The sequence below is a fragment of the Variovorax sp. efr-133-TYG-130 genome, assembly GCF_030208835.1.
Lineage (GTDB): Bacteria > Pseudomonadota > Gammaproteobacteria > Burkholderiales > Burkholderiaceae_C > Variovorax.
In genome coordinates, this window is record NZ_JARVTD010000023.1 from 55,740 (window position 1) to 169,563 (window position 113,824).

The 113,824-nt window shown below is 68.2% G+C and carries 98 protein-coding genes (2 of these 98 only partly in view); 48 read left to right on the forward strand and 50 right to left on the reverse strand.

Annotated features, from left to right (window positions below; all coding sequences use genetic code 11):
* From aroE to QRN67_RS19825, 4 genes are all read right to left on the reverse strand, one after another.
* Positions 1-453 carry the 5' portion of a shikimate dehydrogenase gene (gene aroE, locus QRN67_RS19810; protein ID WP_285413217.1) on the reverse strand. 408 nt of this gene lie to the left of the window's left edge, so only the first 453 of its 861 coding nucleotides appear in the window; it begins with the start codon at positions 451-453; the stop codon falls past the left edge of the window.
* 35 nt (positions 454-488) lie between these two features.
* Positions 489-1,343, reverse strand: a complete 855-nt coding sequence (locus QRN67_RS19815; protein WP_081270194.1) for an energy transducer TonB — start codon at positions 1,341-1,343, stop codon at positions 489-491.
* Between the two features lie 43 nt (positions 1,344-1,386).
* Positions 1,387-3,444 carry a ribonuclease catalytic domain-containing protein gene (locus QRN67_RS19820; protein WP_285413219.1) on the reverse strand — a complete coding sequence of 686 codons (2,058 nt, stop codon included), beginning with the start codon at positions 3,442-3,444 and terminating at the stop codon, positions 1,387-1,389.
* A 140-nt stretch (positions 3,445-3,584) separates the two neighbouring features.
* Complete coding sequence (locus QRN67_RS19825; protein WP_106935694.1) at positions 3,585-4,178, reverse strand: YqiA/YcfP family alpha/beta fold hydrolase; 594 nt, start codon at positions 4,176-4,178, stop codon at positions 3,585-3,587.
* Positions 4,179-4,552: 374 nt separating this feature from the next.
* On the opposite strand from QRN67_RS19825, the gene QRN67_RS19830 reads away from it, so the two are divergent.
* The 6 genes from QRN67_RS19830 (at position 4,553) to QRN67_RS19855 (ending at position 11,872) form a co-directional block, all read left to right on the forward strand.
* A complete protein-coding gene (locus tag QRN67_RS19830) occupies positions 4,553-5,299 on the forward strand; it encodes a response regulator transcription factor (protein WP_199851855.1) in 747 nt (248 codons plus the stop codon).
* Positions 5,300-5,305: 6 nt separating this feature from the next.
* Positions 5,306-7,150 (forward strand): sensor histidine kinase, encoded by a 1,845-nt coding sequence (locus tag QRN67_RS19835; protein ID WP_285413221.1) that lies wholly within the window; start codon positions 5,306-5,308, stop codon positions 7,148-7,150.
* 32 nt (positions 7,151-7,182) lie between these two features.
* Complete coding sequence (gene rodA, locus QRN67_RS19840; RefSeq protein ID WP_081270199.1) at positions 7,183-8,337, forward strand: rod shape-determining protein RodA; 1,155 nt, start codon at positions 7,183-7,185, stop codon at positions 8,335-8,337.
* 117 nt (positions 8,338-8,454) lie between these two features.
* Positions 8,455-9,915, forward strand: a complete 1,461-nt coding sequence (gene tldD, locus QRN67_RS19845; RefSeq protein ID WP_285413222.1) for a metalloprotease TldD — start codon at positions 8,455-8,457, stop codon at positions 9,913-9,915.
* A gap of 82 nt (positions 9,916-9,997) precedes the next feature.
* Positions 9,998-10,525, forward strand: coding sequence for a hypothetical protein (locus QRN67_RS19850; RefSeq protein ID WP_285413223.1), 528 nt, complete (start codon positions 9,998-10,000; stop codon positions 10,523-10,525).
* A gap of 228 nt (positions 10,526-10,753) precedes the next feature.
* Entirely contained in the window at positions 10,754-11,872 is a 1,119-nt protein-coding gene (locus tag QRN67_RS19855; protein WP_106935689.1) for a 3-deoxy-7-phosphoheptulonate synthase, read from the forward strand.
* 16 nt (positions 11,873-11,888) lie between these two features.
* On the opposite strand, the gene QRN67_RS19860 is transcribed toward QRN67_RS19855, so the two are convergent.
* Entirely contained in the window at positions 11,889-12,410 is a 522-nt protein-coding gene (locus QRN67_RS19860) for a cupin domain-containing protein (protein WP_285413224.1), read from the reverse strand.
* Between the two features lie 4 nt (positions 12,411-12,414).
* Positions 12,415-13,818: a UDP-N-acetylmuramate:L-alanyl-gamma-D-glutamyl-meso-diaminopimelate ligase gene (gene mpl, locus QRN67_RS19865; RefSeq protein ID WP_285413226.1), complete on the reverse strand. Its 1,404-nt coding sequence runs from the start codon at positions 13,816-13,818 to the stop codon at positions 12,415-12,417.
* Positions 13,819-13,929: 111 nt separating this feature from the next.
* On the opposite strand from mpl, the gene QRN67_RS19870 reads away from it, so the two are divergent.
* From QRN67_RS19870 to QRN67_RS19900, 7 genes are all read left to right on the forward strand, one after another.
* Positions 13,930-14,526, forward strand: coding sequence for a hypothetical protein (locus tag QRN67_RS19870; protein WP_081270205.1), 597 nt, complete (start codon positions 13,930-13,932; stop codon positions 14,524-14,526).
* Positions 14,527-15,075 carry a TlpA family protein disulfide reductase gene (locus QRN67_RS19875; RefSeq protein ID WP_285413228.1) on the forward strand — a complete coding sequence of 183 codons (549 nt, stop codon included), beginning with the start codon at positions 14,527-14,529 and terminating at the stop codon, positions 15,073-15,075.
* A 100-nt stretch (positions 15,076-15,175) separates the two neighbouring features.
* Positions 15,176-15,643 (forward strand): acetyl-CoA carboxylase biotin carboxyl carrier protein, encoded by a 468-nt coding sequence (gene accB / locus QRN67_RS19880; protein ID WP_106935684.1) that lies wholly within the window; start codon positions 15,176-15,178, stop codon positions 15,641-15,643.
* Positions 15,644-15,645: 2 nt separating this feature from the next.
* Positions 15,646-16,995 carry an acetyl-CoA carboxylase biotin carboxylase subunit gene (gene accC, locus QRN67_RS19885; RefSeq protein WP_081270245.1) on the forward strand — a complete coding sequence of 450 codons (1,350 nt, stop codon included), beginning with the start codon at positions 15,646-15,648 and terminating at the stop codon, positions 16,993-16,995.
* A gap of 15 nt (positions 16,996-17,010) precedes the next feature.
* Entirely contained in the window at positions 17,011-17,898 is an 888-nt protein-coding gene (gene prmA, locus QRN67_RS19890; protein WP_285413230.1) for a 50S ribosomal protein L11 methyltransferase, read from the forward strand.
* A gap of 55 nt (positions 17,899-17,953) precedes the next feature.
* The gene (locus tag QRN67_RS19895; RefSeq protein ID WP_285413231.1) at positions 17,954-19,330 is read left to right on the forward strand and encodes a zinc-ribbon and DUF3426 domain-containing protein; all 1,377 of its coding nucleotides are present in this window, start codon (positions 17,954-17,956) and stop codon (positions 19,328-19,330) included.
* Positions 19,331-19,387: 57 nt separating this feature from the next.
* Positions 19,388-20,290, forward strand: coding sequence for a carbohydrate kinase family protein (locus QRN67_RS19900; protein WP_106935682.1), 903 nt, complete (start codon positions 19,388-19,390; stop codon positions 20,288-20,290).
* Between the two features lie 69 nt (positions 20,291-20,359).
* On the opposite strand, the gene QRN67_RS19905 is transcribed toward QRN67_RS19900, so the two are convergent.
* From QRN67_RS19905 to QRN67_RS19940, 8 genes are all read right to left on the reverse strand, one after another.
* Complete coding sequence (locus tag QRN67_RS19905; protein WP_081270249.1) at positions 20,360-20,905, reverse strand: histone H1-like DNA-binding protein; 546 nt, start codon at positions 20,903-20,905, stop codon at positions 20,360-20,362.
* 196 nt (positions 20,906-21,101) lie between these two features.
* Positions 21,102-22,280, reverse strand: a complete 1,179-nt coding sequence (locus tag QRN67_RS19910) for a ribonucleotide-diphosphate reductase subunit beta (protein ID WP_081270250.1) — start codon at positions 22,278-22,280, stop codon at positions 21,102-21,104.
* A gap of 203 nt (positions 22,281-22,483) precedes the next feature.
* Entirely contained in the window at positions 22,484-25,399 is a 2,916-nt protein-coding gene (locus tag QRN67_RS19915) for a ribonucleoside-diphosphate reductase subunit alpha (RefSeq protein WP_285413232.1), read from the reverse strand.
* A gap of 350 nt (positions 25,400-25,749) precedes the next feature.
* A complete protein-coding gene (gene ampD, locus QRN67_RS19920) occupies positions 25,750-26,364 on the reverse strand; it encodes a 1,6-anhydro-N-acetylmuramyl-L-alanine amidase AmpD (RefSeq protein ID WP_285413233.1) in 615 nt (204 codons plus the stop codon).
* Positions 26,351-27,901 carry a sigma-54-dependent transcriptional regulator gene (locus QRN67_RS19925; RefSeq protein ID WP_106935680.1) on the reverse strand — a complete coding sequence of 517 codons (1,551 nt, stop codon included), beginning with the start codon at positions 27,899-27,901 and terminating at the stop codon, positions 26,351-26,353. Before QRN67_RS19925 ends, ampD begins: the two co-directional genes overlap by 14 nt.
* Before the next feature lie 4 nt (positions 27,902-27,905).
* Positions 27,906-29,603: a two-component system sensor histidine kinase NtrB gene (locus QRN67_RS19930; protein ID WP_285413234.1), complete on the reverse strand. Its 1,698-nt coding sequence runs from the start codon at positions 29,601-29,603 to the stop codon at positions 27,906-27,908.
* A gap of 19 nt (positions 29,604-29,622) precedes the next feature.
* Positions 29,623-29,886, reverse strand: a complete 264-nt coding sequence (locus QRN67_RS19935) for a PP0621 family protein (protein ID WP_081270254.1) — start codon at positions 29,884-29,886, stop codon at positions 29,623-29,625.
* The gene (locus QRN67_RS19940; RefSeq protein WP_081270255.1) at positions 29,883-30,698 is read right to left on the reverse strand and encodes a cytochrome C assembly family protein; all 816 of its coding nucleotides are present in this window, start codon (positions 30,696-30,698) and stop codon (positions 29,883-29,885) included. Before QRN67_RS19940 ends, QRN67_RS19935 begins: the two co-directional genes overlap by 4 nt.
* 184 nt (positions 30,699-30,882) lie before the next feature.
* On the opposite strand from QRN67_RS19940, the gene ffh reads away from it, so the two are divergent.
* Complete coding sequence (gene ffh / locus QRN67_RS19945) at positions 30,883-32,271, forward strand: signal recognition particle protein (protein ID WP_081270256.1); 1,389 nt, start codon at positions 30,883-30,885, stop codon at positions 32,269-32,271.
* Between the two features lie 81 nt (positions 32,272-32,352).
* Here the strand turns inward: ffh and QRN67_RS19950 are convergent, their stop codons facing one another.
* The 10 genes from QRN67_RS19950 to QRN67_RS19995 all read right to left on the reverse strand — a co-directional run bounded on the left by QRN67_RS19950 (position 32,353) and on the right by QRN67_RS19995 (position 45,009).
* Positions 32,353-33,492, reverse strand: coding sequence for an AAA family ATPase (locus QRN67_RS19950; RefSeq protein WP_285413235.1), 1,140 nt, complete (start codon positions 33,490-33,492; stop codon positions 32,353-32,355).
* Entirely contained in the window at positions 33,489-34,385 is an 897-nt protein-coding gene (locus QRN67_RS19955; protein WP_285413236.1) for an RNA ligase family protein, read from the reverse strand. The genes QRN67_RS19950 and QRN67_RS19955 overlap by 4 nt, the downstream gene beginning before the upstream one ends.
* A gap of 281 nt (positions 34,386-34,666) precedes the next feature.
* Positions 34,667-37,060 (reverse strand): glucose/quinate/shikimate family membrane-bound PQQ-dependent dehydrogenase, encoded by a 2,394-nt coding sequence (locus QRN67_RS19960; protein ID WP_285413237.1) that lies wholly within the window; start codon positions 37,058-37,060, stop codon positions 34,667-34,669.
* A 100-nt stretch (positions 37,061-37,160) separates the two neighbouring features.
* Positions 37,161-39,167 (reverse strand): glucans biosynthesis glucosyltransferase MdoH, encoded by a 2,007-nt coding sequence (gene mdoH, locus QRN67_RS19965; protein WP_285413238.1) that lies wholly within the window; start codon positions 39,165-39,167, stop codon positions 37,161-37,163.
* A gap of 5 nt (positions 39,168-39,172) precedes the next feature.
* Positions 39,173-39,376 carry a hypothetical protein gene (locus QRN67_RS19970; protein WP_081271440.1) on the reverse strand — a complete coding sequence of 68 codons (204 nt, stop codon included), beginning with the start codon at positions 39,374-39,376 and terminating at the stop codon, positions 39,173-39,175.
* Between the two features lie 193 nt (positions 39,377-39,569).
* A complete protein-coding gene (locus QRN67_RS19975; RefSeq protein ID WP_081271439.1) occupies positions 39,570-40,958 on the reverse strand; it encodes a sigma 54-interacting transcriptional regulator in 1,389 nt (462 codons plus the stop codon).
* Positions 40,955-41,608, reverse strand: coding sequence for a hypothetical protein (locus QRN67_RS19980; protein WP_081271438.1), 654 nt, complete (start codon positions 41,606-41,608; stop codon positions 40,955-40,957). Before QRN67_RS19980 ends, QRN67_RS19975 begins: the two co-directional genes overlap by 4 nt.
* A 56-nt stretch (positions 41,609-41,664) precedes the next feature.
* A complete protein-coding gene (locus QRN67_RS19985; RefSeq protein ID WP_081271437.1) occupies positions 41,665-43,092 on the reverse strand; it encodes a sensor histidine kinase in 1,428 nt (475 codons plus the stop codon).
* Positions 43,092-44,453, reverse strand: a complete 1,362-nt coding sequence (gene miaB / locus QRN67_RS19990) for a tRNA (N6-isopentenyl adenosine(37)-C2)-methylthiotransferase MiaB (RefSeq protein WP_285413239.1) — start codon at positions 44,451-44,453, stop codon at positions 43,092-43,094. The genes QRN67_RS19985 and miaB overlap by 1 nt, the downstream gene beginning before the upstream one ends.
* Before the next feature lie 97 nt (positions 44,454-44,550).
* Positions 44,551-45,009: a hypothetical protein gene (locus QRN67_RS19995; RefSeq protein ID WP_081271435.1), complete on the reverse strand. Its 459-nt coding sequence runs from the start codon at positions 45,007-45,009 to the stop codon at positions 44,551-44,553.
* Positions 45,010-45,262: 253 nt separating this feature from the next.
* Between QRN67_RS19995 and QRN67_RS20000 the strand changes: the two genes are divergently transcribed.
* Positions 45,263-46,456: an efflux RND transporter periplasmic adaptor subunit gene (locus tag QRN67_RS20000; protein ID WP_285413308.1), complete on the forward strand. Its 1,194-nt coding sequence runs from the start codon at positions 45,263-45,265 to the stop codon at positions 46,454-46,456.
* 55 nt (positions 46,457-46,511) lie between these two features.
* The gene (locus QRN67_RS20005) at positions 46,512-49,682 is read left to right on the forward strand and encodes an efflux RND transporter permease subunit (RefSeq protein ID WP_285413240.1); all 3,171 of its coding nucleotides are present in this window, start codon (positions 46,512-46,514) and stop codon (positions 49,680-49,682) included.
* A gap of 13 nt (positions 49,683-49,695) precedes the next feature.
* Here QRN67_RS20005 and QRN67_RS20010 read toward each other — a convergent pair whose 3' ends face one another.
* From QRN67_RS20010 to QRN67_RS20030, 5 genes are all read right to left on the reverse strand, one after another.
* Entirely contained in the window at positions 49,696-50,340 is a 645-nt protein-coding gene (locus QRN67_RS20010) for a histidine phosphatase family protein (RefSeq protein WP_106935671.1), read from the reverse strand.
* 20 nt (positions 50,341-50,360) lie between these two features.
* Positions 50,361-50,981: a DUF4136 domain-containing protein gene (locus QRN67_RS20015; protein WP_285413241.1), complete on the reverse strand. Its 621-nt coding sequence runs from the start codon at positions 50,979-50,981 to the stop codon at positions 50,361-50,363.
* A gap of 47 nt (positions 50,982-51,028) precedes the next feature.
* A complete protein-coding gene (gene ttcA, locus QRN67_RS20020) occupies positions 51,029-51,961 on the reverse strand; it encodes a tRNA 2-thiocytidine(32) synthetase TtcA (protein ID WP_081271430.1) in 933 nt (310 codons plus the stop codon).
* A gap of 93 nt (positions 51,962-52,054) precedes the next feature.
* Entirely contained in the window at positions 52,055-52,453 is a 399-nt protein-coding gene (locus QRN67_RS20025; RefSeq protein ID WP_285413242.1) for a dihydroneopterin aldolase, read from the reverse strand.
* A gap of 11 nt (positions 52,454-52,464) precedes the next feature.
* Positions 52,465-53,241, reverse strand: a complete 777-nt coding sequence (locus QRN67_RS20030; protein ID WP_285413243.1) for an SDR family oxidoreductase — start codon at positions 53,239-53,241, stop codon at positions 52,465-52,467.
* 36 nt (positions 53,242-53,277) lie between these two features.
* On the opposite strand from QRN67_RS20030, the gene QRN67_RS20035 reads away from it, so the two are divergent.
* The 8 genes from QRN67_RS20035 (at position 53,278) to QRN67_RS20070 (ending at position 60,906) form a co-directional block, all read left to right on the forward strand.
* On the forward strand, positions 53,278-54,393 hold the full coding sequence (locus QRN67_RS20035) for a class I SAM-dependent methyltransferase (RefSeq protein ID WP_285413244.1): 1,116 nt from the start codon (positions 53,278-53,280) through the stop codon (positions 54,391-54,393).
* Between the two features lie 618 nt (positions 54,394-55,011).
* A complete protein-coding gene (locus QRN67_RS20040) occupies positions 55,012-55,905 on the forward strand; it encodes a TauD/TfdA dioxygenase family protein (protein ID WP_285413246.1) in 894 nt (297 codons plus the stop codon).
* Between the two features lie 20 nt (positions 55,906-55,925).
* Positions 55,926-56,936 (forward strand): ABC transporter substrate-binding protein, encoded by a 1,011-nt coding sequence (locus tag QRN67_RS20045; RefSeq protein ID WP_285413247.1) that lies wholly within the window; start codon positions 55,926-55,928, stop codon positions 56,934-56,936.
* A gap of 59 nt (positions 56,937-56,995) precedes the next feature.
* The gene (locus QRN67_RS20050; protein WP_285413248.1) at positions 56,996-57,871 is read left to right on the forward strand and encodes an ABC transporter ATP-binding protein; all 876 of its coding nucleotides are present in this window, start codon (positions 56,996-56,998) and stop codon (positions 57,869-57,871) included.
* A 118-nt stretch (positions 57,872-57,989) separates the two neighbouring features.
* Positions 57,990-58,859 carry an ABC transporter permease gene (locus tag QRN67_RS20055; protein WP_081265660.1) on the forward strand — a complete coding sequence of 290 codons (870 nt, stop codon included), beginning with the start codon at positions 57,990-57,992 and terminating at the stop codon, positions 58,857-58,859.
* Positions 58,860-58,952: 93 nt separating this feature from the next.
* Positions 58,953-59,738, forward strand: coding sequence for a histidinol-phosphatase (gene hisN / locus QRN67_RS20060; RefSeq protein WP_081265661.1), 786 nt, complete (start codon positions 58,953-58,955; stop codon positions 59,736-59,738).
* 10 nt (positions 59,739-59,748) lie between these two features.
* Positions 59,749-59,943 (forward strand): DUF2905 domain-containing protein, encoded by a 195-nt coding sequence (locus QRN67_RS20065; RefSeq protein ID WP_056509065.1) that lies wholly within the window; start codon positions 59,749-59,751, stop codon positions 59,941-59,943.
* Positions 59,944-59,979: 36 nt separating this feature from the next.
* Entirely contained in the window at positions 59,980-60,906 is a 927-nt protein-coding gene (locus QRN67_RS20070) for an ROK family protein (RefSeq protein WP_285413249.1), read from the forward strand.
* On the opposite strand, the gene QRN67_RS20075 is transcribed toward QRN67_RS20070, so the two are convergent.
* Complete coding sequence (locus tag QRN67_RS20075) at positions 60,879-62,399, reverse strand: aminotransferase-like domain-containing protein (RefSeq protein WP_285413251.1); 1,521 nt, start codon at positions 62,397-62,399, stop codon at positions 60,879-60,881. The two genes, QRN67_RS20070 and QRN67_RS20075, sit on opposite strands and share 28 nt — an antisense overlap.
* Before the next feature lie 181 nt (positions 62,400-62,580).
* On the opposite strand from QRN67_RS20075, the gene QRN67_RS20080 reads away from it, so the two are divergent.
* Positions 62,581-62,922: a hypothetical protein gene (locus QRN67_RS20080; protein WP_081265664.1), complete on the forward strand. Its 342-nt coding sequence runs from the start codon at positions 62,581-62,583 to the stop codon at positions 62,920-62,922.
* 210 nt (positions 62,923-63,132) lie between these two features.
* On the opposite strand, the gene otsA is transcribed toward QRN67_RS20080, so the two are convergent.
* The 4 genes from otsA to QRN67_RS20100 form a co-directional block, all read right to left on the reverse strand.
* Positions 63,133-64,518: an alpha,alpha-trehalose-phosphate synthase (UDP-forming) gene (otsA, locus tag QRN67_RS20085; RefSeq protein ID WP_081265665.1), complete on the reverse strand. Its 1,386-nt coding sequence runs from the start codon at positions 64,516-64,518 to the stop codon at positions 63,133-63,135.
* Complete coding sequence (locus QRN67_RS20090) at positions 64,515-66,437, reverse strand: glycoside hydrolase family 15 protein (protein WP_285413253.1); 1,923 nt, start codon at positions 66,435-66,437, stop codon at positions 64,515-64,517. The genes otsA and QRN67_RS20090 overlap by 4 nt, the downstream gene beginning before the upstream one ends.
* The gene (gene otsB, locus QRN67_RS20095; protein ID WP_285413254.1) at positions 66,434-67,234 is read right to left on the reverse strand and encodes a trehalose-phosphatase; all 801 of its coding nucleotides are present in this window, start codon (positions 67,232-67,234) and stop codon (positions 66,434-66,436) included. Before otsB ends, QRN67_RS20090 begins: the two co-directional genes overlap by 4 nt.
* A 76-nt stretch (positions 67,235-67,310) precedes the next feature.
* Positions 67,311-68,579: a multifunctional CCA addition/repair protein gene (locus QRN67_RS20100; protein ID WP_285413256.1), complete on the reverse strand. Its 1,269-nt coding sequence runs from the start codon at positions 68,577-68,579 to the stop codon at positions 67,311-67,313.
* A gap of 164 nt (positions 68,580-68,743) precedes the next feature.
* Between QRN67_RS20100 and QRN67_RS20105 the strand changes: the two genes are divergently transcribed.
* Positions 68,744-69,469 carry an OmpW/AlkL family protein gene (locus tag QRN67_RS20105; protein ID WP_285413257.1) on the forward strand — a complete coding sequence of 242 codons (726 nt, stop codon included), beginning with the start codon at positions 68,744-68,746 and terminating at the stop codon, positions 69,467-69,469.
* A 21-nt stretch (positions 69,470-69,490) separates the two neighbouring features.
* On the opposite strand, the gene QRN67_RS20110 is transcribed toward QRN67_RS20105, so the two are convergent.
* From QRN67_RS20110 to QRN67_RS20120, 3 genes are all read right to left on the reverse strand, one after another.
* Positions 69,491-70,174, reverse strand: a complete 684-nt coding sequence (locus QRN67_RS20110) for a glutathione S-transferase family protein (protein ID WP_285413258.1) — start codon at positions 70,172-70,174, stop codon at positions 69,491-69,493.
* 98 nt (positions 70,175-70,272) lie between these two features.
* Positions 70,273-70,833 (reverse strand): MgtC/SapB family protein, encoded by a 561-nt coding sequence (locus tag QRN67_RS20115; protein ID WP_106935657.1) that lies wholly within the window; start codon positions 70,831-70,833, stop codon positions 70,273-70,275.
* A 10-nt stretch (positions 70,834-70,843) separates the two neighbouring features.
* Complete coding sequence (locus tag QRN67_RS20120; protein ID WP_106935656.1) at positions 70,844-72,874, reverse strand: lytic transglycosylase domain-containing protein; 2,031 nt, start codon at positions 72,872-72,874, stop codon at positions 70,844-70,846.
* A 9-nt stretch (positions 72,875-72,883) separates the two neighbouring features.
* Here QRN67_RS20120 and QRN67_RS20125 point away from each other — a divergent pair, with 9 nt between their 5' ends.
* Complete coding sequence (locus QRN67_RS20125) at positions 72,884-73,501, forward strand: 5-formyltetrahydrofolate cyclo-ligase (protein WP_081265672.1); 618 nt, start codon at positions 72,884-72,886, stop codon at positions 73,499-73,501.
* A 9-nt stretch (positions 73,502-73,510) separates the two neighbouring features.
* Here QRN67_RS20125 and QRN67_RS20130 read toward each other — a convergent pair whose 3' ends face one another.
* Entirely contained in the window at positions 73,511-74,494 is a 984-nt protein-coding gene (locus tag QRN67_RS20130) for a LysR substrate-binding domain-containing protein (RefSeq protein WP_081265673.1), read from the reverse strand.
* Between the two features lie 174 nt (positions 74,495-74,668).
* On the opposite strand from QRN67_RS20130, the gene QRN67_RS20135 reads away from it, so the two are divergent.
* Positions 74,669-74,992, forward strand: coding sequence for a DUF2917 domain-containing protein (locus QRN67_RS20135; RefSeq protein WP_106935654.1), 324 nt, complete (start codon positions 74,669-74,671; stop codon positions 74,990-74,992).
* Between the two features lie 65 nt (positions 74,993-75,057).
* Here the strand turns inward: QRN67_RS20135 and QRN67_RS20140 are convergent, their stop codons facing one another.
* Positions 75,058-75,462 carry a BLUF domain-containing protein gene (locus QRN67_RS20140; protein ID WP_081265675.1) on the reverse strand — a complete coding sequence of 135 codons (405 nt, stop codon included), beginning with the start codon at positions 75,460-75,462 and terminating at the stop codon, positions 75,058-75,060.
* A gap of 92 nt (positions 75,463-75,554) precedes the next feature.
* On the opposite strand from QRN67_RS20140, the gene QRN67_RS20145 reads away from it, so the two are divergent.
* Positions 75,555-76,325 carry a Crp/Fnr family transcriptional regulator gene (locus tag QRN67_RS20145; RefSeq protein ID WP_285413259.1) on the forward strand — a complete coding sequence of 257 codons (771 nt, stop codon included), beginning with the start codon at positions 75,555-75,557 and terminating at the stop codon, positions 76,323-76,325.
* Here the strand turns inward: QRN67_RS20145 and QRN67_RS20150 are convergent.
* Positions 76,309-77,256 carry a LysR family transcriptional regulator gene (locus QRN67_RS20150; protein WP_081265677.1) on the reverse strand — a complete coding sequence of 316 codons (948 nt, stop codon included), beginning with the start codon at positions 77,254-77,256 and terminating at the stop codon, positions 76,309-76,311. The genes QRN67_RS20145 and QRN67_RS20150 overlap by 17 nt on opposite strands.
* A 130-nt stretch (positions 77,257-77,386) precedes the next feature.
* On the opposite strand from QRN67_RS20150, the gene QRN67_RS20155 reads away from it, so the two are divergent.
* Genes QRN67_RS20155 through QRN67_RS20185 form a run of 7 tightly spaced genes read left to right on the forward strand, consistent with a single transcriptional unit; the run spans position 77,387 to position 85,480 of the window.
* Positions 77,387-78,373: a tripartite tricarboxylate transporter substrate binding protein gene (locus tag QRN67_RS20155; protein WP_081265678.1), complete on the forward strand. Its 987-nt coding sequence runs from the start codon at positions 77,387-77,389 to the stop codon at positions 78,371-78,373.
* Positions 78,370-80,526, forward strand: coding sequence for an acetate--CoA ligase family protein (locus tag QRN67_RS20160; RefSeq protein WP_285413260.1), 2,157 nt, complete (start codon positions 78,370-78,372; stop codon positions 80,524-80,526). Before QRN67_RS20155 ends, QRN67_RS20160 begins: the two co-directional genes overlap by 4 nt.
* Positions 80,527-80,538: 12 nt before the next feature.
* The gene (locus tag QRN67_RS20165) at positions 80,539-81,408 is read left to right on the forward strand and encodes a MaoC/PaaZ C-terminal domain-containing protein (protein ID WP_285413261.1); all 870 of its coding nucleotides are present in this window, start codon (positions 80,539-80,541) and stop codon (positions 81,406-81,408) included.
* A 38-nt stretch (positions 81,409-81,446) separates the two neighbouring features.
* Positions 81,447-82,196 carry an SDR family NAD(P)-dependent oxidoreductase gene (locus tag QRN67_RS20170; RefSeq protein WP_285413262.1) on the forward strand — a complete coding sequence of 250 codons (750 nt, stop codon included), beginning with the start codon at positions 81,447-81,449 and terminating at the stop codon, positions 82,194-82,196.
* Complete coding sequence (locus QRN67_RS20175; protein WP_285413263.1) at positions 82,189-83,001, forward strand: enoyl-CoA hydratase/isomerase family protein; 813 nt, start codon at positions 82,189-82,191, stop codon at positions 82,999-83,001. The genes QRN67_RS20170 and QRN67_RS20175 overlap by 8 nt, the downstream gene beginning before the upstream one ends.
* 4 nt (positions 83,002-83,005) lie before the next feature.
* The gene (locus tag QRN67_RS20180; protein WP_285413265.1) at positions 83,006-84,202 is read left to right on the forward strand and encodes an acetyl-CoA C-acetyltransferase; all 1,197 of its coding nucleotides are present in this window, start codon (positions 83,006-83,008) and stop codon (positions 84,200-84,202) included.
* Positions 84,203-84,217: 15 nt separating this feature from the next.
* A complete protein-coding gene (locus QRN67_RS20185) occupies positions 84,218-85,480 on the forward strand; it encodes a CoA transferase (RefSeq protein WP_285413266.1) in 1,263 nt (420 codons plus the stop codon).
* 16 nt (positions 85,481-85,496) lie between these two features.
* Here QRN67_RS20185 and QRN67_RS20190 read toward each other — a convergent pair whose 3' ends face one another.
* Complete coding sequence (locus QRN67_RS20190) at positions 85,497-86,351, reverse strand: DUF6279 family lipoprotein (protein ID WP_285413267.1); 855 nt, start codon at positions 86,349-86,351, stop codon at positions 85,497-85,499.
* 31 nt (positions 86,352-86,382) lie between these two features.
* Between QRN67_RS20190 and glmU the strand changes: the two genes are divergently transcribed.
* Positions 86,383-87,810, forward strand: coding sequence for a bifunctional UDP-N-acetylglucosamine diphosphorylase/glucosamine-1-phosphate N-acetyltransferase GlmU (glmU, locus tag QRN67_RS20195; RefSeq protein ID WP_285413269.1), 1,428 nt, complete (start codon positions 86,383-86,385; stop codon positions 87,808-87,810).
* Positions 87,811-87,819: 9 nt separating this feature from the next.
* Here glmU and QRN67_RS20200 read toward each other — a convergent pair whose 3' ends face one another.
* Positions 87,820-88,314, reverse strand: a complete 495-nt coding sequence (locus QRN67_RS20200) for an Lrp/AsnC family transcriptional regulator (protein ID WP_081268440.1) — start codon at positions 88,312-88,314, stop codon at positions 87,820-87,822.
* Positions 88,315-88,452: 138 nt separating this feature from the next.
* On the opposite strand from QRN67_RS20200, the gene glmS reads away from it, so the two are divergent.
* Complete coding sequence (gene glmS, locus QRN67_RS20205) at positions 88,453-90,333, forward strand: glutamine--fructose-6-phosphate transaminase (isomerizing) (RefSeq protein WP_081268439.1); 1,881 nt, start codon at positions 88,453-88,455, stop codon at positions 90,331-90,333.
* A gap of 33 nt (positions 90,334-90,366) precedes the next feature.
* Here glmS and QRN67_RS20210 read toward each other — a convergent pair whose 3' ends face one another.
* Positions 90,367-92,508, reverse strand: coding sequence for a TonB-dependent siderophore receptor (locus tag QRN67_RS20210; protein WP_285413272.1), 2,142 nt, complete (start codon positions 92,506-92,508; stop codon positions 90,367-90,369).
* A 192-nt stretch (positions 92,509-92,700) separates the two neighbouring features.
* Between QRN67_RS20210 and QRN67_RS20215 the strand changes: the two genes are divergently transcribed.
* Together QRN67_RS20215 and QRN67_RS20220 are read left to right on the forward strand one after the other, a co-directional pair.
* Complete coding sequence (locus QRN67_RS20215; RefSeq protein ID WP_253819882.1) at positions 92,701-93,141, forward strand: YbaN family protein; 441 nt, start codon at positions 92,701-92,703, stop codon at positions 93,139-93,141.
* A gap of 48 nt (positions 93,142-93,189) precedes the next feature.
* On the forward strand, positions 93,190-93,582 hold the full coding sequence (locus QRN67_RS20220; protein ID WP_503010922.1) for a carboxymuconolactone decarboxylase family protein: 393 nt from the start codon (positions 93,190-93,192) through the stop codon (positions 93,580-93,582).
* 9 nt (positions 93,583-93,591) lie between these two features.
* Here the strand turns inward: QRN67_RS20220 and putA are convergent, their stop codons facing one another.
* Positions 93,592-97,335 carry a trifunctional transcriptional regulator/proline dehydrogenase/L-glutamate gamma-semialdehyde dehydrogenase gene (putA, locus tag QRN67_RS20225; RefSeq protein ID WP_285413274.1) on the reverse strand — a complete coding sequence of 1,248 codons (3,744 nt, stop codon included), beginning with the start codon at positions 97,333-97,335 and terminating at the stop codon, positions 93,592-93,594.
* 177 nt (positions 97,336-97,512) lie between these two features.
* On the opposite strand from putA, the gene QRN67_RS20230 reads away from it, so the two are divergent.
* The 3 genes from QRN67_RS20230 to QRN67_RS20240 all read left to right on the forward strand — a co-directional run bounded on the left by QRN67_RS20230 (position 97,513) and on the right by QRN67_RS20240 (position 99,796).
* On the forward strand, positions 97,513-98,598 hold the full coding sequence (locus QRN67_RS20230) for a hypothetical protein (protein WP_285413276.1): 1,086 nt from the start codon (positions 97,513-97,515) through the stop codon (positions 98,596-98,598).
* Positions 98,599-98,660: 62 nt separating this feature from the next.
* Positions 98,661-99,257 (forward strand): helix-turn-helix domain-containing protein, encoded by a 597-nt coding sequence (locus tag QRN67_RS20235; protein WP_285413278.1) that lies wholly within the window; start codon positions 98,661-98,663, stop codon positions 99,255-99,257.
* 5 nt (positions 99,258-99,262) lie between these two features.
* Complete coding sequence (locus tag QRN67_RS20240; RefSeq protein ID WP_503010923.1) at positions 99,263-99,796, forward strand: GNAT family N-acetyltransferase; 534 nt, start codon at positions 99,263-99,265, stop codon at positions 99,794-99,796.
* Here the strand turns inward: QRN67_RS20240 and QRN67_RS20245 are convergent.
* A complete protein-coding gene (locus tag QRN67_RS20245; RefSeq protein ID WP_285413282.1) occupies positions 99,793-100,926 on the reverse strand; it encodes an NADH:flavin oxidoreductase/NADH oxidase in 1,134 nt (377 codons plus the stop codon). The two genes, QRN67_RS20240 and QRN67_RS20245, sit on opposite strands and share 4 nt — an antisense overlap.
* 380 nt (positions 100,927-101,306) lie before the next feature.
* On the opposite strand from QRN67_RS20245, the gene QRN67_RS20250 reads away from it, so the two are divergent.
* The gene (locus tag QRN67_RS20250; RefSeq protein ID WP_285413284.1) at positions 101,307-101,576 is read left to right on the forward strand and encodes a hypothetical protein; all 270 of its coding nucleotides are present in this window, start codon (positions 101,307-101,309) and stop codon (positions 101,574-101,576) included.
* 25 nt (positions 101,577-101,601) lie between these two features.
* On the opposite strand, the gene QRN67_RS20255 is transcribed toward QRN67_RS20250, so the two are convergent.
* The 5 genes from QRN67_RS20255 to QRN67_RS20275 all read right to left on the reverse strand — a co-directional run bounded on the left by QRN67_RS20255 (position 101,602) and on the right by QRN67_RS20275 (position 105,614).
* On the reverse strand, positions 101,602-101,904 hold the full coding sequence (locus QRN67_RS20255) for a putative quinol monooxygenase (RefSeq protein ID WP_081268433.1): 303 nt from the start codon (positions 101,902-101,904) through the stop codon (positions 101,602-101,604).
* Positions 101,905-102,475: 571 nt separating this feature from the next.
* Positions 102,476-103,147: a tRNA-uridine aminocarboxypropyltransferase gene (locus tag QRN67_RS20260; RefSeq protein ID WP_285413286.1), complete on the reverse strand. Its 672-nt coding sequence runs from the start codon at positions 103,145-103,147 to the stop codon at positions 102,476-102,478.
* A gap of 766 nt (positions 103,148-103,913) precedes the next feature.
* Positions 103,914-104,396 carry a hypothetical protein gene (locus QRN67_RS20265; protein WP_285413287.1) on the reverse strand — a complete coding sequence of 161 codons (483 nt, stop codon included), beginning with the start codon at positions 104,394-104,396 and terminating at the stop codon, positions 103,914-103,916.
* Between the two features lie 98 nt (positions 104,397-104,494).
* Entirely contained in the window at positions 104,495-104,821 is a 327-nt protein-coding gene (locus tag QRN67_RS20270; protein WP_285413288.1) for a hypothetical protein, read from the reverse strand.
* A 61-nt stretch (positions 104,822-104,882) separates the two neighbouring features.
* Complete coding sequence (locus QRN67_RS20275; RefSeq protein WP_285413289.1) at positions 104,883-105,614, reverse strand: hypothetical protein; 732 nt, start codon at positions 105,612-105,614, stop codon at positions 104,883-104,885.
* 192 nt (positions 105,615-105,806) lie between these two features.
* On the opposite strand from QRN67_RS20275, the gene QRN67_RS20280 reads away from it, so the two are divergent.
* The 4 genes from QRN67_RS20280 to QRN67_RS20295 all read left to right on the forward strand — a co-directional run.
* Positions 105,807-107,006: a cation:proton antiporter gene (locus QRN67_RS20280; RefSeq protein ID WP_234382079.1), complete on the forward strand. Its 1,200-nt coding sequence runs from the start codon at positions 105,807-105,809 to the stop codon at positions 107,004-107,006.
* A gap of 150 nt (positions 107,007-107,156) precedes the next feature.
* Entirely contained in the window at positions 107,157-111,920 is a 4,764-nt protein-coding gene (locus QRN67_RS20285; protein WP_285413290.1) for a CapA family protein, read from the forward strand.
* A complete protein-coding gene (locus tag QRN67_RS20290; protein WP_285413291.1) occupies positions 111,917-112,885 on the forward strand; it encodes an alpha/beta hydrolase family protein in 969 nt (322 codons plus the stop codon). Before QRN67_RS20285 ends, QRN67_RS20290 begins: the two co-directional genes overlap by 4 nt.
* Positions 112,882-113,824, forward strand: partial view of an aldose epimerase family protein gene (locus QRN67_RS20295; protein WP_285413292.1) — the 5' portion only. The gene runs 137 nt beyond the window's last position; 943 of the gene's 1,080 nt are visible here — the first part of the coding sequence; the start codon lies at positions 112,882-112,884; its stop codon lies beyond the right edge, outside the window. Before QRN67_RS20290 ends, QRN67_RS20295 begins: the two co-directional genes overlap by 4 nt.

Below are 113,824 nucleotides of genomic sequence, written 5' to 3' on the forward strand. Positions count from 1 at the left end.
CGACGCGCCCGCGTCGAGCAGCGGGCCCAGCACGCCGGCCGACGCACCGCCCGCGCCGATCAGCAGCAGCGCCTTGCCCTGCAGCGGCACGCCCGCGTTGCGCACGATGTCGTTGACCAGGCCGATGCCGTCGGTGTTGTCGGCATGGATGCTGCCGTCGGCCTCGAAGCGCAGCGTGTTCACCGCCTGCGCGAGCGTGGCGCGTTCGCTGGTGTGCTGCGCCAGCGCGGCGGCTTCGAACTTGAAGGGCACGGTGATGTTGCAGCCGCACGCGGTGTCGCCGCGTTTTGCCGCCTCGGCGCGAAAGGCCGCGATGCCCTCGGCAAAGGCGCCGATGGGAACGAGCCTGCGGCCGTAGTCCATCCGCTGGCCGCAGAGTTCGGCGAAGCGGGCGTGGATGTGCGGCGAGCGGCTGTGCTCGACGGGGTTGCCTATGACGCAGTACAGGTCCATGGTGTGGGGCGGCGCGGCCGTCTCGGGTCTCCGGGCTATTGGGAGGTGATTTCCATCGTGCCGTCGCGCGCGAAGCGGAACAGGCCCTGGATCACCATCTGGTCGGCCTGTTCGCGGCGCATGGCGTCGGTGAACTTGCCGAAGCTGCCGACGCTGCGCACGATGGCCTGCGCCCGGCGGTCGAGCGCGATGTTGCCCGAGCTCTGGTCGACGTCGACCGCGAGCACCTTGCCGTCGAAGTTGACGGTCATGGTCATCTTGAGTTCGCCGTACAGCTTCTGGCCGGCGATCTGGGGGAAGTTCTCGGCGGCGCGCGCCTCGATGCGGCGAAGCATCTTGTCGACGTAGACGGCGAAGGCGGCTTCGCGCGTGGTCGGGCTGATGTAGCGCTTCTTGGGGCGCGCGTTTTCTTCGTTCACGCGGCGTTCGATCTGGGCGAGGATCTCGACCATCTGGCGCCGCTTTTCCTCTTGCGCGGCGGCTTCGGTCGGGTCGCCCGGATTGCGCGGGTCCGGCACCGGCATGGCGGCCAGATCGCGCTTGAGCTGCGCGAGCATCTGCATCTGCTGGGCCTGCATGGCCTCGACCTGGCGGCGCGAGTCCTCGAAGGAGTCGCCCACCGAGGTGAAGCTCGAAGGAGGCAGCGGGCTGGTGGCGCGGCCCTGCTCCAGGTCGCCGCCGCCCGCGAGCGAGGTCTGCGCCATGACCTTGGCCTTCGGGTCGGGCTTGTCCTGCGTCTTGCTGTTGACCAGGATCACTTCGAGCGGCGTTTCGCTGAAGACCTTGTTGAACGACTCGGGGTCGACGAAGCGCACCGCGAGCAGCGCTGCATGCGCGATGACCGACACGCCCAGGGCGATCTGCAGCGTGCTGAGGTCCTTGAAGTTCATTCTCTAAACTCCTCCAGAGGGGCGCATGTGACCGGCCCGTGGCTCATGCGGGCGTGTTCTCGGGCGCGGCCTCGCTGTCCGTCAGGTCGACCGCGATGGCGATCGGGCCTGCAACCACTTCTTCTTCGTCGCTTTCCTCGTCGGCGGCCGCATCGGCCTTCGGCGTGTCGAGGCGCTCGAGCACGGTGCCCGTCACGTCGAGCGCGATCTCGTCGATTTCGCCGAGCTTCACGCGCAGGCGCGCCCCGCGCTCCTGCTGCCCGGCCACGGGGAACACCAATGGCAGCGTCTCGGCACGCACCAGCGCGCCGTTGGGCAGGTCCTTGATGACGGTGGCTTCGAGCTCGGTGATGCCTTGCTGCTGCAGGTACTTCAGCGTCCAGAAGCGTTCCATGCCGCCCTGGTAGGCGTTGTACGTGGCATAGGCCGCGTCGAAGCCCGAGAGAATGGAGAACAGGTCGGCGTCCTTCGGCTTGAAGGGCGCGGCCAGCGCGGCGGTCTTGCCGTGGCGCGCGGCGGCAATGATCTGCCACTGGTTCACCAGGTCGGTGTAGCGGCGCAGCGGCGAGGTGCTCCAGGCGTAGCTCTTCACGCCCAGGCCCGCGTGCGGCAGCGCGCGCGTGCCCATGCGCACCTTGATGCCCGGCGCGAGGCTGGCCTGGCTGCGGTACAGCCCGGGCACGCCGAGCTCGCCGAGCCAGCCGCCCCAGCTGCTGTTGGCCAGGATCATGGCTTCGGACACGATCAGGTCGAGCGGCGCGCCGCGCTGGCGCGTGCTGATCTGCACCTGCTCGTTGCCGGTGGGCTCGTTGCCCTCGTTGCCGACGAGGCGGAAGTTGTAGTCGGGCCGGTTGAAGTTCTCCGGCTTGCCGCGCACCACTTCGCGCTGCGCCTTCAGCTGCTTCGCGAGGCGGAACAGGAAGGAGAGCGGGGCGCGCAGCGTGGCCGCGGCTTCGGGCGTGTTGTCGCTCTGGAACGAGGCGTCTTCGAGCCAGGGCTGGGTGACGACGGTGTCGAGCTGGTCGTGGCGCAGGTTGGCGACGATGGGCACGCGCTCCAGCCTGGTCTCGGTGCCTTGCAGCTCCAGCGTGGCTTCGTCGAAGCGCGCATAGAGCGACACCGCTGGGCGGTCGCCGCCTTCGAGCAGCGTGTAGGTGTTGACCACGTCGTCGGGCAGCATCGTGATCTTGTAGCCGGGCATGTAGACCGTCGACATGCGCGCGCGCGCCACGTTGTCGATGGCGCTGCCCGGCGTCAGTGCGAGTGCCGGCGCCGCGATGTGGATGCCCACGGTGACGGTGCCGCTGCCCAGGCCCTGCACCGAGAGCGCATCGTCGATTTCGGTGGTCTGCGAATCGTCGATCGAGAAAGCCTGCACGCCGGACGCCACGGGCAGGTCGTCCACGATGGCGGGCGCCGCGAGCGCGGGGAAGCCGGTGCCCTTGGGGAAGTTCTCGAACAGGAAGCGCCGCCAGTGGAACTGATAGGGCGAATCGATGGCGCCGGCGCGCTCCAATAGGTCGAGCGGCGGGCGCTGCGTGGCGCGCGCCGCGTCGACCACGGCCTTGTATTCGGGTGCGTTCTTGTCGGGCTTGAACAGGATCTTGTAGAGCTGCTCGCGCACCGGCGCGGGGCAAACGCCCTCGGCCAGCTGCCCGGCCCACTCGGTGATCTGCGCCTGGACGGCCTTCTTCTTCTCGATGGCGGCCAGCGCCTGCTGCACGATTTCGGCGGGCGCCTTCTTGAAGCGGCCCTTGCCGGCGCGGCGGAAGTAGTGCGGCGCCTCGAACAGCGCGAACAGCGCCGCAGCCTGCTGCGCGAGCGTGGGCTTGTCGCTGAAATAGTCGGCTGCGAGTTCGGCGAAGCCGAATTCGCCTTCGGCGGCGAATTCCCAGGCGAGGTCGAGGTCGATGGTGGCGGCGAGCGCACGCGCCTCGGCGATCAGCTCGGCGGGCGCGGGCTTCTCGAAACGCAGCACGATGTTGGCGCCCTTGACCTTGACGCGCTTGCCGGTGTCGAGCTCGACCTGTGCCGATGCTTCGGCCTCCGACAGCACGCGGCCGCCGAGGTACTTGCCGGCTTCTTCAAACAATACAAACATAGTCCCCGATTCTCCCACGCGGAAAACCGATGCGATCCAATACCAGGATGCCGCGGAACCGGCTTCGCCGGGCCGCAGGCATCGCCCCCTGCAAGGGGGTTGGCGAAGCGACACGAAGTGCGCGAAGTCTGGGGGTGTGCCTAGACCGGATTGATGAAAGCCATCACGTCGTCGAGATGCGCCTTCTCGAAGTCCGACAGCGCATGGTCGCTGCCTTCGAGCAGCTTGATGTTGCTGTCCGGGTAGCGCGCGGACATCTCGTGCCAGTCGAGGGCTTCGTCGCCCTTGGCGATGATGGCGAACACGCGCTCGGGCCGCGTGAGCTGGCCGACTTCCATGGCGCGCAGCTCGTGGATGTATTCGGGGCGGAAGTAGAAGTGCTCGGCCGGGTCGTGCCAGACAGTCTGGTCGCCGATGTAGCGCGTGAGGTCGCGCGCGGGGTGTACCGCAGGATTGAGCAGCACGGCGCGGCAGCGCGTCATGCCGGCCACGTACGTGGCATAGAAGCCGCCGAGCGAAGAGCCCACCACCGCCATCGACTTGCGCGGCCAGTGCGCGATGCCCTTCATCACCATGTCGATCGCATCGTGCGGAGAAGGCGGCAGCTGCGGGCACCACCACTGCAGGTTCGGGTGGCGCCGCGCCACGCGGTCCGCCATGATCCGGGCCTTCGTGGACTGAGGCGAGGAGCGGAAGCCGTGCAGATACAGCAGGTGAGTGGTTTGCGGATCCATGCGATGAAGATTCGGGAGGGGCGTGCGGCGCGCCACGCTTGCCGTGACCGGGCAATTTTGCATGAGGTCTGTTCTTGCGAGGCCGCTTCCAACATACAAAAAACCCCGCGAGCGGGGTCCTTCGGCCTGTCGTGCCCGGACGTGTGCAAACCTCTTGGCCGCCCCTGCGCGCAAGGGCTTGCACGAATCGATACTTAAAGTATTCATGTTGCTCTTTGCCGCGATGCGAATGGCTACGTTCGGGTTAACTCGACATTCGGCGCCCAGGGCAAAAAAGCGGCGCAAGTGTCGTGGGGGCGGCTGCCCGGGCGCATCCCATGAACTGGGTAGGCGTTGTTGAATTAACAGTTTGCGCCGAGCCTTATGCTCGACATATGAACATCGAGGCTCAGGACGACGGGGCGCTACGCCGGTGGGGCGTGCTCGTCGTCGAAGACGACAGCCGCGCGCGCGCTTTTTTCGAGGCCAGCGTGCAGCGCAGCCCACGCCTTTTCTGGCTCGGCAGCGCAGGCAGCGTTCAGGAGGCGCGGGCCTGGCTGGCGCGCACCGCGACGATTCCCGACGTGCTGCTGGTCGACCTCGGCATGCCCGACGGCACCGGGCTGGACGTGATCCGCGACGCGGTCGCGCGCTTTCCCGGCTGCGAGCCGCTGGTGGTGTCGGTCTTCGGCGACGAGGAGAACGTGCTCGCCAGCATCGAGGCCGGTGCGGTGGGCTACATCCACAAGGACGCCGCGCCAGAGGACATCGCGCAGACCATCGTCGAAATGAAGGCCGGCGCGTCGCCGATCTCGCCCATGATCGCGCGGCGCGTGCTGGCCAAGTACCGCAGCCTGCAGTCGTCGGCGGCGAGCGCCGTCGGCGGCGCCGAGGTGCCGGGCGGCGCGCCCGAGGCGCCCGCCGAGGAGTCCGACCGCGGCTTGCTGTCGGGACGTGAACACGAGGTGCTGACGCTGATCGCGCGCGGCTTCTCTTATGCGGAGATCGCCCGGCTCAAGGGGCTGAGCGTCCATACGGTGCAGACTCACATCAAGAACCTCTACGGGAAGCTCGCGGTGCATTCCAAGAGCGAGGCTGTCTTCGAAGCGACGCGCCTCGGCCTGCTGTCTCATCCGGGCTGAGCGCGGATGGTGCCGAAGCTGGTGTCGTCGCTGCTTTCGTTTTTCCTGGCGCTGCTCCTGTCGGGCATCGCCACGGTGGCGGCCGCGAGCGCGCCGGAGCAGCCGCTCGAACTGACGCAAGGCTCGGTCACGACCTCGGTGGACGGCGTCAAGCGCACCGGGTCGGTCGAGCTTTCCTACCACTGGGACCGGCAGCACACCGGACGCCCTGGCTTCGCGACCTTCGACCTGCCGTTCACGCTCGAGGCCGCGCCCCAGACCCCGTGGGGCATCTTCATTCCGCGCGTGGGCAATGTGTTCGACGTGCAGCTCAACGACGCGCTGCTGCAGGTCTACGGCGACCTGGACCGCGGCAACGATGCCGACTACGCGAAGGCGCCGATCTACATTCCCGTGCCGGGCCGCCTGCTGAAGCCGGGCGAGAACCACCTGCAGATCCGCCTTCGCGCCGACAGCGGCCGGCGCGCGGGCCTCTCGCACGTGACCATCGGCCCGGCCGCGCAGGTGCGCACGGAGCTGTTCGAGAGCGCCTACGCCTGGCGCTTCACCGGCTCGGTGCTGCTGGCCGCGTTCAGCCTGATCGTCGGCGGCATCGCGCTGGCGCTCTGGCTCACGCAGGTCGAGACCGGTGCGGACGGCCGGCCGCGCCGCGAAGGCATTTATTTCTGGGCCGCGCTGGCCGAGTTCTGCTGGGCCGTCCGGGTGGCCGACGGCGTGATCGCCGAGCCGCCGCTGACCTGGGGCGTCTGGGGCGTGCTGATGGCCATCTGCTACGCGGGCTGGGTGGTCTCGGTGATGATGTTCGGCTGCCACATCGCCGGCTGGGGCAGCGACCGCCGCTTCCGCTGGGTGCGCTGGCCGATGGCCGCCATCGTGGCCGGCACGGCGATTTTCACGACGCTGGCGCTGCAGCGCGAGGAGCCGATGTGGCTCACCGGCTGGCTCGCGGTGGAAATCGTGCTGGTCGTCGCGCTGGTGAGCGCCTTCGCCATCGCGACCGTGCGCCGCCCGAACACCGAGCAGCTGCTGGTGGCCGGCGCCGCGCTGGTGACGGTGGCGTTCGCCGCGCGCGACTGGCTGGTCATACGGCTGAGCGACGCCTACGGCGAGACCACGTGGGTGCGCTATTCGTCGGTGTTCTTCGGCGTGGCCCTGCTGCTGATCGTGCTGCGGCGCTTCCATGCGGCGACGGCGCAGGCGCGCGGTTCCGTGGCGGCGCTGGCCGAGCAGGTGGCCCAGCGCGAACGCGAACTGGCCGCGACCTATGCGGAGCTCGAAGCCGCGGCGCGCGACCAGGCGCGCACCCACGAGCGCGAGCGAATCCTGCGCGACATGCACGACGGCGTGGGCTCGCACATCAGCTCGGCGATCCGCCAGCTTCAGTCGGGCCAGACCAGCCCGGGCGACCTGCTGCGCACGCTGCGCGATTCGCTCGACCAGCTCAAGCTGTCGATCGACTCCATCCACCTGCCGCCGGGCGACGTCGGCGCCTTGCTCGCGGCACTGCGCTACCGGCTGGAGCCCCGGCTGGCGGCCGCCGGCATCGAGTTCGAATGGGCGGTGGACGAGGTGGACCCCGTGGACCGGCTCGACGCCCAGACCATGCGGCAACTGCAGTTCCTGCTGTTCGAGGCCATATCGAACGTGCTGCAGCACGCCCAGGCCACGGTGCTGCGGCTCGAGGCCGACATGCGTGGCAAGACGGTGCAGGTGCGGGTGATCGACAACGGCAAGGGCTATGACGCCTCCCAGGTGCCGAGGGCCCTGGCGGAGCGCGCCGGGGCCATCGGCGCGCGCCTGGCGGTCGAAAGCCGACCGGGCCGCACGGTCGTTCAGCTGGCTTTCGATTGAGGCGGACGCCGGGGCGGGGATAATCCGCCCCCATGTCTGCCGTGTTCAATCAGCCCTCCCTGGCGCGTCGCATCGCGCCCATCTTCCAGGGCTTCGACGGCTTTCTGGCCTTTGCCGTGCTGCTGCTCGCGTTCGCCGGATTGCTGACCATGTATTCGTCCGGTTACGACCATGGCTCCCGTTTCGTCGACCATGGCCGCAACATGCTGCTCGCCGGTTTCATCATGTTCGTGGTGGCGCAGGTGCCGCCGCAGAAGCTCATGCTGGCGGCCGTGCCGCTCTATGCGACAGGGGTGGCGCTGCTGGTGGCGGTGGCGCTCTTCGGCATCACCAAGAAGGGCGCCCAGCGCTGGATCAACCTGGGCATGGTGATCCAGCCCAGCGAAATCCTGAAGATCGCGATGCCGCTGATGCTGGCGTGGTGGTTCCAGCGCCGTGAAGGCCAGCTGCGGCCGCTCGATTTCGTGGTGGCGACGGTGCTGCTGGCGGTGCCGGTCGGGCTCATCATGAAGCAGCCCGACCTGGGCACCTCGCTGCTGGTGCTGGCGGCGGGGCTGGCGGTGATCTTCTTCGCGGGGCTGCCCTGGAAGCTGATCGTGCCGCCGGTGGTGATCGGCGCCGTGGCCATCACGCTGATCGTGAGTTTCGAATCGCGGCTGTGCGCCGACGGCGTCGACTGGCGCGTGCTGCACGACTACCAGAAGCAGCGCGTGTGCACGCTGCTCGACCCCAGCAAGGACCCGCTGGGCAAGGGCTTCCACATCATCCAGGGCATGATCGCCATCGGCTCCGGCGGCGTGGGCGGCAAGGGCTTCATGCAGGGCACGCAGACGCACCTCGAGTTCATTCCGGAACGCACCACCGACTTCATCTTCGCGGCCTATTCCGAGGAATTCGGGCTCATGGGCAACCTGGCGCTCATTGCGGCCTTCATCCTGCTGATCTTCCGCGGGCTGGCCATCGCGACCAACGCCACCACGCTGTTCTCGCGCCTGCTGGCGGGGGCGGTGACGATGATCTTCTTCACCTACGCCTTCGTGAACATGGGCATGGTCAGCGGCATCCTGCCGGTGGTGGGCGTGCCGCTGCCGTTCATCAGCTATGGCGGCACGGCCATGGTGACGCTGGGGCTGGGGCTGGGCATCCTGATGTCGATCGCCCGGGCCAGGAAGCTGGCGCAGAACTGAGGATGCCGGGAACACCGCGGAACCGGCTTTGCCGGGCCGCTGGTGTTGCCCCCGGTAGGGGGAAGGCGAAGCGACACGAAGTGCGCGCGGCCTGGGGGCGAGCCATAGAATCCGACGATGATCTCTCGCGAACCCACCATCGAGCGCCTCGCCACGGCGCAACAGCTCCTTCTCACGCCGTTCGGGCTCGACGAATCGCACCTGAGCAAGGCCTTGGCCGAGATCACCGCGCACCGGGTGGACGACGCCGACCTGTACTTCCAGTACACCCGAAGCGAAGGCTGGAGCCTCGAAGAGGGCATCGTCAAGACCGGCAGCTTCAGCATCGACCAGGGCGTCGGCGTGCGCGCGGTCAGCGGCGAGAAGACTGCCTTTGCCTACTCCGACGACATTTCCGAAGCCTCGCTGCTCGACGCGGCGCGCACGGTGCGCTCGATTTCTTCGGCGGGCCGCACCGCCCGCGTGAAGACGGCGACCCGCAAGATCGCTTCGAGCCGTTCGCTCTACGACGGCATCGACCCCATCTCCACGCTCGACAGCACCGCCAAGGTCAAGCTGCTCGAGAAGGTCGAGAAACTGGCGCGTTCGCGCGACCCGCGCGTGGCGCAGGTCATGGCCGGCCTTGCGAGCGAATACGACGTGGTGCTGGTGGCGCGCGCCGACGGCACCTTGGCCGCCGACGTACGGCCGCTGGTGCGGCTTTCGGTCACGGTGATCGCCGAGCAGAACGGCCGCCGCGAAATCGGCTCGGGCGGCGGCGGCGGGCGCTTCGGCCTTGCCTACTTCTCCGACGAGCAGATCGCCGAGTACGTGGACCACGCCGTGAAGGCGGCCCTGACCAACCTCGACGCGCGCCCGGCACCCGCCGGCGAAATGACCGTGGTGCTCGGCTCCGGCTGGCCCGGCATCCTGCTGCACGAAGCCATCGGCCACGGCCTCGAGGGCGACTTCAACCGCAAGGGCTCGAGCGCGTTCTCAGGCCGCATCGGCCAGCGCGTGGCCGCCAAGGGCGTGACGGTGCTCGACGACGGCACCATCGCCGACCGCCGCGGCTCGCTCAACGTCGACGACGAGGGCAACGCCAGCCAGCGCAACGTGCTGATCGAGGACGGCATCCTCAAGGGCTACATCCAGGACTCGCTCAACGCCCGCCTCATGAAGGTCAAGCCCACCGGCAACGGCCGCCGCGAGAGCTACGCCCACGTGCCGATGCCGCGCATGACCAACACCTACATGCTCGGCGGCGAAAAGGACCCGAAGGAAATCGTCGCGAGCATCAAGAAGGGCCTGTACGCCACCAACTTCGGCGGCGGGCAGGTCGACATCACGAGCGGCAAGTTCGTGTTCTCGGCCAGCGAGGCCTACTGGGTCGAGAACGGCAAGATCCAATACCCGGTGAAGGGTGCGACCATCGTGGGCAACGGCCCCGACGCGCTCACCCGCGTGACCATGATCGGCAACGACATGGCGCTCGACTCCGGCGTGGGCACCTGCGGCAAGGAAGGCCAGAGCGTGCCGGTGGGCGTGGGCCAGCCCACCCTGCGCATCGACGGCCTGACGGTAGGTGGAACGGCTTAGGCCTTTCGTCACTTGTGGACTGCTTCCTCCGGTTGCTAAGCTGCGTCCCTTTTGCGAACGACAGAACACAAGGAGCAACTCGATGGGGAGCAGGATCAATTCATCCGCCGTGCTGTGGGCCGCGACCGCCGTGGTGGCGCTGGCCTGCGCTGGTTGCGCATCGCGCGGTGGTTCGGGCAGCCAGCCCGAGGCAGCGCCCGCGGCCGCAGCCACTGCGGCACGGGGCGGCGCCAAGGCCGGCATGGACGCCCAGGGCAACGTCGTCGACTCGTCGAAGGTCGAGGCCGGCAGCGGCAAGACGGTCAAGGGCCTGAACGGCTACGAAGGCGAGATCACCGGCAACCCGGCGCGCAACAGCAAGTTCGCGCGGCTGCAGATCGGCATGAGCGCGCGGCAAGTCACCGACCTTGCCGGCCAGCCGACCGACCAGGGCGCCTACGTGACCGGCAAGGCCTTCATTCCGTTCTATTTCGGCAGTGACCGCCATCGCTTCGAGATGACCTACAAGGGCCAGGGCCGGCTGATCTTCGCGGGCGGCGGCATGGGCGATTTTTCCAGCGGCAACCTGATCTGGATCATCCACAACCCCAACGAATCGGGCTACCGGTAAGCAAGGCTGGGCTCGCCCGCTTGACCCGGTTTTTGCTTTCCGTGCTACATTTCGCCCACATGTCCGCCCTCCGCGCTTACTTTTTTGCCTACTTTTGGTTCCCGGTTTCCGGCGGACGAGAGGCGAGCGCGTAAAGCAAACGAACACCCTCCCAAAACCGCCGGTGGCCTCAAGCCCCCGGCGGTTTTTTTATGGCCTGACGAAACCCACTCCAACAAGGAAGCACCCATGAGCACGAACACTGCCCCCGCCAGCGACAGCTGGTATGCGAGCGTCGAAAAAACCAGCAAGACCGACGACGAACGCATCAAGGACATCAACGTGCTGCCCCCTCCCGAACATCTGATCCGCTTCTTCCCGATCCGCGGCACGCCTGTCGAAACCCTGATCGAAGGCACCCGCCGCAGCATCCACAACATCATGGCGGGCAAGGACGATCGGCTGCTGGTGATCATGGGGCCGTGCTCCATCCACGACCCGGCCGCGGCGCTCGAATACGCCCGCCGCCTGAAGGTCGAGCGCGAAAAATACGCCGGCACGCTGGAAATCGTGATGCGCGTGTACTTCGAGAAGCCGCGCACCACGGTCGGCTGGAAGGGCCTGATCAACGACCCGTACCTCGACGAAAGCTTCCGCATCGACGAAGGCCTGCGCATCGCGCGCCAGCTGCTGATCGACATCAACCGCATGGGCCTGCCGGCGGGCAGCGAGTTCCTCGACGTGATCTCGCCCCAGTACATCGGCGACCTGATCGCCTGGGGCGCCATCGGCGCGCGCACCACCGAAAGCCAGGTGCACCGCGAGCTGGCCTCGGGCCTGTCGGCGCCGATCGGCTTCAAGAACGGCACCGACGGCAACATCCGCATCGCCACCGACGCCATCCAGGCGGCGGCGCGCGGCCATCACTTCCTGTCGGTGCACAAGAACGGCCAGGTCGCGATCGTGCAGACCAACGGCAACCCCGACTGCCACGTGATCCTGCGTGGCGGCAAGGCGCCCAACTACGACGCCGCCAGCGTCGAGGCCGCCTGCAAGGACCTCCAGGCCGCCAAGCTGCCGCCCACGCTGATGGTCGACTGCAGCCACGCCAACAGCTCGAAGCAGCACCAGAAGCAAATCGACGTGGCGAAGGAAGTCGCCGCGCAGATCGCCGGCGGTTCGAATCGCGTGTTCGGCGTGATGGTCGAAAGCCACCTGCAGGCCGGAGCCCAGAAGTTCACGCCGGGCAAGGACGAGCTGTCGGGCCTCGAATACGGCAAGAGCATCACCGATGCTTGCCTGGGCTGGGAAGATTCGATGCAGGTGCTCGACACGCTGTCGCAGGCGGTCAAGCGGCGCCGGGGCTGAGGGGCGCCGCGCTCTGCTAGAGCATGCCGGCCAGGTCGGGCCAGTGGTGCCGCATCGACGCAGCCTCGTCGCTGTCGGGCGGCACCATCGAGAAGTCGGCAAAGTCGAAGCCCGGTCCGACCATGCACGCAACCAGCGTGTAGTCGCCCGCCGAGTGGCTCTGGATCGGGCGCGCGGCCTGCCACTGGCCGGCAAGCACCACGTGCTGCGGCCGCGTGCCGTGGGCATCGACCGGGCCCAGCTTCACGTGGGCCGGTGCGGTCCGCATCGCGACGTCGCAGGTCCAGAGCGCCAGCGGCACGCCCTCCAGATACACCCAGGCCTCGTCCGACAGCACCCGGTGCCAGCGTGACTGCTGGTTGGCTTCCAGCAGGAAGTAGATGCTGGTCAGCGCATTGCGGGCTGCACGGCCGTCGGCTGGCGACACCATCGCCGCCGAGCGGAACACTTCCTTGTACCAGCCGCCTTCGGGGTGCGGCTGAAGCTTCAGGGTCTCGATCAGTTCGTGCGCGCGGGACGGAGGAGCGGTGAGGGCCATGGGCTCATGATGCCGCCGCGGCCTTCAGCGCCGCAAGCAGTTTGTCGTGCACGCCGCCGAAACCGCCGTTGCTCATGCAGACGATGTGATCGCCCGGCCGCGCCTCGGCCACGATCTGCTTCACCAGCGGTTCGATGGCTCCTGCCAGCCGGGCGCGCTCGCCCATCGGCGCCAGCGCGGCGGCGACGTCCCAGTCGAGCCCGGCCGTATGGCAGAACGACAGGTCGGCCGACTCCAGGCTCCAGGGCAACTGCGCCGCCATGACGCCCAGCTTCATCGTGTTGCTGCGCGGTTCGAAGGCCGCAAGGATGCGCTCGCTCTTCTTGCCGGCGGCATCGAGCTTGTTGCGCAGGCCGTCGAGCGTCGTGCGGATGGCCGTCGGGTGATGGGCAAAGTCGTCGTAGACGGCGATGGCTCCGCCCTCGCGTTCGACGGTGCCCCGCAGTTCCATGCGCCGGCGCACGTTGCGGAAGCTGCCGAGCGCGCGCGCCGCTTCGGCAGGCGGCACGCCCACATGGTCGGCCGCGGCGATGGCAGCGAGCGCGTTCATCTGGTTGTGCAGTCCGGAGAGCTCCCACTCGACCCGGCCGACCACTTCGCCTTGGCGCAACACGTCGAAGGCGTCGTGCGAGCCGCGTGCCTGCCACTCACCGCCGGCGCCGAAGCGTGCGAGCTCGCTCCAGCAGCCCTGGCTCAGCACATGCCGCAGGCTCTCTTCGGTGGCGTTCACCACCAGCCGGCCGGTGCCGGGCACCGTGCGCACAAGGTGATGGAATTGCCGTTCGATGGCGGCAAGATCATCGAAGATGTCCGCGTGATCGAACTCCAGGTTGTTCAGCACCGCGGTGCGCGGCCTGTAGTGCACGAACTTGCTGCGCTTGTCGAAGAAGGCGGTGTCGTATTCATCGGCCTCGATCACGAAGGACGTACCGTCGCCCAGCCGGGCCGACACACCAAAGTCCAGCGGCACGCCGCCCACCAGGAAGCCTGGCGCCTTGCCGCCTTTTTCGAGCACCCAGGCCAGCATCGAAGTGGTCGTCGTCTTGCCGTGCGTGCCGGCGACGGCCAGCACGTGGCGGCCTTGCAGCACGTGCTCGGCCAGCCATTGGGGACCGCTGGTGTAGGGCCTGCCAGCATCGAGGATCGCTTCCATCAGCGGGAACTTGGGGCTCCCGTCGGACAGCCGGGCGCGGGAGACCACGTTGCCGACCACGAACATGTCGGGCGAAAGTTCAAGCTGGTCGGCGCCGAAGCCTTCGATCAGGTCGATGCCGAGCGAGCGCAACTGGTCGCTCATGGGCGGGTACACGCCGGCGTCGCAGCCCGTGACCCGGTGGCCTGCCTCGCGCGCCAGGGCGGCGAGTCCGCCCATGAACGTGCCGCAGATACCCAGGATATGAATGTGCATCGGTCGATTCTAGGGAAGCGAGGTGCGGTGCCCGGCCGGCCGCGGTGCCTTTGGCCTGCGCTTCGTACTGATGTTCATCCAAGGGCAGCCCACTGGGGGCAAAATGCCCGAATGGACACGTCCAAGCGTGAAATCGCCGCTTCCGCAGCCCGTCTCGTCGTCGAGGAAGGGCTGGAGTACGGCCCCGCCAAGCGCCGCGCACTGCGCGACCTCGGCCTGTCGGCGCGTACCCCGCTGCCGAACAACGACGAAGTCGAGGCCGAGGTGCGCGAGTACATCGAGCTGTTCTGCGCCGACACCCAGCCGCAGGAGCTGCACGCGCTGCGCCTGCTGGCGCTCGAGTGGATGGAGCGCATGGCCGCTTTCCGCCCGCATGTCGGCGGCGCCGTGTGGCACGGAACGGCCACCCGGCTGTCAGACATTTATATTCAATTGTTCTGCGATGATTCCAAGTCGGCCGAGATCGCCCTGATCGATCACCACGTGGATTACGAACCCCGCATGGTGACCGGCTTTCATGGCGAGCAGGTCGAGGCGCTGAGCGTGCATGCCCCGAGCCGGGCGCTCGGCGAGGAAATCGGCGTGCATCTGCTGGTCTACGACCTCGACGACCTGCGCGGGGCCTTAAAGCCCGACGCCCAGGGGCGCACGCCGCGCGGAGACCTGCCGGCATTGCGACGGCTGATTGAACGAGAAAAGGACAAGTGAATGACTTCTTCGCCCACCCGACGCGGCATGCTCTATGCCGGCGTGGCGGCTGCCGCGGCAGCCGCCGGGCTCGGCGGTGCCTGGTGGAAGGAGCGAGGCAGCGGTTCGACTGGCGGCGAGCAGCTGGATGCCGCGTTCTGGGGGCAAAGCTTCGAGCGGCCGGAGGGCGGTGACCTCGTCCTGTCGAGCCTGCGCGGCAAGCCGCTGCTGCTGAACTTCTGGGCGACCTGGTGTCCTCCCTGCGTGGAGGAAATGCCCATGATCGACGCCTTTTTCCGCGAACATGGCGCTAACGGCTGGCAAGTGGTGGGATTGGCCATCGATCAGCCCAGCGCCGTGCGCAAGTTCCTGCAGCGCACGCCTGTCACCTACCCCACAGGCCTGGCCGGCCTTCAGGGGACGGAACTGGTCAAGAACCTGGGCAATACGGGCGGCGGGCTGCCCTTCACACTGGTCCTGAATTCGAACGGTTCGGTGGCGGCTCGTAAAATGGGCAAGCTGGAAACCACCGACCTGGATACTTGGCGGCGCGAACTGGTTCGTGGTTAGAATCCCGTCCCTCCGCTGGCGTTAGCCGCCAAACGCCGAAAATCGCCGATTTTCGGACAAGTTATATCCCAAAGACCGGCAAAGCCGGCACTGGAGTCTCATGGATCTGCGCAAACTCAAGACACTGATCGATCTGGTGTCCGAATCGAATATTTCCGAACTGGAAATCACCGAGACCGAAGGCAAGGTTCGCATCGTCAAGGGCGGCGGCGCCGCCCCGGTGCAGTACGTGCAAACGCTGGCGGCGCCTGCCGCGGCAGCAGCCGCGCCGGCCGCGGGTGCAGCCCCGGCTCCCGCTGCGGCCGCAGCGCCGGCCGCCGAAGCGGCCCGTGCAGGCCACGCGGTGAAGTCGCCGATGGTCGGCACCTTCTACCGTTCGTCCAGCCCCGGCGCACCGGCTTTCGTCGAAGTCGGCAGCAAGGTGAACGAGGGTGACACGGTCTGCATCATCGAAGCGATGAAGATCCTCAACGAAATCGAGGCCGACAAGTCCGGCACGATCACCCAGATCCTCGGCGAAAACGGGCAGGCGGTCGAATACGGCCAGCCGCTGTTCATCATCGAGTGACCATGTTCAAGAAGATCCTGGTTGCAAACCGGGGGGAGATTGCCCTCCGGATCCAGCGCGCCTGCAGCGAACTCGGCATCAAGGCCGTGATGGTTTATTCCGAGGCCGACCGCGACGCCAAGTACATCAAGCTGGCCGAAGAAGCGGTGTGCATCGGCCCGGCCCCGTCGGCGCAGAGCTATCTCAACATGCCGGCGATCATTTCGGCCGCCGAAGTGACCGACGCCGAGGCCATCCACCCCGGCTACGGCTTCCTCAGCGAGAACGCCAACTTCGCTGAACGCGTGGAGCAGAGCGGTTTCCAGTTCATCGGCCCGACGCCCGACAACATCCGCACGATGGGTGACAAGGTCTCGGCCAAGCAGGCCATGATCAAGGCCGGCGTGCCTTGCGTGCCCGGCTCCGAAGGCGAGCTGTCGGACGACGCAGCCACCAACAAGCGCATCGCGCGTGCCATCGGCTACCCGGTCATCATCAAGGCGGCGGGCGGCGGCGGTGGCCGCGGCATGCGCGTGGTGCACACCGAGGCGGCACTGGTCAACGCGATCCAGATGACCAAGGCGGAAGCCGGCGCAGCCTTCAACAATCCGGCCGTGTACATGGAGAAGTTTCTCCAGAACCCGCGCCACATCGAGATCCAGATCCTCGCGGACAAGCACAAGAACGCCGTCTACCTGGGCGAGCGCGACTGCTCCATGCAGCGCCGCCACCAGAAGGTGATCGAGGAATCGCCCGCGCCTGGCATTCCGCGCAAGCTGATCGAGAAGATCGGCGAACGCTGCGCGGCCGCTTGCAAGAAGATCAACTACCGCGGTGCCGGCACCTTCGAGTTCCTGTACGAGAACGGCGAGTTCTATTTCATCGAAATGAACACGCGCGTGCAGGTGGAGCACCCGGTGACGGAGTTCACCACGGGCATCGACATCGTCAAGACGCAGATCATGGTCGCCGCCGGCGAGAAGCTGCCGTTCACGCAGCGCCAGATCCAGATGCACGGCCACGCCATCGAGTGCCGCATCAACGCCGAAGACGCCTGGAAGTTCACGCCGTCGCCGGGCCGCATCACGATGTGGCACCCGCCGGGCGGCCCTGGCGTGCGCGTCGATTCGCATGCGTACACCAACTACTTCGTGCCGCCGAACTACGACTCGATGATCGGCAAGATCATCGTGTACGGCGACACGCGCGAGCAGGCCATGGCCCGCATGCGCACGGCGCTCAACGAAACCGTGATCGAAGGCATCCAGACCAACATCCCGCTGCACCGCGAGCTGATGGTCGATTCCAAGTTCATGACCGGTGGCACCAACATCCACTATCTTGAAGAGTGGCTGGCTGCACACAAGCGCTGACCTGGAAAGACCGCGATGTTTGAACTCCGCCTGATGGCGCCGGAAGACCGGGTCGAAACGCTCAGCGATGCGCTCGATGCACTCGATGCACTGAGCGTGTCGGTGGAAGACGCCGACGCGCAGACCGACGCCGAGCAGGCGCTGTTCGGCGAACCCGGCATGCCGCCGCCCAAGGATGGCTGGCAGCGTTCGCGCGTGATCGCGCTGTTTCCCCACGAGGCGGCCGCGAAGGATGCGGCTTCCGTGCTGGCGTTGCAGGACTTCTTCGAAGGCTGCGAGGTGCTCGGCATCGGCGTCGTTCCCGAGCAGGACTGGGTGCGGCTCACGCAGTCGCAGTTCGCGCCGGTCGAGATCACGCCCGAGTTCTGGATCGTGCCCACCTGGCACGAGCCCCCCGAACAGGCCAGGGAAGTGATCCGGCTGGACCCGGGGCTCGCTTTCGGCACCGGCACGCATCCCACCACCCGCATGTGCCTGCGCTGGATCGCCACGCGGCAGGGCGGCCTGGGCGGCCAGCGCGTGCTCGACTACGGCTGCGGCTCCGGCATCCTGGCCATCGGCGCGGCGAAGTTCGGCGCGAGCGACATCGATGCCGTCGACATCGACGAAGCCGCGGTTTCGTCGACCCGGCTCAATGCCGAGGCCAACGGCGTCCAGCTGAAGGCCGGACTGCCCGATGCAGCCAAGGGCTCCTACGACACCGTGCTCGCGAACATCCTGGCCACGCCGCTCAAGGTGCTCGCGCCGCTGCTGCGCAGCCACGTGAAGGCCGGCGGATCGCTGGTGCTGGCCGGCATCCTCGAGCGCCAGGCGGACGAATTGAAAGAGGCCTACGCACCGTACGCCGCGCTCGAAGTCAGCGACACCGAGGATGGCTGGATCCTCATGACCGCGCGCTGCTGAACCGCCGCTTCGCGCCCCTCACGCGGCGAGGGCCCGACCCTACAATCGCCCCGTCATGAGCCTCGTCACGCGCTGCCCCGCCTGTACCACCACCTTCAAGGTGGTGCGCGACCAGCTTCGCATCTCCGACGGCTGGGTGCGCTGCGGACGCTGCAGCCATGTGTTCGACGCCACGCTCGACCTGCACGAAGCGCCCGATGGCGCGCCGGCGGGTGCGTCGCCTGCGATGCAGGGTGGCTACATGCCTGGCTTGGTCGAATCGTCGAGCGAGCCGAAGACTGCGCCGTCACCGGTGCCAGTGCCGGTGCCTCCGCCGCCGACCGCTGCGCCCGTCCAGCCGGCGGAAGACGCCGATTTCTTCGACGACGAGCCCGAGCACCAGTCGCGACATGAGCGTTCCCCGCCGCCGGCCGTCATGCCTCCGCTGCCGTCGCCGCTCGACTTTTCCCTGGAGCTTCCCGAACACGGCATCGCCGCGGACGAGCCCTGGTCCGACGTCGACACCACCGAGCCTGCGTGGAGGCCGCCGCAGAGCACGCTGCCTCCGTTCCCCAGCATCGACCTCAACCTCGAGTCTGCGCCGCCGCCTCCACCTCCGCCGGCGCCGCCGCTGCCCGTGAAGCCGCAGGCCAGGATGCGCACGCTGGTCGAGCGCGCCAGCGACGACGGGGAGGGCGAGCGCGAGCAGGAAGAAAAAGACCACGACCAGGTGCAGATGCAGAAGGCGCTGCGCCGTGCCCGCATCAAGTCGGCCAAGATCGCGAGCGCCAAGGCCCGCGAGGAGCGCGCGGCCGCAAAGGCTGCGAGTTCGGCTGCCGTGGTGCAGGCCGTGGAGACCGAGACCGAGCCCGACTTTTCTTTGTCTTCCACCTTCGAGCCGCCGCCGGGGCATCCGCTGTCCGAAGAAGACGATCCGGCCGACGACCCATCGCCGGGCTTCTGGCAGCGCAGGGGCGTGCGTGCAGTGCTTGTGCTGCTGGCGGTGCTCGCCGTGCTGCTGCTCGTGGTGCAGGTCATCCGCCATGAGCGTGACGGCATCGCCGCGCGCCAGCCCAATCTGCGTCCCGCGCTGGCGGCGTTGTGCCAGTACACCGGCTGCGAGCTCGCGGCGCTGCGCCAGATCGGCGACATCGTGATCGAGGGCGCCGCCTTCGCGCGCGAGAAGAGCGGCAGCAACGACTACCGCCTGAGCTTCACCTTGCGCAACGGCGCCACGGTGCCGCTCGCGATGCCTGCCGTGGAGCTGTCGCTGCTCGATACGCAGGAACGTGCCGTGGTGCGCCGCGTGCTCATGCCGGCCGACTACGGTGCTCCTTCCGTGCTGGCTGCGCGGTCCGACAGGGCGGCTTCGCTGCCGCTGACGCTGTCGGCCTCGGAAGCAGCGGCCCTGCCGCCCATCGCGGGCTACCGTGTCGAGGCCTTCTATCCTTGAGCGGGGCGCTCGCACGCGTCCTCAGCTTTTTCCATTCCTTCAACCAACGGCTCACCCATGGCAGCAGTAATTTGCGGTTCCCTCGCGTTCGACACGATCATGACTTTCGAGGGGCGGTTCGCCGACCAGATTCTTCCAGACCAGCTGCACATCCTGAATGTGTCGTTCCTGGTGCCGACCCTGCGGCGCGACTTCGGCGGCTGCGCCGGCAACATCGCCTACAGCCTCAATGCGCTCGGCGGCACGGCCCTGCCGATGGCCACGTTGGGCAGCGACGGTGCTACGTACCTCGAGCGCATGCGCTCGCTGGGCATCAGCACGGAGTTCGTGCGCCAGCTCGACGACACCTTCACCGCGCAGGCGATGATCATGAGCGACATCGACAACAACCAGATCACCGCTTTCCACCCCGGCGCGATGCAGCAGGCGCACGTCACCAAGGTGGCGGCGCGCGAGGACATCAAGCTCGGCATCATCGCGCCGGACGGGCGTGACGCCATGCTGCAGCACGCGGAGCAGTTTGCTGCTGCCGGCATTCCGTTCGTCTTCGATCCGGGCCAGGGCCTGCCGATGTTCGACGGCGAGGCGCTGCGCCACTTCGTCGAGCTTGCGAGCTGGGTGGTGGTGAACGACTACGAAGGCAAGATGCTGTCGCAACGCACCGGCTGGAGCCTGGCCGAGATCTCGCAGCGCGTGCGCGGCCTCGTGGTCACGCTGGCGGCCGACGGCTGCGAAGTGTGGACCGACGGTGTGCGCGAACACGTGCCCGGCGTGGTGCCGACGGAGGTGGTCGAGCCCACCGGCTGCGGCGATGCATGGCGCGGTGCGCTGCTGTTCGGCCTGGAAAAGGAATGGCCGCTGGCGCAGTGCGCGGCCCTTGGCAATCGCATCGGCGCGCTCAAGATCGCGCAGCGCGGCCCGCAGAATTACCAGGTCGACCGCAAGGCCCTGGGCCTCTGATTCGCCCAATAAAAAAGCCCGACACCGTGAGGTGTCGGGCTTTTGCGCCTTCAGGGCCGCTGAAAATACTCAGGGCTTGCTGGCCGTGGGAAACGGCCATGCAGCTTGAGGATTCAGCGTCGTCTGTGCAGCAGGAGCAGCAGCGGGTGCTACGGCAGCCTTGGCGGGCGCTGCTGCCTTGGCAGCCTTCTTCGCAGCAGGCTTCTTGGCAGCAGCGGCAGGCTTGGCAGCGGGCTTTTTCGCGGCTTTCTTGGCCGCGGCCTTTTTCGCAGGCGCCTTCTTGGCAGCAGCCTTCTTCGCAGGCGCCTTCTTGGCGGCGGCCTTCTTGGCAGGCGCCTTCTTCGCAGCAGCCTTCTTGGCCGGGGCCTTCTTCGCTACGGCCTTCTTGGCAGGCGCCTTCTTGGCGGCGGCCTTCTTGGCCGGTGCTGCCTTCTTGGCCGCTACCTTCTTCGCCGGCGCCTTCTTGGCGGCTACCTTCTTGGCAGCGACCTTCTTGGCCGGTGCCTTCTTGGCGGCTACCTTCTTTGCCGGTGCCTTCTTGGCGGCCACGACCTTCTTTGCCGGAGCCTTCTTTGCAGCGGCTTTCTTAGCCGGCGCTTTCTTTGCAGTTGCCATTTCTATTTCTCCTTGATCAAGTTGAAAAAATCAACCTATTGAAGCACTCCACGCACGTTGGGTAGCGTGAAGCGATTCATGGCGTTGGAATCTGAGCCCCAGCACCATGAACACCTGAGCCCTCGTCCATGCCGCGCTCTATGGCGCGATCGGTGGCAAGGGCAATTCTTGAATTCATTAATTCTTGTCGAAAGATTCAATCCCAGGAGAGCGCACCACCCGACTGGTACTCGATCACGCGGGTTTCGAAAAAGTTGCGCTCTTTCTTCAGGTCAATCATTTCGCTCATCCAGGGGAACGGGTTTTCCTCGTTCGGGAAGAGCGTTTCGAGGCCGATCTGCTGTGCACGCCGATTGGCGATATAGCGCAGGTAGCCCTTGAACATGGAGGCATTCATGCCGAGCACGCCGCGAGGCATGGTGTCTTCGGCGTATTTGTATTCGAGCTCGACGGCCTTCATGAAGAGGGCCTTGATCTCCGCCTTGAACTCGGGGGTCCAGAGGCCGGGGTTCTCGAGCTTGAGCTGGTTGATCAGGTCGATGCCGAAGTTGCAGTGCATCGACTCGTCGCGCAGGATGTACTGGTACTGCTCGGCGGCGCCGGTCATCTTGTTCTGGCGGCCCAGCGCGAGGATCTGCGTGAAGCCGACGTAGAAGAACAGCCCTTCCATCAGGCAGGCGAACACGATGAGCGACTTGAGCAGCGTCTGGTCGGTCTCGTGGGTCCCGGTCTTGAAGTTGGGGTCGCTGATGGCGTCGATGAACGGGATCAGGAACTGGTCCTTCTCGCGGATCGACGGCACTTCGTTGTAGGCGTTGAAGATCTCGCTCTCGTCCAGGCCGAGCGACTCGACGATGTACTGGTACGCGTGCGTGTGGATCGCTTCCTCGAAGGCCTGGCGCAGCAGAAACTGGCGGCATTCGGGGGCCGTGATGTGGCGATAGGTGCCCAGCACGATGTTGTTGGCGGCCAGCGAGTCGGCAGTCACGAAGAAGCCGAGGTTGCGCTTGACGATGCGGCGCTCGTCTTCGGTCAGGCCGTTCGGGTCTTTCCAGAGCGCGATGTCGCGCGTCATGTTCACTTCCTGCGGCATCCAGTGGTTGGCGCAGGTGGCGAGGTACTTTTCCCACGCCCACTTGTACTTGAAGGGCACCAGCTGGTTGACGTCGGTCTGACCGTTGATGATGCGCTTGTCGGAGGCCTTGACGCGCTGGGTGGCCGCGGGCGTTGCTGCTGCGGGCTGTGCAATCGACGAAGTCGGAGCATCCACCGAACGGCCCGCGGAAAAACCGCCGGTCGATGCGTGGTGCTGCTGCAATCCTTGTTGCATATCCTTTGGTAAGGAGGGCTTGACTTCTTCGTCCCAGGTCAACATAGAAAAATCCAATGCTCAAATTATCGGAGTAACGATGTGAGTTGCAAAGTGCTCGTTCACATCGCACGCCATTTATGTGGTTGTTATGTTGCTCGCATGCATCGTGCGATGTCAGTCAATGGCTTCATCGAGTGACCGTCGCACGACTTTCGCATGCGCCTCGCTGATTCAACGAAGCGCCGATCGGCGCTTCGATTCACTCATCACTGGCAGGCTTCGCAGGTCGGATCGTCCACGCCGCAGAACGCGATGTCGGTGGCGGGAATCGCGTTCATCTGCGCCTTTGCCGCTGCTGCAGCGGCTTCGAGCGCGCTCATGCCCGAAGGTGCATCGCTGCCCGACGACACCGCGTTGAGCCGGCCCGACTGCACCGTCGACTTCTCGGCGTGCGTCGCGCTCTGCGTGCGCAGGTAGTAGGTCGTCTTCAGGCCGCGCAGCCATGCGAGCTTGTACGTGTCGTCGAGCTTCTTGCCCGATGCGCCGGCCATGTAGATGTTCAGCGACTGCGCCTGGTCGATCCACTTCTGGCGACGCGCGGCGGCTTCCACCAGCCACGTGGTTTCCACTTCGAACGCGGTGGCGTAGAGCGCCTTCACGTCCTGCGGCACGCGGTCGATCGGACGCAGCGAGCCGTCGAAGTGCTTCAGGTCCATGACCATCACGTCGTCCCACAGGCCCAGGCGCTTCAGGTCGCGCACCAGGTAGTGGTTGATCACGGTGAATTCACCCGACAGGTTCGACTTGACCGACAGGTTGCCGAAGCAGGGTTCGATCGATGCGTCCACGCCGATGATGTTCGAGATGGTCGCGGTCGGAGCGATGGCCACGCAGTTCGAATTGCGCATGCCGTCGGCCTTGATCTTCTGGCGCAGCGCGTCCCAGTCGAGGGTGGCCGAGCGGTCGACCTCGACGTAGCCGCCGCGTGCCTTTTCCAGCAGGTCGAGCGAGTCGATCGGCAGGATGCCCTTGTCCCACAGCGAGCCCTTGTAGCTCGAGTACTTGCCGCGTTCGCGGGCCAGCTCGGTCGATGCCCAGTAGGCGTGGTAGCAGATGGCTTCCATCGACTCGTCGGCGAACTGCACGGCTTCTTGCGAGGCGTAGGGAATGCGCAGTTCGTACAGCGCGTCCTGGAAGCCCATCAGGCCCAGGCCGACCGGACGGTGGCGCAGGTTCGAGTCGCGCGCCTTCTTCACGGCGTAGTAGTTGATGTCGATCACGTTGTCGAGCATGCGCATCGCCGTGGAGATCGTCTTCTTGAGCTTTTCCTGGTCGACCTTGCCGTCCTTCAGATGTTGCAGCAGGTTCACCGAGCCGAGGTTGCACACGGCGGTTTCGGTGTCGCTGGTGTTCAGCGTGATCTCGGTGCACAGGTTCGACGAGTGCACCACGCCGGCGTGCTGCTGCGGCGAGCGCACGTTGCAGGCGTCCTTGAACGTGATCCAGGGGTGGCCGGTCTCGAACAGCATCGTGAGCATCTTGCGCCACAGGTCGGTCGCCTGGATGGTGCGCGCGGGCTTGATGTCGCCGCGGGCAGCCTTCTCTTCGTAGGCGACGTAGGCCTTCTCGAATTCGGCGCCGAACAGGTCGTGCAGGTCGGGCACGTTGGAGGGCGAGAACAGCGTCCAGGTGCCCTTTTCCATCACGCGGCGCATGAACAGGTCGGGGATCCAGTTGGCGGTGTTCATGTCGTGCGTGCGGCGGCGGTCGTCGCCGGTGTTCTTGCGCAGCTCCAGGAACTCCTCGATGTCGAGGTGCCAGGTTTCCAGGTAGGTGCAGACGGCGCCCTTGCGCTTGCCGCCCTGGTTCACGGCCACGGCCGTGTCGTTCACCACCTTCAGGAACGGCACCACGCCCTGCGATTCGCCGTTGGTGCCCTTGATGTGGCTGCCGAGTGCGCGAACGCGGGTCCAGTCGTTGCCCAGGCCGCCGGCGAACTTCGACAGCAGCGCGTTTTCCTTGATCGACTCGTAGATGCCGTCCAGGTCGTCGGGCACGGTGGTCAGGTAGCAGCTCGACAGCTGCGAGCGCAGCGTGCCGGCGTTGAACAGTGTGGGCGTGCTCGACATGAAGTCGAACGACGACAGCACTTCATAGAACTCGATGGCGCGGGCTTCACGGTCGATTTCGTTCAGCGACAGGCCCATGGCCACGCGCATGAAGAAGGCCTGCGGCAGCTCGATGCGGGTCTTGCGCACGTGCAGGAAGTAGCGGTCGTACAGGGTCTGCAGGCCGAGGTAGTCGAACTGGTTGTCGCGTTCGGCCTTCAGGGCGGCGCCCAGGCGGGGCAGGTCGTACTGCAGCAGCTTTTCGTCGAGCAGGTCGTTGTCCACGCCCTTCTTGATGAACTGCGGGAAGTAGTCGGCATAGGCGGTGGCGCGCTCGGCGGGCATCACTTCGCGGCCGATGATTTCCTTGAAGATCGTATGCAGCAGCAGGCGCGCGGTGGCGAAGGTGTAGTCGGGGTCCTTCTCGATCAGCGTGCGGGCGGCCAGGATCGAGGCCTTGTAGACCTCGTCGAGCGGCACGCCGTCGTACAGGTTGCGCATCGTCTCGGCGACGATCGGCGCGGCGGTGATGCTCTCGCCCAGGTTCTCGCAGGCGGATTCGATCAGGCCCTTGAGCTCGTTGATGTCGAGCGCGACCAGCTCGCCGTTGTCCAGCACGTGCAGCGCGGGCGTGGCCAGCGCTTGTTGTTCGCCCTGCTTCGAACGCTCCTGCGTGCGGCGCTCGCGGTACAGCACGTAGGCGCGCGCGATTTCATGATGGCCGCCGCGCATCAGGCCGAGTTCGACCTGGTCCTGCACGTCTTCGATGTGGAAGGTGCCGCCGCCCGGACGCGAGCGCACCAGCGCGCGGATCACGCCTTGCGTGAGCACGTCGACCGTCTCGCGAACGCTGGCCGAAGCCGCGCCCTGCGTGCCGTGCACGGCGAGGAAGGCCTTCATCATCGCGATGGCGATCTTGTTCGGCTCGAAGGGCACCACGGCGCCGTTGCGGCGGATGATCTGGTAGTGGGCCAGGTTCTGGACGTTGGGGGAGCCGGCAGTGTCTCGCTGCTGCTGCGGTGACGTCGAGGGAACGGCACGCGGGGTCGATTGGGGGGTCAGGGCAGTTTGCATTCGCTTCCTCTCGGTTGGCAATTCTTGTTGGATGGCGACGCCTGGGCCGGGCGTCGCGCCGGTGTTGATGACCGGACGTTGGACACTATATCTAGGGTGCGAGGGGTGTACAACCCACTAGATGTAGCGTTTTCGTCTCGATACAAGCCTTGCCGGCAGCTCTTTCGGCGTAGGACAACAGCAGAGATGCCGCGTGAATACTGGGCTATGGTCGCGCAAGCCGCATGGGGCTTGGCTTGCGAGCCGATTTGGGCCTGCAAGGCGCATGGTTGCTTGATCGAGCGACAGACATTTTCGCATTGCCGCGACGCACGATCCGCGCATCGCGAGCCGCCGCGCGATTGAAAAAATTAGCGCTGCACCACCTGTGCAGGAAACATTTGTGGACTCCAGCCCAATTGCTCGCGCAGCAGGCGCCAGTCGAAACCGGCGCCGGGGTCTTGCTTGCGGCCCGGCGCGATGTGCTCGTGGCCGGCGATGTGAGCGATGGGATAGCGCTGCGCGATCGCGGCGCACAGGCTCGCGAGCGTCTCGTATTGCGGCTCGTCGAACAATTGGCCCTCGAGGCCTTCGAGTTCGATGCCGACCGAGTCGTCGTTGCAGTTGCCGCGGCCGCGCCACGACGACACGCCGGCATGCCAGGCGCGGTCGTCGCAGCTCACGAACTGCCAGAGTTCGCCGTTGCGGCGCACGTAGAAATGCGAGGACACCTCGAGCCCGCGGATCGACTGGAAGTAGGGGTGCGCGTCCCAGTCGAGCCGGTTGGTGAAGAGCCGCTGCACAGCGTCGCCGCCGTACTCGCCGGGCGGCAGGCTGATCGAATGGATCACGACGAGGTCGGTATTCGCGCCCGCGGGGCGGGGACCGAAGTTCGGAGAGGGCAGCGCCTTCGCGAAGCGGTACCAGCCGGCCTGCCAGAGCGCACCGTCGTCGTTGCCGCCTGCGGTGCCTTCAGTCGTCGGCATGGCTGCTCGCGCCATCGTCGCCGTTGGGCGTGGTGATGCCCAGGCGCGCGATGCGGTAGCGGATCTGGCGCAGGCTCATGCCGAGCCGCGCGGCGGCGGCGGTGCGGTTGAAGCCGCTGTCGTGCAGCGCGCGCACGAGAATCTCGCGCTCCTGCTGGTCGAGGTAGGCCTGCAGGTCGGACGGCAGCGGCGGCGGCGCGGGCTTGGGCGGCGCGACCGGCGCGGGAGCCGGCATGAGCATGGCGGGCGTCGTGATCTCCGGCATCAGCGGCGCCGGCGCGGACGCGGCGGCTTCGGCGGAGGCGGTGAAGCCGCCCATCAGGTCGAGGTGCAGCTCGTCGCCGTCGTTCAGTGCGACCGCGCGGTGCAGCAGGTTCTCGAGTTCGCGCACGTTGCCGTCGAGCGGGTGCATGCCGAGCCGGCGCAGCAGGTCGTCCGACAGGTGCGGCACCGGCATTCCGGCCTCGTGCGCAATGCGCGAGAGCAGCGCGGCGCACAGCGCGGGCAGGTCTTCGCGGCGGTCGCGCAGCGCGGGCACCGCGATCTCGATCACGTTGAGCCGGTAGAACAGGTCTTGCCGGAAGCGGCCGGCCTGCACCTCTGAATGAAGGTCCTTGTGGGTGGCGCTGACGATGCGCACGTCGACCGCGTCTTCCTGCGTGGAGCCGATCGAACGCACGCTGCGCTCCTGGATCGCGCGCAGCAGCTTCGACTGCATGGCCAGCGGCAGGTCGCCGATTTCGTCGAGGAACAGCGTGCCGCCTCGCGCGGCCTGGAAGTAGCCGTCGCGGTCTTGCGCCGAGCCGGTGTAGGAGCCCTTGCGGGCGCCGAAGAATTCGGCCTCGAGCAGGTTCTCGGGAATCGCGCCGCAGTTGACGGCCACGAACGGGCCGTCGCTGCGCTGGCTGCAGGCGTGCACCGCGCGCGCCACCAGTTCCTTGCCGGTGCCGGACTCTCCGCGCACCAGCACCGGCGCCATGCCGCGCGCCACCTTCGCGATGCGCGACTTGACGAGGCGCATGGGCTCCGAATCGCCGACGAGGCGCTCGAGCGCGGCGGCGCCGCTGTCCGACATGGCCACCGGCGCATCGTTGTTGTTGCCCGCCGCCGCGGCAGGCGCCGACCTGGCCGGCTGCTGCGCGGCATTGCGCGCCTGCACGGCGGAAGCGACCACGGCGCGGAACTGCTTGAGATCGACCGGCTTCGTGAGGTAGTCGAAGGCGCCGGCCTTCAGCGCCTCGACCGCGTTCTCGGCCGAGCCGTAGGCCGTCATCACCACGCAGCGCTCGCTGCGCTGCTCCTTCTGTATGCGATGGATGATTTCCATGCCCTGTCCGTCGGGCAGCCGCATGTCGGTGATGACCGCGTCGAAGCGGCCCGCCTCCAGGTGCTGCCATGCCTCGGACACGCTGCCCGCGGCCTCGACGCGATAGCCCTCGCGCAGCAGCGTCAGCTCGTAAAGCGTGCGCAGGTCGGGTTCGTCGTCGATGACCAGGATCTGCGCCGGCCGCTGGGTGGAAGGGGTGGGAATGCTCACGGCGCTATTGTGTCAGCCGGTTTTCGCTGGCGGCGAAGCTCACGAAGAATTCGTTGCCCTCCGGGCCGCCCTGGACCAGCGCGCGCCGCTCGTAGCCGATGGTGGCGCCGTGGCGCCGGCACAGCTCGCGGCACAGGAACAGGCCGAGTCCGCTGGAGCGGCTTTCCGACGAGAAAAACGGCTCGAACAGGTGCCGCTGCACCGCGGGCTCCAGCGGCGCGCCGTCGCTCCACACCATCAGGGCGGGGCGGCCCGAGGTGCCGCGCTGAAGGCTGGTCAGCACCTGGATCGAGCCTTCGCGCTTGCCGGCGTAGCGCGATGCGTTGTCGAGCAGGTTCACCAGCAGCCGGCGCAGGTGCTCGGCGTCGAAACGCACGTCGCTGCCGGCCGCATCGAGCGACACCTGCACGCCCTTGCGTTGCGTCTGGCGGATCCATTCCTCGGCCAGCACCTGCACCGCGGGGTCGAGCACGACCTGCTCGCCCAGCGACAGCACGCGCTGCTGGCGCGCCCGGGAAACATCGAGCACGTCGTCCACGATGCGCGCGAGCCGCTGCGCGTTGTGCTGCACCATGCTCGTGAGCTTGCGGTGCGCGGGGTCGGTCAGGTCTTCGTTGAGCAGCGCGCTGGCCTGCGTGATGGCGGCCAGCGGATTGCGGATTTCATGCGCGACCGCGGCGGACATGCGGCCCATCGCCGCCAGCTTCTCGGTGCGGATGCGGGCCTCGAGTTCACGCAAGTCCTGCAGGAACATCACGCACAGGCTGTCGAGCCGCTTGTCGTCGGCCGGTGTGAGCCGGGTGCGCACGCGCACCTCGCGCGCCGCGCCGCGCGCCTGCGCCACCGGAATTTCTTCCGACTGGGGCGCCCGGCGCGCGAAGGTCTGGCGCGCCAGCGCGGCCAGCGCGTGCCAGGCGGGCTGTGCGTGCAGGGGGAAAGGCAGCGTCAGCTTCGCCAGCCCCTGCCCGAGGATCGCGTCGGCCGCCGGATTGGCCGCATGCACCAGCCCTTCGGCGTCGATCACCAGCACGCCTTCGCTCAGCGTCTCGATCACCAGGTCGTTGACCTGCGCCTGCATCTGCGCACTGCTGCGGTTGCGCTGCGCCACCGCCTCCTCGCGCGCGAGCCGGCGTGCCAGTTCGTGCGCCAGCAGGGCCACCACGAAAAGCCCGGTGCCGGTGAGTGCCGCCTGCACGAAGCGGCCCGATGAGTCGACGGGCTGCTGCAGCCAGTGCCAGCCCGCGTCGGCCAGCAGCAGCAGCGTGACGGTGGACGTGGTGCCCAGGCCCACCACCACCGTGCCGAGCACCGCGCTCATGAGCACCGGCAGCGCGAACAGCGGCGTGTAGTTGACGTTGCCGCCCTGCATCACCTGCAGCGTGGTGAAGGCGGCCAGGTCGACGCCGACGGTGAGCAGCCACGGCGCGGTGAAGCCCCGGATCGGCGGCTGCAGGCGCGTGTAGCGCATGGTCAGCCAGGCAGTGACCAGGTAGACGGCGGAAATCCCGATGGCCAGCGGCTGCATCGTCTGTCCGAGCGCAAAGGCCACGCCCTGCAGCAGCACCAGCACCAGCGCGACGAAGCAACGCGCGGCCATGAAGCCGCGCCACAGCCGGATGAGGGCGGTGCTTTCGCTGCCGCCGAGCTCGAGCACGTCCCAGTCGGTGACAGGCTCGCCGCGCGACCAGAGGGGAGAACTCATTGGCGAAGGCGCTGCGTGGTCAGCGGCTCACGGTGGCGGCGTCGCGGTGAGCGGTGCTGCAGTAGACAGCGCCGCCCGGCCCGGCGATGGCGTCGGTCGCGGGCAGGTGCAGGCCGCAATGGGCGCAGCGCACCATGGCCTGGGGCGGTCCGACCGGGGTGGGCGGGCGCTGCTGCGCCTTGGCCGCGCGCTCGCGCATCGCGTCGCGCATTTCTTCGCGCCGGTTCTTGCGCCAGAGCCAGATCGCGACCCAGAGCACCGCGAGGACAAGGAGGTATTTCATACAGGAGGACGCGCGAGCACCACTTCGAGCACGAAGCGCGAGCCCACGTAGGCCAGCAGCAGCAGGGCGGAGCCGGCATAAAGCACGCGGCGCGCGGTGCGGCCGCGCCAGCCGAAGCGGACCCGGCCGATCAGCAGGACGGCGAAGGTGAGCCAGGCGAGCACCGAGAAGGTGGTCTTGTGGTCCCACTTCCAGAAGCGGCCGGCGGTGCCGTAGAGCTGCTCGCTGAACAGCAGGCCGGCCAGCAGCGTGGCCGAGAGCAGCACGAAGCCGGCGGTGACGAAACGGAAGGTGAGGCGTTCGAGCGTGAGCAGCGGCACGCCGCCCTGATGGGGTTCGGCGGTGGCCAGGCGGATCTGCTTTTCGGCGCGGGTGATCAGCCAGGCATGCACCACCGCGGCGCCGAACAGGCCGTACGAGGCGATGCCCAGCGCCAGGTGCAGCGGAAGCCAGGGCGAGGCCGAGACGTGCAGCGGCGTGCCCGCGAACAGTATGGCCAGCAGCACCGCGGCCGCGCCCAGCCAGGCAAGCGCGCGCCGCACCTTGAGCTGGGGATACATGCGGCTTTCGATCGCATAGACGGTGAGCACCAGCCACGCCGTGACCGACAGCGCGGGCGCGAAACCGAAGCGCGGCTCGCTGCCCATGAGGCCGTGAGCCAGTGCCAGGGCGTGCAAAAGCCACGCAATGCCGAGGGCCCATTGGGTCGCCTGGCGGCTCATCCGGGCCCCGGCGGCGGCGACGAATCCGTAGGCCACGGCGGTGGCGATGCCCAGCGCCACGCCGAGTGGAGAGGGGATCGCTAAAATCATCGGTGAAGTGTAATGGCTCGCCCCCAGGCTTCGCGTTGCTGCGCCTCCCCCCTACCGGGGGCAACACCAGCGGCCCGGCGAAGCCGGTTCCGCGGTGTTTCGCGAATGGGCAGCGCCCGCGACCGGCTTCAGGTTCCCCGACTTTTCATCGGTTCGCGCTAGCGGACAACAAGGTATTTCTTTCATGGCCACCGCCCTCACAGAAAAGTTCTCCCGCCTCGTCAAGACGATGAGCGGCCAGGCGCGCATCACCGAAAGCAACGTGCAGGACATGCTGCGCGAAGTGCGCATGGCGCTGCTGGAAGCCGACGTGGCGCTGCCCGTGGTGCGCGACTTCGTCGCCCGCGTGAAGGAAAAGGCGCTCGGCCAGGAAGTGCTGGGTTCGCTCAAGCCGGGCCAGGCGCTGGTCGGCATCGTCAACCGCGAGCTTGCCGCCACCATGGGCGAGGGCGTGTCCGACATCAACCTCGCGGCCCAGCCGCCGGCGGTGATCCTCATGGCCGGCCTGCAGGGCGCCGGCAAGACCACCACCACCGCCAAGCTGGCCAAGCACCTGATCGAGAAGCGCAAGAAGAAGGTGCTTACCGTGTCGGGTGACGTGTACCGTCCCGCCGCCATCGAGCAGCTCAAGACCGTGACGAAGCAGGCCGGCGCCGAGTGGTTCCCGAGCACGCCCGACCAGAAGCCGCTGGACATCGCGCGCGCCGCGCTCGACCACGCCAAGCGCCACTATTTCGACGTGCTGCTGGTCGACACGGCCGGCCGCCTGGCCATCGACGAAGTGCTGATGGCCGAAATCAAGCAGCTGCACGCGGCGCTCGACCCGGTCGAAACCCTGTTCGTGGTCGATGCCATGCAGGGCCAGGACGCGATCAACACCGCCAAGGCCTTCAAGGAGGCGCTGCCGCTCACCGGCATCATCCTGACCAAGACCGACGGCGATTCGCGCGGCGGTGCGGCGCTGTCGGTGCGCCAGGTCACGGGCGTGCCGATCAAGTTCGCCGGCGTGAGCGAGAAGATCGACGGCCTGGAAGTGTTCGACGCCGAGCGCCACGCGGGCCGCATCCTGGGCATGGGCGACATCGTCGCGCTGGTCGAGCAGGTCACGGCCGGCGTCGACGTGGCGGCGGCGCAGAAGCTCGCGGCCAAGGTCAAGAGCGGCGCGGGCTTCGACCTGAACGACTTCCTCGGCCAGCTGCAGCAGATGAAGCAGATGGGCGGCCTCTCCAGCCTGATGGACAAGCTGCCCGCGCAGATGGCCGCCAAGGCCACCGAAGCCGACATGACCCGCGCCGAGCGCGACATCCGCCGCAAGGAAGGCATCATCAACAGCATGACGCCGCTGGAGCGCCGCAAGCCCGAGCTGCTGAAGGCCACGCGCAAGCGCCGCATCGCCGCCGGTGCCGGCGTGCAGGTCCAGGAAGTGAACCGCCTGCTCAACGAGTTCGAGCAGATGCAGGGAATGATGAAGAAGATGAAGGGCGGCGGCCTCATGAAGATGATGAAGCGCATGGGCGGCATGAAGGGCATGGGCGGGATGGGTGGTCCCGGCGGGCCGAAGCTGCCGTTCTGAGCGGCGCACTCCACGCACACATATATATAAGAGGGCCCGCCGGTTCGCACCGGCGGGCCCTCTGTCTTTCAGGTCTGCATTTCAGGTCTGTACCTCGTAGACCGTCTCGTGCGCTTCCACCGGCGCCGGCAGCTCCCAGCGGTGCAGCATGCGCTCGATGCCCGCGTTCGACAGCGTCGTGTCGCGCTCTCGGTTGCGGCGCATCAGCTCGGCGTGCGGCACCTCCAGGTACACCAGCTCGATCTGCGCGTGGTAGGCCCACAGCAGATCGAGCGTCTTGGTGCGCATCTGCTGGCTCAGGTGCGTGGCGTTCCAGACGAAGCGCTCGTGCCTGCGCAGCAACGCCTTGGCCTGGTCGACCGCATGGTGCGCCGCCATGCCGTCGTTCTCGCAGTGCCTGAGGCCCAGTTCGGTCCGCGCATCGTCGAAGGAAACCACCGGCAACCCCTTGCGGTGCTGCGCCACCCAGTGGTTCTTGCCGCTGGCCGGCAGGCCGCACATCACCGTCACCCGGGAGCCCGGGTTCTGGAACAGCGGGTAGTCGGGGCTGGTGTCGGCACCGCGGAAGTAGGCCAGGCGCGTGTGGGCGTCGGCCATCTGGCGCGGGCCTTGCCAGCAGCCTTCTTCCTGCGCCAGTTCTTCGAACAGCGCGATGTCGGCCATGCTGTCGGCACGCTTTTCATAGTGGCGCCCCAGCATGTCGCAGCGCGCCACGCAGCACAGGTCGGACAGGCTCAGCTCCCACGAAAGCTTGTGCACCAGCCATTCAGGCCGCACGCCCTTGCGCGAGGCGAAGGCATGGAACGGCAGCTGGTGCACGGCGATGATCCGGCAGACGGCTTCGCGCAACGCGAACGGCACGTGGGCCTTCCACATCAGCACGCGCACATCGACCGAGCCGCGGCGCGAATGGCCCGGCTGGCCGATGCGGCCGCTGGCTTCGTCGATCACCGTGGTGTCGGGCTTGGCGATGTCGTGCAGCAGGCAGGCCATGAACAGCACGAAGCGGCCGTCGGCATCGGCGCGCTGGTAGTGCGCGTCCTGCATCAGGGCGTCGAGCACCATGCGCGTGTGGATGCCGACGTTGCCTTCGGCGTGGTAGTACGGGTCTTGCGGCGTCTCTTCGAGGCGCAGCAAGGCCGGCAGCAGTTCGCAGCATTGCGCCCAGTCGGCGCCGTTGCCGGGCGCGGGCACCAGGGCGCGCAGGTCGTCGTGAGTCATCGCGTCCTCCTTGCGGTTGCGAGTTCGGCGGGGTCGCGCAAGGTGCGCAGGCCCAGGTCTTGCCACGTTATTTGCGGCGTCGGCGCGTAGAGGTCGGCGCCCGGCGCCAGTCGGTTCGGCAGCACCGGCCTGCGGCTGTGGTGCGAGCCCGAGTCCAGGATGGTCTGCACGAAGTCCGGGCGGACCCACTTGTAGCGGCCCGTCACCCGGCCGTCCGATTCCGTCTTGAGATACAGGCCCTCTGCAAGCTCGGACAGGTCGGTCTGCTGCCGCACGAGATCGAGCGGCTGGCCTTCATGCGCCACGGCCTGCTCGAATGCCGTCTTCCAGTGCGCGCTGCGCGCCAGCGAAGGCCGCACGAGCGCTTGCAGTGCCTTTGCATGGCGCGGCATCTCGCCTTCGTAGAGCACAGGAACCGGCAGTACCGGACTGCCATCGAGCAGCGCATGCCGTGCCGGCGTCGACAGAAAGCACTGCGCCTGCCGGTCGTAGAGGTCGAACTCCAGGAAGAACGCCGGCAGCCGGTCGTACCAGCAGCTGTGCTTGGCAAAGCACCATTCGCCGTACATCACGTACCGGTCTTCGAGCCGCTCGAGCAATGCGGCTTCATGCGCCGCGGCCCAGTGCTTGAACAGGTTGAACTGGCGCTCGCCGGCGCCGCCCGCGAGGTAGTGGCCGCGCGACTGCAGCAGCAGTTCGCCCGCCGGGGTGAACGACACGGCGGCATTGGCGCCATCGAGTTTTTCCTCGATGACGACGTCCATGCCGTGCAGTCCGGACAGCGGCGTCTGGCCGTCGTCGGTGTCGCCCGCCTGCAGGCGGGAGCCTTCCAGGTGCGCAGTACGCGGGTACTTGAGCAGCGGGATCGATGAAAGGGAAGAGAGAGTAAACACGTTGGTTCTCCGGATGCGAATCAGGAAGGACCGACAACGTGCGGGAGCGAAGCTGGAAGAGACCGGGGGATCGGGAGCGACTTCCACGGCGGTGAAGACGCCGTGTCTGGTCAGCGGGGTACGCAGCTTGGCGCCCGACATGACCAGCAATGAAGTGGTGTTGTCGGCGTCAGAGGGTGATGACGGCGAATCGGGGCACTTGGCGCTCCAGTGAAGGCTGAGGTTGAAGGAAGGCGCGGATTCTATAAGCACACAGCGCCGCCGGCGAAGCGGCCTGTTGTTTACTTGCCCTTGCTCTTTTCCGGCAGCGCGTAGGCGATGACATAGTCGCCGCGGTCCGGCGACTGCCGCGCGCCGCCCGCGCCCACCACGACATACTGCCGGCCGGTCTTGGGCGACACATAGGTCATCGGCCCCGACTGGCTGCCCACCGGCAGCCGTGCTTTCCAGATTTCCTTGCCGCTCGCGGTGTCGAATGCGCGAAGGTAGAAGTCCTGCGTTCCCGCGAAGAACAGCAGGCCCGACTGCGTGGCCAGCGACGCGCCCAGCGTCGGCATGCCGATCGGTATCGGCAGGTGCATGCGGATGCCGAGCGGGCCGGTGTCGCGCACCGTGCCCACCGGCACCTGCCACACCAGCTTGCGCGTCTTCAGGTCGATGGCCGACATCGTGCCGAAGGGCGGCGCCTGGCACGGTATGCCCAGCTGCGACAGGAAGCGTTCGCGCATCGCGCCGAAGGGCGTGCCTTCCTGCGGCACCACGCCCATCTCGATGCCGCTGGCGCCGGCCGGAATCTGCGCGCGCGGCACCAGGTAGTTGGCGAGGCCGAGGCGCATGTCGTTCACGAACATGTAGCTGCTGGTCGGGTCGACCGACACGCTGCCCCAGTTCATGCCGCCCAGCGAACCCGGGAACTGCAGCGCGTGGTCGAGGCCGGGCGGCGTGTAGACGCCTTCGTGGCGCATGCCCTTGAAGGCGATGCGGCACAGCAGCTGGTCGAAGGGCGTGGCGCCCCACATGTCGGATTCGGCCAATGTCTTGTTGCCGATCGAGGGCATGCCCACCGAATAGGGCTGCGTCGGCGAATAGCGCTCGCCGGGCACGTTGCCCTGCGGCACGGGGCGCTCCTGCACTTCGGCGATGGGCTTTCCGGTCTCGCGGTCGAGCATGAAGATCTCGCCCTGCTTGGTGACCTGCACGAGCGCGGGCTGCGTGCCGCCCTTGCCGTCGGGAATGTCGTGGAGCAGCGGCTGCGCGGGCAGGTCGAAGTCCCAGAGGTCGTGGTGGGTGGTCTGGAAGCTCCAGCGCACCTTGCCCGTCTTCGCGTCGAGCGCGACCACCGACGAGCTGTACTTGTCGTCGAACGGCGTGCGCTCGCCGGCCCAGAAGTCGGGCGTGGCGTTGCCGGTGGGCAGGTAGATGAGCCCGAGCTTCGGGTCGTACGACATGGCCGACCACACATTGGGCGTGCCGCGCGTGTAGGTCTGGCCTGGCGGCGGCAGTCGCGTGACCGCCGGGTTGCCCGGGTCCCAGGCCCAGGCGAGTTCGCCGCTGACGGCGTTGTAGGCCCGCACCACGCCGGGCGGCTCGTCGGTCGAGAAGTTGTCGGCCACGCGGCCGCCCACCACCACCAGGTCGCCAGCGACCAGCGGTGTCGATGTCTGCTGGTAGTAGCCGTCCTTCACGTCGCCCATGCCGGCCTTGAGATCGACGACGCCCTGCCTGCCGAAATCGGCGCAGGGCTTGCCGGTGGCGGCATCGACGGCGATCAGGCGGGCGTCGATGGTGGGCAGCAGCAGGCGCTGGCGGCAGGCACCCGGCGTGCTGCCGGGCGTGGGCGTCGCGCCGGCCGCGAGCCCATCCTGGTCGTGATAGCCGAGCCCGCGGCAGCGCTGCCAGTTGGGGGCGGTGGCCTTGGGGTCGTAGCGCCAGAGTTCGGCGCCGGTGTCCGCGTCGAGCGCGACGATCTTGCTGTAGGCCGTGCACACGTACACCGTGGTGCCGATCTGCAGCGGCGTGTTCTGGTCTTCCGCGCCCGAGCCGTTGCTCTGCGGCACGTCGCCGGTGTGGGCGGTCCATGCGACCTGCAACTGGTCGACGTTGTCCCTGGTGATCTGGTCGAGCGCCGCGAAGCGGTCGCCCGCCGTGGTGTTGCCCCAGTGGCGCCATTCCTTCTGCGCGGCTTCGGGCTTGACCGGCACGACCGCAGGCACGGGGCCTTGCGCGACGACCACCGCGGCCGGCACGAAGGCATAGCCGCCGACCAGCACCAAGGCAACAGCCAGCAGCGCCGCAACGACGCGCGCCCCGCGCACGACCCTGGCGCCTGGCACGCGCACCAGCGCCGGGTAGGCCAGCGCCACCAGCACGCCCAGCACGCCGAACGCCACCAGCCGCGACACCAGCGGCCAGAAATTCCAACCCGCATCCCGCACGGCCCACACCGCAGTGCCCGCCAGTGTCAATGCGAAGAGCCAGGCGCCGGTCGGCCGGTGCCTTGCAACGAGCAGGCCCGAAACCAGCAGCGCAAGGCCGGCCAGGACGAAGTACCAGCTGCCGCCCAGGGCCGCGAGGTAGGCGCCGCCGACCGCGAGGAAGGCGCCCATCAGCATCGTGAGCGCACCGAGCGCGATCAGCCCGATCGACGCCGCGAGCGGCCTTCGTCTTTGTTCCATGGAACCGAACCCCTTGTGCTGGCCTGACGTTCCAGTCTGCCATGAAAAAAGCCGGCGCAATGGCCGGCTTCTTGGGGGGAGGCTTGGACGCTTCAGCGCATCATGCGGTCGCCAGTGCGGCCGGACGGGCCAGGCGCACCGCGTGCATCCAGGCGCGGCGCAGCACGGCCGGCGAGCGCGATTCCTCGGGAATCAGCAGGAAGCCGCGGTCGCGCAGCGTGGTGCCCAGCGCGATCTGGCTGGTCAGCACGGTCAGCGGAATCGCCAGCAGCAGCGGCAGGCCGACCGGCATGAGCCAGATCAGCGCGCTCGGGTCGATCAGGGCGACGCCGACAGCCAGGGCGGCGATCACCAGCGTCATGGGAGCCAGCTGCGAGGCGGCGATCTTCCACGGCACGGCGGCGGCTTCACGCGGGGGCGACTTCCAGTCGAGCTTGATGCCGGTGAGGGCCACCACCACGAACAGCGAGTGCGCGAGCATGCGGACCGGAGCCTGCACGATGGCCAGGAAGCTTTCGAGCGCGGAGCTCTTCACCAGGCCCCACACACCGCCGTACTGGCGTTGTTCACCGCGCATCAGCACGGCGGCGATGCCCAGCACGCGCGGCAGGAACAGCAGGCACAGGGTCCAGACCCACAGGCCGGCCAGTTCGGCGGGCAGCACGTTCCAGCTCGACACGATGCTCGAACCGCTCAGCCACAGGGCGGTGCCCAGCGTCAGGAAGGCAAGCCACAGCGGAGCCGAGACATAAGCCATGGTGCCGGTCACGAACATTGCGCGGTGCACCGAGTGGATGCCGGGTTCGGCCATCAGGCGGGCGTTCTGCAGGTTGCCCTGGCACCAGCGGCGGTCGCGTTGCAGCTCGGCCAGCAGGTCCGGCGGTTGCTGCTCGTAGCTGCCGACCAGGTCGGACACCAGCCACACGTTGTAGCCGGCACGGCGCATCAGCGCGGCTTCCACGAAGTCGTGCGACATGATGCCGCCCGACATGCCGCCGGTGCCCTTGATCGGGGCCAGCGCGCAATGCTTCATGAAGGGCTCGACGCGGATGATGGCGTTGTGGCCCCAGTAGTGCGATTCGCCCAGTTGCCAGAACTGCATGCCCAGCGTGAACAGGCGGCCCGTCACGCGGGAAGCGAATTGCTGTGCGCGGGCGTGCAGCGTGACGTGGCCGATGGCCTGCGTCGCGGTCTGGATGATGCCGGCGGTCGGGTTGGCTTCCATCAGCTTGACCATCGAGGTCAGGCAGTCGCCGCTCATCACCGAGTCGGCGTCGAGCACGACCATGTAGCGGTAGTCCTTGCCCCAGCGGCGGCAGAAGTCGGCCACGTTGCCGGCCTTGCGGTGCGTGCGGCGGGTGCGCAGGCGGTAGTACACCTCGACCTGCGGCTGGTTCGGGCTTTCGGCCAGCGCGGCGCGCAGGTCTTCCCAGGCGGCGCGTTCGGCGGCGGCGGTCTCGGGGTTGTAGCTGTCGGACAGCACGAACACGTCGAACTGCCTGGCGTGGCCGGTGGCAGCGACGGATTCGCAGGTGGCGCGCAGGCCGGCGAACACGGTGGCCACGTCCTCGTTGCAGATCGGCATGATGATCGCCGTGCGTGCCTCGGGGTTCATCGGATGGTTGGCGACCTGCTTGGCCGACAGCGCGTGCTTGTCACCGCGCACCGAAACGTAGAAGCCCATGAGGGCGGTCACGAAGCCGGTGACGACCCAGCCGGACAGCAGGCCGTACAGGCCGATCTGGCCGTATTCGAGCCAGACGTTGTCGTAGTCGGGTTGCACGCTGGCGAACAGCGACGACGCGATCACGGTGCTCAGCAGGGTGAGCATCATGAAGGCGAGGCGGCGCCGGGCGGCGGCACGTTGCCAGGGTTGCTTGGTTTCAGTGGCGGCCTGGGTTTCGGCGTCGCGGCCGGCGCCCAGCTTCACGAGCGCGGCGGTGCCGAGGCTGTTCCAGAAACCGCGCCAGGGGCGGGGCACCATCGAGCCGCGGTTGATGGGAGGCGCGGTGACGGCGTTGGGGTGGCGTTCCTCGCGCACCGGGCTGCGGTGTGCGAAGTCGGTCTCCGCCAGAACATTCAGATGCGAAAAGTCGTTTGGTTTCATGTGATTTACCAACGTTGCTTGTCGAGGGAAGGGGTGTCGCCAATGGCCGGAAGGCGCTTGAAGACGCAATCGGTAGCGGCGCCGCCTGCGCTTGCGAGCGCGGCCAGCGAATGACCCGCGGCGCGGGGCCGCGAGGGGGAAAACTGCTTTTGACGCAGGCCGTCGCGCTGCTGGCGCAGTGCGAAAGATGGGCTGGTGAGTGCTGTCATGCCTGTACAGGGGCAAACCCTGTGCCAGGCTGGAAAAACGCTTTCAGATCAATGACTTGGGGCGATCTGGATGTCGTTTTGACGGTGGAGGCGGGCTGGCGGCCCCCAAAACCCCCGAATTTGTCGCCGAATCCCGACAAGCCTGCCGGGCTCGTGCGGTTTGGCTATACAAATCAACGACTTAGCTGCGTCGCTACTCGGCGACAGGGTCGCTACCCCCAGCGACAGCGTCGGCCTTGAAGTGCCCGGGCGTGAGCTCGTGCTTCTGCAACAGCCGGTAGAACTCCGTGCGATTCCGGTCGGCCAGGCGGGCTGCGTCGGCCACGTTGCCGTCGGTCAGCTTGAGCAGGCCGACGAGGTAGTCGCGCTCGAAGCGCTGCTTGGCCTCGGCATAGGTCTGGACCTCGACGCTGGGCACGCGCAGCGCGCGCTGCACCAGCGCCAGCGGGATCAGCGGCGAGCTCGACAGCGCGCACACCTGCTCCACCACGTTGAACAGCTGGCGCACGTTGCCCGGCCAGGCGGCCGTGGTCAGCGCCTTCAGCGCCTCGGGCGCGAAGCCCGACAGCCGCTTGCCGTACTTGGTCGACAGCCGCTGCAGGAAGTGGTTGGCCAGCAGCGGGATGTCTTCGCGCCGCGCCGACAGCGGCGGCAGCGTGAGCGTCACCACGTTCAGGCGGTAATAGAGGTCTTCGCGGAACTGTCCGGCTTCCATCGCCGCGTCGAGGTCGCGGTGGGTGGCCGAGACGATGCGCACGTCGACCTGGATCGACTGGCTCGCGCCCAGCGGGCGCACCGCGCGCTCCTGCAGCACGCGCAGCAGCTTGACCTGCAGGGCGGGCGGCATGTCCCCGATTTCGTCGAGCAGCAGCGTGCCGCCGTCGGCCTGCTGGAACAGGCCCTTGTGGTTGGCATGGGCGTCGGTGAAGGCGCCCTTCATGTGGCCGAACAGCTCCGACTCGAGCAGCGCCTCGGGGATGGCGCCGCAATTGACCGCCACGAAAGGCTTGTCGGCGCGCGCGCTGGCCTTGTGGATGGCACGCGCCAGCAGTTCCTTGCCGGCGCCGGAGTCGCCGCGCAGCAGCACCGAAGCATCCGACTTGGCCACCATGCGCGCCTCGGCCAGCAGCTCGGCCATGCGGTTGCTGCGGCTCACGATCTCGGAGCGCCAGCTGTCGTCGCCGGTCTTGCTCGGCGTGGTGGTCGGCGCGCCGAGGGCCAGCGCCTGGGAGATCTTGTCGAGCAGCTCGCGGCCGTCGTAGGGCTTGGTGAGGTAGGTGAACACGCCGCGCGCCGTGGCCTCGACCGCGTCGGGAATGGTGCCGTGCGCGGTCAGCAGGATGACGGGCAGCGACGGATGGCGCTTGCGGATCTCGTCGAACAGCTGGAGGCCGTCGCGCCCGGGCAGGCGCACGTCGCTCAGCACCAGTTGCGGATGCTCGATCTCGAGCTGGGTGAGCGCGGTTTCGGCCGAGGTCACGGCCGTGACCTGGTAACCCGCCGAGCTCAGCCGCATCGAGAGCAGCCGCAGCATGTCCGGGTCGTCGTCGACCACGAGGAGGCGGGCGCCGGTAGTGCTCATTGGCTGGATCTGCTTCCGTTGGGAGGTGGGTTGGCCGGCAGGGTGTTGGGCCGGGCGAAGCTGCGTTCGATGGCGCGCAGCGCCTCGATGCGGTCGTTCAACTGGTCGATGCGGCGCTGGCTGTCGCGCAGCTGCTGCGCCTGCTTGTCGCGGTCGTCCTCGACGCGGCGCTGTTCCACGTAGCGCGCGGCCAGGGCGCGCGACAGCGGCTGCAGGGCCTGCGCCTCGGGCGACGGGTTGGCGTTCACGCGCTGCAGCAGGCCCAGGGCGCGCGCCAGGTCGGCCGGCGTTCGCGTCTGCGAAAGCAGCAGTGCCAGCTGCATCTGGGTGGTGGGCGAATCGCCGGGGTCGCCGATGCGCGCGATCTCGGCGCTCAGGTCGGCGCCGTTCAGCGGGCGCACCTTGTCGGCATACGACAGCATGGCGGCCACGGGCCCCTGCGTCATCAGTGTGAAGAGCGAGGCCGGCTGCGTGGCGGGCGCCTTGGGTTCGGCCTCGACCGGCATCACGCGCGGCAGGACCACGGGCGGCGGCAGCGCATCGGCTTCCGGCGGCGGCTTGGGTTGCGTGGAGCAGGCGGTCAGCAGCAGGGCGAATGGCACGGCCATGGCCCCGGCGAAGATGGAACTGCGGACGAACGAAAAAGACATGGGTCGAAAAAGAGGACGCGGGGCGGTCAGGCAGTGTTGGAGTGGGGCCCGCGGTGTCAAGCCGTGCGCGGCAGTTCGATGCGAAAGCGAGCACCGGGACCGCCGGGCTGCAGGGTGATGCGGCCCCCGTGGGCTGCAATGTACTCCTGCACGATGGAAAGTCCGATGCCGGTGCCTTTCACCGTGTGCTCCGGCTGGCGTTCGCCGCGGAAGAAGGGCTCGAAGATCCGGTCGCGGTCGCCCTCGGCGATGCCCGGGCCGGCGTCGTTCACGTCGATGTGCACCGCCTCCGGCGTGCCCGACACCGCCAGCGTGATCACACCGCCGGGCAGCGAGAAGCGGATCGCGTTGGACAGCAGGTTGGCGATGGCCGTGCCGAGCTTGGTGCGGTCCACCGTGATGGCGATCGGCTCGCCCTCGGCGCGCACGCGCAGCCCGTGCGACTGCCATTGCAGCCGCTGCGCCTCGATCTGTTCCTCGATCAGCGGCAGCAGCTCGGTGCGCTCGCGGCGCAGTTCGCGCGCCTCGAAGGCGGCGGCGTTGAAGCGCAGCAGCGCCTCGATCTGCCCCTGCAGCGCCACCGTGTTCTGCTGCAGGATCTGCGCGACCTCGAGCTGCGCCGGGTTCAGCGGCCCGGTCACGCCGTCTTCCAGCAGCGACACGCCTTCTCGCAGCGCCGCCAGCGGCGTCTTCAGCTCGTGCGACACGTGCCGCAGGAAGCGCGCCTTGTCGGCGTCGAGCTCGGTCAGGCGCAGCCGCAGCCATTCGAGCTGCTGCGACACGCGCCGTATGTCGGCCGGGCCGCGGATGTCGATGGGTTCGTCGAGCCGGTTCTGGCCGAGGCCGACGATGGCGTGCTCCAGCCGCTTGAAAGGCCGCGCCAGCCAGATGCCGAAAGCCAGCGCCAGCGACACCGCCAGCACGCTGGCGGCCACCACCTCGCGCATCAGCCGGCGGCGGGCGTTCTCGATGCGCTGGGCCAGCGCGTCGTTCTGCGTTTCGATCAGGAACTGCGCCTGCTGCGCGATGTTGGTGTTGAGCGCGTCGAGCTCGCGGAACTGCATCGCCATCGTGCTTTCGCGGGCGAGGGCGCTGTCGGCGCTGCCGCTCATCAGGCCCTCGATCACGCCGAGCTGGGTGCGCCACATCTCGATGCCGGCGGGCGGCAGGCCGTTCTTCTCGAGCCGCTCGAGCACCTGGTGCGCCTCGCGCGCCGCGTCGTCGAAGCGCCGGCGCAGCACCGCGTCGTTCAGCACCAGCGACTGGCGCCCGGCGCGCTCCATGGCCGCGCTGCGCTCCGCCAGCGACTGCGACGCGCCCGACAGGCGCAGCGCGCGGGCGGCGGCGTCGCGGCTTTGCGTCATCAGCGCGTCGTACTGCAGCACCGAACGCAGCGCCACGCCGACCAGCAGCGCGGTGATCAGCAGGAACGCGAACAGCAGCAGCTGCTGGAACGAACCCCGGATGGATGGCCGCTTCGCCATCAGTGGGCGAGCGCCGTGTGGGCTGGGGACATGGGCGACTCGCTCGTCAGCACCTCGCCGCGCAGCGTGTAGGCCAGCGAGCGGGTGATGCGCAGGTCGGTCATCTGGCCGACCAGGCGTGCGTCGCCCTCGAAGTTGACGACGCGGTTGCAGGCGGTGCGGCCCATGAGTTCGTTCGCGTCCTTGCGCGACGCGCCTTCCACCAGCACGCGCTGCGTGGTGCCGACCAGCGCCTGGCCGAAGCGCTTGACGTTGGCGTCGATGACCGACTGCAGCGTGTGCAGGCGCGCGAGCTTCACCTCGTGCGGCGTGTCGTCGTGCAGCGCGGCGGCCGGCGTGCCGGGGCGCGGGCTGAAGATGAAGCTGAAGCTGGCATCGAACTGGCAGTCGTCGATCAGCTTCATCATCTTGTTGAAATCGTCGTCGGTCTCGCCGGGGAAGCCGACGATGAAGTCGCTGCTCAGGGCAAGTTCGGGCCGGATGGCGCGCAGCTTGCGTATCGTGCTCTTGTATTCCATGGCGGTGTAGCCGCGCTTCATGGCCATCAGGATGCGGTCGCTGCCGTGCTGCACCGGCAGGTGCAGGTGGCTCACGAGCTGCGGCACCTTGGCGTAGGCCTCGATCAGGCGGGGCGTGAACTCGTTGGGGTGGCTGGTGGTGTAGCGGATGCGCTCGATGCCGGGGATCTCGGCGACGTATTCGATCAGCAGCGCGAAGTCGGCGATCTCGGCGGTGTCGCCCATCCTGCCGCGGTAGGCATTCACGTTCTGGCCCAGCAGTGTGATCTCGCGCACGCCCTGGTCGGCCAGGCCGGCGATCTCGACGAGCACGTCGTCGAGCGGGCGGTTCACTTCCTCGCCGCGGGTGTAGGGCACCACGCAGTAGCTGCAGTACTTGGAGCAGCCTTCCATGATCGACACGAAGGCGGTGGCGCCTTCCACGCGCGCGGGCGGCAGGTGGTCGAACTTCTCGATCTCGGGGAAGCTGATGTCCACCTGCGGGCGGTCCAGGCGCTCGCGGTCGTTCAGCATCTCGGGCAGGCGGTGCAGCGTCTGCGGGCCGAACACGATGTCGACATACGGCGCGCGCGCGATGATGGCCTGGCCCTCCTGGCTGGCCACGCAGCCGCCCACGCCGATCTTCACGCCCTTGGCCTTCAGGTGCTTCACGCGGCCGAGGTCGGAGAACACCTTCTCCTGGGCCTTCTCGCGCACCGAGCAGGTGTTGAACAGGATGAGGTCGGCCTCGTCCACGTTCTGCGTGGGCTCGTAGCCCTGCGCGGCGTTGAGCACGTCGGCCATCTTGTCCGAGTCGTACTCGTTCATCTGGCAGCCGAAGGTCTTGATGAATACTTTTTTCATGGGAAATCTCTCGTGGCCCTGCGCGCTTCTTGCGCAGGGCGGGGGCGGGGGCGGTGCGGGCGCGCGAAGAAGAAAGAAAGCGTCGCGCCGCCCGGGCTCATTGCGTGTTGACGGTGTCGTTCGAGGTGAACGGCCAGATGTTCAAGAACGGCTTGTTCAGGGATTCGCGGCTGGCCGAGGCTTCGTCGGGCGTGAGGATCCAGACCTCGCGCAGCAGCCCGGCGGCGTCGCGCGTGTAGTTGACCAGGTACTTCTGGCCAATGATGGCGCCGGGCATGACCAGCATGTTCTGCGCGCTGCGGATGCGTGCGCCGGCGCCCAGGCGGTCGGGCCTGCCGTCGAGTTCGACATCGGGCGCATTGGTGACCATGAACTTGCCGCGCAGCGTGCCGATGGGGAAGTTGCGGCCGCCGACCAGCGATTCGTTCTGCGTCTGCGGCCGGGGGACTTCGTCCTGGGCGCTGGCCGCGAGCGGGAAAACGCCGGCAGCGCCTGCGACGAGTGCGCAGAGCGCTATGAAAGTGAGAGCATTCGTGGGGTTCTTGCAGCGGTTCATGGGGTTTATCCAGAGGCTGTGGACCGGGGATTTTAACGAGGGGGTGTTCGTCCGACCGGTCGACGGCAGGTGGGTGTTCGGGCTTCGGGTTGACTTGCTTTACATTTCTTTACGGTGCCCGTGACCACCGCGGCACGACCGCTGATCCAATAGTCGCTGTCAGCCCAAAGTGCACAAGAACCCCATGAAAAAAAATGTCGCTGTCGCCCTTGCGGGCGTGTTGATCGTAGCCGTCGCGGGCGGCTGGTGGAGCATGTCCGCAGACAAGCCGGCCGCGAAGAGCGCCAAGGCCCCGGGTGCCGGCGGCGCGCCCGGCGGCAGCGGCGGGAATGGTGCACCGGCGCTCGTGACGCTGGCCACCGCGCAGAAGCAGGACGTGCCGGTGACGGTGCAGGTCAACGGCAGCGTGGTCTCGCTCAACAGCGTCGACCTGCGCCCGCAGGTAACGAACACGGTGAGCGCGGTGCACGTGAAGGAAGGCCAGTTCGTCAAGGCGGGACAACTGCTCTTCACGCTCGACGACCGCAACGACCAGGCCAACCTGGCGCGCGCCAGGGCCCAGCAGCAGAAGGACGAGGCCACGCTGGCCGACCTCGAACGCCAGTACAGGCGCAGCCAGGACCTGGTGGCGCAGAACTTCATCGCCAAGAGCGCCGCCGACGCCACGCTGTCGCAGCTCGAGGCGCAGCGCGCCGCCGTGGCCGCCGACCGCGCCGCCGTGCAGTCGGCCCAGGTGGCGCTGGGCTACGCCACCTTGCGCGCGCCCATTGCCGGGCGCATCGGCGCCGTCAACATCTATCCGGGCACGCTGGTGCAGCCGACGCTGTCGCTGGTCACGGTCACGCAGCTCGACCCGATCGCGGTGAGCTTCCCGGTGCCCGAAGGCAACCTGCAGGACCTGTTGGAGGCCGCGCGCTCGCGCTCGAAGGTCGAGGCGGTCGTCACCGGCCGCAAGGAGCCGCTGGCCGGCACGCTCGATTTCGTCGACAACACGGTCGATCCGCTGATCGGCACGGTGCGCGCCAAGGCGGTGTTCGCCAACGCCGACCAGGGCCTGTGGCCCGGGCAGTTCGTCGGCACGCGCATCACGGTGCGCACGCTCAACGGCGTCACGGTGGTGCCCGCCGCGGCGCTGATGATGCTGGCCGACGGCACGTCGCTCTACGTGGTCGATGAAGCCAAGACCGCCACGCGCCGCAAGGTGAAGACACTGCACACCTTCGGCACGAAGGTGGCCGTCAGCGGCGTGGAGCCCGGCGAGCAGGTGGTGATCGAGGGCAGCCAGAACGTGCGCCCCGGCGGCAAGGTCCGCGTCGACGTGAAGCCGCCGGCCGCTGCGCCTGGGGCTCCCGAGTCTCCGGCCAAGGGCACCACGGGCGTCACGCCCGGCAGCGCCGCGTCTTCGGACGGGACCGACGTCAAGCCGCCGAAGCAGGAACGGGCATGAGCCGCCGGGCCGCTCCCAAGGCGAATACCGCAGCGCGAAGCGCGGAGGTTGCCAAATGAACATCTCCGAGCTCTGCATCCGTCGTCCCGCGATGACGGTGCTGCTGTCCGCCGCCGTGGTGGTCATCGGCATCTTCGCGTACTTCAGCATCCCCGTTGCCGCGCTGCCCAGCTACAACACGCCGGTCATCAACGTCAATGCGCAACTGCCGGGCGCGAGTCCGGACACCATGGCGTCGTCGGTCGCGCTGCCGCTGGAAAAGCAGTTCTCGACCATCCCGGGCCTGCAGACCATCAGCTCGGTGAACACGCAGGGCGTGACCTCGCTCACGCTCGAGTTCGTCAGCAGCCGCGACATCGATGCCGCCGCCGTCGACGTGCAGGCCGCACTGCTGCGGGCGCAGCGCCAGTTGCCGCAGGAACTGACGCAGCTGCCCTCGTACCGCAAGGTCAACCCGGCGGACGCGCCGGTGCTGTTCATCGCGCTGATCTCGCCGTCGATGAACCCGTCGGAGCTCAACGACTACGCCGAGAACCTGATCTCGCCCACGCTCTCGACCATCGACGGCGTGGCGCAGGTGGGCGTGTACGGGCGCAAGGCCTTTGCCGTGCGCATCAAGGCCAATGCCGACCTGCTCAACGCGCGCGGCATCACGCTCGACGAGCTGGCCAAGGCGGTGAACTCCGCCAACGCCAACACGCCGGTCGGCACCCTCGACGGCCCGCGCCAGACGCTCACCATCCAGGCCAACCGCCAGCTCATGAAGGCGGCCGACTTCGCCAAGCTCATCGTCGGCCAGCGCAACGGCTCGCCGGTGCGGCTCGACGAAGTGGCGACCATCGAAGACAGCTTCGAGTCGGTCAAGACCGCCAGCAGCTTCAACGGGCAAGACTCGATTTCGCTCGCCGTGCAGCGCCAGCCCAATGCCAACACGGTGCAGGTGGTGGACGCGGTGCGCGCGCTCATTCCGCGCTTCAAGGCCGAGCTGCCGCAGTCGGTCGAGATCCAGATGGTGAACGACCGCTCGCTGTCGATCCGCGAAGCCGTGCACGACGTGCAGCTCACGCTGCTGGGCACCATCGCGCTGGTGGTGCTGGTGATCTTCCTGTTCCTGCACCGGCTGGTGGCCACGCTGATTCCGGCCGCGACCATTCCCATCTCGCTGATCGGCGCGGTGGCGCTGCTCTACGCCTTCGGCTACAGCCTGGACAACATCTCGCTGCTGGGCATCACGCTGGCCGTGGGCCTGGTGGTGGACGACGCCATCGTGGTGCTCGAGAACATCATGCGCTACGTCGAAAAGGGCATGGACCCGTTCGCCGCGGCGCTGCGCGGCGCGCGCGAGGTGGGCTTCACCATCGTGTCGATCTCGATCTCGCTGGTGGCCGTGTTCATCCCGATCTTCTTCATGCCCGGCGTCATCGGCCTGCTGTTCCACGAGTTCGCGGTGGTGGTGGCGCTGGCGGTGCTGGTGTCCGCCGTGGTGTCGCTCACGCTGGTGCCGATGCTTGCGAGCCGGCTCCTCAAGCAGGTGCCGCGCAAGGAAGGCGCGATCGACCACGAGGAAGAGCACCCCGAGCCCGGCACCGCCATCGGCCGTGCCTTCGAGCGCGGCTACCGCTCGGTGCACGGCAGCTACATGCGCTCGCTCGACTGGACGCTGGGCCACCGCAAGCTGATGCTGCTGATGGCGGGGCTGACCTTCGTCGTCACCGGCTGGCTGTTCGCGACCATCCCCAAGGGCTTCTTCCCGGAAGAGGACATCGGCCAGATCCAGATCACGACCGAGGCGGCCGAGGACATTTCGTTCACCGCCATGAAGGCGCTGCAGGACCGCGTGGCCGAGGCGCTGCAGGCCGACCCGAGCGTCGACTACGTCAGCTCCTTCGTCGGCGTGGGCGGCCCCACGGCCACGCAGAACTCGGGCCGCCTGTTCGCCGTGCTCAAGGCGCGCGGCGAGCGTCCGGCCATGGGCAAGGTGCTCGAGTCGCTGCGCCAGCGCTTCCGCGAGATCCCGGGCATCGCCGTCTACATGCAGCCGGTGCAGAACCTGCGCCTGGGCGGCCGGCAGAGCAAGGCGCGCTTCCAGTACACGCTGCAGAGCGTGAACGCGGGCGAGATGGTGCCCTGGGCCACCAGGCTCATGGAGCGCATGCGCGCCGACCCGGCCTTCCGCGACGTCACCAGCGACTCGCAGAACCGAGGCCTGCAGGCCACGCTCGACATCGACCGCGACAAGGCCGGCGTGCTGGGCGTGGCGGTGGGCGACCTGCGCACCGCCCTCTACAACGCGTACGGCGACCGCCAGATCGGCAGCATCTACGGCGCCAGCAACACCTACCAGGTGATTCTTTCGGCCGCCGACAGCGACCGCCAGTTCGAGGAAGACGTGGCGCGCCTGTCGGTGCGCAGCACCACCGGCAAGCTGGTGCCGCTGTCGGCCTTCTCGACCGTGAAGCGCACCGTGGGGCCGACCTCGGTCAACCACCAGGGGCAGCTGCAGGCGGTGACGGTGTCGTTCAACCTCGGCCCCGACGTTCCGCTGGGCAACGCGACCGCCAAGATCGACCAGTTCAAGGACGAGCTGAAGATGCCGCAGTCGATCATCACCACCTACGGCGGCGACGCGGCGGTGTTCCAGAGCTCGCAGTCGAGCCAGGCGGTGCTGCTGGTGTTGGCGGTGCTGGTCATCTACGTGCTGCTGGGCGTGCTGTACGAGAGCTACATCCACCCGATCACCATCCTGGCGGGGCTGCCCTCGGCGGCGGTGGGCGCGCTGATTTCGCTGAAGATCTTCGGCTTCGACCTGACGCTGATCGCCACCATCGGCATCCTGCTGCTGATCGGCATCGTGAAGAAGAACGCCATCATGCTGATCGACTTCGCGCTCGACGCGCAGCGCACCGAAGGCCTGAGCCCGGTGGAGGCGATCCGCGAAGCCTGCCGGCTGCGCTTTCGCCCGATCCTGATGACCACGCTGGCCGCGCTGATGGGCGCGCTGCCGCTCGCGCTGGGCCTGGGCGCCGGCGCCGAACTGCGCCAGCCGCTGGGCGTGGCGGTGGTGGGCGGGCTGATCTTCTCGCAGGTGATCACGCTGTACATCACGCCGGCCATCTACCTGGCGCTGGACCGCTACAGCGGCACCGGGCCGATGGTCGATCTGCCGGGCGAGGCCAAGGCCGAAGCCGGCGGCGCGCCAGGCCATTCGGCGGCCTCGCACGCCTGAGGCGCGCGCCCGCTCAGGTCGTGGTTTCGTCGAGCGTGTCGCCCACCGCGAGGTGGGTGGTGTCGCTCCAGCCCACGAGGCTGAAGCCTTCCGGCGTCCACAGCATGCGGTTGATGGCGGCGTTGCCCAGCTGCCAGGTGCGCGGCGCCTGCAGCCCCTGGCGGGTGGCGGCGCGGTAGAGCACGTCCATCACGCCGCCGTGCGCCACCAGCACGACCAGTTCGCCCGGATGGCGCGCCGCCAGCTCGGCGGCCACGCCGGTCACGCGGTCGCGGAACGTCAGCAGGCTCTCGCCCCCCTCGGGCTCGAATTCGGGGTCGCGCTCGCGCCAGCGCTTGGCCTGCGCGGGCAGCGTGGCCTCGATCTCGGCAAAGCTCAGGCCTTCCATGTTCCCGAAGGCCCGCTCGCGCAGGCGCGGCTCGGGCTGCACGGCCAGGCCGTGGGGCTCGGCGATGGCCTGGGCGGTCTGCCAGGCGCGCGACAGGTCGCTGGCGTAGACGACGCCGATGGGCTCGTCGGCCAGCGCCGCACCTGCACGCTGCGCCTGCCAGAGCCCTGTGGCGTTGAGCCCGATGTCGATGTGGCCCTGGATGCGGGTGTCGACGTTCCAGGCGGTTTCGCCGTGGCGAACGGCGATCAGACGGGTGGCTTCTTCCATCCGCGGGATTCTAGAAGGCGCTACTTTCGAGCCGTCGGCAGTTCGATGTTCACCCGGCGCTCCCCCTGCGGCGGGTTCGGGAAGCCCTGTAGCGCGGCCTGGAACATCACGGGCAGCACGGCCGCGCTCGAGCTGTAGGGGCCGTCGTTGCGCGCGCGGGTCTCGTAGACCACGCGGTTGGAGCCGGCCTCGCGCAGCACGATGCTGACTTCGCGCTCGTACCAGGGGTTCGACGGCTGGGCGAACACCGGCCCGCCGTACCAGCCGCCGCCGTACCAGCGGCGCCCGTAGTAGCCGTAGCCGCCACCCCAGCCGTAGCCCCAGGGGCCGTCGTAGAGCCAGGGGTCGGCCCAGGGCGAGAGGCCGGCCGTCACGCGGGCGCCGATCTGCGCGTTGTACTGGGGATGGGTGTCGTCGCGGCGCAGGCCGACCTTGTCGAGCGCGGCGGCTGCCATGGCTTCGAGCGAATCCTGCCGGGCGCCATCGGCCTGCTGCGAGGGCAGGCGGTCGAAGCGGTAGGTGGCGCCGGGTGGCACCGGGCCGAGGGATGAGAAGCTCTTCACATCGCTGTCGACCACCCAGGAGGTGGCGCAGCCGGTCAGGCTTGCTATGAGAAGAAGAGCTGAAAGCGCACGTTTCATGAGGGTCTCCGGGCAAGGCTGCCCAAAATTCCCCTGGGTTGCCCGAATCAGCCCTGGACGATGCGCAGTGCTGAGGGTGCCTGGGAGAGCAAGTCGAAGGAAGGCGTGTCGAAGGCCTTGTCGCCGTCGTCATCCGCCACGCCGGTCGCCTTGAGACCCTTGAAATCGTGCCGTGTTCCGTCGAGCAGGTGCGAAGGCACCACGTTCTGCAGTGCGGTGAACATGTTCTCGACGCGGCCGGGGTACTTCTTGTCCCACTCGCGCAGCATTTCGCCGACCTGCTTGCGCTGCAGGTTTTCCTGGCTGCCGCACAGCGTGCAAGGAATGATCGGGAACTCGCGGTGCTGGGCCCAGCGCACGGTGTCTTTCTCGGCCACGTAGGCCAGCGGGCGGATCACGACGTGCTTGCCGTCGTCGCTCACCAGCTTGGGCGGCATGCTCTTGAGCTTGCCGGCGAAGAACATGTTGAGGAAGAAGGTCTGCAGCATGTCGTCGCGGTGGTGGCCCAGCGCGACCTTGGTGGCGCCCAGCTCGTCGGCCACGCGGTACAGGATGCCGCGGCGCAGCCGGCTGCACAGGCCGCAGGTGGTCTTGCCCTCGGGAATGACGCGCTTGACGATGCTGTAGGTGTCCTGGTTCTCGATGTGGAAGTCCACGCCCAGCTCGCTCAGGTACCTGGGCAGCACTTCTTCGGGAAAGCCGGGCTGCTTCTGGTCGAGGTTGACCGCCACGATGTCGAAGTGAATGGGCGCGCGCGCCTTCAGCTTGAGCAGGATGTCGAGCAGCGCGTAGCTGTCCTTTCCGCCCGAGACGCACACCATGACCTTGTCGCCCTCCTCGATCATGTTGTAGTCGACGATGGCCTGCCCGACCTGGCGGCACAGGCGCTTTTCGAGCTTGTGCGTCTCGCGTTCGATCTTGAGGGAATTGGCAGTGGCGTCGGCGGCGGCGGGCGCCTCGTCGATCCAGACGGCGTTCATGGGCAGGCTACTTCGGGGAGTCGGGGGAGGGGGTGATTGTCCCAGATCCCCATGCCACGCGCTACGCGGCGGGAAAAGCCGTGGTTCTTCCCGCTACCACTGGCCGGCTTCCATGCGGATCGCGACTTCGCAGTCGTCGAAGATTTCGAGCTTGGCGATCTTCACGCGCACGCCCACCACGCCGGGCAGCTGCAGCAGCCGCTGCACCAGCTTGCCGATCAGGCTTTCGAGCAGGTTGACGTGCTCGGCGGTGCACTCGTCGATGATGATGCGGCGCACCTTGCGGTAGTCGAGCACGTGGAAGATGTCGTCGTCCTGCGGCAGCAGCGGCTGCGGGCCGAGGCTGAGTTCGGCATCGACCAGGATCGGCTGCGGTGCCGTCTTCTCGTGGTCGAGGATGCCCAGGTTGGCGTCGAAGCGCAGGCCCTGGAGGGTGAGTGTCTGGCGGCCCTGCGTGGGCGCGGCCGCGGGCTGGGAAGATGCGGTGGACATGGTGGTGGTGCTCACATGAGCGAGAAATCGCGCTCGAATTTCATCAGGTGCTGGCCGCCGTCCACCAGCAGGGTGGTGCCGGTGATGGAGCTGTTTTCCAGTGCGAACTTCACCGTGGCGCTCACGTCGGCCGGGGTGGAGGAGCGGCCCAGCGGCGACAGCTTGTGCAGCTGCGCGAACTTGTCGTCGTCGAGCATGTGGCTCGCCAGCGTGAGGCCGGGCGCCACGCCCACCACGCGCACGCGCGGCGCCAGCGCCAGCGCCAGCATCGGCGTGGCGGCTTCCAGCGCGGCCTTCGAGAGCGTGTAGCTCAGGAAGTCGGGGTTCGGGTTCCAGAGTTTCTGGTCGAGCATGTGGACCACCGCGCCTTGCGCATCGCGCGCGCTCACGTGTTCGTTCAGCGTCTGCGCCAGCAGGATGGCCGCGCCGGTGTTGCTGCGCGCATGGCGCTCCATGAGCGCGTAGCTGAAGGTGGCGGCCTCGTCGTGCTCGAACAGCGCGGCGCTGTGCACCACCGCGTCGACGCTGCGAAAGCGCGCGACCACGCGGGGCAGCAGGGCGCGCGTGGCGGCCTCGTCCTCGAGGTCGGCGGCGAAGAGGGCCGAGTCGCCCGAAAGCGCTGCGCAGTCGGCCACCGTCTGCTCGGCTTCGGCGCGCGAGTTGCGGTAGTGCACCGCCACCTGCCAGCCGCCGGCGGCGAGCGCCAGTGCGATGTCGCGGCCCAGCCTGCGGCCGGCACCCGTGACGAGAACGGTTCGGCGGGCGGGGGAGGAGGATGCGGTGCTCATGCGGAGGGGAAATGGGAGGAGAGAGACAATGGCGCCGTGACGACAAAGACAACCCCCAGCAGTTTACCCACCGCCCTCGATCACCTCATCGCGCGTTCCGTCGAACGCGCGGGCGGCTGGATCGGGTTCGACCGCTTCATGGCGCTGGCCCTGTACGCACCCGGCCTCGGCTACTACGCCAACAGCTCCGCCAAGTTCGGCCACATGCCTTCTTCTGGCAGCGACTTCGTGACCGCGCCCGAACTCACGCCGATGTTCGGCCAGACGCTGGCCGCGCAGGTGGCCGAGGCGCTGGAGAAGACCGGCACCTCCACGGTCTGGGAATTCGGCGCGGGCTCCGGCGCGCTGGCCGTGCAACTGCTGCATGCACTCGACGAAATGGGGCGCACCGACGTGCGCTACCGCATCGTCGACCTGTCCGGCACCCTGCGCGAGCGGCAGCAGCAGGCGCTGGTGCGCTATGCGGACCGCGTCGAGTGGCTCAATGAACTGCCCGAGTCGATGGAGGGCGTGGTCGTCGGCAACGAAGTGCTCGACGCGATGCCGGTGCAACTGCTGGCACGCGTGGGGGGCCAGTGGTTCGAGCGCGGCGTGGTGCGCAACGCGCAGGACGACGGCTGGGCCTGGGCGGACCGCCCGACCGAGCTGCGGCCGCCGGGCGACGTGCCCGGCGAGCACGACTACCTCACCGAGATCCATCCCCAGGCCAGGGCCTTCATCGCGACGCTGGCGGACCGTCTGAAGAGAGGCGCGGCCTTCCTCATCGACTACGGCTTCCCCGAGGCCGAGTACTACCACCCGCAACGCCACATGGGCACGGTGATGTGTCACCGCGCGCACCAGGCCGATGGTGATCCGCTGTCCGACGTGGGCTACAAGGACATCACCGCGCATGTGGACTTCACGGGGATTGCGCTTGCCGGGCAGGATGCGGGGCTTGAGGTGCTGGGCTATGCGAGCCAGGCGCGGTTTCTGTTGAACTGCGGGTTGCTGGGGAGGATGGAACTTGGTAGCACTGCCGAGCGGGCTATGGCTGCGCGGCTGATCCATGAGCATGAGATGGGGGAGTTGTTCAAGGTTGTCGGGTTTGCCGTGGGGGAGGCTTGGGAGGCGATGGGGTTTGTTGAGGGGGATCGAAGCCATACGCTTTGAGAGTTGCTTGCTTCCCGGGGCCGGGTCTCGCCCCGGCGGGCGACTCACTTTCTTTTGCTTCGCCAAAAGAAAGTAAGCAAAGAAAAGGCGACCCCGCTGTCTGCGTCCCTTCGCTTCGCTACGGGCAACCTGCGGTGCTCGCGTTTCGCGGGGTCTCGCAGAACTCGCTTCGCTCAAACAGCTGCGAGCCCTGATCCGCGAAACGCTCCGCTCCTCGGCGCAGCCAGAGGGGAGGGGAAACTGGCCGGGCCTTTGCTTCGCTCGGCCCGCGCCGAGCGCAGCGATGGCGCGTTTGGTTTCCCAATCCCTTCTGGCTGCGCCGAGGAGCGCAGACGTAGGCGGGATCAGGGCCGCAGCTGTTTGAGCGAAGCGAGTTCTGCGGCCCCCGCCGGAGTCGAGCACCGCAGGTTGCCCGTAGCGAAGCGAAGGGACGCAGACAGCAGGGTCGCCTTTCTTTTGCCTACGTTTCTTTGGCGAAGCAAAGAAAAGTAGGTCGGCCGCCGGGCCGAGACCCGGCCCCGGAAAACAACCAAACCCTCAACCTCAAAATTCCAAAGTCATAAGCTATCAACGAAGAGTTCGTTTGGGAATACCACCCCGCCCCCTACATTGGCAGACATGACTGCCGTCCTGTCCAGCCGCGTGCCAGAAGCCGCCGCCCAGCACTTCAAAGTGCGCCCCTTCGACGCCCCCGTAGGCGCCGAAATCGTCGGCCTCGACATCTCGAAGCCGATCAACGCCGAAGACTTCGCGCGCATCCACCGCGCGCACCTGGATCACCATGTGGTCGTGTTCCGCAACCAGCAGATCACCCCGCAGCGGCACATCGATTTCAGCCGCCGCTTCGGCCCGCTCGAAATCCACGTGCTCCATCAGTTCCAGCTGAAGAACCACCCGGAGATCCTGATCGTCTCCAACATCAAGGAGAACGGCGAGCCCATCGGCCTGGGCGACGCGGGGGTCTACTGGCATTCGGACATCTCGTACAAGCCCAAGCCCAGCCTCGGTTCGCTGCTGCATGCGCAGGAGCTGCCCAGCGAGGGCGGCGACACGCTGTTCGCCGACCAGCATCTGGCCTGGGAAGCGCTGAGCCCCGAGCTGCAGCGGCGCATCCTGCCGCTCAAGGCCGAGCACAGCTACCTCGCCAAGTACGAAGAGCTGCGCGCAAAGAACCCGTGGCGGCCCAAGCTCTCGCAAGAACAGATCGATCAGGTCGCGCCCGCCGTGCAGCCCGTGGTGCGCACGCACCCGGAAACCGGCCGCAAGGCGCTGTTCGTCAGCGAGCATTTCACGACGCGCATCGTCGGCCTGCCGCAGGACGAAAGCGACGCACTGCTGGCCGAGCTGTTTGCGCACAGCGTGAAGCCCGAGTTCGTGTACCGCCACCAGTGGGCTCCGCACGACCTCGTGTTCTGGGACAACCGCTCGCTGATGCACCTCGCAGCCGGCACGCCGGACCACCTGCGCCGCCGCCTCAACCGCACCACCATTGTCGGCGACACGCCTTTCTGATTCTTCCGGGACCACAGTCAATGAACCGCTTCACCCGCAAAGCCGCCGCGCTCGCCGCCGGCCTCAGTCTCCTGGCCGGCAGCCTGGCCGCGCATGCCGAGGGCCAGATCCGCATCGCCGAGCAGTTCGGCATCGTTTACCTGCTGCTCAACGTGGCGCAGGATCAGAAGCTCATCGAGAAGCACGCCAAGGCGGCCGGTGTGGACGCCAAGGTCGAATGGGTCAAGCTCTCGGGCGGCTCGGCGGTGAACGACGCGCTGCTGTCCGGCAACATCGAGATCGCCGGCGCCGGCGTGGGGCCGCTGCTCACGCTGTGGGACCGCACCAAGGGCAAGCAGAACGTGAAGGGCGTGGCCTCGCTGGGCAACTTCCCGTACTACCTGGTGACCAACAATCCGAACGTGAAGTCGATCGCCGACTTCACCGACAAGGACCGCATCGCGCTGCCCGCGGTGGGCGTGTCGGTGCAGTCGCGCGTGCTGCAGTTCGCGTCTGCCAAGCTGTGGGGCGACAAGGAATTCAACCGGCTCGACAAGATCAGCGTGGCGGTGCCGCACCCCGACGCGGCGGCGGCCATCATCAAGGGCGGCACCGAGATCACGGGCCACTTCGGCAATCCGCCGTTCCAGGAACAGGAGCTGGCGGGCAATCCGAATGCGCGCATCGTGCTCAACTCGTACCAGGTGCTGGGCGGTCCTTCGTCGGCCACGGTGCTCTATGCGACCGAGAAATTCCGCAGCGAGAACCCGAAGACCTACAAGGCTTTCGTCGACGCGCTCGACGAGGCCGCGAAGTTCGTCACCGCCAATCCGGAGAAGGCGGCGGACATCTACCTGAAGGTGAGCAACGCCAAGCTCGACCGCGAGCTGCTGCTGAAGATCATCAAGAACCCCGAGGTGCAGTTCAAGACCACGCCGCAGAACACCTATCCGCTGGCGGAGTTCATGCACCGGGTGGGCGCGATCAGGAACAAGCCGGCCTCGGTGAAGGATTACTTCTTCGACGATGCGCAAAACGTTTCGGGGAACTGATGGGCACGGCGAAGGCGCGTTCGGGGTTTGACTCCTTCCCCCTCTGGGGGAAGGCAGGGATGGGGGTGGGCAGGGCGGTGGCGAAGCAGGCGCTGTCTGCCCCCACCCCAGCGCTCCCCCGGGAGGGGAGGGAGCAAGACCGGGAGCAGGAAGACTTCGCTCCCTTGCTCCAGGTCGACAACGTCAGCCTCGAATACCGCACCCCCGAGCGCGTGGTGCGCGCCACGCACCGCGTGAGCTTCGACGTCCATGCCGCCGACCGCTTCGTGCTGCTCGGCCCATCGGGCTGCGGCAAGTCCACGCTGCTGAAGGCCGTGGCCGGCTTCATTGCACCGGTCGAAGGCGAGATCCGCCTCGAAGACCAGCGCGTGACGCAGCCCGGCCCTGACCGCATCGTCGTGTTCCAGGAGTTCGACCAGCTGCCGCCGTGGAAGACGGTCAAGCAGAACGTGATGTTCCCGCTGCTCGCCTCGCGCACGCTCGGCAAGAAGGAAGCGGCCGAGCGCGCTTTGCACTACCTCGACAAGGTGGGCCTGTCGAAGTTCGCCGACGTGCATCCGCACCAGCTGTCGGGCGGCATGAAGCAGCGCGTGGCGATTGCGCGTGCGCTGGCGATGCAGCCGCGCGTGCTGTTGATGGACGAGCCCTTCGCCGCGCTCGACGCGCTCACGCGCCGCAGGATGCAGCAGGAGCTGCTCGAACTGTGGGACGAGGTGCGCTTCACGCTGCTGTTCGTCACCCATTCGATCGAGGAGGCGCTGGTGGTGGGCAACCGCATCGCGCTGCTGTCGCCCCATCCGGGGCGCATGCGCGCGGAGATCAACAGCCACGGCTTCTCGCTCGACAGCCTGGGCAGCGCCGAATTCCAGGGCACGGCGCAGCGCATCCACGACATGCTTTTCGAGGAAGAGCAGCAAGCGGTGGCCGCGCCATGATCCCGGTCTTTCTCCCTCCCCTTCCGGGGGAGGGCAGGGGTGGGGGCAAGCAGCGTATCCATCGCGCGCCCCGCCTGCCCCCATCCCGACCTTCCCCCGAAGGAGGAAGGAGCAATACATGAGCACTCTCACGCCTCCCATCCGCCCCGAGTACGAGCGCACGCTCGAGCCCTTCACCGAACTGCCGGTCGAACGCACGCTGCCGCTGGGCACGCGCATCTGGTCGCAGGCCTGGCTGCGCAAGGGGCTGATCCTCGTCGCCATCGCCGTGCTTTGGGAGCTGGCCGCCCGCTGGCAGGACAACGACCTGCTGCTGCCCACCTTCACCGCCACGGCGCGCGCGCTGTTCGAGGGGCTGGCCAGCGGCGAGCTGATCGAGAAGGTGCGCATCTCGCTCGCGGTGCTGCTGCAGGGCTACCTGGCCGGCGTGCTGCTGGCCTTTGCGCTCACCACGCTGGCCGTGTCGACGCAGGTCGGCCGCGACCTGCTGGACACGCTCACGTCCATGTTCAACCCGCTGCCCGCCATCGCGCTGCTGCCGCTGGCGCTGCTGTGGTTCGGGCTGGGCCGGGGCAGCCTGGTGTTCGTGCTGATCCATTCGGTGCTGTGGCCGCTGGCGCTCAATACCTATGCGGGCTTCCAGGGCGTGCCCGAAACCCTGCGCATGGCCGGGCGCAACTACGGGCTGAAGGGCCTTCGCTACGTGCTGCAGATCCTGGTGCCGGCCGCGCTGCCGTCGATCCTGTCGGGGCTGAAGATCGGCTGGGCATTCGCCTGGCGCACGCTGATCGCGGCCGAGCTGGTGTTCGGCGCCTCGTCGGGCAAGGGCGGCCTGGGCTGGTACATCTTCCAGAACCGCAACGAGCTCTATACCGACCGCGTGTTCGCGGGCCTGGCGATGGTGGTGCTCATCGGGCTGCTGGTGGAGAGCCTCGGCTTCAAGACGCTGGAGCGGCTGACGGTGCGCCGCTGGGGCCAGCAGCGCTAGCAGTCGGTGGATTCAGGCGCCGGCCCCCGGCGTGCCAAAGCGGCCCCGGCTCGGGTCTAATCGCAGGTTTTGGCACGCGTTTCCTCCTCTCCCATGAGTTCTTCCTCTTCCGACCTCTCGCCGATCGCCGAAGCGCTGGCCGATGCCGCCGCCGCCCAGTCGATGCATTACTTCCGCACCCCGCTGGACATCATCACCAAGGCCGACGAAAGCCCCGTCACGCTGGCCGACCGCGCCGCCGAGACGGCGATGCGCCAGATCCTCGGTGCCCGCGTGCCGGCCGACGGCATCTACGGCGAGGAACACGGCCCCGAGCGGCTCGAGGCCGAACGCGTCTGGGTGCTCGACCCGATCGACGGCACCCGCAGCTTCATCACCGGCTCGCCGCTGTGGGGCACGCTGATCGGCGTGCTGCAGGGCGGGCGCGTGGTGTTCGGCATGGTCGACATGCCGGTGCTCAAGGAACGCTGGATCGGCCGCAACGACGGCAGCGGCAAGGGCGCCACGCGCGACGGCCAGCCGGTGCGCGCGAGCAACTGCACCGAAGTGGCCAAGGCCCGCATCGTCACCACATCGCCCGACATCTTCGCGCCCGCCGACTGGGCGGCCTTCGACAGGCTCAGCCGCCAGTGCGCGATGCGCCGCTTCGGCGGCGACTGCTACGGCTACGCCCAGCTGGCGGGCGGCACCATCGACCTGGTGGTCGAGACCGGCCTGCAGCCCTACGACTACCTCGGCCCGGCCGGGCTGATCGAGGCGGCGGGCGGCGTCATCACCGACTGGCAGGGCCAGCCGCTGGGCCTGAAGTCCGACGGAAGGGTCATTGCCGCCGCAACGCCCGAACTTCACCGACAAGCGATGGCCCTGCTCTCGGCCTAGACTGTCCGGCATGTTCCGCTGGCTGATCGTCGTCGTCCTTGCCCTGGTGCTCATGAGCGGCCTGACCGCCTGGCTGCGCCGCTTCGGGTTCGGGCGGCTGCCCGGCGATTTCGAGTTTCGCGCCTTCGGCCGCGAGTGGCAGCTGCCGATAGCGAGCACCGTGGTGCTCAGCATGATCGCGGCGCTGGTCGCGCGCCTGCTGTAGCGGCGCCCCTGACCTGAGAGAGAGAAGACCCCCGCAATGAGAGCCTGCGTAGACATCGGTGGCACCAAGGTGGCCGTGAGCCTTTCCCCTTCGAGCGACAAGCCGCTGGTCGGCCGCCGCAGCGAGCCGACCGCCAAGACCGGCGACAACGACGCGGTGGCGGTGCAGATCATCCGCATGATCGAAGAGGTGTGCGCGGAGCAGGGCGTCGACCCGGCCACGGTCGACCGGGTGGGCGTGTCGTCCACCGGTCCGTTCGAGCTGCGCGACGGCCTGGTCGAGCTGGCCACTCCCAACATCTGCGGCGGCATCGCCGGCCCCTCGCGCGGGCTGCCGAATTCCTGGATGACCGCCATCATCGAAGCCCCGCTGGTCAAGCGCTTCGGCAGCGTGCGCGTCGAGAACGACGCCGTCGCTGCGCTGGAGGCCGAGCGCCACTGGGGCGCGCTGAAGGGCCTGGACAACTGCGCCTACGCCACCTGGAGCACCGGCGTGGGCGTGGGCCTGTGCGTGGACGGCCGGGCGCTGCGCGGCAAGAACGGCAACGCCGGCCACGCGGGCCACAGCTTCGTGGTCGACGACGCCAGCGGCGCGCTGTGCGGCTGCGGCAACCACGGCGACGTCGAGGCGCTGGTGAGCGGCAGCTCGATCGAGCACCGCTTCGGCCAGTCGGCGGCCGAACTTTTCAGCGCAGCCGCGGCGGGGGAGCCCAAGGCCGTCGAAACGGCCGAGGCGCTGTGCCGCATCGTCGGGCGCATGCTCTACAACATGGTCATCACGCTCGACCTGCAGCGCATCAGCCTGGGCGGCAGCGTGTTCTCGCACAACAGCGACTTCGTGCTGCCGCGCCTGCAGGCGCAGATCGACGGCAGGCTGCTGCCGCTCACGCGCGGCGTGCTGCTGGTGCCCGCCGGCCTCGGCGACAAGGTCGGCGACTACGCGGCCCTGGCGCTGCTCGACTGAGACTGAGCCGGGGAAGAAGGCGTCTTGCGCCGCTCGGCCGTGGCCGGCGGCGCCACGCCGCAGCCCTCGGCCACGATGGCACCCAGCCGGCGCAGCCCGGCATCGACCGCGTCCGAATACGGCCAGCCGCAGTTGATGCGCAGGTAGTGGTCGAAGCGCGGCGAGTTCGAGAACTGCGCGCCCGGCGCCACCAGCATGTGCTCGCGCAGCGCCGCATCGAACACCGAGACCGACGACAGCCGCTGCGGCAGTTCCACCCACAGCTGCAGCCCGCCGCGCGGCAGGTTCAGCCGCGTGCCCTGCGGAAAATACCGGGCGATGGCGTCCGCCGTCTGGTCGCGCTGCACGTGCAGCCGCTCGCGCAGCCGGCGCAGGTGGCGGTCGTAGGCGCCGCCCGCGATGAACTCGCCCGCCGCTATCTGCGCCAGCGCCTCGTTGTTGCGGGTCTGCGCGTACTTGAGCATTTCCACCTGCGCATGCCAGCGCCCGGCGGTGATCCAGCCCAGCCGCAGTCCGGGTGCCAGCACCTTGTGCAGCGAGGCGCAATAGATCACGTTGCCGGTGCGGTCCCATGATTTCAGCGCGCGCAGCGGCGTGTCGCTCTCGACCAGGTCGCTGTAGGTGTCGTCCTCGACCAGCGCGATGCCGTGGCTCTCGCACAGGTGCACCAGCCGCTGCTTGTGGGCGTCGGGCATCACGCTGCCGATGGGGTTCTGCAGGTGCGGCACCACCACCACGGCCTTGATGTCGTCGTAGGTCTGGATGGCCAGCTCCAGCGCCTCGATGGAGATGCCGGTCTGCGGGCTGGTCGGGATCTCGAGCGCGCGCATGCCCAGGCTCTCCAGCACCTGCAGCAGGCCGTAGAAGGTGGGCGACTCCACGGCCACCGTGTCGCCCGGTTTGGCGATGGCGCGCAGCGCGAGGTTCAGCGCCTCGATGCAGCCGTTGGTGACCAGCACCTCGTCGGGCGCCACCGTCATGCCGATGCGCAGGTTGCGCTGCGCCACGGCTTCGCGGAACTGCAGGTGGCCCTTCTGCGACGAGGCGGTGGTCAGCAGCTCGGGCCGTTGGCGCAGCGCGCGCGTCATCGAATTGCGCAGCGCTTCGGCCGGGTACAGCTCGGGGGCCGCGCGGGCGATGGCGAAGTTGAGCTTCACGCCCGTGTGCCGCCCGCGCGCCATGAAGTTGGCCATGCGCTCGCGCATGCTGACGAACCGCGCGGGGTCTGGCGGCACGTCGGCCACCGGCTCTTCCATGGGCGCGATGGCCATGCGCTGCGGCCGCCGCACGAAGTAGCCCGAACGGTCGCGCGCCTCGACCCAGCCGTCGCTTTCCATCGCGCGGCAGACCTGCAGCGCGGTCGACAGGCTGATGTCGTGCAGCCGCATGAGGCTGCGCAGCGACGGCAGCTTGTCGCCCTGCTTGAGCGAGCCGGTGTGGATCGCGTCCACGTAGTGGGCGGCAAGCTGGCGGTAGAGCGGTAGCGAGTCCATGGGGCAGATGTTCCACCGATCGGGCACTGGAAAACAGATGCAGTTGCTCGGGAAAACCACCATAACAGATGCGCCCGGACGTCGGCTGTTATGGCCGCAATAGCCGGTGCGTGTGCCTGTTTTTTGGGCAGCCGAATTCCTACGATCAGTGCCCGACCACCGCTTTTTTCAAAGGCACGCCATGATCACCACGCTCTCTTCAGCCCCCGCCTTGGTCACCCTCGAGCCGGGCCAGTCCCTGCGCACCGCCGTCGATGCCGGCACGTCGCTGCAAGTGGCCGAGGGCCGGGTGCGGTTGGTGTCGCCCCCGAGCTGGTTCGGCGAATCGCTGTTCATGACGGAAGCCGCGCTGGACGAAGGCGATGTCCACCGGCTGGACCGCGGCGGCTGGATCGAGGTGACGGCGCTGCACGCACCCGTGTCGCTGCGCATTCACGCGCCGTACCAGCCGCATGTGCCCGCGCAGGCCGATCCGGAACTGCGGCCCGTGATGCGGCTGATGCGCCTGCTGACGGGCTGGTGAGGCTGGGGCGACTGTCCTTCATGGCGCGTGCACAGGCCACGCTGCCGGTTCTCGGCCGATCAAGCAGTGCTCCGAACGATCGCGCCGGCGGGGTGCCTTGCGCAGCGAAATAAAGGAGGAGCGGCGCAGCCGCGGGGGACATTCGCGGAGCAAGGTACACCGTCGGCGCGAGCTCGCCCCGAAAAATGCCCGACGAACAAAAGCAGAAGATCAGCGCTCGCTGTCCACCTCGCGCAGCGCATCCAGGAAGGTGCGCCGCCACCAGTGGATGTCCTGGTCGCGGATGCGCGACAGCAGCTTCTGGTGCCGCTCGCGCCGTTCTTCCAGCGGCATGTGCAGCGCCTGCTGCACGGTTTCCGCCGTGCCGTGCGTGTCGTACGGGTTCACCAGCAGCGCTTCTTTCAGCTGCTCGGCCGCGCCGGCAAAGCGCGACAGCACCAGCACGCCGGGGTCGGCCGGGTCCTGCGCCGCGATGTATTCCTTGGCCACCAGGTTCATGCCGTCGCGCAACGGCGTCACCAGCCCCACGGCCGCCGCGCGGCACAGGCCCGGCACGCGCTTGCGCGCCACCATGCGGTGGATGTAGCGCACCGGCATCCAGTCGAGTTCGCCGTAGTCGCCGTTGATGGCGCCGCACAGCGACTCGAGTTCGCGGCGGATGTCGGCGTAGGCGTCGACCGTCTCGCGCGTGGGCGAGGCGATCTGTATCAGCGTCGCGCTGCGCCGGTTCTCCGGGTAGTGCGCCAGCAACTCCCGGAACGCCCGCACGCGCTGCGGAATTCCCTTGGAGTAGTCGAGCCGGTCGATGCCCAGCAGCAGCCGGCGCTGCGAATACTCGCGCTTCATGGTCTCGTACATGTCGCGCGATTCCTTCGCATGCGTGAGCGCGGCGAACTCGTCCACGTCGATGCCGATCGGGAACGCGCTGCAGCGCACCGTCTGCCCGTAGGCGCGGTACATGTCGTCGCCCAGGTACTGGCCGCGCGCCTCGTTGCGCACGTAGTGCTCGAAGTGCTGCACGTCCTGCTGGGCCTGGAAGCCGATCAGGTCGTAGGCGAACAGCGAGCGCATCAGCCACTCGTGCTGCGGAATGGCCGCGATGATGATCTGCGGCGGCAGCGGAATATGCAGGAAGAAGCCGATGCGCTGCTTGCAGCCCATCGCGCGCAGCTCGGCCGCCAGTGGTATCAGGTGGTAGTCGTGCACCCAGATGATGTCGTCTTCCTTCAGCAGCGGCAGCAGCTTGCGCGCGAACAGCTGGTTCACGCGCCGGTAGCCGCCGATGAAGCCGGCGTCGAAGTGCGCCAGGTCGAGCCGGTTGTGGAACACCGGCCAGAGCACGTCGTTGCTGTAGCCGAGGTAGTAGCTGTCGTGGTCCTCGCGGCTCAGGTCGATGGTGGCGAGCGTCACCTTGCCGGCCTGCTGCCGGTGCAGCTCGCCTTCGCCGGTCGGCCCGCCTTCGATGATCTGCCCGCTCCAGCCGAACCACAGGCCGCCGCTTTGCTGCAGCGATTCGCCCAGTGCCACGGCCAGGCCGCCGGCCGCCGGTTTGCGTGGGTCGGCTACGCGGTTCGAAATGACGACGAGGCGGCTCATATGGCGGAGTCCCACGGAGCGGACAGGCGCACCGCCGCGTTGATGATGCCGACCATCGAATAGGTCTGCGGAAAGTTGCCCCACATCTCGCCGGTGACCGGGTGCGTGTCTTCCGACAGCAGCCCCAGCGGGTTGCGCGCGGCCAGCATGGTCTCGAAGATCTGGCGCGCCTCGGCCTTGCGGCCGATCTTGGCGAGCGCATCGATGCGCCAGAAGGTGCAGATGTTGAAGGCCGTCTCGGGCTTGCCGAAGTCGTCGGCGGCCTCGTAGCGGCGCATGTACGGGCCGTCGCACAGCGACTTCTCCATGGCGTCGACGGTGGAGATGAAGCGCGGGTCGCGCGCGTCGATCAGGCCCACCTCCACCATCAGCAGGATGCTTGCGTCGAGCTCGTGCCCGCCGAAGCTCTCGGCAAAGGCCTGCCGCTCCTCGCACCACGACTTGGTGAGGATCTCTTCCTTCATGCGCGCGGCGTGGCCGTGCCAGTAGGCGGCGCGCTCGGGCAGGTCCAGCGCGCGGGCGATCTTGCTGAGCCGGTCGCAGGCGGCCCAGCTCATCAGCGCCGAGCTGGTGTGCACGCGGGCCCGCGTGCGCAGCTCCCACATGCCGGCGTCGGGCGTGCCGTAGACGCGCACCGCCTGTTCGCCCACCGCCTCGAGGTGCGGGAACTCCGCCAGCCCCGCGCGGCTGAGCAGCCGGTGGTCGTGGAAGGCCTGCGCCGCGCCGAGCACGATGTTGCCGTACACGTCGTGCTGGAAGTGCTCCTGCGCCTGGTTGCCCACGCGCACCGGGCCCATGCCGCGATAGCCCGGCAGGCCTTCGACGAAGGATTCAGGCAGCTCGCGCTCCAGCCCGATGCCGTACAGCGGCTGGATGTGCTCGCCGTGCGAGCCGATCACCACGTTGCCCAGCCAGCGCAGGTAGTCTTCCATGGTGCCCACTTCGCTCAGCGAATTGAGCGCGCGCACCACGAAAAAGGCGTCGCGCAGCCAGCAGTAGCGGTAGTCCCAGTTGCGCTGGCTGCCGGGTGCCTCGGGAATGCTGGTGGTCATGGCGGCGACGATGGCGCCGGTGTCCTCGTACAGCGAGAGCTTCAGCGTGATGGCCGCGCGGATCACCGCGTCCTGGTACTCGAAGGGAATCGCCAGGCGCTTGGTCCAGGTGCGCCAGTAGGCGATGGTCTCCTGCTCGAACTTGCGCGCGGTGTCGGCAATGCCGTCCGTCAGCGTCTCGTCCACGCCGAACATGAAGTTGTATTCGCGCGAGATCACGAACGGCTGGCGCGAGAGGATGTGCGAGATCGATGCGTCGGTGTTCAGCCGAAGCGTGAGGTCGGGCCCTACGTAGCGGATGTGGTTGCTGCCGCGCGTGACTTCCACCGGCGCCGAGGCGCCCCACTGGAAACGCGGATCGAGCGACACGCGGATGCGCGGCGCACCGGCAATGGGCCGCACGCGGCGCACCATCATCAGCGGGCGGAAGTAGCGCGAGCGGCTGTAGAAGCGCGGCGCGAAGTCGGTGATCTCGATGCCCTGGCCCGCGCTGTCGAAGAGCTGCGTGCGCAGCACGGCGGTGTTCGGCTCGTACCACTGCCTGGCTTCGGCGAAGTCCTCGATGTCGATGCTCCACGCGCCGGCTTCCTCGCCCGGGTGCAGCAGCGCATTGAAGACCGGGTCGCCGTCGAAGCGCGGCAGGCAGCACCACACGGCGCGTCCGCGTCCGTCGATGAGCGCGCTGTAGGCGCAGTTGCCGATCACGCCGACATCGAGCGACGGCTCGGCTGGCGGCGCGAAACCGCGCGGTCCAGGGGCGGCCGCGGCCTTGAAGTCGACCGGTGCGCGGTCGTCGGGACCGCCGGCGCCGGCCACGGCTGCGCCGGCGTGCGCTTCGGGGGCCGTCGATAGTTGCTGTTCGCTCATCCGGGGTTCCTCGGGGATTCGGTGTCTGTTGTCTTGCGTGCCGCGGGCGCCGCCAGCAGGTCGCGTGCCTGTACCAGCCATTCGTACACTGCGCGCGGCGATTCGAGCCGGTGCAGCGCCAGGCTGGGGCCCGAGCCCACCTTCACGCCGACGCCGCCGCGCGGCTGCACCACCGCGAAGCCGCTCTCGTCGGTGGTGTCGTCGCCGAGGAAGACGGGCGTGCGCCCGGTGAACGGCGCCTCTTCCATGAAGGCATTGATGGCAATGCCCTTGTTGATGCCCGCGGGCTTCACCTCGAACACGAACTTGCCGTGCATCAGTTCTATCTGCGGGTCGTGCGCGATGGCGCGCGACATGGCGTCGCGGCACACCGCCTCGAGCTGCGGCGCGAGCCGGTAGTGCAGGGCGATGGCGGCATGCTTGCGCTCCACCAGCAGGCCTTCGTGCACGCGCGCGAGCTCGTTGGCAACGTCCAGGATGGAGGCAAGGTCGGGCGGGCGCTGCTCCTGCATGTGGCCCTCGGCGTCGCGGCGCTGCACGCCGTGCTCGCCGGCCGCCGGCAGGCGCAGCGGCGCCAGGAAGCGGTCGATGGAGTCGATCTGGCGGCCCGACACGACGGCGAGCGCGCCGCCGAGCTGGTCGCGCAGGTCGCTCAGGAGGGAAACAAGGGCAGGCGGGATCTCGATGGCTTCAGGCGTGGGCGCGAGCCCGACGAGTGTTCCGTCGAAGTCGAGAAAAAGGGCTGAATCCCGGCCCAGCGGAGGAGGCAACTGCAAGTTGCTGGAGGACTTTGGCATTGGGAAAAACCATAGCACGGGCGCCCGGCCTCCCGTGTCGGCCAAAACCGGCTGTGCGGCAGGGCCTTGGGCGCTTTCAGCCCGCCGATGCCGCCACGGCCGCCACGGCATCCACCCGGGCCTGGTGGATCGCCTCGCCGATCTTCGGGCCGGTGGCGCCGGCCTGCTGCGCGGCGCGCGCCACCACGTCGGTGGGCACGGCCGCCGCGGTGGCCAGCACGGCCAGCAGCCGGGGGCGTTGCGGATAGGCCGTGTCCTCGAAGCCGAGCCGCCCGCGCGCGTCGCACTCGCAGGCCAGCAGCGCCTTGGCAAAGCGCGCGGGCTTGCGGAAGGCGTCGCAGCGCTCCAGCAGGCGCACCAGCTCCGCCGCATCGAGCGAGCCGCTGGCGTGGATGTGGCCGTGCTCGCGCGCCACCACCTCGGCCAGCTCGCGGACGTCCACGGGCACGCGCCAGCGTTCGCACACCTGCTGCAGCAGTTCGGCGCTGCGCTTCTCGTGGCCGGTGTGGCGCGGCAAGACGTCGGCCGGCGTGGTGCCCTTGCCCAGGTCGTGCATCAGGCAGGCGAAGCGCACCGGCAGCGAGGCCTGCAGGCGCGCGGCGGTGTCGAGCACCATCATCAGGTGCACGCCGGTGTCGACCTCGGGGTGGTGCTCGGCGCGCTGCGGCACGCCCCAGAGCCGGTCGACCTCGGGCAGCAGCACGGCCAGCGCGCCGCAGCCGCGCAGCACGTCGAACATGCGCGAAGGCCGTGTTTCGGCGAGGCCGCGCGACAGCTCCTGCCACACGCGCTCGGGCACCAGTGCGTCGGCCTCGCCGGCCGCCACCATCTCGCGCATCAGCGCCATGGTCTCGGGGGCGACGCCGAAGTCGTGGAAGCGCGCGGCGAAACGCGCCACGCGCAGGATGCGCACCGGGTCTTCGCGGAAGGCGTCGGTCACGTGGCGCAGCACCTTGTCGCGCAGGTCGCGCTGGCCGTGGAAGGGGTCGACCAGCGTGCCGGGCGTGGGGTCGAAGCTGCCGTCGGCATTCACCAGCTCGGCGGGCAGCGCGATGGCGTTGACGGTCAGGTCGCGGCGCGCGAGGTCCTGTTCCAGCGTGACGTCGGGCGAGGCATGCACGGTGAAGCCGCGGTAGCCCGGCGCGCTCTTGCGCTCGGTGCGGGCGAGCGCGTACTCCTCGCGCGTCTCGGGGTGCAGGAACACCGGAAAGTCGCGCCCCACGGGCAGGTAGCCGCGGGCCACCATGGCTTCGGGCGTGGCGCCGACCACCAGCCAGTCATGGTCGGACACGGGGCGCCCTAGCAGCCTGTCGCGTACTGCGCCGCCGACGAGAAAAATTTTCATGAATGCAGTGTAGGGATACTCCGTACCTCAAAAATAGAACGGTCGTTCGATAATTTCCGGCGCGGAGCGGGCCACCATTCGTCCGGCGGGCGAATGTCAGCGGCGGCTACAAGCCGAGGCTGCGCTGCGCAGAGGGATTTTTCAATCAAAGGAGCTTTCACATCATGAAGAAAACAGTGTTTGCGTTGGCCGCTCTGGGCGCTCTGGCGTCCGGCAGCGCCATGGCGCAACAGGGGGGCGACTGGGTCATCGGCACGGGCTGGTTCCATCTTTCGCCGCAGGACTCGAGCAAGCCGCTGACCGTGACCTCCCCGATTCCGGCGGTGCTGCCCGGCTCGGGCGCCAGCGTGAGCGACTCCGACACCCTGGGTCTCAATGCCACCTATTTCCTCGACAGCAACTGGGCCGTGGAAGGCGTGTTCGGCGTGCCGCCGAAGTTCAAGCTCAACGGTACCGGCACGCTGGGCCGCGTCGGCCAGCTGGGCGAGGCCCGCCAGTGGAGCCCGACCATCCTGGGCAAGTATTTCTTCAACGACGGCAACTCGGCGTTTCGCCCCTTCGTGGGCCTGGGCGCCACCTACGTCTGGTACAGCGACGTGCAGCTCACGTCGAACCTGCAGGGTGCGCTGGCGCAGCAGTTCGGCGTGTCGCCGTTCCGCGTGAACACCACGGCCAAGCTCGACAGCAAGTTCGCACCCGTGCTGAACGCCGGCGTGGCCTACCAGTTCGACAAGCACTGGGGCGTCTCGTTCTCGGTGTCGTACATCCCGCTGAAGACCACGGCCAAGCTGACGACCACCTCGATCACCGGCCTGCCGGTGGCCACGAGCCAGGCCAGTCTGAAGCTGAACCCGATCGTCACCTACCTGGCGGCAACCTACCGGTTCTGACCGCCATCCTCTTCGAGGACCTTACCGCCCCGTGCGGTAGGGCTCCTCGAACTGCAGGAAATCCTTCTCCGCCAGTCCGCCGTCGATCCAGGCCTTGACGCCCGGCAATGCCTGCACACGTTCGATGTAGGCCGTGATGTGCGGCGGCACCGGCAGTCCGTAGGTCTTGATGCGCGTGCCCACGGGCGCGAAGTAGGCGTCGGCGATGCCGAACTCGCCGAACAGCATGGGGCCGCCGTGCGCGTCGAGCAGGCCGCTCCACATCTGCACGATGCGCGCGAGGTCGCTGGCGACCGTGGGCTCTTCCTTCATCAGCCGCGCGCCCACTTCGGGCAGCGAGGCTTCGAGGTTCATTCCGCAATGGCCGCGCAGGCCGCCGAAGCCCGAGTGCATCTCGGCGCAGACGCTGCGCGCGCGCGCACGCTCTGCCGCGTCGCGGGGCCACAACTGCTTTTCAGGGAAGGTCTCGGCCAGGTACTCGGCGATGGCCAGTGTGTCCCAGACCACCAGGTCGCCGTCGACCAGCACGGGCACCTTGGCCACCGGGTTGATGGCGGCGATGGCGCTCTTGAACTTCGAGTCCGCTTCGAAGGAGTCGAAGCGCACCATCACTTCCTCGAAGGGGATGCCGGCCTGCTTCATCAGCACCCAGGGGCGCATGGACCAGGACGAGTAGTTCTTGTTGCCGATGTAGAGCTTGCGCATGAGAGTCTCCCGGGCGTTGGGTGCAAAGTTTTAAATGCTAGCTGCGCGCCACGGCCCGATTGATGACGAACGCGGCGCGAATTGATGCGCCGGCGCCTTCAGCGCGCGGGCGTGTCGTCGGCCGAGGCGATCACGCGCGGCGCGGTGCCGTCTTCGCCGCCCTTCTGAGGGCCGGTCACGCGCTCGATCAGCCCCACGAGGCGCGGCACCAGCGACAGCACCGCCAGCGCCAGCAGTGCGCTCAGCAGCGCGGTGGCTTCGCGCCCGAGGCCGCAGGCCATGCCGATGGCGGCCGTCATCCACAGCCCGGCGGCGGTGGTCAGGCCCTGCACGTGGCTCTCGTCCTTGCCCTGCTTGAGGATGGTGCCAGCGCAGAGAAAGCCCACGCCCGCCACCAGCCCCTGGATCACCCGGCTCATGTCGGCCGGCACGATGCCGGTCTGCTGCGGTATCAGCACGAACATCGCCGAGCCGATGGCCACCAGCATGTGGGTGCGCACGCCGGCCGCCTTGCCCGCCTGCTCGCGCTCGAAGCCGAGCAGGAAGCCCAGCGCGGCGGCCAGCGTGAGGCGCAGCACGATGCGCGTGAGCTGCGCGACGTCGGTCACGTCCGAGAACTCGGACGCGATGGTGTCCAGGACCTCGTCGCGCCAGCTCATGCCGTACGCCTCAAGGCAGGTCCTTGTTGGGTTCGGGCTCGGCGGCGTCGCGCGGGCCGATGCGGCCCAGGCGCTCCTTCAGCGACTGCGGCCGGCCGCTGATGATGGCGGCGTAGTTGGTGGTGTTGGCCAGCACCTTCTTCACGTAGTCGCGCGTCTCGCTGAAGGGCACGTTCTCGGCCCAGATGGCGGCGTCGAGCACCGGGCCGTTGCGCCAGTTGCGCGGGCGGCCCGGGCCGGCGTTATAGGCGGCGGCGGCCAGCGCCATGGAGCCGTCGAAGTCGTCGAGCGCCAGCTTCAGGTAGTTGGTGCCGATGGTGATGTTGGTCTCGCGGTCGTTGATCTGGTTGGGCGAGAAGTCGGTCAGGCCGATCTTGCGGGCCGTCCAGCGCGCGGTGGCGGGCATGACCTGCATCAGGCCGGAGGCGCCGACACCCGAGCGCGCATCCATGATGAAGCGGCTTTCCTGGCGGATCAGGCCGTAGACGTAGGCCGGGTCGAGGCCGATGTCCTGGCTCTTGCGCAGCACCGTGTCGTGGAAGGGCATGGGAAAGCGCTGATCGACGTCGACCACGCCCTTGGTGCGCTCGCTGGTGTTGATGCAGCGGTCCCACACCTCGCGCTGGCAGGCGAAGTCTGCCGCGGCCAGCAGGGCGCGGTCGTCCATGCCGCCCTTGTCGTGCAGGTTGGTGGCGTAGTTCCACTCGCGCGTGCCTTCGGGGCGCAGGCCGATCGCGATGGCATAGAGGCCGCGGGCCAGCGACGGGTTGGCGCGGGCGGCGGCTTTTTCTTCGGGCGTGAGCGGGGCGGGGCGGGTGGGCACCACGGTGCGCTGGCCCAGCTCTTCGAGCGCCAGCATTTCGTAGAAGCCGCGCGAGCCGGCAATGCTCTGGTAGAGCTCGCGGGCCTGGGCTCGGCGCTCTTCGCTGCCGCTGTTGGCCAGCGCGCGGGCCTTCCAGTAGACCCAGGTGGGGTCGAGCTGGGCGGTTTCGCTCATGGCGTTGATGGCGGGCGCCACCTCTTTCCATTGGCCGGCGCGCAAGGCGGCGCGCACGCGCCAGCCGAGCATGTCGTCCGAGAGGTCGCTGTTCTTGGTGACGTTGGCGAAGTAGGTGCCGGCCTGCGGCGACAGCTTGTTCGCTGCCTGGCGGCCGATGGTGCCCCAGAGCCAGTTGCGCTCCTCGGCCGAGAGCATCGGGCCCCATTTGCCGTCGAGCTGCGACGCGGCCATGTCGGGGTCGGCGATGGCCACCTTGATGAGCGCGAGCACCACCAGCTCCTTGCGCGACTTGGCGGCCACGAAGGCGCGCCCGGCCAGGAACTTGGCGGCGCTGGCGTTCACCTCCTCGAACAGCGGCAGCGCGTCGGGCGCGGCGATGGTGACCGCGCCGCGCGCGGCCTGCGGGCGGTTGGCCTCCATGGCCAGGCGCGCCTTCTTCCAGGCGTCGGCCGGCGTCATGAGGCGGGCGGCGACCATGCGGTCGGCCGCGGTGAGGCAGCCGTCGTCGGCGTCTTTCTGCGCGAACCAGTTGCGGCGCACCTCGTCGGCCTGCGCCTGCGTGGCGGTGCCGCTGCGCAGCGTGTCGACCAGCGTGGCGTAGCAGCGCACCTGCGCATCGTCGCCCATGCGGAAGCCGGCGATGGCGGCAGAGAAGTTGTCCCAGTCGCGGCGCTGGCCGGTGAGCAGCAGCCAGTCGTTGCGCAGGCGGTCTTCCTGGTAGGTGCCGGCGTAGCGCGCGAAGAAGTCCTGCACCTCGGTGGGCGAGGCTTCCTGCAGGCGCGCCTTGAGTTCCCAGTAGGCGGCCCAAGGTTCCAGTGCATGCCCGCGGGCCTGCGGCAGCAGGGCCGACAGGCGGGCCTTGTCGCCGCGCTGGAAGGCCTGCTTCATCTGGATGAGCACGTCGTCGTTGGTGTTGTTCTGGGCCGCGGCGGGTTGCTGGGAGAGCAACGCGGCGAGCGCCAGGACAGCAGAAAAGACGAGTGCGGGAGTTGCGCCGCGCGGGCGGCGGCGCTTGGATGCCAAAATGCTTGGGAACTGCATCGGGGGATTATGGACAAGTCAAAGGATGCCGACACCTCGGCGACCGCGAGTTTTCTTAAGGATCAGCTGCGAAAAGCACTGATCGAGCAGCGACTGGCAATGCCCGACCGCCTGGCGCGCGCCGATCTCCTGCAGCGCGTGATGCGGATCTGGCTGGTCGGCCGGCCCGACACCGTGATCGGCGCCTACTGGCCGATCAAGGGCGAGTTCGATCCGCTGCCCGCTCTGCACCGCTGGAAGGAGGACGGCGAGCTCATGGAAGAGCCGCAGCGCCGCCGCATCGGACTGCCGGTGATCGACAAAGTTCACAAGACCCTGACCTTCCATGCCTGGTATCCGGGCTGCCAGATGGAAGAAGACGCCTACGGCATCCCCAAGCCCAAGGACACCGAGCTGATCGTGCCGACGCTGCTGTTCGTGCCCTGCGTGGGCTACAGCGCGGGCGGGTACCGGCTGGGCTACGGCGGGGGCTTCTACGACCGCACGCTGGCGGCGCTGGAGCCGCGGCCGTTCACGGTGGGGCTGGGCTTCACCCACGGCTTCCTGGACGACTTCGAGCCCGAGGCGCACGACCTGCCGCTCGACGCCATCCTGAACGACAACGGCGTGGTCTGGCCGACCAGCTGAGCCCCCGGCTCAGTCGAGGTTGTCCACCGTGTCCGGGTCGGGCACCTCGCCGATGGTCTCGCGCGTGGTTATGGCCTGCGTCTGCAGCCAGTCCCAGAACGCCTTGATCTCGGGCCGCAGCGCGTTGCGCGGGCCGGCGATGAGCCAGTAGGCCATCGGCGAGTCCATGCGGTGCTGCGGCAGCACCTCGACCAGGTCGCCGTTGGCCAGGCTCTCTGCAATCAGCGAGCTGCGCGCCAGCGTCACGCCCTGGCCCGTGAGGGCGGCCTGCACCATCTGGTAGGCGTAGTTGAAATAGAGCCAGCGCTTGGGCTGCGCGCGTTCCTGGCCGTTCACCTCGAACCAGCGGCGCCAGGTCAGCCACTCTAGGTGGGTGCGGTGGGCGTCGCCGGCCTCGATCAGCGTGAAGCGGGTGATGTCGGCCGGCGTCTTGATGGGCGGGCTGCTCTTCAGCAGCCAGGGGCTGGCCACCGGCGTCAGCGTTTCGCCGAACAGGCGCACCGCGCCGGCCGGCATGACCTCGCGCGGGCCGTAGCGCAGCGCGATGTCGACATCGGCCACTTCGAGGTCGACCGCCACGTCGCTGGCGTCGATGCGGATGTCGATCTCGGGGTTGTCGCGCTGGAAGGCTTCCAGCCGGGGAATCAGCCACATCGACGCAAATGAGGCGAAGGTGGTCAGCGACACGCTCTTGCGCCCCGCGCTCTGCCTGATCTGTCGCACCGCCGTGTCGATGCGCGGCAGCGACTGCTGCACCGCCAGCAGCAGCTGCGCGCCGGCGCTGGTGAGCTCCACCGCCCGCGTGTGGCGCAGGAACAGCGCCACGCCCACTTCTTCTTCCAGCGACTGGATCTGCCGGCTGACGGCCGACTGGGTGAGCGCCATTTCCTCGGCGGCGGCGCGGAAATTCAGGTGGCGGGCGACGGCCTCGAAGGCGCGCAGATGCCCGGCCGAGATCGGGCGGGAGCGCAAATGGGTTTGCGAATGTTGCATGGGTATGACTTCGGGCGGCAATCCGGCGGCCGGATGCATTGATGCGAAACGGGCATCAGTAGGCTACCTCCTTTTCATTGGACTGCCAACGGGCCAGAAACGATCATTCATTCCCGAACTGCGCAATTGCCTTCTGTCTGTCAAGCGCTTCGGCAAGCCCAGGAGTCCCTCATCATGTCCACCGCCGTCTGCACCACCGAATCGCTCTCGTCCCTGTCCGTTCCCGCCCGCACCGCCACTGCCGCAGTGCCGCCAGCCGTGCGCCGCGGCGCCTGGCAGATCGCCCCCGGCGAGGCGATGAGCCTGAAGGCGCGTTCGACCAGCGTGCTGCGGGTCAAGCAGGGCCGCGTGTGGGTCACTCCCGACGCCACGCTCGCCAATCCCAGCGAAGACTTGGTGCTCGCACCCGGGGAATCGCTCACGGTGGCGGCGGGCCAGCGCATCGTCATGGAAGCGTGGGACGGCTACGGCGCGACCTACAGCTGGGACAACGCCTGACCCTCCGCCAACCCTGTGCTCGAGAGAGGCGGCTTCGGCCGCCTTTTTCTTTGCTTGGGCGTTCCTCAGCCGTTGATGTCGAAGCTGGGCCGCAGCGCCAGGAAATGCAGCAGGGCGGTTTCGCCTTCCAGGGCGTGCACGCCCGACATCAGGTGCGGCCCCTCGCTTTCCGCCAGGCCCAGCCCGAAACCGGTGTAGCGCCGGTTGCTCAGTGCGCCTTCATAGGCGATGCGTACATCGACATGGCGCGGGTCGCGTTCGATCCGCTGCATCAGCGCCTGAACCGCCTCGCGCGGCCCTTCCAGGTGCTGGCAGAACCGCAAGCCGTCGAAAACCAGCAGTCCCGTGATGCCATGCTCGGCGTTGCGCCCACGCGCCTGGCTGACGATCGCGCCCACCGTTCGGGGTGACAGGTCCTGCACGAGGGTGCTGCAGTAAAGGATTTCGTAAAGCGTCTGGTCTTGCGTCATGCGTCTTGTCAAGGGAGGGCGCTGCGCAGTCTAGTGACGCAAAAGACACCCTGAAATGTCAAAAGACACAGCCGGACGGCCTATAGTTAAGCGTGAAATTCGAGGACTACCCCGCCGCCGCAGCGCCGCCTCAAGGCGTCAATCCGTGCGACCAGTGCGCGTTGCGCCAGCTCGACGCCTTCCTTCCCGCCACCGAGGAAGAACTCAAGACCATCCAGTCGTTCCGGGTCGGGGCCCGGCGCGTGGAGGCCGGAAGCTCGATCATCGAGGAGCATCGGCCCAGTTCGCAGCTCTTCACTCTCTATTCGGGCTGGGCCTTTCGCTACAAGACGCTGAGCGATGGCCGGCGGCAGATCCTGAGCTTTCTCCTGCCCGGTGACTTCATCGGCCTGCAGGACGAGTTCGCCGACGGCCAGACGCACGGCGTCGAGGCCGTCACCGATGTCACGCTGTGCGCCTTCTCGCGCGACCGGCTCTGGGGCCTGTTCCACGCCCAGCCCAAGCTCGGCTACGACATCACCTGGCTCGCCGCGCGCGAGGAAAAGATGGTGGACGACAACCTCGTCACCACCGGTCGGCGCAACGCCGGCGAGCGCGTGGCGATGCTGCTGATGCACCTGTACCGCCGCGCCGAGCGCGTGGGCATGGTGCGCGACGGCTGGGTCGAGTTTCCGTTCAACCAGCAGCACATCGCCGACGCGCTGGGGCTGTCGCTGGTGCACACCAACAAGACGATGCGCCGGCTGCAGCGCCTCGGGTTCTACAAGATCGACACCGGCTGGCTGCGCATCATGGAGCCGCATGCGCTGGAGACGCTGGGCGACTACTTCGAGCGGCCGATGCGGCCTACGCCGCTGATCTAGCGGCGGTACCCGCGGGTCCGGCGACGGGCGTCGCCATTCCTTCGTTTTTCTCGACGGTGATTTCCAGAAAGCGCTTCAGCGCCGGGTTTTCGGTGTTGGCCCGGTAGGCCAGCGCAATGCCGATGCGCGCGTCGTCCGGCAGGTCGAGGATCGGCCTGAACACCGCTCCCAGAGACCGTTGGTAAGGCGTGTTGGCAGCCGGCACCAGGGCCATTCCCAGGCCGCTGGCCACCAGCCCCAGCGCCGTCTGCACTTGGATGGCTTCCTGCGTGATGCGCGGCGCCACGCCGGCGCGCTGGAACACCAGGCTTACCGCCGCATGCAGCCCGCCGACGGGCGAGGGGGCGTAGCCGATGAAGGGTTGCCCCTCCAGCGCCGCCAGGGCCACGGCAGGCTTGCGCGCGAGCGCATGGCCGCGCGGCAGCGCCAGGCAGAAGCGGTCTTCCTCGACCATCTGAAAGCGTAGCTCGGGCGGCCGGTTGGTGGGAACGCGCACGAAGCCCAGGTCGAGCGTGCCCGCCTCCACGCGGGAGAGCAGCTCCAGATTCGTGCCTTCCTTCAGGTCGAGGTGAACCGCGGGGTGGCGCAGCCGGAACGCCTGCACCAGCCGTGGCAGTAGGCGCAGCGTGACCGAACCGCTGAATCCGATGGCCAGCTTGCCCGACTCGCCCGCTACCGCGAGCTGCACCGCGGCCTTGATGTGCGTGGCCGCATCGAGGCATTCGCGCGCCGCCTTCAACGCCGCGTCGCCCGCGGCCGTGAGCTTCACGCCGCGCGAGCTGCGCACGAAGAGCAGCGTGCCCAGTTCTTCTTCCAGCTTGCGGATGGCCACCGACAGCGGCGGCTGCGCCATGTGCAGCCGTTCGGCCGCGACGCTGAAGCTGCCGGTTTCGGCGAGTGCCAGGAATTGGCGCAGTTGTCTCAGGTCCATCCATACACCCCGTATATAGGAGAGTCCATCAAAAGTATTGGATTGAATATAGCCTGGTCCCTACGATTCGGTCTCCATCACGGTGGCGCTGAGCGGTCAGCGGCACACCGGCCATCAGGAGACAAGACAAATGAACACCATCACACGCCGCGCCGCCGTGGGCTGCTGCATCGCATGGCTGGCCCTCGCCGGCATTTCCCCCGCCGTTCTGGCGCAGGGCGCTTACCCCAGCAAGTCCGTGAAGATCGTCGTGCCCTACCCGCCGGGCGGCACCAACGACAGCGTGGCGCGCCTGCTCGCGCAGCGCCTGGGCGAACGCATGGGCCAGCCCTTCATCGTCGAGAACAAGCCCGGCGCGTCGGGCAACCTGGGCGCCGAGCTGGTGGCGCGCTCGCCGGCCGACGGCTACACGCTGGTCCTGGTGACCATGGGGCACACCATCCACCCGTCGCTCTACAAGAACCTGCGCTACGACATCCGCACCGACCTGGCGCCCATCACCGAACTCACCAGCGGCCCGGCGCTGCTGATGGTGAATCCCGCTCTCGGCATCAACAGCGTGAAGGACCTGATCGCACGCGCCAAGGCCAGGCCTGGCGAGCTGAACTTCACGTCGGCGGGCAACGGCTCATCGACCCATCTGGCGACCGAGTACTTCGATTCGCAGGCCGGCATCAAGATGACGCACATCCCGTTCAACGGCAGCGCGCCGGCCATGATGGACGTGATCGCCGGCAACTCGCAGGTCGTCATGGACATGATGTATTCGGCCATGCCCCAGGTGAAGGGCGGCAAGCTCAAGGCCATTGCGCAGACCGGCGCGAAGCGCTCGCCCGCCTTGCCGGACGTGCCCACCGTGGCCGAGGCCGGCTTGCCGGGCTTCGAGGTGACCGTGTGGAACGGCCTGATGGCGCCGGCCGGCACGCCCAAAGACGTGATCGCCAGACTCAACACCGAGATCCGCCACGAACTCGACAGCGCCGATTTCAAGGAACGCCTGGCCGCGCAGGGCTACGAGCCCGCGGGAAACACGCCCGAGCAGTTCGGCAAACTCATCGCTGCCGACATCGAACGCTGGTCGAAGGTGGTCAAGACCTCGGGCGCCAAGGCCGAATGAGCGCCGCCAACCAGATGCCCGGATCCCTTGCGGACATGCACGCCGATCTCGCGCTCGGCCGCCTGCTGAATCCCCGTTCCGTGGCCGTGATCGGCGCCTCCGACGATGCGTTGCGCATCGGGGGCAGGCCCATCGCCTACATGCGTTCGCAGGGCTTTTCGGGCCGGCTGATGCCGGTGAACCCGAACCGCACGCAGATACAGGGCCTGCCCGCCTTCGCCAGCGTGGCCGCACTGCCCGAGACGCCCGACGTAGCCATCGTGGCCGTGGCGGCGCACCTCGCGCCACAGGTGGTGGCCGACCTCGGTGCGCGCGGCACGCCCGCGGCCATCGTGTTCTCGGCCGGCTTCGCCGAGATGGGCGAGGACGGCGAGCGGCTGCAGCGGCGCATGGTGGAGGCGGCGCGCGCCCACGGCGTTCGGCTGCTCGGCCCCAATTCGCTGGGAGTGCTCAACCCGCGCATCGGCTTCTATGGCAGCTTCAGCTCGGTCGTGGAAATGGGCTTTCCGAAGCCCGGGCGCGTGGGCATCGCCAGCCAGTCGGGCGCCTATGGCAGCCACATCCTGGGCATTGCGCGCGAGTTCGGCATCGGCGTGTCGTCCTGCGTCATGAGCGGCAATGAATGCGACATCAGCCTGGGCGACCTCGTGCAGGCCTTCGTGAACGACGGCGACACCGATGTGATCGCGGTGTACTCGGAAGGCATCCGCGACGGCGCGCGCCTGCTGGAAGCGCTCGAGGCGGCCCGGCTCGCCCGCAAGCCGGTCGTGATGATGAAGGTCGGCACCAGCGCCGTGGGCAGCGCCGCGGCGCAGTCGCACACCGCGTCCATCGCGGGCAACGACGCGGTGACCGATGCCGTGCTGGCCGAGTTCGGCGTGGTGCGGGCGCGCTCCACCGAGCACATGCTCGACGTGGCTCGCCTGGCCACGCGCCGCATCTACCCGGCCGACAACTCGCTGGGCGTGATCACCGTGAGCGGCGGCGCGGGCGTGATCGTGTCCGACGCGGCCGAACTCGCGGGGCTGCCGATGCCCGAGATGCCCGCCGCCGCGCAGCGGCACCTGAAGGCGCTGATCCCCTTCGCCGCGCCGCGCAATCCCGTGGACTGCACCGCGCAGTTCATGAACGACCTGAGCATTGCCGGGCGCTTTGCCGAGGCTGTGGTGGCCGAGGGCGGCTACCGTTCGGTGCTGGGCTTCTTCACCTACACGGTGGGTGCCGAGTCCATTGCCGATGGCCTGCGCGCGCAGCTCAAGGCCGTGCGCGACAGGCACCCCGACCGGCTCTTCGTGCTCTCGATCCTGGCGTCCAGGGAACGTGTGCAGCAGTACGAGGCCGACGGCTTCACCGTGTTCGAGGACCCGGCGCGCGCCGTGGTCGCCATCGAGGCCATGGGCCGTTTCGGCCGGGCTTTCGCGCGCCGGCCCGCGCAGGAGCCCCCGCGGGTGCCTGCGGTGGCATTGCCGGGCGCCACCCCCAGCGAAGCCGAGGCCAAGCGTGTGCTGGCCGAAGCCGGCATTGCCGTGGCGCCGGAGCGGGCCTGCGCGAACGCACGGGACGCGGTGGCCGCGGCCGAAGCGCTCGGCTTTCCGGTCGTGCTGAAGATTCTGTCGCCCGACATCGTGCACAAGTCTGAAATGGGTGGCGTGCTGCTGAACGTGGCGAACGCGGGCGCCGTGCGGGAGGGCTTCGCCCTGCTGATGGAACGCGCCGCCCTGGCCACGCCCGATGCGCGCATCGAAGGCGTTCTGGTCGCGAAGCAGCTGAGCGGCGGTGTCGAATGCATCCTGGGCATCCAGCGCGACCCGGTGTTCGGCCCAGTGGCCATGTTCGGCCTGGGCGGCATCTTCGTCGAGGTGATGAAAGACGTGGTGCTGCGCCGATGCCCCTTTGGCGAGGACGTGGCAGAGCAGATGATCCGCGGCATTCAGGGCGCGCCGCTGCTGCTGGGCGCGCGCGGCAAGCCGGTGGCGGACGTGAAGGCGCTGGCCGCGATGCTCTCGCGCCTTTCTGTGTTCGCGCACCAGGCCGGCCCGCGCCTGCAGTCGATCGACCTGAACCCCGTGCTGGCCTTGCCGCAGGGGCAGGGCGCTTTCGCCGCCGATGCCGTGGTCGTGCTTTCGTCCGCGTCCGACCCGGCGCAGGGTTGACGGGAGCGTCGCATGGCTCTCGATGTGAAGCGCCTGCTCGCGCGCGAATTCGCACCGGTCGAGCACGCCTATGGCATGCGCGACACGCAGCTCTATGCGCTCGGCGTCGGCCTGGGCGCCGACCCGCTCGATGCCGGGCAGCTGCGCTATGTCTACGAACGCGCCGAAGGCGGGCTTCGGGCGCTGCCCACGCTGGTCAACGTGCTCGGCTACGGCGGCTTCTGGGCCGACCAGCCCGACACCGGCATCAACTGGCGCCAGCTCGTGCATGCCGAGCAGGCCTTCGTGCTGCAGCGTCCGCTGCCGGTCGAAGGCCGCGTGCTGGGCACGAACCGCGTCGCCGCGCTGCACGACAAGGGCGCCGGCAAGGGCGCGCTGATGCTGCAGGAGCGCCGCGTCACGGACGCAGCCAGCGGCGAGTTGCTGGCCAGCGTCAGCCAGACCAGCATGCTGCGCGCCGACGGCGGCTTCGGCGGAGCGCATGGCGCGCCGTTGGCGGCGCCGCACGCCATGCCGGCCCGGCCGCCCGACGCCGTCTGCGACTTGCCGACCTTGCCGCAAGCCGCGCTGCTCTACCGCCTGAGCGGCGACTTCAATCCCCTGCACGCCGACCCTGGCGTCGCGCTCGCCGCCGGTTTTCCACGGCCGATCCTGCACGGCCTTGCCACGATGGGCATCGCGTTGCACGCGGTGCTCCGCATGCTGCTGGGCTACGACGCCTCGGCCGTGCGCGGCATGCGCGTGCGCTTCACGGCGCCGGTGCTGCCGGGCGAGACGCTGCGCACCGAACTCTGGCGCGACGGCCGCCTTGTGTCGCTGCGAACCACGGCACTGGAGCGCAACACCCTGGTGCTGAACGCGGGCCGCGTGGACCTGGCCTGAACCAACACCCCCCCAAGCATCGAAGGAAAGAAACAAGCATGGACCTGCAGATCAAGGACAAAGTCGCCATCGTCACCGGCTCGGCGCGCGGCCTGGGCGCCGCCACCGCGCGCCGCCTGGCCGAGGAGGGCGCGAAGGTCATCATCACCGACATCCTGCGCGAGCAGGCCGAAGCCACCGCCGCCGCGCTGCGCGACGACGGCCTGCAGGCGCATTGCGTCGTCGCCGACATCACCAAGGGCGCCGAGGTGCAGGGCCTGGTGGACGAGGCCGTCGCGCACTTCGGCGGCTTGCACATCCTGGTCAACAACGCCGGCTTCCCGCGCGACCGCTACCTGGTGAAGATGAGCGAGGACGACTGGGACCTGGTGATGGAGGTGATGCTCAAGGGCGCCTTCCTCGCCAGCAAGGCCGTCATGCCGCGCTTCATCGAACAGGGCTGGGGCCGTGTCATCAACATCAGTTCGCGCGCGCATTTCGGCAATCCGACGCAGGCCAACTATTCGGCCGCGAAGGCCGGCCTGATCGGCATGGCCAAGGCGCTGGCCATCGAGGAGGGGCGCTACGGCATCACGGTGAATTGCGTTGCGCCGGGCTTCATGGAAACCGAGATGGTGCAGGCGCTGGCCACCTACGAAACCATCAAGGAGCGCGCGGTGGCCATGCAGCCGATCAAGCGCGTGGGCAAGCCCGCCGATATCGCGGACGCGGTGGCCTTCCTGGCTTCGGAGCGCGCCGGCTTCATCACCGGCGAGGTGCTTCACGTGACGGGCGGGCGCTATGGTTGAGATCGAGTGCGGCCCGGTGCGCTGCCACATGCAGGGCGGCGTGGCCGTCCTGACGCTGGACAACCCGCCGCTCAACGTCGTGTTCCGCGGCCTCACCGAGGCGTTGGGCAGTGCGCTCGATGCCCTGGCGCGTGACGCCGACGTGCGCGCCGTGGTCCTGACCGGTGCCGGCACGCGCGCCTTCTGCGCAGGCTCGGACATCGCCGAGTTCCAGCCGTTGATGCAGCCCGGGCGCATCGGTCCGGAAAAGCTCGCGTTGCAGCAGGCGGTGTTCGCCCGGCTCGACGACTTTCCCAAGCCCACCGTGGCGGCCGTCAATGGCCTGGCCTTCGGCGGCGGGCTGGAGATCGCTGTGTGCTGCGACCTCATCGTGAGCGACGAGCGCGCGCGCTTCGCGCTGCCCGAGATCAAGCTGGGGGTGTTTCCCGGCAGCGGCGGGCCGGTGCGCGTCACCCGCCGCGTGGGCCAGGGCCGGGCCAAGGAAATGATGTTTCTCGGCGAACCCGTCGACGCGGCCACGGCGATGGCCTGGGGCCTCGTCGACCGCGTGGTGCCGCAGGGCACGGCGCTCGAGGCCGCTCTGGCGCTCGCCGCCACGCTCGCCGGCCGGCCGCCGCTGGCACTGGCGCTGTGCAAGCAGGCCATCGGCTTCAGCTTCGACATGCCGCGCGACGCGGCAATAGCGGCCGCGCTGCCGCTGTCCGAACGCGTCTTCACTTCGGCCGAATCGAGGGAAGGCGTGCGCGCCTTCCTTGCCAAGGAGGCGCCGGATTTTCCCAACGCACTGCATTCCGAGAAAGAGTGACACCATGAAACGCGCTGCCATCGTCTCCCCCCTTCGCACCCCCATCGGCGCCTTCGGCGGTTCGCTGCGCGGCGTGCCCGTGGAAGAACTCGGCGCCACGGTCGCGCGCGCCGTGATCGCCCGCACCGGGCTCGACCCCGCGCGCATCGAAGACGTGGTCTTCGCCCATTCCTACGCCAACGGCGAGGTGCCGTGCACCGGCCGCTGGGTGGCGCTTCAGGCTGGCTTTCCCGTCGAGGTGGCCGGCATGCAGCTCGACCGCCGCTGCGGCAGCGGCCTGCAGGCCATCGCCACCGCCGCGATGATGGTGCAGACCGGCGCCGCCGACGTGGTGATGGCCGGCGGCGTCGAGAGCATGAGCAATGTCGAGTACTACACCACCGACATGCGCTGGGGCAAGCGCGCGGGCACGGTCAAGTTTCACGACCGGCTCGAACGCGGGCGCGAGCGCTCGCAGCCCGAGTCGCGCTTCGGCCGCATCTCCGGAATGATCGAGACCGCCGAGAACCTGGCGCGCGACTACGCCATCACGCGCGAGGAGGCCGACGCCTTCGCGCTGCGCAGCCATCGGCGCGCGGCGGCGGCATGGGCGTCGGGCAAGTTCGCCGAGGAGGTGGTGCCGGTGAGCGTGCCGCAACGCAAGGGCGAGGCGCTGGTGGTCGACCGCGACGAGGGCATCCGCGCCGACCTGACGCTGGAGCAACTGGCCGGGCTCAAGCCGCTGGTCAGGGACGGCATCGTCACCGCGGGCAACGCCTGCCAGCAGAACGACGCCGCCGCCGCCTGCCTGATCGTGGCCGAGGACCGGCTCGAGGAACTCGGGCTCGCGCCGATCGGATACCTGCACAGCTGGGCCGCCGCAGGCTGCGAGCCTTCGCACATGGGCATCGGGCCTGTGCCCGCCGTGAAGAAGCTGTTCGGCCGCAACGGCCTGGGTTTCGACGACATGGGCCTGGTCGAGCTGAACGAGGCCTTCGCCTGCCAGGCACTGGCCTGCGCCAAGGGCTGGGGCTGGAACGACCCGGAGCGATTCAACGTCAACGGCTCGGGCATTTCGCTCGGTCATCCGGTGGGCGCGACCGGCGTGCGCATCATGACCTCGCTGCTGCACGAGATGCAACGGCGCGGCGTGCGCTATGGCCTGGAGACCATGTGCATCGGCGGCGGCCAGGGCCTGGCCGCGGTGTTCGAGCGCGCCTGAGCCGGAGCCGCGCGCATGACATATCCCTTTCTCGGCCGGCTCCGGGTCATCGAGAGTTCCGCCTTCATCGCTGCGCCGCTGGCGGGCCTGACGCTCGCGCAGTTCGGCGCCGACGTGATCCGTGTCGACATGATCGGCGGCGGCATCGACTACGCGCGCATGCCCCGCATGCCGCACCCGCGTGGCCAGGGCCGCAGCCTCTACTGGACCGGGCTCAACAAGGGCAAGCGCTCGGTGGCGGTCGATCTGCGCCGGCCGGAAGGCCGCGAGCTGATCCAGGCGCTGGCCACCGCGCCGGGCCCGGATGCCGGCGTGCTGCTGACCAACATCGGCACGCCCTGGCTGGCCCACGAGGTGCTGGCCGCGCGGCGCCCCGACCTGATCAGCTGCACCATCCAGGGCAATGGCGACGGCAGCACGGCGGTCGACTACACGGTGAACTGCGCCACCGGCTATCCCGCCGTCACGGGCGGCGGGTCGCGCGAGCATCCGGTCAATCATGTGCTGCCCGCCTGGGACATCGCGTGCGCGTACCAGGCGGCCTTCGCGGTGCTTGCCGCGGTCGACCATCGGCGCCGCGGCGGGCAGGGCGCTGAACTCAAGCTGGCACTCTCGGACATGGCCTTCGGCATGCTGTCGCACCTGGGCGTGCTGGCCGAAGCGGAGCTGCTGGGGCAGGAGCGGCCTTCCATCGGCAACCATCTCTACGGTGCCTTCGGGCGCGACTTCGGAACCGCTGACGGCGGCCGCATCATGGTGGCGGCAATCTCCGCCGGCCAATGGAAGGCGCTGGTGGCGTGCTGCGGCATCGCGGAACCCGTCGACGCGCTGCAGCAACGTCTTGGCCTCGACTTTGCAGACGAGGCGCAGCGCTTCGAGGCGCGCGACGCCATCGCGGAACTGGTCGAGCCCTGGTTCGCCGCTCGTACGCGGCAGGCGGCGCAAGCGGCGCTCGAACAGCACAAGGTCTGTTGGGGCCGCTACGGCACGGTGGGCGAAGCGCTGGCGGGAGACGCACGCGCGAGCCTGGCCAACCCGGTGTTCGAGCGCATCGACACCCCCGGCATCGGCGCCCACCTCGCGGCGGGTGCGGCGGTGCGTGCAACTTGCATGGAACGCGAAGCCACCCCGCCGGCCGCGCTGCTCGGTACCCATACCGACGAGGTGCTGCATGAAGTACTGGGCCTGAGCGGTGCAGCCATCGGGCGGCTGCACGACGCACGCCTCGTGGCTGGACCGCAGCGCGATCCGACGGTGGCGGACCCGGTCGCTCCCTAGGGGCCGCCCGGCGCCTTCAGCGCGCCGCCACCAGCTGGCGCAGATCGTCCTGGTAGGCCTGCAGCCGGCGCACCGCCTGCGCGCGCTGGCTGGCGGTCGTGCCGTTGTGCAGTGCGGCGGTGTTGCGGCAGCCTTCTTCCAGCAGCGCCTGCTGCTGGTCGCGCCAGCGGCCGGGCGGCGGCTCGGCGACGCGCTGGATGTAGGCGTGCAACGCGGCGCGCGCCTCGGCCGGCGTGGGCTTGTCGGCGACGAAGCCGCGCAGCAGCGCCAGCGCTTCCTGCTGGCGCTGGCGGCGTTCGGCGTCCGCCAGCTTCGGGTCGAACACCGACTGCGCGACCTGCTGCCTGAGCAACTCGCGCTGCTCGGTGCTCAGGCGGCCGTAGAAGTCCTCGGTGCGGTCGAGGAACTGGTCGTAGCGCTTTTCCTGCACCTGGGCCGGCGTGCGGTCGAGCCATTCCTTGCGATAGGTGGCGTTGTTCTTGGCGTATTTGCGTTCCAGCTGCTGCAGCTGGGCGGCCGTCAGGCTCAGCGCGAGCTGGGCGCCGGCGGTTTCCGCATGGTCGGTCACGGCCAGCAGGCGCTCGCGGATGCGGTCGGCCATGGTGCAGACCTGCGCCGGCGTCACCTCGCCGGGCGCCAGCGCCTGTGCCTCCTGCAGCAGCGAGGCGATGCGCGGCAGCTCGTTCTGCCGGTGCCAGTCCAGCAGCTGGGCGAGTTCGTCGCGCACCTTCGGGGCCTGCTCGCTGTCGAAATCGAGGTAGCCGTCCAGCCACCAGTAGCTCACGGTGGGCAGGTTGTTGTAGGCCAGCCGGATCGCGCTGCAGGCCCCCAGCGCGGCGGCCAGGAGCAGCACGCCGATAATCCGCGCCATTGCCGCGCAACGAAATCGGGAAGAAAAACGCATGAATCAGACTCCGCAACAACACACGCCGGGACCGGTGGACATCGTCATCATGGCTGCCGGCAAGGGCACGCGCATGAAGAGCAGGCTGCCCAAAGTGTTGCATCGATTGGCCGGCCGCGCACTGTTGGCGCATGTGACGGGCACCGCCGGGCGCATCGGCGCGCGCGATGTGGTGGTGGTCACGGGCCACGGCGCCGCCGAGGTCGAGGCGGCCATGGCCGGCGGCATTGCCGGCGCCACGCTGCGCTTCGCCCGCCAGGAGCCGCAGCTGGGCACGGGCCACGCGGTGCTGCAGGCGGCGCCGCTGCTGCCCGACGACGGCACGGTGGTCGTGCTGTCGGGCGACGTGCCGCTCATCGGCGAAGACACGCTGCGTGCGCTGGTGGCGGCCAGTGCGGGCGGCAAGCTGGCGCTGCTGACCATCGAATTCGACGACCCCACCGGCTACGGCCGCGTGATCCGCTCGGCCGCCAACGGCGACGTGACCGCCGTGGTCGAGCACAAGGACGCCACCGAGGCCCAGCGCGCCGTGCGCGAGATCTACAGCGGCGTGATGGCCGTGCCGGCACGGCTGCTCAAGGGCTGGCTCGCGCGGCTGGACAACAAGAACGCCCAGGGCGAGTACTACCTGACCGACGTCGTGAAGCTCGCGGCCGCCGACGGCGTGCCCGTGGTCGCGCACATCACCACCGACGCGCTGCAGGTGGCCGGCATCAACAGCCCGGCCCAGCTCGCCGCGCTGGAGCGCGCCTGGCAGCTGCGCCAGGCTCAGGCGCTGATGGAGCAGGGCGTGCGCCTGGCCGACCCGGCGCGCTTCGACCTGCGCGGCACGCTCGAGTGCGCCGGCGATGTGGAGATCGACGTCAACTGCATCTTCGAGGGCGCCGTGTCGCTGGGCGAGGGCGTGCGCATCGGTGCCAACTGCGTCATTGCCAATGCGCGCATCGAGGCCGGCGCGGTGATCCACCCGTTCACGCACATCGAAGGCGAGAAGGCCGGCGTGAGCGTGGGCGCGGGCGCGCTCATCGGCCCGTTCGCGCGGCTGCGGCCCGGCGCGCAACTGGGCGCGGAGGTGCACATCGGCAACTTCGTCGAGGTCAAGAACTCCACGCTGGCCGCCGGCGCCAAGGCCAACCACCTGGCCTACTTGGGCGACGCCACCGTGGGCGAGCGCGTCAATTACGGGGCGGGTTCCATCACGGCCAACTACGACGGCGCCAACAAGCACCGCACCGTGATCGGCGACGACGTGCACGTGGGCAGCAACTGCGTGCTGGTCGCGCCCATCACCCTGGGCGCGGGCGGCACCATCGGCGGCGGCTCGACCATCAACAAGTCGACCGAGCCCGGGGCGCTGACCGTCTCGCGCGCCAAGCAGGTCAGCTTTCCCAACTGGAAGCGTCCGCAGAAGAAGCCGAAGGCCTGAGGACGGCCTTCAGGCCCCGGGTGCCGACAGCGGCAGCCGGGGCTCGAACTTGGCGCGCTTGAGGCTGAAGAAAGCCTTGACGTTGCGCACGTTCGCATCGGCCGTGAACAGGCGCTGCGCGAGCGCGCCGTAGTCCGGCATGTCGCGCGCCGCGACGATCAGCACGAAGTCGGGGCCGGGCGACACGCGCCAGCACTGCTGCACCGCGTCGTCTGCGATCACGCGCGCCTCGAAGGCGTCGAGCGAGCCAGCGTCCTGCCTGTCGAGCGAAATCTCGACCACCGCCTGCAGGCCGTGACCGAGCACCGTGGCCAGCCGGTCGGGCGACAGCAGCGCGACCTGGCGCTCGATGAGGCCTTCTTCTCGCAGCCGCTGCACGCGCCGCAGGCAGGTGGGCGGGGAGATGCCGACATCCGCGGCCAGGCGCTGGTTGGTCTGCGAGGCGTCGCGCTGCAGGGCGTCGAGCAGGCGCAGGTCGGTTGAATCGAGGGTGATTGATTCCATATTCAATCGAATTATGGAATAAATATTCAAATAGCCGAAAGAGAGAAATAAAATTCCGAAATCATATGAATTTCGAATGCATATTTCTTGGCTGTCTTCCTACCATCGAGCCTCTTCTTCATTCAAAGGCAGATCACCATGTGCGGCATCGTCGGGGCAGCGTCCCATCGCAACATCGTTCCGGTCCTGGTACAGGGCCTTCAGCGGCTCGAGTACCGCGGCTATGACTCGTGCGGCGTGGCGGTGCATGCCGGCGGCCTGACGCGGGCGCGCACCACCTCGCGCGTGGCCGACCTCGTGGCGCAGGTGCGCGACGACAAGGTCGAAGGCCTCACCGGCATCGCCCACACACGCTGGGCCACCCACGGCGCGCCGGTCGTGCACAACGCGCATCCGCACTTCAGCCACGGCCCCGGCGCCGGTGCGCAGGGCGCGCGCCCGGGCCGCATCGCGCTGGTGCACAACGGCATCATCGAGAACCACGAGCCGCTGCGCGCCGCGCTCGAAGCCAAGGGCTACGTGTTCGAGAGCCAGACTGACACCGAAGTCATCGCCCACCTGGTCGACAGCCTCTACGACGGCGACCTGTTCGAAGCCGTCAAGGCCACGGTGCTGCAATTGCACGGCGCCTACGCAATTGCCGTGATCTGCCGCGACGAGCCGCATCGCGTGGTCGGCGCACGCGCAGGCTCGCCGCTGATCCTGGGCGCCGGCAAGGACGGTGCGGAGAACTTCCTCGCGAGCGACGCGATGGCCCTGGCCGGCGTGACCGACCAGATCGTGTACCTGGAAGAAGGCGACGTGGTCGACTTGCAGCCGGGCAAGTACTGGATCGTCGACAGGAACCACAAGCCGGTGACGCGCCAGGTGCGCACCGTGCTCGCCCACAGCGGCGCGGCCGAACTGGGCCCCTACCGCCACTATATGCAGAAGGAAATCTTCGAGCAGCCGCGCGCCATCGGCGACACGCTCGAGGGCGTGGAAGGCATCGTGCCCGAGCTGTTCGACGGCATCGGGCAGGACGGCGCTACCGGAGCCAGCGCGCACCGCGTGTTCCAGGACATCGACAAGATCCTCATCCTCGCCTGCGGCACCAGCTACTACAGCGGCTGCACCGCCAAGTACTGGCTGGAGAGCATCGCGAAGATCTCCACGCAGGTCGAGATTGCGAGCGAGTACCGCTACCGCGACTCCGTGCCCGACCCCAGGACGCTGGTCGTCACCATCAGCCAGTCGGGCGAAACCGCAGACACGCTGGCTGCGCTGAAGCATGCGCGCTCGCTGGGCATGGAGCAGACGCTGACCATCTGCAACGTCGCCACCAGCGCGATGGTGCGCGAGTGCAAGCTGGCGTACATCACGCGCGCCGGGGTGGAAATCGGCGTGGCGTCGACCAAGGCCTTCACCACGCAACTCGCCGGCCTGTTCCTGCTGACGCTCGCCATCGCGCAAAGCAAGGGCCACCTGAGCGAAGCCGACGAGGCGCGCTACCTCAAGGAAATGCGCCACCTGCCCGTCGCGCTGCAGTCGGTGCTGGCGCTGGAGCCGCAGATCATCGGCTGGGCCGAAGACTTCGCGCGCAAGGACCACGCGCTGTTCCTGGGGCGCGGGCTGCACTATCCGATCGCGCTCGAAGGCGCGCTCAAGCTCAAGGAAGTGACCTACATCCACGCCGAAGCCTACGCCGCCGGCGAACTCAAGCACGGCCCGCTCGCGCTGGTCACGAGCGAAATGCCCGTGGTGGCCGTGGCGCCCAACGACGCGCTGCTCGAAAAGCTCAAGAGCAACCTGCAGGAAGTGCGCGCGCGCGGCGGGGTGCTCTACGTGCTGGCCGACGGCGACACGAAGATCACCAGCAGCGAAGGGCTGCACGTGATCCGCATGCCCGAGCACTACGGCGCGCTCTCGCCGATCCTGCACGTGGTGCCGCTGCAGCTGCTGGCGTATCACACGGCGGGTGCGCGGGGCACCGACGTGGACAAGCCGCGCAACCTGGCGAAGAGCGTGACGGTGGAGTGAGGCTGCGGGCTGCGGTGCCGTCGTCGCAGCCCGTCAGAACTTCGCCTGCAGGCCCGCCACCACTTGCCGGCCCAGTCCGGGCAGCACCGTCAGGTTGTTCCACGAAGCAACGTAGAAGGTCTTGTCGAACAGGTTGTTGACATCGAGGGTGACGCGAACGCGCGGATTGACCTGCCAGTAGGCCGTCAGGCGCACGGTGGTGTAGGCAGGCAGCCGGTAGGTGTCGGTGGCGTTGCCGGTGCGCTCGCCCACGTGCACCACGCCGCCGCCGATGCCATAGCGGCCGTCGAACAGCCTGTCCTCGCGGATGGCGAACAGGCCGCCGCTGACGCGCGGGATGTTGGCCAGCCTGCGCCCGAGCATGGCCGGGTTGTTGTCGCGGGTGACTTCGGTGTCGGTATAGGCCAGGTTCCCGGTGAGGCGCCAGTGCGCGTCCAGCTGGCCGGCAACGTCGGCCTCGATGCCGCGGCTGCGCGCCTGGCCGGCGGCCACGTTGAAGTTGGCGTTGGTCGGGCTGCGGGTGAGCACGTTGCTCTTGCGGATGTCGAACACCGCCATCGTGGCGGTCAGCCGCTCGTCGGCCGACAGCCATTTGGCGCCGGCTTCCAGCGCGCGGCCCGATTGCGGCGCGAACGCATTGCCGTTCTCGTCTCCACCCGAATTGGGCTTGAAGGACTTGCCGGCGCTGGCATAGAAGGACAGCCGGTCGCTCACGAGATACGTGATGCCCACGCGCGGCGAAGTGGCCGAGTGGCTCTGGGCGGTGGACTTGCGTGCCAGCAGGTCGTCGTAGTCCTGGTGGAAGCGGTCGAAGCGCACGCCGGCCAGCAGCTTCCATTGCGGCGACAGGTCGATCTGATCCTGCACGAAGACGCCGGTGGCGCGCTGATCGTCGCGTGTGTTGAACAGGGGCGAGAGCGGCGCCGTGCGGGCCTGGCCGTAGAGCGGCTGGTAGATATCGATCGCATATGGCGCCCTGGCCACGCTCGAATACTCGCCGTACTGACCCATGAAGAGCCGCCAGGACTCCACGCCCGCCAGCAGCGTGTGGCCGATGCCGCCCGTGCTGAACTTGCCCTCGACTTCGGCCTGCACCGACGTGTCGCGCGACGGCAGGCTGCGCCAGCTGTCCCGTCGATTGAGGGTGCGGCTGTCGGCGCGCAGCGTGCTGTTGAGGTCGACCGCGTCGCCGAAGTAACGGGTCTCGCGGTAGGACGTGCCGACCCGGGCGCGCCAGCCCTGGCCCAGTTCGCGGTCCACCGTCAGTTGATGGGTGTCGCCCTCGATGTGCATGTTGTCCCGGTCGGGCTCACCGAGGAAGCGGTCGCGCGGAAGAACGCCGGCATTGCCGTTGATCTGGATCAGGCCGCGGTCGAGCGGCGCGCGGATGCGCACGAGTTCGGCTTCGTACTGCACCACCGTGCGGCTGTCGGGAGTCCATGTGAGCGCCGGTGCCAGTACCTGCTTGCGGCTGTCGATCAAGCTGCTGCGGCTGGCGCCGTCCTCGGCCACTGCATTGAGCCGATAGGCGAAGCTGCTGCCCAGCGGGCCGGTGGTGTCCAGCGTCGTGCGCCGGAAACCCAGCGTGCCGAACTCCACGCCGACGTTGTGCGCGGCGGTGAATTGCGGCTTCTTCGTCACGATGTTGATGGTGCCGCCGGGCTCGCTGCTGCCGTAGAGCGCCGCGGCCGGGCCCTTGAGGAATTCGACGCGTTCGACGCTCGCCACGTCGCGCTGCGGTCCATAGCCCCGGCCCGAGGGAAAGCCGTTGAGCAGCGAGCCGCCTTCGGTGTTGCTGAAGCCCCGGATCGCAAAGTTGTCCCAGGTGCCGCCGAAGTCGTTGAGCCGCGCGATGCCGCTGACGTAGTCGATGGTGTCGCCCAGCCGCGTCGCGCCCAGGTCTTCGATCAACTGGCGCGGCACCACCCGCACCGCCTGCGGCACTTCGATCAGCGGGGTCTCGGTGCGCGTTGCCGCGGTGCCGCCGCGAGGGCCTGCATAGCCGGAAGCCGCGCCCTCCGACTGGTCGTGGATCTCGGTCGTCTTGAGCGTGTTGGCGGAGCCGGCATCCGGCGCCTGCTGCGCGAGCAGTTCGGTGACAGGGGACAGCGCCAGCAGGGCGGCAAAAGCACGCGCGAAAGGAAGAGGAGAAGAAGAAGAGGTTGGAAAAATCACGGGAAAGTTGCGCTGTGAGAGGGCCGATGGCCGGGCGACAGGAGAAGCCCGGGTCGCGACGTCGAAACAACGCCGCGAAGGGTCGTGATGATAATGAATCTCATTTGTGAATTCCTGTTATCAAGACGCCTTGGCCGGCAACTGCAACGAGCCGGTGGCGCTGCGCGTCGTGCGCTGAAAGACAATCGGCCCGTGATCCCCGCCGAAGAAAAGAACCCGCCCGCCGCGGATGCCGCCGTCGCCGTGCCGCGCCCGTTGCCATTGGCCGCCCGCTGGCTGCTGCTGGCCTTTGCCGCGCTGTGCCTGGTGCTGGCCGTCATCGGCGTGATCGTGCCGGGCATGCCGACGACGGTGTTCGTGCTGATGGCCGCGTGGGCCGCGGCGCGCAGCTCGCCGCGGCTGCATCGCTGGCTGCTGGAGCACCGGCTGTTCGGCCCCATCCTGCGCAACTGGGAGAACGGGCGCACCGTGAGCCGCCGCGCCAAGTGGAGCGCCACCGCGGCGATGGCGTTCTGCGCCGTCGTCATCGCGCTTACCGCGCACAAGGGCTGGCTCGCGGGCCTCGGCATCGGCTCGATGGCCGTCGTGCTCGCGTGGCTCTGGCGGCGGCCGGAGCCGGCGGTGCCTGACTGATGGCGACGGCCGCTCCACAATGCGGCCTTCGTCCCAGGAGATTGAATAGTGAAGCCACAACCCATCGAGTACGCCGCCGCCTCCGACGACGTCAAAGCCGTGTTCGACGACATCAAGACTTCGCGCAACGTGCCCGACGTCAACAACTTCTGGAAGTACCTCGCCAACGATCCCGCCACGCTCAAGCGCACCTGGGGCAGCCTCAAGGAGGTGATGGCGCCCGGCGCGCTCGATCCGGTGGTCAAGGAAATGGTCTACCTCGCGGTGAGCGTCACCAACAACTGCGGCTACTGCATCGCCAGCCATCATGCGGGCGCGGCCAAGGCCGGCATGACGCCGGAGATGTTCGCGGAGCTGATGGCCGTGGTCGGCATGGCCAACGAGACCAACCGGCTGGTCAACGGCTACCGCGTGCCGATCGATCCGGCGTTCGAGAAGTAGAAGGCCGGATCAGCCGATCGTCATCAGGCTTGCGTTGCCGCCCGCTGCCGCGGTGTTGACGCTGAGCGCGCGTTCTACCACCAGGCTTTCGAGCGGAATGTCCGCGTCGCCCGGCTCAAAAGCGCGCACGCCGACGATGGGGCCGGGCCGCGCGGCAATGCGCTGCATCGCGTCGGCCAGGGTACTGTCGTCGCCGTGGTGCAGCGCGGCGTCGAAGGCCACGGTCGGCGAGCGCCAGTCGCTGGCGATGGCCACGCTCTGCTGCACCTCTGCCGGCAGCGACGCACGCAGGGCCTGCGTGTCGGCATCGGCCGGCCAGATGGCGGCGCTGCCCACCGACAGCACGGCCGCCAGTTGCGCCAGCCGGTCGGCCTCGGTGCCGGCCAGGCAGAGCACCGCCTCGCGCGGCAGCAGCGTGTAGACGTTGCGCTCGCCGGTCGGGCCGGCCAGCGTGCGTGAATCGCCGGCGCGCGACAGCGATGCGAAGCGCGCGCATTGCGCGGCCAGCGCGTCGCGCCCGGTCTTCCGGGCCCAGCGGGCCAGCGCCGACAGGCCTGCGTTCGGCACCGCCTCGGAAGCGCCTTCGCCATCCATCGCCCGCGCCATCGCATCGTCGGGCCGCTTCGACAGCATGCGCAGCATGTACAGCGGCCCGCCCGCCTTCGGCCCCGTGCCCGACAGCCCTTCGCCGCCGAAGGGCTGCACGCCCACCACCGCGCCCACGATGTTGCGGTTGACGTACACGTTGCCCGCCTTCGCGTGCTGCACGATCTGCGCGATGGTCTCGTCAATGCGCGTGTGCACGCCCAGCGTCAGGCCGTAGCCCGTGCCGTTGATCTGCCCGACCAGCGCGCCGAGGTCGCGCCGGCGGTAGCGCACCAGGTGCAGCACCGGGCCGAACACTTCGCGCTGCAGTTCCGAAATGCTGTCCAGCTCGATCAGCGTGGGCATCACGAAGGTGCCGTGGCGCGTGTCCTGCCCATGCTCGCGGCCCTGGCGGTAGACCTTGTGGCCGCGCGCGCGCATGGCCGCGATGTGGCGCTCGATGCCGTCGCGCGCCTCGGCGTCGATCACCGGGCCCACGTCCACGGCCAGCCGTGCGGGGTTGCCGATGCAGGCCTCGGCCATCGCGCCTTCGAGCATCTCGACCAGCCGGTCGGCCGCTTCTTCCTGCACGCACAGCACGCGCAGCGCCGAGCAGCGCTGGCCGGCGCTGTCGAAGGCCGAGGCCATCACGTCGGTGACGACCTGCTCCACCAGCGCGGAGGAGTCCACGATCATCGCGTTCTGCCCGCCCGTCTCCGCGATCAGCGGCACCGGCGCGCCGTGGGCACCGAGGCGCTGCGACAGCGTCTTCTGCAGGATGCGCGCGACCTCGGTCGAGCCGGTGAACATCACGCCCTGCACACGCGCGTCGGCGACCAGGCTGGCGCCCACCGTCTCGCCGCGGCCCGGCAGCAGCTGCACCGCGGCGCGCGGCACGCCGGCCTGCCACAGCAGGCGCACCGCCTCTGCGGCGACCAGCGGCGTCTGCTCGGCCGGCTTGGCGAGCACCGGGTTGCCGGCCGCGAGCGCGGCGGCCACCTGGCCGGTGAAGATCGCCAGCGGAAAATTCCACGGGCTGATGCACACCATCGGGCCGAGCGCGCGGTGCGTGTCGTTCGAAAAATCGCTGCGCGCCTGCGCCGCATAGAAGCGCAGGAAGTCCACCGCCTCGCGCACTTCGGCAATGGCGTTGGCATAGGTCTTCCCGGCCTCGCGCGCCAGCAGCCCGAGCAGGCGCGGCATCTGTTCTTCGAGCAGATCGGCGGCGCGCTCGAGCATGGCGGCACGCTCGGCGGGCGGCGTGGCGGCCCAGGCGCCGGCAGTGCCCGCGGCTTGCAAAACGGCGGATTCGACATCGGCCGGCGTGGCCTCCCACACCTGCCCGACCACATCGCGATGGTCGGCGGGGTTCAGCACATCGGCCGGTTCGGCTTGCGTGACGGCATCCACCGCTAGCATCGGCCCGGCATGCCAGCCCTCATGCGCGGTGGCCTGCAGGCTCTGGCCCAGCAGGCGCAGGCTGTCGTCGTTCGCGAGATCGAGTCCGCGCGAGTTGCGGCGCTGCGTGCCGTACAGCGCCGCAGGCAGCGCGATGGCCGGATGCGGCAGCCCCACCGTGCCTTCCTGCGCGGCCATGTGTTCCACCGTTGCCACCGGGTCTTCCACCAGCGCTTCGAGCGAAATCGTCGGGTCGGCGATGCGGTTCACGAACGAGGTGTTCGCGCCGTTTTCCAGCAGGCGGCGCACCAGGTAGGCCAGCAGCGTTTCGTGCGTGCCCACGGGCGCATAGATGCGGCACGGCCGCCCGAGCGGGCCGACCACCTGCTCGTACAGCGGCTCGCCCATGCCGTGCAGGCACTGGAACTCGTACTGCCCCGGCTGGTAGCGCGACGGATCGGCCATCGTGTAGATGGCGGCCAGCGTGTGCGCGTTGTGCGTGGCGAACTGCGGGTACACCGCCTCCGGCGCGGCGAGCAGCCTGCGCGCGCAGGCGAGGTAAGACACGTCGGTGTAGGCCTTGCGCGTGTAGACCGGGTAGCCGTCGAGGCCGTCGATCTGCGCGCGCTTGATCTCGCTGTCCCAGTAGGCGCCCTTCACCAGCCGCACCATCAGCCGGTGGCGGCTGCGGCGCGCGAGGTCGATCACGTAGTCGATCACGAAGGGGCAGCGCTTCTGGTAGGCCTGGATCACGAAGCCGATGCCGTTCCAGCCCGCGAGCGCCGGCTCGAAGCACAGGCGCTCCAGCAGGTCGAGCGACAGCTCCAGCCGGTCGGCTTCCTCGGCGTCGATGTTCAGGCCGATGTCGTAGCGCTGCGCCAGCAGCGTCAGTTCGCGCAGCACCGGGTACAGCTCCGCCATCACGCGCGCGTGCTGCGCGCGGCTGTAGCGCGGGTGCAGCGCCGACAGCTTGATGGAGATGCCCGGGCCCTCATACACGCCGCGCGCATTCGAGGCCCTGCCGATCGCGTGAATCGCCTCTTCATAGGCGAGCTTGTAGCGCCTGGCGTCTTCCATGGTGAGCGCGGCCTCGCCCAGCATGTCGTACGAATAGCGAAAGCCCTGCGCCTCCAGTTCGCGCGCGTTGCCCAGCGCCTGCGCGATGGTTTCTCCGGTGACGAACTGCTCGCCCATCATGCGCATCGCCATGTCCACGCCCTTGCGGATCAGCGGCTCGCCGCCCTTGCCGATCAGGCGCGTGAGCACGGCCGACAGGCCGGTCTCGCTGTGCGTGGCCACCAGCTTGCCGGTCAGCAGCAGGCCCCAGGTGGCGGCGTTGACGAACACCGACGGGCTGCGGCCCGCATGCGTCTGCCACTGGCCGTGGGCGATCTTGTCGCGGATCAGCGCGTTGCGCGTCTCGGCATCGGGAATGCGCAGCAGCGCCTCGGCCAGGCACATGAGCGCGACGCCTTCCTGGGACGACAGCGCGTACTCCTGCAGCAGCCCCTGCACGAGGCCGGCACGGCCGCTCGCGTTCTTGCGCGAGCGCAGTTGCCGCGCGATGCGATGCGCCAGCGCATGCGCCTCTTCGGCCTGCCCGCGCGGCAGGCGGGCCTGTTCGAGAAGCGGCGGCAATGCCTCGGTTTCGGCACGGCGCCAGGCCGCGGTGATCTGCTCGCGCAGCGGCGAAGGCCCGGGCGGCAGGCCGTCGGCGAATGCCGCGAAGGAGGAGGGCAGGGGGTCGGAGTCGGTGGTGGTGGTGCTCATGGGCGGCTCGTGCTGGAGATATGTTGGATGATCTGCGCCTGATCGCCGAATTTGTGTTCGAAGATTTGTTGTTCGACAGAGTAAATCGCTAGGTTCAGAGCGACTGGCGCAGTCAGGTTCGCAGATGGCGGCAGGCAGAGAATCCGCCATCCATCCCTTTTTTGGAATTTCGCGAACATGCCCAGCTGCAGAAGGCTCCTTCTTTTCCTCGCGGCCGCGTGCCTGCCGGTGTGTTGGCCGGCCTATGCGGCGGCAGCCGACCCCTCCGCCTGCACGGCCTCGGCGGCCGCGGAATGCCTGCGCAGCTTCACAGCGGACGGTGCCGCAGGTGCGCTGCACTACTACGCCTCGCTCGATCCCGCAGCCGGGCCGACCAAGGCGCTCATCGCCATGCACGGCCACTCGCGCGACGCCAACAAGACCTTCGAGGCAACGCTGCGCACCGTTCGCAACGCCGGCACGCTGGACGACACGCTGGTGATCGCGCCGCTGTTCCAGGTGCCCGCCGACAAAGCCGCGGCAGGCCGCTGCAACACGCCGGGCCTGCCCGCGCCGCAGCCTGGTGACCTGCTGTGGACCTGCGGCTCCTGGCTCGAAGGCGGCCGTTCGGCATCGGGCAGCCGCATCGGCTCGTTCGCGGTCATGGACGCGCTCGTGGCCGAGCTGGTGCAGCGCTGGCCGGGCCTGCGCACCATCACCATCGCGGGCTTCTCGGCCGGCGGGCAGTTCGTGCAGCGCTATGCCGCCTTCGCGCGGACCGGCGGGACTGCGGGCACGGCGGGCAAGGTCGCCATCCGCTACGTGGTCGCCGACCCGAGCACGTGGCTCTATTTCGACCCGGTGCGCCCTCGGTTCGCACCCGACGGCACGTCGGTCGCGGGATTCGCGGTGCCCGACGCCGCCGCATGCCCCGAAACGAACCGCTGGAAGTACGGCACCGACGACCTGCCCGCGCACCTCGGGCGCAGCGCTGAACAGGCCCGCCGGCAGTACGCGGAAGCCGACATCAGCTACCTCGAAGGCGCGCTCGACAGCAACGACGCCAAGGGCACGGCCTACCGCGTTCTCGACCGCTCCTGCGCGGCGCTCGCGCAAGGCACCTTCCGCCTGCAGCGCGGCCTGGCCTATGCGCAGTACGACCGCGCGGTGCTCGCGCCCGAGAAGCAGCGCCAGGTGGTGGTCGTGCCGGGCTGCGCGCACGACGTGGCCTGCGTCTTTCCTTCGGAAGCCGCGCGTGCCGCATTGATCGGCCCTTCGCGGTGAGGGCGAACTGCTAAGAGAAGAGGCTTGACGTAGATTCCGTCATAGTGGATATTTAATCCAATATGAAGGAAATTGAAGAAGCCTCCTCCGGGCTGAACGACCGCATCGCGCAGCGCGTGCGCGACCTGCGCGCGCAGCGCGGCCTGTCGCTCGACGCGCTGGCGACGCACTGCGGCGTGAGCCGTTCCATGATCTCGCTGATCGAGCGCGGCGAAAGCAGTCCCACCGCCGTGCTGCTCGAAAAACTCGCGACCGGCCTCGGCGTGTCACTGGCCTCGTTGTTCGAGGCGCCGGCGCCCGCCGCTGATCCGGTGTCGCGGCTGGCCGGCCAGCTGCAGTGGCGCGACCCGCACTCCGGCTACGTGCGGCGCAACGTGTCGCCCAGCGTCTTCGCTTCGCCCTTGCAGATCGTCGAGGTGCTGTTTCCGCCCAAGGCTCGCGTGGCCTACGAAAGCTCGGCGCGCGAGCCGCTCATCCACCAGCAGGTGTGGGTGCTCGACGGCGTCATCGAACTCACACTGGGCGACGAGAGCCACCGGCTTTCCACCGGCGACTGCCTGGCGATGGTGCTGGACCGCCCCATGAGCTACTACAACCCCTCTCGCGAGACCACCCGCTACGCCGTGGTGATCGCGACCCTGCCTTTTTCCTGGAAATGAGCGACATGACCAACCTCGAAGCGCCGCGCATCCGTCTTCTTTCGGCGGTGGATGATGACCAGCTGCAAGCGCTGGCCGACCTGCTGATCGACTGCGTCGAGGGCGGCGCGTCGGTCAGCTTCATGCATCCGCTCACGCCCGAGCGCGCACAGGCTTTCTGGCGCAACGTGGCCGCGGGCGTGGCCGCCGGCGAGCGCGACTTGCTGGTGGCCGAAGACGCCGAAGGCATCGTCGGCACCGTGCAGGTGGTGCTGGCGCAGCCCGAGAACCAGCCGCACCGCGGCGAGGTTTCCAAGATGCTGGTGCACCGCAGGGCGCGGCGCCGGGGCATCGGCGAGCTGCTGATGCGCGCTGCCGAGCAGCAGGCGCGCGAGCGCGGCAAGACGCTGCTGGTGCTCGACACCTCCAGCCCCGAGGCCGAGCGGCTCTACGTCCGCACGGGCTGGACGCGGGTGGGCAGCGTTCCCGGCTTTGCGCTGCTGCCGCGGGGCGAGCCGTGCGCCACCACCTTTTTCTATCTGGACCTGGCCTGGGCCTAGCGCGCGCCGAACGCCGCGTTCTCGAACAGGTCCTTGAACTCGCGCGGCTGCGAGCGCCAGTACTGGTGCGGCGCCTTCACCTGCGCGCCCAGCTCGGCCGCCGCGTGCCACGGCCAGCGCGGGTCGTACAGCATCGCGCGGGCCAGCGACACCGCGTCGGCCTGCCCGTCGGCAATGATGGCCTCGGCATGGGCCGGCTCGGTGATGAGCCCCACGGCGATGGTCGGCAGCCCGACCTCGGCCTTGATGCGTTGCGCGAACGGCACCTGGTAGCCCGCGCCCAGCGTGATGGCCTGCTGAGGCGACACGCCGCCGCTCGACACATGGATGGCCGCGCAGCCGCGCGCCTTCAGTGCTTGCGAGAACGCGACCGTGCCGTCGAGGTCCCAGCCGCCGGGCACCCAGTCGCTGGCCGACACGCGCACCCACACCGGCCGCTCGGCCGGGAAGGCTTCGCGCACCGCGTCGAACACTTCGAGCGGAAAGCGCATGCGGTTCTCCAGGCTGCCGCCGTATTCGTCGTCGCGGTGGTTGGCGATGGGCGACAGGAACTGGTGCAGCAGATAGCCGTGCGCCGCGTGGATCTCGATGCCGTCGATGCCCAGCCGCGTCGCGCGCCGTGCCGCCGTCACGAAGGCATCGCGCACGCGCCGCAGGCCGGCGGCGTCGAGTGCGATGGGCGGGTCTTCGGTGGGCGAATGCGGAACGGGCGAGGGCGCATATGCCTTCCATCCGCCGGGCTCGCCGGGGCGGATCTGCTTGCCGCCTTCCCAGGGCGCGCGGCTCGATGCCTTGCGCCCCGCGTGCCCCAGCTGCATGGCGATCTTGATGGGCGAAAAAGCGCGCGTGGCATGCAGCACCCGCGCCAGGCCTTCTTCATTGGCATCGGAATAAAGGCCAAGGTCGCCGGGGGAGATGCGCCCTTCGGCCTCCACTGCCGTCGCTTCGATGATCAGCAGCCCCGCGCCGGAAAGCGCCAGGTGGCCGAGGTGGATCAGATGCCAGTCGCCCGGCGTTCCCTCCGTGGCGGAGTACTGGCACATGGGCGCGATGATGATGCGGTTGTCTATCTCAAGCTGGCCGAGCTTCAGGGGCTCGAACAGGCGGGGCGGGAATGTTGGTTGACTCATGATGAGGGTGCGGCTCCACAGGAGCGGCAATTCTGCGGCGCGGGCGCGATTCGCATGCCGGCCGGCGCAGAAGCCTTGCGGCTCGATGCGGTATCGAATGCGTGTGTGTCGGATGCCTTCAGGGCGTGCTCACGCCGACGGGGTGCCTTGCTCCGCGAATGTCCCCCGCCCTTCGGGCTCCTCCTTTATTTCGCTGCGCAAGGCACCCCATCGGCACACCCAACACCGAAATGTTCGAAGGCTGCTTGCCTCGCGGCAGGTCGTCGGTGCGAAAGCAGCGATGCAAATGCGAGGTATCAAAAGGCGACGGCCGAGGTGTATCGAGCACCCCGACCGTCTAACCAGGTTCGTGCAACCACCTTGGAAGGAACCGCACAAAAATGGCTAGCAAGACTATAGCCCGGCCAACTATGCCGGTAGCTTCCGAAGACAACGCCCAGGACCCGGCGGATCTTCTCGAAAACACCCTCTCGCAACTCGAAGCCCTGCTGTGGGTCTGCCACGGCGAAGGCATCGACTGGCACAACGGTGAAGGGCCTCGGCAACTGGACAACCTGCTCTGGCTTGCGGCTGATATGGCTCGCAAGGCGGGGGAGCTGTTTCAGCTGAACGAGAAGGCGCGACGCGCAGCGCCTGAGACCGGCGGCTAGCGGCTGGCGCGCTCTGATGGGTTGCCTAGCCGGGTAGCTTTGCCGCAAGCACGTCGACACTTTGAATGGATGGCGGCTCGGAGAACAACTCCCCCGCCTGTGCCATCAAAGCCGCCGCAACCTTGCCCGACAGATGCGCTTGGCGGCCTGCGTCATCCGGAAAGGCATCGAAGATTCCGAAGGTCGACGGCCCAAGGCGAATGCCGAACCAGGCGGTAGTGGCTGGCTCTTCCATGACGAGAGGAAGACCACCCTTGAGAAAACTCTCGACCTCTTTCTCTTTCCCGGGTTTCGCTTCCAGGCGAACAAACAACGCGACTGTGACCATGACATGCTTCCTTTCTTTCAAAGAATGCGACCGGTCCTGGTCGCATAGGGAAGCGCAGTCTGCGCCATTTCAATGTCCATGTTGCCGACTATTTTTGGTTCATCGGCGCTCGCCGTTCGTAAAAAGCTCAGCGGCGCACCCGCGCATATCCATCTGCAACTCGTCCCAGCGTTCGAACCACCAACGCCACAGCCGCACTCATCGTGCGCAGGACGCCGGGTGCTCCCCGCAGCGAATGTCCTCCGCCCCTCCTTTATTTCGCTGCGCAGGCCACCTCATCGGCGTGAGCGTTCGGCGCTGCTGTGGAAGGTATGCCACGGCGAAGGCATCGACTGGCACAACGGTGAAGCGGCTCGGCACTGGGCAATCTGCTCTGGCTTGCGGCTGATATGGCTCGCAAGGCGGGGGAGCTGTTTCAGGTGAGCGAGAAGGCGCGACGCGGAGCGCCCGAGCCCGGCTGACAGCGGTCGATCTGCGGGCCGCAGATTCAGGTGCGACAGCTGAAGCTTCCGTGATGGCGGAAATTCGGCTTGATTGAGGTGGCTTGTGGGTCCATGGCCCAACCAGCCATTCAGCTGGCCACTTGGATGAACCCCGTAAGCTTTGGAGGGCAGGACTTGCCGGTTTGCGCGTTTCGCTGCCCGCCAGCTTGCTCCAGGTACTCGACAAACCCGTCGAAGGCATTCAACAAGGGCTGGAACCGCTCCGCGTCTCCTTCCAGTTGGCTCAAGGCGTAGCAGGTCGCCTCCAGCGTGGACAGTTGGTCGGGTCCATGGGCTTTGCGGATACGGTAGTGCGAAGGCGGCAGGTTGCGCAGGGCCAAGCGGGGCAACTGTTGCAGTGGCGGGCTTTGGTAGAGCATCTTTCGGCTTTTGCGCCAGGTGCCGTCCAGCACGACCAGACGCAGGCGCGACTGGGCTTGCAGCCACTCGGGCGGTAGCTGGGGTGGGACCCGCAAGTCCGGGGCGGTATCTTGCAGACTGTCCGGGTACAGCAGCAGCGTGTGCTTGCCGTCCACCGGCCAGACCGGCACGGCGAATGCCTCACCCACCACCAGGCGGCAGTGCGCCAAGCTGAGGTGCAGCAGGCGGGCACTGCCTTTGGCCTGGTGTACCTCCAGCGGGTGCTGCAGCACCAGTACCTCCACCGCATGGGCGGTGGGCGCGACCCAGCGGCAAATGCAGCCGCTCAGCGGACGCAGGCAAGCGGTGCACTTGGGGCGTGGGGCTAGAGCGGCGGACATGGCTGGAGTTTATTCAGCGTGCCTAGCTAGACAGTGCATGGAGGGAGATGTCTTTTAGCTTTGGCGGGACCGGCAACCTTGGACAATGCGGGAAGACCGCAGAGGGGCCTGAGCAGTCTTGCGACTCGCTTGAGAGCAGACATTCTCGCAATCGGAAACCACGTCCGCAGCTAAGGGCAACGCAAAACCACCGACGCACCAATAGCCTCAAGGGCCTCAGCGATAGGTCGGAGCTCCGCGTCTACTGGCCACCCTGCTTTGATCCTGAAATTGCCGTTTTCGAGCAACGCCTTAACTTCACTCGGGCTGCGGCCTGTGACTCGACGAATGATGTTGAACACCCTTGATCGATTTTGGCCAATGGATGTCAGCCAGAGTTCTGGATCTGGACATGGACCATAAGAGAGAGGAGGTTCGAAGGCACCGTACTCCTGCTTCAAGCAAGTCATGGCGTCACTCAACGGCTTAGATGCCAAAGCCCGTGCCGCTGGCAGGTGGACAGGGCAAAACCATTCCATGGATCGAGGGTGCCCAGCTGCGCCTTCAGGAAGAGGCAAGTAGTCTGAGAACCTTACGTATCCACCTCCAGCTTGGAAGTACCACGACTCGCAGCGGCAATCCCTGTGGCAGAGGTGACAGTACTGGGTCTTCATATGGGCTTCGTCCGCAGTTGCACGCAAAAGTCCGAATTTGGCCGAGGTTTGACGGCCGCTGCTAACGGCTGGTTGTGGCCGCAAGCCGCGATACATTGTCGGCATGTGTGCGATCAGAAGCAGATTGGCCTATCGAGCGCTTCCGCATCCGCACAGAGGGCTTGCATGGTTTGCTCAAAACCTCTCAAGAACGCCTCGGTACTTGGCTCGTCGCAGTGAACTACAAATAGTTGAGAAACCTCTTCGCGCAACTGAGGCATCAATTCCATCGGCACTGAATCACCACCGTGCGTGCCGTTGTACAACACATGCCCTACCAAAATAGGGAAAGTCTTTCCTGTTCCGTTTGCTCCAAGCTGCTCTCGAAGCATCCCAACGAGGGAAACGTTGCCTATCGGCCTTCTCGCATAGATACCTGACTCGTGTTCACAGGCCGATTCATTCCATTGATCAAATTCGAGCTCGGCTTCCAGATCAAGACCTTCCGTGCTTCTTGAACCATCAGAGTCGACAAACACGTTCCACTCGGACTTCGGTTGCGAAGCTAAGAGCCCTTTTTCAAGGCAGTTGCAGTAGACGCACGCGGAAACACCCATAACAACCTTCCTAAAAAGTGAAGCGCCACCTTGGCGCGGAGCGAAACAGGGCCACGGCATTGAGGGTCTGCATTTGGCCGATTGTCGTCAGCCAACCCTCATCGGGCTTTGGCATCTGTGCCAAGAACAGCACGGTGTGTCGCAGGCGACACCAAGACCCGACTCCCGATAGGAACGACTGCCTTTTCGACGTTGAGCAAGGATACGACCACGCGCCACGTCCGGGTTCGCTGCTCGTCGGTGGGAGCATTTCCAAAGTTGAAGTGCATCATGTGAAGGCGAGCCTGCGCCATGACTTCCTTGCCGTCCGGCGCGACCACAACGACCTGTTCTGCGACATTCTTCCACCCGGCCCGCACTGGGAAATCCGGCACCAAGGTCAGGCCAATTCCTGAGAGCTGAAATCGCTCTGCCACGGTCAGCAATTCGACTGACTTCGCTGAATTGGACTCCTGCAACGAATGACTGGGCTTGGCCGGAAGCACTCTAGACATCGAGGGCTCGCTGCCTGCGGATCTGACGTTTCTGCTCGGCACTGGGTGGCTTGTAGGCGCCGGAAAGACGGCGTCGGAGCGACTTCAACGCGGCGGCTTTTGCGCGCCTCACGGTCGGATCGGTCACCGTCTGCGCCTCTGCCCACTCCAGCGCTCCCTCTATTGGAGCCCCTCTCAAGGCACATAGGCAAAGTGTCTGCTGATGTGATGTGGTGGCGCTGGCGAATGTCTCGATCACCAGGTCTCTCAACTTCTCCTGCTGATCTTGCGGCAGTACCAGACCGTCGTCGAAACTCGTCAACGTATTCAGCGCGCTGAGCGCTTGCCAGAATGGATCGCTTGGCTCGTCTGAAAGCGCAGTGGTCGACATGCAGTAGTCCAACAGAGCCGTGACGCAAGACGCGGTGCGAACTTGCTCAAGAACCGCAATGGCAAACGTCGCGAGCGTCCGATCGGTCAGCAAGTGCTGCAGCGACGCAACGCCGCCGCGGCCGTACGCGACGCAGGCCACGGCCCAGCGCGCGAGCGGCGCCACCCTCGAGCCGTCCTCAAGCAGACCGTCTTCGTGCCATCCGTGTTGCTTGGACAGCCGCTCAATCTCATCGGCGCCGTCAGCGCCATACGCCAGAGAAAACCGAATCAAATCTTCTGGATGAACCGAGCCACCATAGGACAGCGGTCCGGGGCCCTTGGCGGCCTTGCGAGCAAGATCATTGAATTTCATCGGAATTCGGTACGCATGCTTTTGTAGCCGTCGTGTCGTTTGTCAGCTCGCCGTGATCGGAGACCAGGTCGCCGTGATGAGAGCCCGCTTCTGGCCGACTGTAGCCGGTCTCAGCCATCGCAAAAGCCCCTTCACGGCCGCTCGGCGTATGGCAGACTCGCCGCGATTCAACTTCAGGCTGACGGCGGTCAAGTGAGCACTTCTGAGATTTTCCTGATCGCGATGCTGATCATCTTTTCGCTCCCATATCTGGTGTGGCGTCTTGGTCGAACCGATTATTTCGCGCCGCTTGTGGTGGTGCAGATCATCACGGGCATCGTGCTTGGCCCGGGCGTGCTGGGGGCGATGTTCCCCGACTACTACAAGTTCGTCTTCAACGGGCCGGTGATCCAGTCGCTCAATGGAGTCGCGCAGTGGGCCGTGATGATGTTCGTCTGGATCGCAGGCATCGAGCTGGATCTGCGCAAGGCTTGGGAGCATCGTCGCGAGAGCGGGATCACGGCTGGCCTTGCGCTTGGCGTGCCTCTTGTCTTTGGCGCGGCGGCGGCACTGGCGCTGCTTTCCTATCCAGGCTGGATAGGGGCGAAGGCGACCCATTGGCAGTTCGTGCTGGGCATCGGCATGTCGTGCGCCGTGACCGCTTTGCCGATCCTGATTCTGCTGATGGAGAAGCTGCAGATTCTTCGCCAACCAATCGGCCAGCGCATCCTGCGCTACGCGAGCCTGGACGACATCGCCATCTGGGGTGTGCTGGCGCTGATTCTCATGGACTGGGAGCGGGTGGGCAAGCAGGCTGGCTTCCTCGTGGTCTTCGCAGTCTCCGCGGCCGCGTTTCGCTGGCTGATGGTGCGCGTGCCCGAGCGCGACCGGTGGTATGCGGGTCTTATCTGGCTTGCGGCCTGCGGTCTGGGCGCCGACTGGTGCGGCCTGCACTACATGGTCGGCGCATTCATCGCCGGCGCGGTGATGGACGGGGAGTGGTTCGATCAGGAGCAAATGGACTGGCTGCGCCACAACGTCCTGTTGGTGGTGATGCCGGTCTTTTTCCTGAGCACCGGACTGCGCACCAACTGGCAGGTGGGCGGCACGGCGGTCTTCCTGGTCGCGGCGGTACTGCTGGTGGCCTCGGTGGCCGGCAAGCTCATCGGACTCGGCATGGCCGGCCGGCTGTTGAAATGGCAGCCGGGCGAGGGCTCTCTGATCGGTTGGCTGCTCCAGACCAAAGCCCTCATCATGATCATCTTCGCCAACGTCCTGCTGGACAAGGCGATCATCACCAACGAGACCTTTACGGCGCTTCTCGTCATGGCAGTTGCGAGCACCATGCTGACCGTGCCCGCGGTGACTCCAAAGCTCCGGAGGATGCAAGAGATCGTGTTTCGCTCGCGTTGACCAGCCTCGCTCGTCGGCTCGTCCTCGCGGTGGTCTTGGGCAAGCCACGCTTCCTGTGAGCGTCAGCTATTGATTGGCCGTCGACAAGACCAATCCCATGGATTGACGGGATGGCAAGCCGCGCGACGCCCTGTCATCATTCGCCGCTGCATGAACATCGATCCGAACCCCCTCGCCGATCTGTTGAACCGAGCCAGGCAAGCCCTGGCGGACCCGGCGGGCATGCTGCCGGTAGCGAACCCCGCCACCCCGGAGGCCGGATGCGTCGTGTTCTTCGCCACCGGCGAAGGCAGCAGCCGCGCCCGCGTGGCATCCGGCCGTGGCGCCGACGTCGACGCCGCATGGCAAGCGGCCGCCGAAGCCATCGCAGTGCAGGCCGCCCGCGGCGAAAACCCGCCGCAGCGCCTGCGCGCCGAAGTCGTCGACAAAGTCACCCCCATGCGCTGGCGCGAGCTCAAGGCGAAGTTGGCGCAAACCAAGCGCAACTACTTCAACGAAGGCATCGCCTTCGACGCGCGCTTCGAGATGGCCCTGCTCGCGCAGGAAATGCACGGCGGCGCGGTGCTCTACAACGGCGACGTCGACCACGCCGAGCCCAACCCCGGCAACCTGCACCTGCTCGGCAAACGCCGCTTCGGCCGCGAGATCGACTTTCCGGCGGACGACGAAACGCCCGTCTGGTGCTTCACCACCCGCGCCGTGTACGTCGACGCCGAGGGCGCATGGCCCATCACCGCCGAAGGGCAGGCGGCGGGCTTTCGCACCCTCACCGACTGGAACGCGCCGCAGATCCGCACGCTCATCGAGGACGCCAGCACCTACCTCGCCGCCCAGGTCAAGCCCACGGGCGAGTTCGACTACGGCTGGTTTCCCTGCTTCGACCGCCTCATTCCCACCTACAACACGCTGCGCCACGCAAGCTCGACCTACGCCATGCTCGAGGCCTGGGAGCTCACGCGCGACGACACGCTGAAAGCGTCCATCGACCGCTCGATCGGCTTCCTCACGGGCACGCTGATCCGCCCGGCCGTGCTGCCCGACGGCACGCGCGCCGCCTACCTGCTGGACATCGGCAACGAGATCAAGCTCGGCGGCAGCGCCGTGTGCCTGCTCGCGCTGGTCAAGTACACCGAGCTCACGGGCGACAGGCAGTTCCTGCCGCTGCTGGAGCAGCTCGCGCTCGGCATCCGCCACATGCAGGACGCGGAGACCGGCAGCTTCGTGCACGTGCTGAATGCGCCCGCGCTCGACGTGAAGGACAAGTTCCGCGTCATCTACTACGACGGCGAGGCCGCCTTCGGCCTCATGCGGCTGTACGGCCTCACGCGCGACGCGCGCTGGCTCGCGGTGGTCGAGAAAGCCTTCGAGCATTTCATCGCGGCCGAGCACTGGCGCGCGCACGACCACTGGCTGAGCTACTGCGTCAACGAGCTCACCCGCTACCGGCCTGAAACGCGCTACTACCAGTTCGGCCTGCGCAACGTGGCGGGCTACCTGGACTTCGTGCTCGAGCGCATCACCACCTTCCCCACGCTGCTCGAGCTGATGATGGCCGCGCGCGACATGGTGCTGCGGCTCGAAGCCGACCCGGCCCTGCGCCCGCTGCTGGCCGAACTCGACCGCGACAAGTTCGACCGCGCGCTGGCCTACCGCGCCCGCTACCTCGCCAACGGCCACTTCTGGCCCGAGCTGGCGATGTTCTTCCGCAACCCAGACCGCATCGCGGGCTCGTTCTTCATCAAGCACCACAGCTTCCGGGTGCGCATCGACGACGTGGAGCACTACCTGTCGGGCTACGTGGCCTATCACCGCATGCTGAAGGCGAGCGAGGGCCTGCAGCAAGGGCGGCGCGCCGGCACGGTTGCATGGGGCGGCGACGTGAACCTGGGGCGGCGCCAGCATTTCCGCATGCACGAGCTGGGCGGCGCGCGCAGGATGCTCGGCGACATCGCCGCGCTGCGCGATGCCGACCTGCGCATCGTCAATCTCGAATGCGTGGTCGCCACCACGGGAGAGCAGGGCGTGGACAAGGGCGAGGCCGGGCCGTACTACTACCGCGCGCGGCCCGAGATGCTCGCGGTGCTGACCGAGGCCGGCATCGGCATGGTCGCCACCGCCAACAACCACAGCGGCGACTACGGCGCCGAGGCGCTGCTGGAGCAGCGGGCGCACCTCGACGCCGCCGGCATCGCCCATGCCGGCACCGGCCGCACGCTGGAGGCCGCGTTGCGCCCCGCGTTACGCAGTGCGGGCGGCGTGCGCGTGGCGCTGTTCTCGCTCGACGCCACGCAGCCGCGCTTTGCCGCCACCGCCGAACGCGCGGGCGCCGCCTGGCTGCCGCTCGACGACCCCGCCGCATGGACCGCCGAGCTGGCACCGCGCATCGAAGCCGCGCGCCGCGAGGCCGACGTGGTGCTGGTGGCGGTGCACTGGGGCGCCAACCTGGAGACCGAGCCTACGGCGGCCGAGATCGCCGTCGGCCATGCCATCGTCGATGCGGGCGCCGACGCGGTGCTCGGCACTTCGGCGCATGTGCTGCAGGGCATCGAGGTCTATCGCGGCCGGCCGATCCTGCATGACGCGGGCGACCTGCTGTTCGACTCCGTGCGCAACGACCTCGGCGATTCGGGCGTGTTCACGCTGGCGCTGGGCCTGCACGGCGTGGAGGCGGTGGTGTTCACGCCGGTCGGCGTCGGCTACGGCTTCTCGCGCCAACTGGCGGGCGCGGAGGCCGAGGCGCTCGGCGCGCGCTTCGCGGCGCAATGCCGCGCGCTCGGCACGGAACTGGCGGTGGCGCGGGATGGCCGCTGCACGCTGCGGCTGTCGCCGCCGCAGCGCCCGGTGTTCCAGGCCGACCCGGCCGCGGCCGAGGCGCCGCCCTCGCGGCCCGCGCGGCCCGCGCCGGTCGTCGGCCCGGTGCGCGCGCCGCGCCCCGAATGGCTGGTCGATGCGGTGCCGTTCGACGCACACATCAAGCCGCTGCAGTTCGGCCCGCTGCGCCTGCTGGGGCTGCGCATCGCGCCCCGGCAGATCGCCGGGCGGCGCATGCTGTGGGTCGAGTCTTTCTGGTGCGCCGACGAGCCCGTGGCGGCCGACCTGCGGCTGCAGTTCCGCGCGCTGCCGATGCGCAGCCGCACGATGCCGCCTTGGGGCGAGGGCATGGACCACGACCCCTGCGACTGGATGTGGCCCACCAGCCGCTGGGAGCCCGGGCGCATCTACCGCGACCGCTACGGCCTGCGCCCGCCGCGCGCCGGACTGCTCGAAAGCGACGTGCTGCAGATCGAGGTGCGCCTGCGCGGCAGCCTGCCCGGCCTGCCGCCAGAAATCTCGAGCGCACGGCGCCTGCCTGTGTGGTGCGGCCTGCGCGTGCCGGAACTTCCTGTGCCGCTGCCCGAGCGCCCCGCGCCCGTGCTGGCTGCAGACCGCCTGGGCGAGGGCAACGAGCCCGCGCCGGTGTGGACCGCCGCGCAGCTGCAGCAGGTCACGGGCGGCCGCTGGCTGGTGGAACCGCCGCCGGGCTGGTTCGTGAACTCGGTGGTGCGCGGGCCCACTCACATGTCGATGCTGCCGGCGCCGTCGCTCTTCGTGGCTTCCGATTACCGCACGCTCGCAGTGCACGAGAGCTACAGCAAGCCGCGTACCGACAACTGGGACCGCCACCTCGAACTCCCCAGGCTGCAGCACGCGCTGGCCGGCGCCGTGGTCGCGCACGAGGTCGATGGGCTGGACGCGGCCTTCCCGCTGCTGAAGGTGGACGACCCGATTGCCGCGATGCTCGCGCTGGGCGCCGCCGCGCGGGCGCGCTACAAGAGCCTGCTGGTGGGCGTGACCGGCACGGTGGGCAAGTCGTCCACCATCGCCATGCTGCGCGACCTGCTGCCCGAACGCGCGCGCGTGCACACCACCATCGACAACTACAACTCGCGCGTCGGCGTGCCGGCCATGCTGGCCAACCTGGCGGCTGACGCCGACGTGTGCATCCTCGAAATGGCGCAGAGCGGCCTGTGGATGGAGCGCGGCCCCATATCGCTGGTGGCGCGGCCGCACGTGGCCGTCATCACCGAGATCGGGCTGTCGCAGACCCGGCAGGCCTCGACGCTGGAGCTCACGGCCGAATACAAGTCGCGCATCTTCCTGGGCCTGGAGCCCGGCGGCGTGGCCATCGTGCCCGACCACATCGCCTGCCTGCAGCAGGTGGTGCAGGCGGCGGCGCGAACGGCCGGCGCGATCTGGGTGGTGGGCCCGGGGCCCGACGCCAACATCCGCATCGTCGACACGCAGCCCGAGCCCGGCGGCGGCTGCCGCGTGCGCATCGCGATGGCGGGGCGCACCGTGGCGTATTCGTTCCCGCTGCACAGCGCGGGGCTGGTGCGCAATTCGGCGCTGGCCTTCGCGGCCCTGGTGGCCATGGGCTTCGACGCCGAAGCCGCCTGCGCGCGCATGCCGCATGTGCGCCTGCCGGCCTCGGTGATGCAGGTGCATCCGCTGCGCACGCAGGCCGGCGTGCAGGCCACGCTGATCGACGACAGCTGGAACGCCGAGGTCCTGTCGATGCGCAATGCCATGGAGTTCGTGCGCGGCTTCCAGCACGCGGCGCAGGGCCCGGTCGTGCGCAAGATCGGCGTGCTGGGCCGCATCATCAACCTCGACAAGGACGCCGAGGCCATGCACCGCAGCCTGGCCGCGCCGCTGCTGCAGTCGGGCATCGCGCACGTGGTGACGCACGGCGACGAGATGCGCTGGCTGCGCGAGGAAGTGCCGGCCGAGCTGCTCGGCCCGCACTTCGACGACGCGGCACAGCTCGCGGGCTACCTGGGCGACTTCCTGCGCGACGGCGACCTGGTGCTGGTGAAGGGCGACCGCATCGGGTCCGACTTCGGCGAGGTGCCCGTGCTGCTGCGCAAGCTATGAGCATGCTTGGCTACCTGTGGCGGCACGCCCGCGGCGCCTTCGTCGTGCTGTGCGCGCTGGCGCAGGCCGCCTGCGCGCAGCGCACCGGCCCCGACGTGCCGCGCCCCTTTGCCGCCGGCAACGACGAGGTGCTGCACTGGAACCAGCCCGCCGACCGCGCGAGCTGCCCCGACCGTGCGGGCTACCTGTGGGTGCAGCCGGTGGAGGGGCCGGCGTGCATCCGCTACTTCGCGAGCGACGACATCGACGGCGCGCGCATCGCCATCGTGCAGTTCTCGGGCGACCGCGACAGCGTGATGGACCAGGCGCCCACGCGCATTCCCGGCAACACCGAGCCGCTGCGCACGCTCGACGCGCAGCGCAGCCGCGACCGCGCCGGCGTGCCCTGGGTCTTCGTCGCGCGGCCGGGCACCTACGGCTCGTCGGGCGACCACCGCAAGCGCCGCGAGCTGGTGGAGTTCCATGCGCTGGACGCCGCGCTCGACGCGCTGATGCAGCGCCACAAGCTGCAGCGCATCGTCATCCTCGGCCACAGCGGCGGCGCCACGGCGGGCGCCGCGCTGCTCACGCTGGGGCGCACGCGCGTGGCCTGCGCCGTGCTGACATCGGGCGCCTTCGCGCTGCTGGAGCGCGCGACGCTGCTGGGCCGCTCGAACGGCGGGCGCACCGACACCACCGGCAGCGCGCAGTTCTACGACCCGCTCGACCACGTGGGCGGCATCGCGCGCGACCCGTCGCGGCGCATCGTGCTGATCGGCAACCGCGACGACCGCAACACGCCCTTCGCGCTGCAGCAGCGCTTTGCCGACGCGGTGGGCAAGGCCGGGCACCGCGTGGAGATCCGCACGCACGCGGCCGAGCCGCCCGAATATCACGACCTCACCGACCGCATCGGCCTGCGCACCGCCTCGCTGTGCGCGCGCGAGGCGCTGTTTCCCCAGCTTCCAGAACGCACACCCCCATGAGCAGCTCCATCACCTCGCGCGCCTACGGCCGCATGCCCGACGGCCGCGCCGTGACCGAATACACGCTCGACAACGGCCGGGGCCTGAGCCTGAGCGCCATCAACCTCGGCGGCATCGTCACCGCGCTGCGCGTGCCCGACCGGCACGGGCAGCCCGCGAACATCGTGCTGGGGCTGCCGTCGCTGGCCGAATACCTGAAGCCGCATCCGCACTTCGGCACCATCGTCGGCCGCTTCGCGAACCGCATCGCGGCGGGGCGCTTCACGCTCGATGGCGTGGCTCGGCAACTCGTGCTGAACGACGGCCCCAACTCGCTGCACGGCGGCGCGAAGGGCTTCGGCACGCGCTTCTGGGACATCGTGCCGCTGACGGCACAAGAGGCCGGCGGCGACATCGCCATCGAGCTGCGCTACACCAGCCCCGACGGCGAAGAGGGCTACCCCGGCGAACTGCGCGCGACGGTGCGCTACACCCTGAGCGCGACGGCGAACACCTGGCGCATCGACTACAGCGCACTGGCCGACCGGCCCACGGTGCTGAACCTGAGCCATCACGACTACTTCAACCTTGGCGGAAACGCCGGCGGCTCGGTCATGGACCACCGGCTCACGCTGCCGGCAAGCCGCTATTGCCCGGTCGATGCCACGCTCATACCGACCGGCCTGGCCGACGTGGCCGGCACGCCGTTCGACTTTCGCGCCGGCACGCTCATCGGCGAGCGCATCCGCCAGGGCCATGAGCAACTGCTGCTCGCGCACGGCTACGACCACAACTGGGTGCTGGACCGGAGCCCCGCGCACCAGGGGCTGGCGCTGGCGGCGCGGCTGGCGCACGAGGCGTCGGGCCGCGTGATGGAAGTGCACACCAGCGAACCCGGCGTGCAGTTCTATTCGGGCAACTTCCTCGACGGCAGCCTGCTGGGCAGCGGCGGCGCGAGCC

Bases quoted from the DNA above. Each gene is read 5' to 3' on its own strand.
- QRN67_RS19935 (WP_081270254.1), bottom strand. From the start codon at position 29,886: ATGAAATACCTCCTTGTCCTCGCGGTGCTCTGGGTCGCGATCTGGCTC.
- QRN67_RS19960 (WP_285413237.1), bottom strand. From the start codon at position 37,060: ATGGAACAAAGACGAAGGCCGCTCGCGGCGTCGATCGGGCTGATCGCG.
- QRN67_RS19975 (WP_081271439.1), bottom strand. From the start codon at position 40,958: ATGAGCACTACCGGCGCCCGCCTCCTCGTGGTCGACGACGACCCGGAC.
- QRN67_RS19910 (WP_081270250.1), bottom strand. From the start codon at position 22,280: ATGTTGACCTGGGACGAAGAAGTCAAGCCCTCCTTACCAAAGGATATG.
- QRN67_RS20250 (WP_285413284.1), top strand. From the start codon at position 101,307: ATGGCTAGCAAGACTATAGCCCGGCCAACTATGCCGGTAGCTTCCGAA.
- rodA (WP_081270199.1), top strand. From the start codon at position 7,183: ATGTCTGCCGTGTTCAATCAGCCCTCCCTGGCGCGTCGCATCGCGCCC.
- QRN67_RS20045 (WP_285413247.1), top strand. From the start codon at position 55,926: ATGAACCGCTTCACCCGCAAAGCCGCCGCGCTCGCCGCCGGCCTCAGT.
- QRN67_RS20000 (WP_285413308.1), top strand. From the start codon at position 45,263: ATGTCCGCAGACAAGCCGGCCGCGAAGAGCGCCAAGGCCCCGGGTGCC.
- putA (WP_285413274.1), bottom strand. From the start codon at position 97,335: ATGAGCACCACCACCACCGACTCCGACCCCCTGCCCTCCTCCTTCGCG.
- QRN67_RS20050 (WP_285413248.1), top strand. From the start codon at position 56,996: ATGGGGGTGGGCAGGGCGGTGGCGAAGCAGGCGCTGTCTGCCCCCACC.
- QRN67_RS20245 (WP_285413282.1), bottom strand. From the start codon at position 100,926: ATGAGTCAACCAACATTCCCGCCCCGCCTGTTCGAGCCCCTGAAGCTC.
- QRN67_RS19870 (WP_081270205.1), top strand. From the start codon at position 13,930: ATGGACACGTCCAAGCGTGAAATCGCCGCTTCCGCAGCCCGTCTCGTC.
- QRN67_RS20255 (WP_081268433.1), bottom strand. From the start codon at position 101,904: ATGGTCACAGTCGCGTTGTTTGTTCGCCTGGAAGCGAAACCCGGGAAA.
- ampD (WP_285413233.1), bottom strand. From the start codon at position 26,364: ATGCCGACGACTGAAGGCACCGCAGGCGGCAACGACGACGGTGCGCTC.
- QRN67_RS20010 (WP_106935671.1), bottom strand. From the start codon at position 50,340: ATGGAAGAAGCCACCCGTCTGATCGCCGTTCGCCACGGCGAAACCGCC.
- QRN67_RS20290 (WP_285413291.1), top strand. From the start codon at position 111,917: ATGAGCATGCTTGGCTACCTGTGGCGGCACGCCCGCGGCGCCTTCGTC.
- QRN67_RS20160 (WP_285413260.1), top strand. From the start codon at position 78,370: ATGAGCGCCGCCAACCAGATGCCCGGATCCCTTGCGGACATGCACGCC.
- QRN67_RS19905 (WP_081270249.1), bottom strand. From the start codon at position 20,905: ATGGCAACTGCAAAGAAAGCGCCGGCTAAGAAAGCCGCTGCAAAGAAG.
- QRN67_RS19820 (WP_285413219.1), bottom strand. From the start codon at position 3,444: ATGTTTGTATTGTTTGAAGAAGCCGGCAAGTACCTCGGCGGCCGCGTG.
- QRN67_RS20065 (WP_056509065.1), top strand. From the start codon at position 59,749: ATGTTCCGCTGGCTGATCGTCGTCGTCCTTGCCCTGGTGCTCATGAGC.
- QRN67_RS20135 (WP_106935654.1), top strand. From the start codon at position 74,669: ATGTCCACCGCCGTCTGCACCACCGAATCGCTCTCGTCCCTGTCCGTT.
- miaB (WP_285413239.1), bottom strand. From the start codon at position 44,453: ATGAAAAAAGTATTCATCAAGACCTTCGGCTGCCAGATGAACGAGTAC.
- glmS (WP_081268439.1), top strand. From the start codon at position 88,453: ATGTGCGGCATCGTCGGGGCAGCGTCCCATCGCAACATCGTTCCGGTC.
- QRN67_RS19950 (WP_285413235.1), bottom strand. From the start codon at position 33,492: ATGACTCACGACGACCTGCGCGCCCTGGTGCCCGCGCCCGGCAACGGC.
- ffh (WP_081270256.1), top strand. From the start codon at position 30,883: ATGGCCACCGCCCTCACAGAAAAGTTCTCCCGCCTCGTCAAGACGATG.
- QRN67_RS20125 (WP_081265672.1), top strand. From the start codon at position 72,884: ATGGACAAGTCAAAGGATGCCGACACCTCGGCGACCGCGAGTTTTCTT.
- QRN67_RS20005 (WP_285413240.1), top strand. From the start codon at position 46,512: ATGAACATCTCCGAGCTCTGCATCCGTCGTCCCGCGATGACGGTGCTG.
- QRN67_RS19835 (WP_285413221.1), top strand. From the start codon at position 5,306: ATGGTGCCGAAGCTGGTGTCGTCGCTGCTTTCGTTTTTCCTGGCGCTG.
- QRN67_RS20165 (WP_285413261.1), top strand. From the start codon at position 80,539: ATGGCTCTCGATGTGAAGCGCCTGCTCGCGCGCGAATTCGCACCGGTC.
- QRN67_RS20015 (WP_285413241.1), bottom strand. From the start codon at position 50,981: ATGAAACGTGCGCTTTCAGCTCTTCTTCTCATAGCAAGCCTGACCGGC.
- mdoH (WP_285413238.1), bottom strand. From the start codon at position 39,167: ATGAAACCAAACGACTTTTCGCATCTGAATGTTCTGGCGGAGACCGAC.
- QRN67_RS20150 (WP_081265677.1), bottom strand. From the start codon at position 77,256: ATGGACCTGAGACAACTGCGCCAATTCCTGGCACTCGCCGAAACCGGC.
- accC (WP_081270245.1), top strand. From the start codon at position 15,646: ATGTTCAAGAAGATCCTGGTTGCAAACCGGGGGGAGATTGCCCTCCGG.
- otsA (WP_081265665.1), bottom strand. From the start codon at position 64,518: ATGAGCCGCCTCGTCGTCATTTCGAACCGCGTAGCCGACCCACGCAAA.
- QRN67_RS19825 (WP_106935694.1), bottom strand. From the start codon at position 4,178: ATGGATCCGCAAACCACTCACCTGCTGTATCTGCACGGCTTCCGCTCC.
- QRN67_RS19970 (WP_081271440.1), bottom strand. From the start codon at position 39,376: ATGACAGCACTCACCAGCCCATCTTTCGCACTGCGCCAGCAGCGCGAC.
- QRN67_RS20170 (WP_285413262.1), top strand. From the start codon at position 81,447: ATGGACCTGCAGATCAAGGACAAAGTCGCCATCGTCACCGGCTCGGCG.
- QRN67_RS19940 (WP_081270255.1), bottom strand. From the start codon at position 30,698: ATGATTTTAGCGATCCCCTCTCCACTCGGCGTGGCGCTGGGCATCGCC.
- QRN67_RS19855 (WP_106935689.1), top strand. From the start codon at position 10,754: ATGAGCACGAACACTGCCCCCGCCAGCGACAGCTGGTATGCGAGCGTC.
- QRN67_RS20265 (WP_285413287.1), bottom strand. From the start codon at position 104,396: ATGGGTGTTTCCGCGTGCGTCTACTGCAACTGCCTTGAAAAAGGGCTC.
- QRN67_RS19915 (WP_285413232.1), bottom strand. From the start codon at position 25,399: ATGCAAACTGCCCTGACCCCCCAATCGACCCCGCGTGCCGTTCCCTCG.
- QRN67_RS20200 (WP_081268440.1), bottom strand. From the start codon at position 88,314: ATGGAATCAATCACCCTCGATTCAACCGACCTGCGCCTGCTCGACGCC.
- QRN67_RS20070 (WP_285413249.1), top strand. From the start codon at position 59,980: ATGAGAGCCTGCGTAGACATCGGTGGCACCAAGGTGGCCGTGAGCCTT.
- mpl (WP_285413226.1), bottom strand. From the start codon at position 13,818: ATGCACATTCATATCCTGGGTATCTGCGGCACGTTCATGGGCGGACTC.
- QRN67_RS20075 (WP_285413251.1), bottom strand. From the start codon at position 62,399: ATGGACTCGCTACCGCTCTACCGCCAGCTTGCCGCCCACTACGTGGAC.
- QRN67_RS19850 (WP_285413223.1), top strand. From the start codon at position 9,998: ATGGGGAGCAGGATCAATTCATCCGCCGTGCTGTGGGCCGCGACCGCC.
- QRN67_RS20180 (WP_285413265.1), top strand. From the start codon at position 83,006: ATGAAACGCGCTGCCATCGTCTCCCCCCTTCGCACCCCCATCGGCGCC.
- QRN67_RS19985 (WP_081271437.1), bottom strand. From the start codon at position 43,092: ATGGCGAAGCGGCCATCCATCCGGGGTTCGTTCCAGCAGCTGCTGCTG.
- ttcA (WP_081271430.1), bottom strand. From the start codon at position 51,961: ATGAACGCCGTCTGGATCGACGAGGCGCCCGCCGCCGCCGACGCCACT.
- QRN67_RS20185 (WP_285413266.1), top strand. From the start codon at position 84,218: ATGACATATCCCTTTCTCGGCCGGCTCCGGGTCATCGAGAGTTCCGCC.
- QRN67_RS20140 (WP_081265675.1), bottom strand. From the start codon at position 75,462: ATGACGCAAGACCAGACGCTTTACGAAATCCTTTACTGCAGCACCCTC.
- QRN67_RS20100 (WP_285413256.1), bottom strand. From the start codon at position 68,579: ATGAAAATTTTTCTCGTCGGCGGCGCAGTACGCGACAGGCTGCTAGGG.
- QRN67_RS20235 (WP_285413278.1), top strand. From the start codon at position 98,661: ATGAAGGAAATTGAAGAAGCCTCCTCCGGGCTGAACGACCGCATCGCG.
- QRN67_RS20275 (WP_285413289.1), bottom strand. From the start codon at position 105,614: ATGAAATTCAATGATCTTGCTCGCAAGGCCGCCAAGGGCCCCGGACCG.
- QRN67_RS20120 (WP_106935656.1), bottom strand. From the start codon at position 72,874: ATGCAGTTCCCAAGCATTTTGGCATCCAAGCGCCGCCGCCCGCGCGGC.
- QRN67_RS20105 (WP_285413257.1), top strand. From the start codon at position 68,744: ATGAAGAAAACAGTGTTTGCGTTGGCCGCTCTGGGCGCTCTGGCGTCC.
- tldD (WP_285413222.1), top strand. From the start codon at position 8,455: ATGATCTCTCGCGAACCCACCATCGAGCGCCTCGCCACGGCGCAACAG.
- QRN67_RS20240 (WP_503010923.1), top strand. From the start codon at position 99,263: ATGACCAACCTCGAAGCGCCGCGCATCCGTCTTCTTTCGGCGGTGGAT.
- QRN67_RS20130 (WP_081265673.1), bottom strand. From the start codon at position 74,494: ATGCAACATTCGCAAACCCATTTGCGCTCCCGCCCGATCTCGGCCGGG.
- QRN67_RS20260 (WP_285413286.1), bottom strand. From the start codon at position 103,147: ATGTCCGCCGCTCTAGCCCCACGCCCCAAGTGCACCGCTTGCCTGCGT.
- QRN67_RS20025 (WP_285413242.1), bottom strand. From the start codon at position 52,453: ATGTCCACCGCATCTTCCCAGCCCGCGGCCGCGCCCACGCAGGGCCGC.
- QRN67_RS19930 (WP_285413234.1), bottom strand. From the start codon at position 29,603: ATGAGTTCTCCCCTCTGGTCGCGCGGCGAGCCTGTCACCGACTGGGAC.
- QRN67_RS20190 (WP_285413267.1), bottom strand. From the start codon at position 86,351: ATGGCGCGGATTATCGGCGTGCTGCTCCTGGCCGCCGCGCTGGGGGCC.
- QRN67_RS20155 (WP_081265678.1), top strand. From the start codon at position 77,387: ATGAACACCATCACACGCCGCGCCGCCGTGGGCTGCTGCATCGCATGG.
- hisN (WP_081265661.1), top strand. From the start codon at position 58,953: ATGAGTTCTTCCTCTTCCGACCTCTCGCCGATCGCCGAAGCGCTGGCC.
- otsB (WP_285413254.1), bottom strand. From the start codon at position 67,234: ATGCCAAAGTCCTCCAGCAACTTGCAGTTGCCTCCTCCGCTGGGCCGG.
- QRN67_RS19995 (WP_081271435.1), bottom strand. From the start codon at position 45,009: ATGAACCGCTGCAAGAACCCCACGAATGCTCTCACTTTCATAGCGCTC.
- QRN67_RS20040 (WP_285413246.1), top strand. From the start codon at position 55,012: ATGACTGCCGTCCTGTCCAGCCGCGTGCCAGAAGCCGCCGCCCAGCAC.
- glmU (WP_285413269.1), top strand. From the start codon at position 86,383: ATGAATCAGACTCCGCAACAACACACGCCGGGACCGGTGGACATCGTC.
- accB (WP_106935684.1), top strand. From the start codon at position 15,176: ATGGATCTGCGCAAACTCAAGACACTGATCGATCTGGTGTCCGAATCG.
- QRN67_RS20230 (WP_285413276.1), top strand. From the start codon at position 97,513: ATGCCCAGCTGCAGAAGGCTCCTTCTTTTCCTCGCGGCCGCGTGCCTG.
- QRN67_RS19900 (WP_106935682.1), top strand. From the start codon at position 19,388: ATGGCAGCAGTAATTTGCGGTTCCCTCGCGTTCGACACGATCATGACT.
- QRN67_RS20175 (WP_285413263.1), top strand. From the start codon at position 82,189: ATGGTTGAGATCGAGTGCGGCCCGGTGCGCTGCCACATGCAGGGCGGC.
- QRN67_RS20110 (WP_285413258.1), bottom strand. From the start codon at position 70,174: ATGCGCAAGCTCTACATCGGCAACAAGAACTACTCGTCCTGGTCCATG.
- QRN67_RS20055 (WP_081265660.1), top strand. From the start codon at position 57,990: ATGAGCACTCTCACGCCTCCCATCCGCCCCGAGTACGAGCGCACGCTC.
- QRN67_RS20080 (WP_081265664.1), top strand. From the start codon at position 62,581: ATGATCACCACGCTCTCTTCAGCCCCCGCCTTGGTCACCCTCGAGCCG.
- QRN67_RS19830 (WP_199851855.1), top strand. From the start codon at position 4,553: ATGAACATCGAGGCTCAGGACGACGGGGCGCTACGCCGGTGGGGCGTG.
- QRN67_RS19875 (WP_285413228.1), top strand. From the start codon at position 14,527: ATGACTTCTTCGCCCACCCGACGCGGCATGCTCTATGCCGGCGTGGCG.
- QRN67_RS19815 (WP_081270194.1), bottom strand. From the start codon at position 1,343: ATGAACTTCAAGGACCTCAGCACGCTGCAGATCGCCCTGGGCGTGTCG.
- QRN67_RS20090 (WP_285413253.1), bottom strand. From the start codon at position 66,437: ATGAGCGAACAGCAACTATCGACGGCCCCCGAAGCGCACGCCGGCGCA.
- prmA (WP_285413230.1), top strand. From the start codon at position 17,011: ATGTTTGAACTCCGCCTGATGGCGCCGGAAGACCGGGTCGAAACGCTC.
- QRN67_RS19860 (WP_285413224.1), bottom strand. From the start codon at position 12,410: ATGGCCCTCACCGCTCCTCCGTCCCGCGCGCACGAACTGATCGAGACC.
- QRN67_RS19980 (WP_081271438.1), bottom strand. From the start codon at position 41,608: ATGTCTTTTTCGTTCGTCCGCAGTTCCATCTTCGCCGGGGCCATGGCC.
- QRN67_RS20285 (WP_285413290.1), top strand. From the start codon at position 107,157: ATGAACATCGATCCGAACCCCCTCGCCGATCTGTTGAACCGAGCCAGG.
- QRN67_RS19895 (WP_285413231.1), top strand. From the start codon at position 17,954: ATGAGCCTCGTCACGCGCTGCCCCGCCTGTACCACCACCTTCAAGGTG.
- QRN67_RS20115 (WP_106935657.1), bottom strand. From the start codon at position 70,833: ATGAGCTGGCGCGACGAGGTCCTGGACACCATCGCGTCCGAGTTCTCG.
- QRN67_RS20030 (WP_285413243.1), bottom strand. From the start codon at position 53,241: ATGAGCACCGCATCCTCCTCCCCCGCCCGCCGAACCGTTCTCGTCACG.